This is a genomic window from Streptomyces sp. NPDC041068, from assembly GCF_040647455.1.
Taxonomy (GTDB): domain Bacteria; phylum Actinomycetota; class Actinomycetes; order Streptomycetales; family Streptomycetaceae; genus Streptomyces.
Genome location: NZ_JBEZCG010000001.1, coordinates 458,135 through 571,736, shown reverse-complemented (window position 1 = coordinate 571,736; position 113,602 = coordinate 458,135). Strand labels below are relative to the sequence as shown.

The 113,602-nt window shown below is 71.8% G+C and carries 100 protein-coding genes and 3 pseudogenes (2 of these 103 cut by a window edge); 57 read left to right on the top strand and 46 right to left on the bottom strand.

The genetic code is table 11. The features are described 5' to 3' along the window. The 4 genes from AB0B50_RS02245 to AB0B50_RS02230 all read left to right on the top strand — a co-directional run. Window positions 1-449 carry the 3' portion of a glutathione peroxidase gene (locus AB0B50_RS02245; protein WP_362324167.1) on the top strand. The gene continues 40 nt to the left of window position 1, outside the view, so 449 of the gene's 489 nt are visible here — the last part of the coding sequence; its start codon lies beyond the left edge, outside the window; it ends in the stop codon at window positions 447-449. A gap of 432 nt (window positions 450-881) precedes the next feature. Beyond that, complete coding sequence (locus tag AB0B50_RS02240; RefSeq protein ID WP_362324165.1) at window positions 882-1,592, top strand: hypothetical protein; 711 nt, start codon at window positions 882-884, stop codon at window positions 1,590-1,592. Between the two features lie 88 nt (window positions 1,593-1,680). Beyond that, on the top strand, window positions 1,681-2,889 hold the full coding sequence (locus AB0B50_RS02235) for a serine hydrolase (RefSeq protein WP_362324163.1): 1,209 nt from the start codon (window positions 1,681-1,683) through the stop codon (window positions 2,887-2,889). 99 nt (window positions 2,890-2,988) lie between these two features. After that, on the top strand, window positions 2,989-4,002 hold the full coding sequence (locus AB0B50_RS02230) for a Gfo/Idh/MocA family oxidoreductase (protein ID WP_362324161.1): 1,014 nt from the start codon (window positions 2,989-2,991) through the stop codon (window positions 4,000-4,002). 104 nt (window positions 4,003-4,106) lie between these two features. On the opposite strand, the gene AB0B50_RS02225 is transcribed toward AB0B50_RS02230, so the two are convergent. Further along, window positions 4,107-4,832 carry a siderophore-interacting protein gene (locus AB0B50_RS02225; RefSeq protein ID WP_362324160.1) on the bottom strand — a complete coding sequence of 242 codons (726 nt, stop codon included), beginning with the start codon at window positions 4,830-4,832 and terminating at the stop codon, window positions 4,107-4,109. Window positions 4,833-4,895: 63 nt separating this feature from the next. Further along, window positions 4,896-5,309, bottom strand: a complete 414-nt coding sequence (locus AB0B50_RS02220; protein ID WP_362324157.1) for an SsgA family sporulation/cell division regulator — start codon at window positions 5,307-5,309, stop codon at window positions 4,896-4,898. 294 nt (window positions 5,310-5,603) lie between these two features. Between AB0B50_RS02220 and AB0B50_RS02215 the strand changes: the two genes are divergently transcribed. From AB0B50_RS02215 to AB0B50_RS02160, 12 genes are all read left to right on the top strand, one after another. After that, complete coding sequence (locus AB0B50_RS02215; RefSeq protein ID WP_362324154.1) at window positions 5,604-7,253, top strand: sigma factor; 1,650 nt, start codon at window positions 5,604-5,606, stop codon at window positions 7,251-7,253. Between the two features lie 43 nt (window positions 7,254-7,296). Then, complete coding sequence (locus tag AB0B50_RS02210; RefSeq protein ID WP_362324151.1) at window positions 7,297-7,833, top strand: MepB family protein; 537 nt, start codon at window positions 7,297-7,299, stop codon at window positions 7,831-7,833. A gap of 128 nt (window positions 7,834-7,961) precedes the next feature. Further along, window positions 7,962-8,468 carry a cupin domain-containing protein gene (locus AB0B50_RS02205; protein ID WP_362324148.1) on the top strand — a complete coding sequence of 169 codons (507 nt, stop codon included), beginning with the start codon at window positions 7,962-7,964 and terminating at the stop codon, window positions 8,466-8,468. A 158-nt stretch (window positions 8,469-8,626) separates the two neighbouring features. Continuing rightward, window positions 8,627-9,595: a GNAT family N-acetyltransferase gene (locus AB0B50_RS02200; protein ID WP_362324145.1), complete on the top strand. Its 969-nt coding sequence runs from the start codon at window positions 8,627-8,629 to the stop codon at window positions 9,593-9,595. Window positions 9,596-9,670: 75 nt separating this feature from the next. Then, a complete protein-coding gene (locus tag AB0B50_RS02195) occupies window positions 9,671-11,209 on the top strand; it encodes an ATP-dependent DNA ligase (RefSeq protein ID WP_362324142.1) in 1,539 nt (512 codons plus the stop codon). An 89-nt stretch (window positions 11,210-11,298) separates the two neighbouring features. After that, window positions 11,299-11,685, top strand: coding sequence for a hypothetical protein (locus AB0B50_RS02190; RefSeq protein WP_362324140.1), 387 nt, complete (start codon window positions 11,299-11,301; stop codon window positions 11,683-11,685). A 181-nt stretch (window positions 11,686-11,866) separates the two neighbouring features. Beyond that, window positions 11,867-12,352, top strand: a complete 486-nt coding sequence (locus AB0B50_RS02185) for a TrkA C-terminal domain-containing protein (RefSeq protein WP_362324138.1) — start codon at window positions 11,867-11,869, stop codon at window positions 12,350-12,352. Window positions 12,353-12,356: 4 nt separating this feature from the next. Continuing rightward, on the top strand, window positions 12,357-13,631 hold the full coding sequence (locus AB0B50_RS02180) for a cation:proton antiporter (protein WP_362324136.1): 1,275 nt from the start codon (window positions 12,357-12,359) through the stop codon (window positions 13,629-13,631). Between the two features lie 223 nt (window positions 13,632-13,854). Further along, window positions 13,855-14,604 (top strand): hypothetical protein, encoded by a 750-nt coding sequence (locus AB0B50_RS02175; RefSeq protein WP_362324133.1) that lies wholly within the window; start codon window positions 13,855-13,857, stop codon window positions 14,602-14,604. A gap of 87 nt (window positions 14,605-14,691) precedes the next feature. Then, window positions 14,692-15,285 (top strand): sigma-70 family RNA polymerase sigma factor, encoded by a 594-nt coding sequence (locus AB0B50_RS02170; protein WP_362324130.1) that lies wholly within the window; start codon window positions 14,692-14,694, stop codon window positions 15,283-15,285. A gap of 203 nt (window positions 15,286-15,488) precedes the next feature. Then, window positions 15,489-16,940: an MFS transporter gene (locus tag AB0B50_RS02165; protein ID WP_362325038.1), complete on the top strand. Its 1,452-nt coding sequence runs from the start codon at window positions 15,489-15,491 to the stop codon at window positions 16,938-16,940. A 59-nt stretch (window positions 16,941-16,999) separates the two neighbouring features. Then, window positions 17,000-18,547 (top strand): MFS transporter, encoded by a 1,548-nt coding sequence (locus AB0B50_RS02160; RefSeq protein WP_362324127.1) that lies wholly within the window; start codon window positions 17,000-17,002, stop codon window positions 18,545-18,547. A gap of 54 nt (window positions 18,548-18,601) precedes the next feature. Here AB0B50_RS02160 and AB0B50_RS02155 read toward each other — a convergent pair whose 3' ends face one another. Next, entirely contained in the window at window positions 18,602-19,597 is a 996-nt protein-coding gene (locus AB0B50_RS02155) for a winged helix-turn-helix domain-containing protein (protein WP_362324124.1), read from the bottom strand. A gap of 350 nt (window positions 19,598-19,947) precedes the next feature. Here AB0B50_RS02155 and AB0B50_RS02150 point away from each other — a divergent pair, with 350 nt between their 5' ends. Together AB0B50_RS02150 and AB0B50_RS02145 are read left to right on the top strand one after the other, a co-directional pair. After that, entirely contained in the window at window positions 19,948-20,301 is a 354-nt protein-coding gene (locus tag AB0B50_RS02150; protein WP_362324121.1) for a peptidoglycan-binding domain-containing protein, read from the top strand. Window positions 20,302-20,320: 19 nt separating this feature from the next. Continuing rightward, window positions 20,321-20,758 (top strand): peptidoglycan-binding domain-containing protein, encoded by a 438-nt coding sequence (locus tag AB0B50_RS02145; protein WP_362324119.1) that lies wholly within the window; start codon window positions 20,321-20,323, stop codon window positions 20,756-20,758. 279 nt (window positions 20,759-21,037) lie between these two features. On the opposite strand, the gene AB0B50_RS02140 is transcribed toward AB0B50_RS02145, so the two are convergent. Then, window positions 21,038-21,508 carry a GNAT family N-acetyltransferase gene (locus AB0B50_RS02140; RefSeq protein ID WP_362324116.1) on the bottom strand — a complete coding sequence of 157 codons (471 nt, stop codon included), beginning with the start codon at window positions 21,506-21,508 and terminating at the stop codon, window positions 21,038-21,040. A gap of 263 nt (window positions 21,509-21,771) precedes the next feature. Between AB0B50_RS02140 and hemC the strand changes: the two genes are divergently transcribed. Then, window positions 21,772-22,707 (top strand): hydroxymethylbilane synthase, encoded by a 936-nt coding sequence (gene hemC / locus AB0B50_RS02135; RefSeq protein WP_362324113.1) that lies wholly within the window; start codon window positions 21,772-21,774, stop codon window positions 22,705-22,707. 156 nt (window positions 22,708-22,863) lie between these two features. Here hemC and AB0B50_RS02130 read toward each other — a convergent pair whose 3' ends face one another. Then, complete coding sequence (locus AB0B50_RS02130) at window positions 22,864-24,276, bottom strand: helix-turn-helix domain-containing protein (RefSeq protein ID WP_362324110.1); 1,413 nt, start codon at window positions 24,274-24,276, stop codon at window positions 22,864-22,866. A 399-nt stretch (window positions 24,277-24,675) separates the two neighbouring features. Here AB0B50_RS02130 and AB0B50_RS02125 point away from each other — a divergent pair, with 399 nt between their 5' ends. Further along, complete coding sequence (locus AB0B50_RS02125) at window positions 24,676-25,326, top strand: hypothetical protein (RefSeq protein WP_362324108.1); 651 nt, start codon at window positions 24,676-24,678, stop codon at window positions 25,324-25,326. Window positions 25,327-26,002: 676 nt separating this feature from the next. On the opposite strand, the gene AB0B50_RS02120 is transcribed toward AB0B50_RS02125, so the two are convergent. Both AB0B50_RS02120 and AB0B50_RS02115 read right to left on the bottom strand, forming a co-directional pair. Further along, window positions 26,003-26,494 carry an ABC transporter ATP-binding protein gene (locus AB0B50_RS02120; protein WP_362325035.1) on the bottom strand — a complete coding sequence of 164 codons (492 nt, stop codon included), beginning with the start codon at window positions 26,492-26,494 and terminating at the stop codon, window positions 26,003-26,005. Window positions 26,495-26,525: 31 nt separating this feature from the next. Further along, window positions 26,526-28,808 (bottom strand): annotated as a pseudogene (locus tag AB0B50_RS02115) (ATP-binding cassette domain-containing protein); the annotation flags it as partial. A gap of 1,400 nt (window positions 28,809-30,208) precedes the next feature. On the opposite strand from AB0B50_RS02115, the gene AB0B50_RS02110 reads away from it, so the two are divergent. Further along, on the top strand, window positions 30,209-31,033 hold the full coding sequence (locus tag AB0B50_RS02110; RefSeq protein WP_362324105.1) for an SDR family NAD(P)-dependent oxidoreductase: 825 nt from the start codon (window positions 30,209-30,211) through the stop codon (window positions 31,031-31,033). A 67-nt stretch (window positions 31,034-31,100) separates the two neighbouring features. After that, window positions 31,101-31,862 (top strand): GNAT family N-acetyltransferase, encoded by a 762-nt coding sequence (locus AB0B50_RS02105; protein WP_362324102.1) that lies wholly within the window; start codon window positions 31,101-31,103, stop codon window positions 31,860-31,862. 18 nt (window positions 31,863-31,880) lie between these two features. Here AB0B50_RS02105 and AB0B50_RS02100 read toward each other — a convergent pair whose 3' ends face one another. The 4 genes from AB0B50_RS02100 to AB0B50_RS02085 all read right to left on the bottom strand — a co-directional run bounded on the left by AB0B50_RS02100 (window position 31,881) and on the right by AB0B50_RS02085 (window position 34,172). After that, a complete protein-coding gene (locus tag AB0B50_RS02100; RefSeq protein ID WP_362324099.1) occupies window positions 31,881-32,366 on the bottom strand; it encodes a hypothetical protein in 486 nt (161 codons plus the stop codon). Further along, window positions 32,348-32,674 carry an SDR family NAD(P)-dependent oxidoreductase gene (locus tag AB0B50_RS02095; protein WP_362324096.1) on the bottom strand — a complete coding sequence of 109 codons (327 nt, stop codon included), beginning with the start codon at window positions 32,672-32,674 and terminating at the stop codon, window positions 32,348-32,350. Before AB0B50_RS02095 ends, AB0B50_RS02100 begins: the two co-directional genes overlap by 19 nt. 69 nt (window positions 32,675-32,743) lie before the next feature. Beyond that, the gene (locus AB0B50_RS02090; RefSeq protein ID WP_362324093.1) at window positions 32,744-33,190 is read right to left on the bottom strand and encodes a cyclic nucleotide-binding domain-containing protein; all 447 of its coding nucleotides are present in this window, start codon (window positions 33,188-33,190) and stop codon (window positions 32,744-32,746) included. Between the two features lie 319 nt (window positions 33,191-33,509). After that, the gene (locus tag AB0B50_RS02085) at window positions 33,510-34,172 is read right to left on the bottom strand and encodes a DUF1707 domain-containing protein (RefSeq protein ID WP_362324090.1); all 663 of its coding nucleotides are present in this window, start codon (window positions 34,170-34,172) and stop codon (window positions 33,510-33,512) included. Window positions 34,173-34,279: 107 nt separating this feature from the next. Here AB0B50_RS02085 and AB0B50_RS02080 point away from each other — a divergent pair, with 107 nt between their 5' ends. Then, the gene (locus AB0B50_RS02080; RefSeq protein WP_362324087.1) at window positions 34,280-34,516 is read left to right on the top strand and encodes a hypothetical protein; all 237 of its coding nucleotides are present in this window, start codon (window positions 34,280-34,282) and stop codon (window positions 34,514-34,516) included. Here AB0B50_RS02080 and lysA read toward each other — a convergent pair. After that, on the bottom strand, window positions 34,513-35,910 hold the full coding sequence (gene lysA / locus AB0B50_RS02075; protein WP_362324084.1) for a diaminopimelate decarboxylase: 1,398 nt from the start codon (window positions 35,908-35,910) through the stop codon (window positions 34,513-34,515). The two genes, AB0B50_RS02080 and lysA, sit on opposite strands and share 4 nt — an antisense overlap. A 531-nt stretch (window positions 35,911-36,441) precedes the next feature. Between lysA and AB0B50_RS02070 the strand changes: the two genes are divergently transcribed. Both AB0B50_RS02070 and AB0B50_RS02065 read left to right on the top strand, forming a co-directional pair. Then, entirely contained in the window at window positions 36,442-37,047 is a 606-nt protein-coding gene (locus AB0B50_RS02070) for a universal stress protein (protein WP_362324081.1), read from the top strand. A 44-nt stretch (window positions 37,048-37,091) separates the two neighbouring features. Continuing rightward, entirely contained in the window at window positions 37,092-37,256 is a 165-nt protein-coding gene (locus AB0B50_RS02065) for a hypothetical protein (protein ID WP_362324078.1), read from the top strand. Between the two features lie 242 nt (window positions 37,257-37,498). Here AB0B50_RS02065 and AB0B50_RS02060 read toward each other — a convergent pair. Then, window positions 37,499-37,654: pseudogene (locus AB0B50_RS02060) on the bottom strand (TetR/AcrR family transcriptional regulator); the annotation flags it as partial. Between the two features lie 288 nt (window positions 37,655-37,942). Between AB0B50_RS02060 and AB0B50_RS02055 the strand changes: the two are divergent. The 5 genes from AB0B50_RS02055 (at window position 37,943) to AB0B50_RS02035 (ending at window position 42,413) form a co-directional block, all read left to right on the top strand. Then, the gene (locus AB0B50_RS02055) at window positions 37,943-39,310 is read left to right on the top strand and encodes a DEAD/DEAH box helicase (RefSeq protein WP_362324075.1); all 1,368 of its coding nucleotides are present in this window, start codon (window positions 37,943-37,945) and stop codon (window positions 39,308-39,310) included. Between the two features lie 155 nt (window positions 39,311-39,465). After that, window positions 39,466-40,164: a response regulator transcription factor gene (locus AB0B50_RS02050; protein ID WP_362325032.1), complete on the top strand. Its 699-nt coding sequence runs from the start codon at window positions 39,466-39,468 to the stop codon at window positions 40,162-40,164. Beyond that, window positions 40,161-41,261, top strand: a complete 1,101-nt coding sequence (locus AB0B50_RS02045) for a histidine kinase (RefSeq protein WP_362324072.1) — start codon at window positions 40,161-40,163, stop codon at window positions 41,259-41,261. The genes AB0B50_RS02050 and AB0B50_RS02045 overlap by 4 nt, the downstream gene beginning before the upstream one ends. Before the next feature lie 216 nt (window positions 41,262-41,477). Continuing rightward, entirely contained in the window at window positions 41,478-42,008 is a 531-nt protein-coding gene (locus AB0B50_RS02040; RefSeq protein WP_362324069.1) for a hypothetical protein, read from the top strand. 51 nt (window positions 42,009-42,059) lie between these two features. Then, complete coding sequence (locus tag AB0B50_RS02035) at window positions 42,060-42,413, top strand: hypothetical protein (RefSeq protein WP_362324066.1); 354 nt, start codon at window positions 42,060-42,062, stop codon at window positions 42,411-42,413. An 81-nt stretch (window positions 42,414-42,494) separates the two neighbouring features. Here the strand turns inward: AB0B50_RS02035 and AB0B50_RS02030 are convergent, their stop codons facing one another. After that, the gene (locus AB0B50_RS02030; RefSeq protein WP_362324063.1) at window positions 42,495-43,916 is read right to left on the bottom strand and encodes an aminopeptidase P family protein; all 1,422 of its coding nucleotides are present in this window, start codon (window positions 43,914-43,916) and stop codon (window positions 42,495-42,497) included. A 190-nt stretch (window positions 43,917-44,106) separates the two neighbouring features. On the opposite strand from AB0B50_RS02030, the gene AB0B50_RS02025 reads away from it, so the two are divergent. Next, entirely contained in the window at window positions 44,107-45,090 is a 984-nt protein-coding gene (locus tag AB0B50_RS02025; protein ID WP_362325029.1) for a LuxR family transcriptional regulator, read from the top strand. A 940-nt stretch (window positions 45,091-46,030) separates the two neighbouring features. Here AB0B50_RS02025 and AB0B50_RS02020 read toward each other — a convergent pair. Together AB0B50_RS02020 and AB0B50_RS02015 are read right to left on the bottom strand one after the other, a co-directional pair. Then, entirely contained in the window at window positions 46,031-46,615 is a 585-nt protein-coding gene (locus AB0B50_RS02020) for a helix-turn-helix domain-containing protein (RefSeq protein ID WP_362324060.1), read from the bottom strand. Window positions 46,616-46,934: 319 nt separating this feature from the next. Next, on the bottom strand, window positions 46,935-48,980 hold the full coding sequence (locus AB0B50_RS02015; protein WP_362324057.1) for an NB-ARC domain-containing protein: 2,046 nt from the start codon (window positions 48,978-48,980) through the stop codon (window positions 46,935-46,937). 264 nt (window positions 48,981-49,244) lie between these two features. Here AB0B50_RS02015 and AB0B50_RS02010 point away from each other — a divergent pair, with 264 nt between their 5' ends. Together AB0B50_RS02010 and AB0B50_RS02005 are read left to right on the top strand one after the other, a co-directional pair. Then, complete coding sequence (locus tag AB0B50_RS02010) at window positions 49,245-50,024, top strand: GntR family transcriptional regulator (RefSeq protein WP_362324054.1); 780 nt, start codon at window positions 49,245-49,247, stop codon at window positions 50,022-50,024. Window positions 50,025-50,096: 72 nt separating this feature from the next. Then, entirely contained in the window at window positions 50,097-50,867 is a 771-nt protein-coding gene (locus tag AB0B50_RS02005) for a sulfite exporter TauE/SafE family protein (protein WP_362324051.1), read from the top strand. Window positions 50,868-50,907: 40 nt separating this feature from the next. Here the strand turns inward: AB0B50_RS02005 and AB0B50_RS02000 are convergent, their stop codons facing one another. From AB0B50_RS02000 to AB0B50_RS01985, 4 genes are all read right to left on the bottom strand, one after another. Beyond that, entirely contained in the window at window positions 50,908-51,429 is a 522-nt protein-coding gene (locus tag AB0B50_RS02000) for a TIGR03086 family metal-binding protein (protein WP_362324048.1), read from the bottom strand. A gap of 438 nt (window positions 51,430-51,867) precedes the next feature. Next, window positions 51,868-52,230 carry a hypothetical protein gene (locus tag AB0B50_RS01995; RefSeq protein ID WP_362324045.1) on the bottom strand — a complete coding sequence of 121 codons (363 nt, stop codon included), beginning with the start codon at window positions 52,228-52,230 and terminating at the stop codon, window positions 51,868-51,870. Continuing rightward, a complete protein-coding gene (locus tag AB0B50_RS01990) occupies window positions 52,227-52,937 on the bottom strand; it encodes a hypothetical protein (protein WP_362324042.1) in 711 nt (236 codons plus the stop codon). The genes AB0B50_RS01995 and AB0B50_RS01990 overlap by 4 nt, the downstream gene beginning before the upstream one ends. After that, window positions 52,928-53,515 carry a sigma-70 family RNA polymerase sigma factor gene (locus AB0B50_RS01985; RefSeq protein WP_362324039.1) on the bottom strand — a complete coding sequence of 196 codons (588 nt, stop codon included), beginning with the start codon at window positions 53,513-53,515 and terminating at the stop codon, window positions 52,928-52,930. The genes AB0B50_RS01990 and AB0B50_RS01985 overlap by 10 nt, the downstream gene beginning before the upstream one ends. A gap of 181 nt (window positions 53,516-53,696) precedes the next feature. Here AB0B50_RS01985 and AB0B50_RS01980 point away from each other — a divergent pair, with 181 nt between their 5' ends. Genes AB0B50_RS01980 through AB0B50_RS01965 form a run of 4 tightly spaced genes read left to right on the top strand, consistent with a single transcriptional unit; the run spans window position 53,697 to window position 56,052 of the window. Then, window positions 53,697-54,203 (top strand): Asp23/Gls24 family envelope stress response protein, encoded by a 507-nt coding sequence (locus tag AB0B50_RS01980; RefSeq protein WP_362324036.1) that lies wholly within the window; start codon window positions 53,697-53,699, stop codon window positions 54,201-54,203. Between the two features lie 57 nt (window positions 54,204-54,260). Further along, a complete protein-coding gene (locus AB0B50_RS01975) occupies window positions 54,261-54,446 on the top strand; it encodes a hypothetical protein (RefSeq protein ID WP_362324033.1) in 186 nt (61 codons plus the stop codon). Next, window positions 54,443-55,468 carry a DUF6286 domain-containing protein gene (locus AB0B50_RS01970; RefSeq protein WP_362324030.1) on the top strand — a complete coding sequence of 342 codons (1,026 nt, stop codon included), beginning with the start codon at window positions 54,443-54,445 and terminating at the stop codon, window positions 55,466-55,468. The genes AB0B50_RS01975 and AB0B50_RS01970 overlap by 4 nt, the downstream gene beginning before the upstream one ends. Beyond that, window positions 55,468-56,052, top strand: a complete 585-nt coding sequence (locus tag AB0B50_RS01965) for a hypothetical protein (RefSeq protein ID WP_362324027.1) — start codon at window positions 55,468-55,470, stop codon at window positions 56,050-56,052. The genes AB0B50_RS01970 and AB0B50_RS01965 overlap by 1 nt, the downstream gene beginning before the upstream one ends. Window positions 56,053-56,107: 55 nt before the next feature. Here AB0B50_RS01965 and AB0B50_RS01960 read toward each other — a convergent pair whose 3' ends face one another. After that, window positions 56,108-56,380, bottom strand: coding sequence for a hypothetical protein (locus tag AB0B50_RS01960; RefSeq protein WP_362324024.1), 273 nt, complete (start codon window positions 56,378-56,380; stop codon window positions 56,108-56,110). A gap of 137 nt (window positions 56,381-56,517) precedes the next feature. Between AB0B50_RS01960 and AB0B50_RS01955 the strand changes: the two genes are divergently transcribed. From AB0B50_RS01955 to AB0B50_RS01935, 5 genes are all read left to right on the top strand, one after another. Continuing rightward, the gene (locus AB0B50_RS01955) at window positions 56,518-57,612 is read left to right on the top strand and encodes a chemotaxis protein (protein ID WP_362324021.1); all 1,095 of its coding nucleotides are present in this window, start codon (window positions 56,518-56,520) and stop codon (window positions 57,610-57,612) included. Between the two features lie 92 nt (window positions 57,613-57,704). Then, window positions 57,705-58,325: a carbonic anhydrase gene (locus AB0B50_RS01950; protein WP_362324018.1), complete on the top strand. Its 621-nt coding sequence runs from the start codon at window positions 57,705-57,707 to the stop codon at window positions 58,323-58,325. Between the two features lie 8 nt (window positions 58,326-58,333). Continuing rightward, a complete protein-coding gene (locus tag AB0B50_RS01945; RefSeq protein ID WP_362325026.1) occupies window positions 58,334-58,978 on the top strand; it encodes an L-threonylcarbamoyladenylate synthase in 645 nt (214 codons plus the stop codon). 236 nt (window positions 58,979-59,214) lie between these two features. Continuing rightward, on the top strand, window positions 59,215-60,057 hold the full coding sequence (locus AB0B50_RS01940) for a mycofactocin-coupled SDR family oxidoreductase (protein ID WP_362324015.1): 843 nt from the start codon (window positions 59,215-59,217) through the stop codon (window positions 60,055-60,057). A gap of 34 nt (window positions 60,058-60,091) precedes the next feature. Then, complete coding sequence (locus AB0B50_RS01935) at window positions 60,092-61,735, top strand: amidohydrolase (protein ID WP_362324012.1); 1,644 nt, start codon at window positions 60,092-60,094, stop codon at window positions 61,733-61,735. Here AB0B50_RS01935 and AB0B50_RS01930 read toward each other — a convergent pair. From AB0B50_RS01930 to AB0B50_RS01910, 5 genes are all read right to left on the bottom strand, one after another. After that, the gene (locus AB0B50_RS01930) at window positions 61,732-63,066 is read right to left on the bottom strand and encodes a serine hydrolase domain-containing protein (protein WP_362324009.1); all 1,335 of its coding nucleotides are present in this window, start codon (window positions 63,064-63,066) and stop codon (window positions 61,732-61,734) included. The two genes, AB0B50_RS01935 and AB0B50_RS01930, sit on opposite strands and share 4 nt — an antisense overlap. Before the next feature lie 161 nt (window positions 63,067-63,227). After that, window positions 63,228-63,947: a C39 family peptidase gene (locus AB0B50_RS01925; RefSeq protein ID WP_362324006.1), complete on the bottom strand. Its 720-nt coding sequence runs from the start codon at window positions 63,945-63,947 to the stop codon at window positions 63,228-63,230. A gap of 57 nt (window positions 63,948-64,004) precedes the next feature. Beyond that, window positions 64,005-64,574 carry a peptidoglycan-binding protein gene (locus tag AB0B50_RS01920; RefSeq protein WP_362325022.1) on the bottom strand — a complete coding sequence of 190 codons (570 nt, stop codon included), beginning with the start codon at window positions 64,572-64,574 and terminating at the stop codon, window positions 64,005-64,007. 388 nt (window positions 64,575-64,962) lie between these two features. After that, window positions 64,963-65,952 (bottom strand): helix-turn-helix domain-containing protein, encoded by a 990-nt coding sequence (locus AB0B50_RS01915; RefSeq protein ID WP_362324004.1) that lies wholly within the window; start codon window positions 65,950-65,952, stop codon window positions 64,963-64,965. 144 nt (window positions 65,953-66,096) lie between these two features. Next, on the bottom strand, window positions 66,097-66,981 hold the full coding sequence (locus tag AB0B50_RS01910; RefSeq protein WP_362324002.1) for an EamA family transporter: 885 nt from the start codon (window positions 66,979-66,981) through the stop codon (window positions 66,097-66,099). Window positions 66,982-67,147: 166 nt separating this feature from the next. Here AB0B50_RS01910 and AB0B50_RS01905 point away from each other — a divergent pair, with 166 nt between their 5' ends. Both AB0B50_RS01905 and AB0B50_RS01900 read left to right on the top strand, forming a co-directional pair. Continuing rightward, entirely contained in the window at window positions 67,148-68,455 is a 1,308-nt protein-coding gene (locus tag AB0B50_RS01905) for an MFS transporter (RefSeq protein ID WP_362324000.1), read from the top strand. Between the two features lie 37 nt (window positions 68,456-68,492). After that, on the top strand, window positions 68,493-72,488 hold the full coding sequence (locus AB0B50_RS01900) for an amino acid adenylation domain-containing protein (RefSeq protein WP_362323997.1): 3,996 nt from the start codon (window positions 68,493-68,495) through the stop codon (window positions 72,486-72,488). Between the two features lie 3 nt (window positions 72,489-72,491). On the opposite strand, the gene AB0B50_RS01895 is transcribed toward AB0B50_RS01900, so the two are convergent. Then, window positions 72,492-74,621, bottom strand: a complete 2,130-nt coding sequence (locus AB0B50_RS01895) for a cytochrome P450 (RefSeq protein WP_362323994.1) — start codon at window positions 74,619-74,621, stop codon at window positions 72,492-72,494. Between the two features lie 107 nt (window positions 74,622-74,728). Between AB0B50_RS01895 and AB0B50_RS01890 the strand changes: the two genes are divergently transcribed. After that, window positions 74,729-75,643 (top strand): phenylalanine 4-monooxygenase, encoded by a 915-nt coding sequence (locus tag AB0B50_RS01890; protein ID WP_362323991.1) that lies wholly within the window; start codon window positions 74,729-74,731, stop codon window positions 75,641-75,643. 26 nt (window positions 75,644-75,669) lie between these two features. On the opposite strand, the gene AB0B50_RS01885 is transcribed toward AB0B50_RS01890, so the two are convergent. From AB0B50_RS01885 to AB0B50_RS01855, 7 genes are read right to left on the bottom strand one after another with little or no spacing between them, the layout of a single operon-like run. Beyond that, window positions 75,670-76,638, bottom strand: coding sequence for an amidohydrolase family protein (locus tag AB0B50_RS01885; protein ID WP_362323988.1), 969 nt, complete (start codon window positions 76,636-76,638; stop codon window positions 75,670-75,672). Next, entirely contained in the window at window positions 76,635-76,883 is a 249-nt protein-coding gene (locus AB0B50_RS01880; protein WP_362323985.1) for a hypothetical protein, read from the bottom strand. The genes AB0B50_RS01885 and AB0B50_RS01880 overlap by 4 nt, the downstream gene beginning before the upstream one ends. Further along, window positions 76,880-77,860: an amidohydrolase family protein gene (locus tag AB0B50_RS01875; RefSeq protein WP_362323982.1), complete on the bottom strand. Its 981-nt coding sequence runs from the start codon at window positions 77,858-77,860 to the stop codon at window positions 76,880-76,882. Before AB0B50_RS01875 ends, AB0B50_RS01880 begins: the two co-directional genes overlap by 4 nt. Next, window positions 77,857-79,362, bottom strand: a complete 1,506-nt coding sequence (locus AB0B50_RS01870; RefSeq protein ID WP_362325019.1) for an AMP-binding protein — start codon at window positions 79,360-79,362, stop codon at window positions 77,857-77,859. The genes AB0B50_RS01875 and AB0B50_RS01870 overlap by 4 nt, the downstream gene beginning before the upstream one ends. Before the next feature lie 2 nt (window positions 79,363-79,364). Next, complete coding sequence (locus AB0B50_RS01865) at window positions 79,365-81,053, bottom strand: aminotransferase class III-fold pyridoxal phosphate-dependent enzyme (protein ID WP_362323979.1); 1,689 nt, start codon at window positions 81,051-81,053, stop codon at window positions 79,365-79,367. After that, a complete protein-coding gene (locus tag AB0B50_RS01860; protein WP_362323976.1) occupies window positions 81,019-81,693 on the bottom strand; it encodes a GNAT family N-acetyltransferase in 675 nt (224 codons plus the stop codon). Before AB0B50_RS01860 ends, AB0B50_RS01865 begins: the two co-directional genes overlap by 35 nt. Before the next feature lie 37 nt (window positions 81,694-81,730). After that, the gene (locus AB0B50_RS01855) at window positions 81,731-82,483 is read right to left on the bottom strand and encodes a fatty acid desaturase (RefSeq protein WP_362323973.1); all 753 of its coding nucleotides are present in this window, start codon (window positions 82,481-82,483) and stop codon (window positions 81,731-81,733) included. Window positions 82,484-83,400: 917 nt separating this feature from the next. On the opposite strand from AB0B50_RS01855, the gene AB0B50_RS01850 reads away from it, so the two are divergent. Then, window positions 83,401-84,342 (top strand): methyltransferase, encoded by a 942-nt coding sequence (locus AB0B50_RS01850; RefSeq protein WP_362323970.1) that lies wholly within the window; start codon window positions 83,401-83,403, stop codon window positions 84,340-84,342. Window positions 84,343-84,445: 103 nt separating this feature from the next. Continuing rightward, window positions 84,446-85,765 carry an aminotransferase class III-fold pyridoxal phosphate-dependent enzyme gene (locus AB0B50_RS01845; protein WP_362323967.1) on the top strand — a complete coding sequence of 440 codons (1,320 nt, stop codon included), beginning with the start codon at window positions 84,446-84,448 and terminating at the stop codon, window positions 85,763-85,765. 78 nt (window positions 85,766-85,843) lie between these two features. Here AB0B50_RS01845 and AB0B50_RS01840 read toward each other — a convergent pair whose 3' ends face one another. Further along, entirely contained in the window at window positions 85,844-89,791 is a 3,948-nt protein-coding gene (locus AB0B50_RS01840; protein ID WP_362323964.1) for an amino acid adenylation domain-containing protein, read from the bottom strand. A gap of 494 nt (window positions 89,792-90,285) precedes the next feature. Here AB0B50_RS01840 and AB0B50_RS01835 point away from each other — a divergent pair, with 494 nt between their 5' ends. Together AB0B50_RS01835 and AB0B50_RS01830 are read left to right on the top strand one after the other, a co-directional pair. Continuing rightward, complete coding sequence (locus tag AB0B50_RS01835) at window positions 90,286-91,284, top strand: thiamine pyrophosphate-dependent dehydrogenase E1 component subunit alpha (RefSeq protein ID WP_362323961.1); 999 nt, start codon at window positions 90,286-90,288, stop codon at window positions 91,282-91,284. Further along, window positions 91,277-92,260 carry a transketolase C-terminal domain-containing protein gene (locus tag AB0B50_RS01830; RefSeq protein ID WP_362323958.1) on the top strand — a complete coding sequence of 328 codons (984 nt, stop codon included), beginning with the start codon at window positions 91,277-91,279 and terminating at the stop codon, window positions 92,258-92,260. Before AB0B50_RS01835 ends, AB0B50_RS01830 begins: the two co-directional genes overlap by 8 nt. A 36-nt stretch (window positions 92,261-92,296) precedes the next feature. Here AB0B50_RS01830 and AB0B50_RS01825 read toward each other — a convergent pair whose 3' ends face one another. From AB0B50_RS01825 to AB0B50_RS01810, 4 genes are all read right to left on the bottom strand, one after another. Next, entirely contained in the window at window positions 92,297-93,091 is a 795-nt protein-coding gene (locus AB0B50_RS01825; protein ID WP_362323955.1) for a DeoR/GlpR family DNA-binding transcription regulator, read from the bottom strand. 175 nt (window positions 93,092-93,266) lie between these two features. Then, window positions 93,267-93,776 (bottom strand): flavin reductase family protein, encoded by a 510-nt coding sequence (locus tag AB0B50_RS01820; protein WP_362323952.1) that lies wholly within the window; start codon window positions 93,774-93,776, stop codon window positions 93,267-93,269. A gap of 9 nt (window positions 93,777-93,785) precedes the next feature. Then, on the bottom strand, window positions 93,786-94,949 hold the full coding sequence (gene argJ, locus AB0B50_RS01815; RefSeq protein WP_362323949.1) for a bifunctional glutamate N-acetyltransferase/amino-acid acetyltransferase ArgJ: 1,164 nt from the start codon (window positions 94,947-94,949) through the stop codon (window positions 93,786-93,788). Window positions 94,950-95,109: 160 nt separating this feature from the next. After that, on the bottom strand, window positions 95,110-97,251 hold the full coding sequence (locus AB0B50_RS01810; RefSeq protein WP_362323946.1) for a BTAD domain-containing putative transcriptional regulator: 2,142 nt from the start codon (window positions 97,249-97,251) through the stop codon (window positions 95,110-95,112). A gap of 517 nt (window positions 97,252-97,768) precedes the next feature. Between AB0B50_RS01810 and AB0B50_RS01805 the strand changes: the two genes are divergently transcribed. From AB0B50_RS01805 to cs1, 4 genes and pseudogenes are all read left to right on the top strand, one after another. After that, window positions 97,769-99,484, top strand: coding sequence for a thiamine pyrophosphate-binding protein (locus AB0B50_RS01805; RefSeq protein WP_362323943.1), 1,716 nt, complete (start codon window positions 97,769-97,771; stop codon window positions 99,482-99,484). A gap of 3 nt (window positions 99,485-99,487) precedes the next feature. Further along, window positions 99,488-100,972 (top strand): annotated as a pseudogene (locus AB0B50_RS01800) (asparagine synthase-related protein); the annotation flags it as partial. Window positions 100,973-101,025: 53 nt separating this feature from the next. Beyond that, the gene (gene speB, locus AB0B50_RS01795; protein WP_362323940.1) at window positions 101,026-101,976 is read left to right on the top strand and encodes an agmatinase; all 951 of its coding nucleotides are present in this window, start codon (window positions 101,026-101,028) and stop codon (window positions 101,974-101,976) included. Next, on the top strand, window positions 101,973-102,947 hold the full coding sequence (cs1, locus tag AB0B50_RS01790) for a clavaminate synthase Cs1 (RefSeq protein ID WP_362323937.1): 975 nt from the start codon (window positions 101,973-101,975) through the stop codon (window positions 102,945-102,947). The genes speB and cs1 overlap by 4 nt, the downstream gene beginning before the upstream one ends. A 51-nt stretch (window positions 102,948-102,998) precedes the next feature. On the opposite strand, the gene AB0B50_RS01785 is transcribed toward cs1, so the two are convergent. From AB0B50_RS01785 to AB0B50_RS01770, 4 genes are all read right to left on the bottom strand, one after another. Beyond that, window positions 102,999-104,138, bottom strand: a complete 1,140-nt coding sequence (locus AB0B50_RS01785; protein ID WP_362323935.1) for an acyl-CoA dehydrogenase family protein — start codon at window positions 104,136-104,138, stop codon at window positions 102,999-103,001. A gap of 76 nt (window positions 104,139-104,214) precedes the next feature. Further along, complete coding sequence (locus AB0B50_RS01780) at window positions 104,215-105,222, bottom strand: aldo/keto reductase (protein ID WP_362323933.1); 1,008 nt, start codon at window positions 105,220-105,222, stop codon at window positions 104,215-104,217. A gap of 50 nt (window positions 105,223-105,272) precedes the next feature. Next, window positions 105,273-105,917, bottom strand: a complete 645-nt coding sequence (locus tag AB0B50_RS01775) for a nitroreductase family protein (protein WP_362323931.1) — start codon at window positions 105,915-105,917, stop codon at window positions 105,273-105,275. Between the two features lie 61 nt (window positions 105,918-105,978). Further along, window positions 105,979-107,352 carry an aspartate aminotransferase family protein gene (locus tag AB0B50_RS01770; protein WP_362323929.1) on the bottom strand — a complete coding sequence of 458 codons (1,374 nt, stop codon included), beginning with the start codon at window positions 107,350-107,352 and terminating at the stop codon, window positions 105,979-105,981. Between the two features lie 215 nt (window positions 107,353-107,567). On the opposite strand from AB0B50_RS01770, the gene AB0B50_RS01765 reads away from it, so the two are divergent. Beyond that, window positions 107,568-108,632, top strand: coding sequence for an NAD-dependent epimerase/dehydratase family protein (locus tag AB0B50_RS01765; RefSeq protein ID WP_362323927.1), 1,065 nt, complete (start codon window positions 107,568-107,570; stop codon window positions 108,630-108,632). Here the strand turns inward: AB0B50_RS01765 and AB0B50_RS01760 are convergent. Together AB0B50_RS01760 and AB0B50_RS01755 are read right to left on the bottom strand one after the other, a co-directional pair. Next, window positions 108,607-109,719, bottom strand: coding sequence for a HAMP domain-containing sensor histidine kinase (locus tag AB0B50_RS01760; RefSeq protein ID WP_362323925.1), 1,113 nt, complete (start codon window positions 109,717-109,719; stop codon window positions 108,607-108,609). The two genes, AB0B50_RS01765 and AB0B50_RS01760, sit on opposite strands and share 26 nt — an antisense overlap. A gap of 5 nt (window positions 109,720-109,724) precedes the next feature. Further along, the gene (locus AB0B50_RS01755) at window positions 109,725-110,486 is read right to left on the bottom strand and encodes a response regulator transcription factor (protein ID WP_362323923.1); all 762 of its coding nucleotides are present in this window, start codon (window positions 110,484-110,486) and stop codon (window positions 109,725-109,727) included. Window positions 110,487-110,609: 123 nt separating this feature from the next. Here AB0B50_RS01755 and AB0B50_RS01750 point away from each other — a divergent pair, with 123 nt between their 5' ends. The 3 genes from AB0B50_RS01750 to AB0B50_RS01740 are packed head-to-tail and all read left to right on the top strand — an operon-like array spanning window position 110,610 to window position 112,800. Beyond that, window positions 110,610-111,347 (top strand): glycosyltransferase family 2 protein, encoded by a 738-nt coding sequence (locus tag AB0B50_RS01750; RefSeq protein WP_362323921.1) that lies wholly within the window; start codon window positions 110,610-110,612, stop codon window positions 111,345-111,347. Further along, window positions 111,347-112,006, top strand: coding sequence for a DUF2064 domain-containing protein (locus AB0B50_RS01745; RefSeq protein WP_362323919.1), 660 nt, complete (start codon window positions 111,347-111,349; stop codon window positions 112,004-112,006). Before AB0B50_RS01750 ends, AB0B50_RS01745 begins: the two co-directional genes overlap by 1 nt. Further along, entirely contained in the window at window positions 112,003-112,800 is a 798-nt protein-coding gene (locus AB0B50_RS01740; RefSeq protein WP_362323917.1) for a methyltransferase domain-containing protein, read from the top strand. The genes AB0B50_RS01745 and AB0B50_RS01740 overlap by 4 nt, the downstream gene beginning before the upstream one ends. Window positions 112,801-113,182: 382 nt before the next feature. Here AB0B50_RS01740 and AB0B50_RS01735 read toward each other — a convergent pair whose 3' ends face one another. Next, window positions 113,183-113,602, bottom strand: partial view of a molybdopterin-dependent oxidoreductase gene (locus AB0B50_RS01735; RefSeq protein WP_362323915.1) — the 3' end only. 858 nt of this gene lie beyond the right edge of the window; 420 of the gene's 1,278 nt are visible here — the last part of the coding sequence; the start codon falls outside the window, past its right edge — the gene reads right to left on this strand; the stop codon is at window positions 113,183-113,185.

The window sequence follows — 113,602 nt, the reverse complement described above, 5'->3', positions numbered from 1 at the left end:
GTTCCGCTGAGCTCGGGCAGTACGCCGGCAAGGCCGTACTCATCGTCAACGTCGCTTCCAAGTGCGGGCTCACCCCGCAGTACGCAGGGCTTGAGCGGTTGCACGAGCAGTACGCGGGCCGGGGGTTCAGCGTGCTCGGCGTGCCCTGCAATCAGTTCATGGGGCAGGAGCCCGGTACGTCCGAGGAGATCGCCGAGTTCTGCTCGGCCACATATGGCGTCACCTTCCCCATGACCGAGAAGGTCGACGTCAACGGGGACGGGCGGCATCCGCTGTACGCCAAGCTCGTCGAGGCCGCCGACGACGAAGGGCACACCGGCGACATTCGCTGGAACTTCGAGAAGTTCCTGGTCAACGGTGACGGCGACGTCGTCGCCCGGTTCGGGCCGCGCACCGAGCCCGACGCCCCGGAAGTCGTCGCCGCCATTGAGAAGAACCTCCCCGCGTGAGATCGGGATCGGCTCAGAACTACTGACGTCGGCTGTTTTCCGCTGAGAACGACTTTCGTTCAGGGGGCGTCGACCTTCGGCCGACCCCCTCGCGGGGCCCCGCCGCCTAGCGTCGAAGGATGGCTTCCACCTGGCGGCTCGGCCCCGCGCTTGCGCTCTTTCTGCTGGCTCCCTTCGTCGGCGAGTTCCTGCTGGGCAATCTCACGGTGGCCGAGTTCGGGCTGGGGGGCGTGCTTGCGCCGCTCTACGGCTGCGGTGCGCTCCTCGTGCGGGAAGCGGCCCGGCGGTACGGGGGCGGCTGGCCGACCATGGCCCTGCTGGCCGCCGCCTACGCGCTGATCGAGGAAGGTCCGGTCGATCAGCTCCTGTGGCAACGACTCCTACGCCGGTCAGGACCTGCTGCATGGACCGTCCTTCCTGCCCGGGATCGGCATGAGCGTCGAGCTGACGCAGGGCATCCTCGCGCTGCACACCGTGTGGAGCATCCTCGTGCCGATCGCGCTCGTGGAGACGTGTGCCGTGGGGCGACGGACCACTCCCTGGCTGGGACGTACCGGCTTCGTCGCGACTGGTCTTGTCTTCGTGCTCGGTGCCGGGCTCGTCTTCTGGGGGAACTACACCGAGGAACGCTTCCTCGCCTTCCCTGGCCAACTCGCCGCCGTGGGGGGCGTCATCGTCGCCCTCGTTCTGTTCTCCTTCCGGATGCGTTCCTGGCTGCCCCGTCCCGTTCCCGGGGTCGCGCCCGCGCCACCGGTCGTCGGCGCCGCCGCCCTCGTCGGGACCAGCCTCTACTGGGGACCCTCCGTCCTGGTCACGGCGGATGCGTACGAACGGGTCGGCGTCGTGGTGTGGTGTGGTGTCGCCGCAGGAGGCATCGCCGCCGTACTTCGCTGGTCGCGGCAGCGCGGGTGGGGACAGCGGCACGTCTTCGCGCTCGCCACGGGGGCGCTCATGACCTACATGTGGGCGGCCTTTCCCGTTCGGCCCGAAAGCGGGGGCTCGTCGGCGGTCGATCTGGTCAGCAATGCCGTGTGCGCCGCCCTCGCGGCCGCCGTGCTGCTGAGGGCCTCCGCCGCGCTGCGCGCCGACCGTGCCCGGCCTCGCGTCGACGACCACAGCCGCCGCGCGCCGCAAGCCAAGTGACGGTGCGGCACCTCCCGTCGGCCGCCCGATACCTCCAGCCGGGCCAAGCCGATCTGCGGACTTCGGGGCTCGCTCCTACGGTGGCTGAATGGTCATCAGGTACCTTTCGCGCTCCTCCTCCGTACGCACCGCGGCCCTCGCGCTCGGGGCTCTGGTCCTCCTGTCCTCACCGGTCGCGGCCGCCGAGGTCCCGGCCGAGCCCGCGCCGCCCCGGCCGCTTCCGGCGTACTCGTCCACCCTCCTCGACCGGCCCGGCACCCAGGTCAGGCCCGACCCCGGCGCTCCCGCGCTGCCCGGGGACGTGTCCGCCCTCTCGTGGGTGGTGGCGGACGCCCGTACGGGCGAGGTGCTCGCCGCCAGGAACGCGCACCGGCGACTGCCGCCCGCCTCGACACTCAAGTCTCTGTTCGCCCTGACGGCCCTTCCCCGTCTCGATGCCGACCGGCGCCACGTCGTCGCCGAGCACGAGCTGGCCGGCGTGGGCGAGGGCAGCAGCCTGGTGGGCGTGGCGGAAGGCCGCGCCTACCGCGTCGCCGACCTGTGGCGCGGCGTCTTCCTGAGCTCCGGCAACGACGCCGTGCACGTCCTCGCGGGGCTCAACGGCGGGGTGGGCAAGACCGTTCGGCAGATGCGGGCCAAGGCCCGCGAGCTCGGTGCCCGCGACACCCACGTGGTGTCGCCCGACGGCTACGACGCCGCCGGGCAGGTCTCGTCCGCGTACGATCTGGCGATCTTCGGCAGGGCGGGCATCGCCGACCCCGAGTTCGCCCGCTACTGCTCCACCCGCGTCGCGCGGTTCCCCGCGGGCGGCTGGTCGTACCCCATCCAGAACACCAACCGCCTGCTGACCGGAGCCGACGGCGTGGCGCCCTACCCGGGGCTGCTCGGCGTGAAGAACGGCTACACCAGCCACGCGGGCTCCACCCTGATCAGCGCGGCCCGGCGCGGCGGGCGCACGCTCGTCGTGACGGTGATGAACCCTCAGGCGGGCGGCGGGCGTGCCGTGTACGAGGAGACGCGGTCGCTGCTCGACTGGGGCTTCGCGGCCGCAGGCAAGGTGCGTCCCGTGGGCTCGCTGCTGCCGGCGAAGTCCACCCGGACGGCGAAGGGTCCTGGGCACGCTGCCGCGCAGACAGCCGCCGCCCTGAGCGTGGACTCCGACGGCTCCGACTGGCCCGCTGTCCTGCTGGTCGTCACGGGCTCGGTCGCCCTGCTCGCGGGCCTGGTCGTGGCGGTCCGACGGCGGACGGCTACGGTGGCCCGACGCACGGACGCCGCACGGGAGTTCGTCGAGTGAGTCGGCACGGGGAGACCGCGGGGTGAGTCTGCGCGGGGAAGCCGTGGGGTGAGTCAGTACGAGGAGGCCGTCGAGTGAGCGGGCGCGGGGAGGCTTCGGGTGAGTGATCTGCTGGGTGTGGCCGTGCTCGGGGCGGGCCGCATGGGCGCCGACCATGTACGGCGGATCGGCGAGACGGTGGGCGGAGCCCGCGTCGTGGCAGTCGCCGACCCCGACACCGCACGGGCCGAGGCCGCGGCGGCGGGGCGCGACGGAGTCACCGTGCACCACGAAGCGCTCGCCGCACTGAGCGCCCCCGGTGTGGACGCGGTCCTGGTGGCCTCACCGGAGGCGGCGCACGAAGAGGCCCTGCTCGCCGCCTGCGCCCGTGGCCTCCCGGTGCTCTGCGAGAAGCCCCTCACCCCTGATCCCGCCTCCGCCCTCCGGGTCGTGGAGGCGGAGGCCGGGCTGGGGCGCAGGCTGATCCAGGTGGGGTTCATGCGTCGGTACGACGCCGAGTACGCGGCCCTGAAGTCCCTGCTCGACTCCGGCACTTTGGGCCGCCCGCTGCTGCTGCACTGCCGCCACCGCAACGTCGCCTCTCCGCCGCACTTCACCTCCTCGATGCTGATCAGCAGCTCCGTCTCCCACGAGATCGACGCGGCGCGCTGGCTGCTCCGCCAGGAGATCACCGCGGTGACGGTGGTCCGGCCGACGCCGTCGGCGCACGCCCCGCGGGGCCTGCTCGACCCGCAGCTGGTGCTGTTCGAGACGTCCGGGGGCGCCGTCGTCGACGTGGAGGTCTTCGTCAACTGCGGCTTCGGGTACGAGGTGCGGTGCGAGGCGGTCTGCGAGCGCGGCACCGCCCAACTCGGGGATGCGCACGCGATGGTCGTCCGGACGGCGGGCCATGCGCGGGAGGACGTGGCGCAGGACTACGTGACGCGGTTCGCCGACGCGTACGACCGCGAGGTGCGGGCCTGGGTGACCGCCGCCCGGCGGGGTCGGGTCACGGGGCCGAGCGCCTGGGACGGGTACGCGGCGGCGGCCGTCGCGGAGGCGGGGGGCACGGCGCTGCGGGAGGGACGGCGCGCCGCCGTGGAGATGGCCGGGCGGCCGGCTTTCTACGGGTGATCAACGCCGTACGGCAGCTCACTGCCGGACAGCAGATCACCGTCGTACGGCAATTCACCGCCGTACAGCCAGATCACCGCCGTACGGGCGGATCGCGAGGCCCGTCACGGCCGCCAGTACCCCAGCGCGTGGACTCGGTGCTTGGGGACGGACAGTTCCTTGCGTACGTATGAGGCGAGGGCCCGGGTCGTCGTCGTGTCGCAGGTGATCCACACGTAGGCGTCCGCGGGGTCGCCGAGCAGGGCTGGCAGCGCGGACTTCACCTCCTGGACGAGGTGGCCGCCGGACGTGCGGCGCTCGACGGTGCGCAGGTCGTGGCGGTCCGGGTCGACGCGCAGGCCCGCCAGGTCGGCGTCGGAGCCGTGCTGGGTCTCGAACCAGATCGTCGCGGGGGTGTCCGGCAGCGCGGACAGCAGGGAGTGGACGGCCGGCAGCGCGGCGGTGTCGCCGATGACGAAGAGCCGCGCGGGCGCGGGCTCCGGCGTCTCGAAGCCGGTGCCCTGGAGCGTCGCCGCGATGGTGTCGCCCGGCGCGGCCTTGCGTGCCCACTCGCTGGCGGCGCCGTCGTGCAGCGCGAACTCCAGGCTGAACGTGCCGTTCTCCGGGTCGGGGTCCACCAAGGTGTACGCGCGCTGGTGCGGCTTGCCGTCGCGGTCGAACCAGAGCCTGACCCACATCGTGGGGTGCACGCCGGTCTGCGCGAGCATCCCGCCGTCCGTGACGTGGATACGCCGGTAGTACTCGGTGACCTCCTCGGTGCCCGTCACGGTGAACTCGAAGTCCTTGCCGCGCATCAGCTTGAGGACGACGCCTTCCCAGCCATGCCCCACTGCGGATCCCTCCCCCTGAAAATGACCATTTCCTTAGGGGAGCCTAACCTAATAGTTAGCGGCTCAGACGCCACCGAGCAGACGGGAAAGCCCCTGGTCGAGGTCGAGGCCCTCCTCCTCGCCGCCCGCGGGCACCACGGCGTACGACCGCATCAGGAAGCGGCGCAGCGCGACCTTGTCGAACTGGACCAGGGCCAGCCCCTGGTGCGAGTGGAACTCCAGAACGGTCCGCGCCCGACCGCACGGCCAGATGTGCACGTCACCGCTGCCCGCGGGAGCCGCGAGGCCGTCCTCCAGGAGCTGGCGCCCGAAGATCCAGGTGACCTCCACGCCGTCGAGCGACGCCTGCGAGGGGAAGGTGACCTGGACGGCCAGGGGGTCAGCGGCCGAGTAGCGCAGGACCACGGGGAGGGCGCGCTCGCGCCCCTCGGGGGTGATGAGGCGGGCACGGGCGGGCTGTTCGAGGGTGACTGCCATGATCGAGCTCCACTCCTGATCTTCCGGTTCTCGGGGTTCCGGTCCGGTTCACGGGGTTCCGGTTCGAGCCGGTGCACGGATTTCCGTCCCGGTCCGGTTCGATCCGGTTCGCTTCTCGGGATTCCGTTTCCGGACTCCCACCCGTACGACCCCGCGAGGTGGGGCGTCATTACGGCAACACACCGAGCAATCCATGTGACCTGTGCCACTCACGTCTCATAAGTCCGACATTTGTCGCCTAGAGTTTCGAACTCGTCCGAACCCCCCGCAGTGGGAACGGGAGAGTGTCCTGCCATGACCGACGTCCCCGCCGACGTCCCCTCCGGCATATCCGCCGCACAGGCCGCCGACGCGACGGCCGCCGCGATGGAGCCGACCGTCGCGCCCGTCCGTGTGCCCGTCACAGCGGACTACACACGTGTCTTCGAGGAACAGCAGCCCCGCCTCGTCGCGTACGCACGTTCTCTCACCGGTAACGCCTGGGTCGCCGACGACCTCGTCGCCGAGGCCCACTTCCGGGTCTGGCGCAGGCTGTCCGCCGGACACGAGATCGAGAACGTACCCGCGTATCTGATGACGACCGTGCGCCACCTCGCGGCGACGGTCGGCCGCGGGGCGGCGGGCCGGGAGACTCCGCGCGATCCGCAGGCCCCCGAGGCCGTCTGGATCACAGGTGCCGGGGACTCCCCCTTCGGCGCGAACGGCGAGAGCCAGGACCCGGCGGCGCGGGTGTCCTCCGTGGACCTGCTGACGCGGGTGCTCGGGCAGCTGCCCGAGCGGTGGGTGAAGGCGCTCTGGCTGGCCGAGGCCGAGGGCCAGCCCCTCGAAGCGATCGGTCGGCGGATCGGCGCCGGGCGCGGGGCCACAGCCGTGCTGCTGCACCGGGCGCGCGAGGGAATGCGGCAGGCCTTCCTGCGCGCACACCCCGGGACGCCCGAGAACCCGGCGTGCGAGACGCACTGGGACCGCATGCCCGGACACATCCGCGGCGAGGCGTCGACCCGGCAGTCCGAGCGGCTCCTGGACCACCTCGGCGGCTGCGCGGACTGCCGGGCGCGGCTCGCCCTGCTGATGCGCGCCAACGACCGGCTCCCCGCCTTCGTCGGACCCGCTCTGCTGATCTTCGTCCTGGGCGGTGCGGGCAAGTTCCTGGTGCCGCTGGCCGCGGGGTCCGCGGTCGGCGCGGGGGCGGCGGCCGCCGGGTCCGGGGGCCACGGGGGCGGGCTGCTGCACGGCGTGAAGCACGTGCTGACCGGCGGCGGCAAGATGTCCGTCGCCGCGGCAGGGGCGGTCGGGGCGACCGTTGCCGGAGCCGCCGTCGCGGCGGGCCTCGTCCTCAGCGGAAACGGGCAGCCGACCGCGCCGGAGCAGCGGGCCGCGGTGGTGGAGAGCGGGGTTCCGCAGCCGCCCGCGCCACCGTGGCGGGCGGGGCCGGGTGCGAGGGACACCGGGGGCTCCGGAGCCTCAGCGGGCTCCGGGGACTCGCCCTCGTCGCGGAAGGCGCCGGACAAGGAGGCCGGGCAGACGCCGGAGCGGCAGCGTCCGGCTCCGCCGCCGCAGGTGCCGGAGCGGCCTTCACAGCCGGAGCGGCCCACCCAGCCGGATGACGACGCGACGGGTCCCGCCTCGCAGGCACCGGTCGCTCCCCCGGCGAGCCCGGAGCCGACGACGCCCTCGCCGACACCGACGCCCACTCCTACGCCGACACCCACACCGACACCCACCCCAACCCCAACACCCACTCCTACGCCGACACCCACACCGATTCCGACTCCGACGCCGACTCCGACTCCGGTCGACCCAACCCCCGTAGACCCGACACCGGTCGAACCCACGCCGGTCGACCCCACCCCCACGGAGCCTCCGCCCGAGCCTTCGACGGACCCCCGGCCGCCGGTCTGCGAACCCTGGATCGGGCCGATCCACATCTGCCACTGGCCCTAGTGGGTGGACGGGGCGCCCCGCGGCGCGATGAAAGGATGTGAGCATGACGACGAACCAGCCGTGGGCAGGACTGCACGGAGACCTGCTCGCGGCGAAGACCCTGGTGTACGACACGAGTGGCTTCGCCTGCTCACAGCCGGTTCCCGAACCGGAGAGCGCCGAGTACGCGGCGTACGGCTTCACGCTCGACGGACTGTCGGTCGCGTTCCGTGCAGCCAAGACCACCCCGACGAAGGTCGGCCAGTTCGTCACCGTCTGGCGGCGGTCCGCCGAGGGCCCGATCCGTCCCTTCGACGCCGCGGACGGGATCGATCTCGTCGTCATCAGCAGCCGTGACGACGACGGCTTCGGACAGTTCGTGTTCCCGCGCGAGGTGCTGTGCGAGCGCGGCATCGTGTCCCGCGACGGCTCCGACGGGAAGCGGGGGTTCCGCGTCTATCCACCGTGGGTGACCACGACCAGCCGCCAGGCGGCCCGTACCCAGGCGTGGCAGGTGGAGCACTTCCTGTCCCTCGGCAAGGGCGAGCCGGGTGACGCCCCCGTCGACCTGGCACGCGCCCGAGCGCTCTACCGGCCCTAGGTCCCCGGCCCTCGTCCCCGGGCCCACCGGCGATCGTCCGCAGGCCCGATGCGGCGCTCCCCGGGCAGGAGCCACCATGTCAGCGAAGCTGCCGACAAGGTGAAGAACCTGCCGAGAAGGAGCGCACGATGTCGTACCTGGAGAACTTCCAGTACCCGGAGCCCCGTTACCACGGCGACAAGGGCGTGGTGAACGCGTCCTTCCGCTCGGCCGACACCCCGCCGGAGGTCTCCTCACCCGGCGGTTCCACCTCCTACCTCGCCACCCAGGAGTCGACCGGCGGCGAATTCGGGCTCTACAAGGGGGTGTTGGGCCCCCGCTCCGCGGGGGCCAAGACCCACTTCCACAAGGCGATGTCGGAGTCCTTCTACGTCCTCTCCGGCGAACTGGAGCTCTACAACGGCGAGAAGTGGGTCACCGGCCGCGAAGGCGACTTCCTGTACGTCCCGGTCGGCGGCCTGCACGCCTTCAAAAATGTGACCGACGAGCCCGTGTCCATGCTGATGCTCTTCTCGCCGGGCGCTCCGCGCGAGGAGTACTTCGAGCAGGTGGCGGAGATGTCGCAGCGCGGCGCGCAGAAGCTCAAGGAGTTCCGCATCCGGCACGACAGCTATTTCGTCGAGGACTTCGAGTAAATTCGCGGGTCGCCAGATCCAAGGAAGTCGACCGTTCCGAGATCCGAGGTCCGAGGTCCGAGGTCCGAGATCTGAGATCTGAGATCTGAGGCCCAAAACCCAGGGCCCAGGCCCCACGTCCCAAGGCCCAAGTACCAAGTCCCAAGGGGGAGTCAGCCGTGCCCGTCATTCGGCCCAGCGTCGCGTCCGACCTCGACCGTCTGCTCCCACTCCTCGTCGCCGACCCCGCCTGCGGTCTGACGGCCGACACGTATCTGGCCAAGCTCGCCGACGGCCAGTACCGGCACGACCGGACATGGGTCGCCGAGGACCCCGCCGGCGGCGCGCCCCTCGCGGTCGCCGCCTGGTGGGGCAGCCCGGGTGCGGCTCGACCGGGCGCGCTCGACGCGGTGTTCGTGGCCCCGTCGGTCGGCACCGACGGCCTCCGCACCGCCCTCGCCGCCGAGTTGCTCTCCACCGCGCACGCGGAGTACGCGCGGCAGGGCGTGGCCACGCCCCCGGAGTACCACGTCTTCCTGCCCCCGGACTGGCGCGTGCGTCCCGACGTCGTCACGGCGCTGGACTGGCGCCGGGAGGCGGCCCGCCGCGCCGGCCTTCCCGTGGACGTGGAGCGCCTTCGGTACGAGTGGACGCCGGAAGCCGGTCTCCCGGAACCCGAGGTGTCACACCAGGTCGTCTTCCGCGCCGAGCCCGACGACGACGTGTACGTCGACCTCTTCCGCCGGGTCCTGACCGACACGCTCGACGCCGCCTCGCGCAAGGACGCCGAGCGGTTCGGCGCCGAGGCCCAGGCGCGCGGCGACGTCGCCTTCTACCGCGACAGCATGCCCGGCGAGCGCTCCTGGTGGCGGATCGCCCGCACACCGGACGGCGACCCTGTCGGCTTCGTGCTCCCGTCGCGCAATCAGGTCAGCCCGGTGATCGGCTATCTCGGTGTCCTTCCCGAGCACCGCGGCCGCGGCTACGCCGACGCCCTGCTCGCCGAGGCCACCCGGATCCTGGTCACCGAGGCGGACGCGCGCATGATCCGCGCCGACACCGATCTCACGAACACCCCCATGGCCGCGGCCTTCGACCGCGCGGGCTACCGCAACAGCGGCTACCGCCTGGTGCTGTCGGCGCACTGAGCGTCCGGCCCGGCGGAGCGCGGCCCGTCGTCCCTCCCCCATGCGCCCCGCCCGCCCCCGATGCAGGATGGCCCCATGCTGCTTGCCCGGGTTGCGCATGTGTCCAAGGAAGTGGCCGCCACCTCTGCGCGGTCCCGGAAGATCGCCCTGCTCGCCGAGTTGTTCCGGGCCGCCGAGCCGGAGGACGTACCGATCGCCATCCCGTATCTGTCGGGGCGGCTGCCCCAGGGGCGGCTCGGGATCGGGTGGAGCACGCTCAAGGACGCGGGGCCGCCCGCGGCCGAGCCGACGCTGACGGTACGCGGTACGGATGCCGCGCTCACCGCGATCGGCGCGGTGAGCGGCAGCGGGTCGCAGGCCGAACGCAAGCGGCTCGTCGCGGAGTTGATGGGTGCCGCGACCGCCGACGAGCAGCGGTTCCTGTTCGGGCTGCTCACCGGCGAGGTCCGCCAGGGCGCACTGGACGCGGTCGCCGTCGAGGGGCTCGCGGTGGCGACGGAGACGCCGGCGGCCACCGTGCGGCGCTCGGTGATGCTGGCCGGTTCCGTCAGCCCCGTGGCCCAGGCGCTGCTTGCGCGCGGGGCCGAGGCCCTGGACGACTTCCGGCTGACGGTGGGCCGTCCCGTCCTGCCGATGCTCGCGCACAGCGCCGCGTCCGTCGCCGAGGGCATCGACAAGCTGGGGGCGTGCGCGGTCGAGGAGAAACTGGACGGCATCCGCGTACAGGTCCACCGGGACGGATCCGACGTACGCGTCTACACCCGCACCCTGGACGACATCACCGACCGGCTGCCCGAACTGACCGCCGCCGCGCTCGACTTGGCGGGCACGCACTTCATCCTGGACGGCGAGGTCATCGCGCTCGACGGCGCGGGACGGCCGCGGCCGTTCCAGGAGGTCGCGGGGCGCGTCGGCTCGCGCGTCGACGTGGCAGCGGCGGCGGCCGAACTGCCCCTGTCCCCCGTCTTCTTCGACGCCCTGTCCGTGGCCGGACGCGACCTGCTCGATCTGCCGTTCGCCGAGCGCCACGCGGAGCTGGCGGCGCTGGTGCCCGAGCCGATGCGGGTGCGGCGCGTCCTGGTGGCGGAGCCGGAGGACGAGCGGCTGCGCGGCGAGGCCCAGGAGTTCTTCGAGGCGACGCTGGGGCGCGGCCACGAGGGCGTCGTGCTGAAGTCGCTCGACGCCCCCTACAGCGCGGGCCGCCGCGGCGCCACCTGGCTGAAGGTGAAGCCCGTCCACACCCTGGACCTGGTGGTTCTCGCCGCGGAGTGGGGCCACGGCCGCCGCACCGGCAAGCTCTCCAACCTGCACCTGGGCGCGCGGCGGGACGACGGCACGTACGCCATGCTGGGCAAGACCTTCAAGGGCATGACGGACGCGATGCTTACCTGGCAGACGGAGCGCCTGCAGGAGCTGGCGGTCGAGGACGACGGGCATGTCGTGACGGTCAGGCCCGAACTCGTCGTGGAGATCGCCTACGACGGCCTGCAGAAGTCCACCCGCTATCCGGCGGGCGTCACGCTCCGCTTCGCCCGCGTCGTGCGCTACCGCGAGGACAAGTCCCCTGAACAGGCGGACTCCGTCGGCACGGTCCTCGGGCGGCGTAACCCATGATCTTTCGCCGCGTTGGTTCCGACGTCATGAACCGACAGGGCCCGGCGCCTCGTCGCGGGTCCGAGTAGAAGGCTTGAGGGTCGCTCGCCATGCACGACATCACCAAGAAGCTCGCCGCGTTCGTCGGGGCGGTCGCCGCCGCGCTCGGCTGTCTCATCGCCACGGGTCCCTCGGCGGTCGCCGACGGCAAGTGGTGCAACAACTCGGTCTGCATCGAGACGTACGACTCGGGCACCTATCTGGGCCGGGTCGAGGTGTCGGTCACCAACACCAACCAGCCGAACCGCATCAGCGCACGCGTGTGGACCACCAACGGCTGGAGCGCCAACACGAAGGTGGAGGACGTTGCCGCGTTCAGGACCTACCGGGACCAGGCGTACCCGCAGCGGCACTTCCCCGCGGGCACCCGGCTCTGCGCGGAGGGCTTCCGCGGCGGTTCGAGCGTGGGGCTTCCCTGCGTCACCATCACGAACTGAATCATCAACTGAACGACGGCTTCCGGGGCTTGGTCCGACCCACCCCGAGCCGGTTCCCGGCCCCGCCGTCGCGCGGGGCCGCAGGGCTTTCCCGCGCGATTTTTGCCATCCCTTGGCCCCGATAGGGTGACAACAGGGGAAGAAGATCATCCATCATCATCCATCGCGCAAGGGGAGAGCTGTGCCCGCTTCACGCCTCAGCCGTACGCCGCTTCCAGGCATCGGCATCCGGTACGACCTGACCACCCGAGAACAGCGGCGTCTGTCGGTGGTCGCGCACCGGGACGGAGCCAGGACGCTCAGCGCGTACCGCTCCGACGACCCGGACGCCTGCGCGCTGTCGATGCGGCTGAGTTCGGGCGAGGCCGACGCGCTGATCGACGCCCTGATGCCCTCGCACCACAGCCCGACGCTCCTGCACACCACCGACCTGGGTCTTGTCGCCGAGCGCGTCCTGCTGTCGGCCACCTCGCACTGGAACGGGCGCCTCCTCGGCGAGACGCGGATGCGGACCGAGACCGGCGTCTCGATCGTCGCGGTGCTCCGGCGTGCCGACGCCATTCCGTCGCCCGCCCCCGACTTCCGTCTGGCCGGCGGTGACACCCTCATCGTCATCGGTACGCGCGAGGGCGTGGAGACGGCCGCGACGATACTCGGGCGGGAGTGATCGCGTGCATTCCGCTGTCTTTCTGATCGAGTTCGGCGCGATCATCCTGGCCCTCGGTCTGCTCGGCCGGTTCGCGGGGCGCTTCCAGTTCTCCCCGATCCCGCTGTATCTGCTCGCGGGCCTCGCCTTCGGCGAGGGCGGACTGCTGCCGCTCGGCGCGAGCGAGGAGTTCGTCGCGATCGGCGCCGAGATCGGCGTCATACTCCTGCTGCTGATGCTGGGGCTCGAGTACACGGCCAACGACCTCGTCAGCAATCTCAAGACGCAGTACCCGGCCGGTCTGGTCGACTGCGCGTTCAACGCCCTGCCGGGCGCCATCGCCGCGCTGCTCATGGGGTGGGGCCCGGTCGCCGCCGTCGTACTCGCCGGTGTCACCTGGATCTCGTCGTCCGGTGTCATCGCCAAGGTCCTGAACGACCTCGGCCGGGTCGGCAACCGCGAGACCCCGGTCATCCTCAGCGTCCTGGTCCTCGAGGACCTGGCGATGGCGATCTATCTGCCCATCATCACCGCCCTCCTGGCGGGCGTCGGGCTCGCCGCGGGCAGTCTCACCCTCGCCATCGCGCTCGGCGCCGCGGGCATCGTCCTCTTCATCGCGGTCCGCTACGGACGTCTCATCTCGCGGTTCGTCTCCAGCGACGACCCGGAGAAGCTGCTTCTCGTGGTGCTCGGTCTGACCATCCTCGTGGCGGGCATCGCGCAGCAGCTCCAGGTGTCCGCCGCCGTCGGCGCGTTCCTGGTCGGCATCGCGCTCTCCGGCGAGGTCGCCGAGGGCGCGCATACGCTGCTCCTGCCCCTGCGGGACCTCTTCGCCGCCGTGTTCTTCGTCTTCTTCGGACTGCACACCGACCCCGCGAGCATTCCGCCGGTGCTCCTGCCCGCTCTCGCGCTCGCCGTCGTCACCGCGCTCACGAAGATCGCCACGGGGTACTGGGCGTCCCGCCGCGCGGGCATCTCCGTGAAGGGACGCTGGCGGGCGGGCGGCGCGCTGGTGGCGCGCGGCGAGTTCTCCATCGTCATCGCCGGCCTCGCGGTCACCGCGGGCATCGAGCCGTCGCTGGGCCCGCTGGCCACGGCGTACGTGCTGATCCTCGTCATCGTGGGACCGCTGACCGCCCGTTACACGCAGCCCATCGCCGAGTACGTGGGCGGCGCGCTGGCCAAGCGGCGGGGTGCCGCCGCGACGGAGACCGCGAAGGTGCCGGGGCCGCGGGAAGCGGTCGAGTCGCTGGACGGCGTCGAGTCCCTGGGCGGCCAGGACGCGGGCGACCGCTCGTAGGACTCCGCCCTTCGCGGAACCCTCCGGGAACAGCCGATCCACGGGCGGCGTGCGGGAGACCCTCCCTGTACGCCGCCCGGGTCGTTTCCGCGATCCCGGCATATCGGATGCGGCGCCGAGGAGTGTGCCGCTGAGCGGTCTCAGGTACGCGCCATCCGGGCACTTCAGGCAACTTGGGGACTCGCCGTCGTCCCCCGCGGCGCCACCTGGCACGATGCTCCCCATGACCTCAGGGCCCGCCTTCCGCCTCGCGCGCGCCGCCGTGTTCGCGGCCGTGTGCGTGGTGGCGACCGCCCTGGGTCACTCCCTCATGTCCGCCGCACCGCTGCCCTGGTGGGCGGTGGGGTACGCGTTCGCCGCCACGACGGCCGCCGCGTGGTGGCTGACCGGGCGCGAGCGCGGGGCGCCGACGGTCGTCGGCGCGACGGTCGCCGCGCAGCTGGCCCTGCACGAACTCTTCGGCCTTGCGCAACGGATGAGCGGGGCGACGGGCAGCCACGGGGCGCGGGGCTCGGGTGCAGGTGCGAGTGCCATGGCTTCGCACGGCGGCGGCGACGGCATGGACCACATGAACCATGCGATGCCGATGTCCGACCCTGCGATGCCCTCGATGCCCACGGGTTCGGCCGGCAACGGCATGTCGTCCGGTGCCATGCCGGACGAAGGCGTGTCCCACTGGATCATGTCCGTCTTCGGGCACAGCGACTTCGGCATGTTCCTCGCCCACGTCGTCGCCGCCCTGATCTGCGCCCTGTGGCTGTGGCGCGGCGAGGCGGCCGCGTTCCGTACCGGCCGCGCGCTCGCAGCGGCCTTCTTCGTGCCGCTGCGGTTCGTCCTCGCGATCCTGGTCGCGGCCCTTCCCCCGGCACCGCCGCACGTCGGCGCCCTCGTCCCCGTGCCGCGGCTGCGCGGGGTCCTTCTCCAGTACGTCGTCTCGCGCAGAGGTCCGCCGGTCGTTCCGGCCAGTTCCTGACACCGCCCCGCGCCCTTCTGGTGCCGGGCGGATTTTCGGCGTCCGCGCCGTCTTCCGAACTTCCTTTTCACCGAAGGACCTTTTGCGATGACCCCTGCCCTTTTGCGCTCACGACCCGGCGGCGACCTGACCCGCGACGAGCTGATCACCCAGTGGGCGCTGGCCGCCCGTGACGGCGATCCCGAGGCGTTCGAACGGTTCGTGCAGGCCACCCGGCGCGACGTCTGGCGGTTCGTGGCCCACCTCAGCGGTGATCTGCACGCCGCCGACGACCTGACCCAGGAGACGTATCTGCGGGCCCTGACCGCGCTGCACGGTTACGCCGCCCGTGCCTGTGCCCGCACCTGGCTGCTCGCCATCGCGCGCCGCACGGTCGCCGACCGGTTCCGCTCGGCGGCCGCCCGGCCCCGGATCGCCGACACCGACGACTGGCAGGCCGCCGCGGAGCGTGCGCAGCCGCGCGGTGTACCCGGGTTCGAGGAGGGCGTGGCCCTGCTCGATCTCCTGGAGACCCTCGACGCGCCGCGCCGCGAGGCGTTCGTCCTGACCCAGCTCGCCGGGCTGCCGTACGCGGACGCGGCGGCCGCCGTCGGCTGTCCTGTCGGCACTGTTCGGTCGCGGGTGGCGCGAGCCAGGGAACGGGTGAGCGAATTGTTGCTGGCGGCGGATCACGTGGCGTAGCGCTCCCGCCGGTGCCGGGGCCCACCGCGGGGAGGCCTCGGCACCGGCGGTGAAGGCCCCGGTCGCGGCCCCCGACCAGTGCGTTTAGCGTGGTGCGGGGGTGTCTGGAGGTCACCATGGACCGCGAAGCCGTGCCCGCGCCGGAACCCGTGCCCGCGCCCGACCCCGTACGCGAGGCGGGTCCGCCGCCCGCCGTGCCGCACATGGGAGGCGGACGGCACGAGCATCGCTGGCTGATCCTCGCGGTGATCGGCATCGCCCAGCTCATGGTGGTGCTCGACGCGACGATCGTGAACATCGCACTGCCCTCGGCCCAGCGGGACCTCGGCTTCAGCGACGGCAACCGCCAGTGGATCGTCACCGCGTACGCGCTCGCCTTCGGTTCCCTGCTGCTGCTCGGCGGGCGCATCGCGGACCTCGTGGGGCGCAAGGTCGTCTTCCTCGCGGGCCTCGGCGGCTTCGCCCTGGCGTCCGCGCTCGGCGGTGCGGCGACCAGCTTCTCGATGCTGGTGGCGGCCCGCGCGCTGCAGGGCGTGTTCGGCGCACTGCTCGCACCGGCCGCCCTGTCGCTGCTCACGACGACGTTCACCGACCCGCGGGAGCGCGCCAAGGCGTTCGGCATCTACGGCGCCATCGCGGGCGCGGGCGGCGCGGTGGGCCTGCTGCTCGGCGGCGTCCTCACCGAGTATCTGGACTGGCGCTGGTGTCTGTACGTGAACCTGGCGTTCGCCGTGGTCGCCATGGTGGGCGGCGCGCGGCTGCTGCACGCGGGCGCCCCGCCTGACCGGCCCAAGCTGGACGTACCCGGCACGCTGCTGGTCTCGGCCGGTCTCTTCTGCATCGTCTACGGCTTCTCCAACGCCGAGACCCACGCCTGGAGCGACGCGCAGACCTGGGGGTTCCTGGTGGTCGGCGCGGTGCTCCTGGTGGTGTTCGCATGGTGGCAGACGCGCGCCGAGCATCCGCTGCTGCCGCTGCGGGTCGTCCTGGACCGGGACCGCGGGGCGTCGTTCCTCGCGATGTTCATCTCGGGCGCCGGCATGTTCGGGGTGTTCCTGTTCCTCACGTACTACCTCCAGCAGATCCTGGAGTACACGCCGGTCAAGACCGGTCTCGCCTTCCTGCCGATGGTCGCCGTGATGGTGGTGGCCTCGGTGGTGACCACCAACAATCTGGTGCCGCGGATGGGCGCGAAGCCGATCGTGCCGCTCGGCATGGCGCTGTCGGCCGTCGGCATGGTCTGGCTCACTGCCCTGGACGTGACCAGCGGATACGCCGCTCATGTGCTGCCGCCCCTGCTGGTCGCGGGCCTCGGTCTCGGCCTCATCTTCGCCCCGGCGATGAGCATGGCGACCGCGGGCGTCGCGGCGCACGACGCGGGGGTGGCCTCCGCGATGGTCAACACCAGCCAGCAGGTGGGCGGTTCGATCGGCACGGCCCTGCTGAACACGCTCGCCACCACGGCCGCGTCCAACTACCTCGCGGGCAAGCAGCCGACGCCCGAGGTCCAGGCGCAGGCGGCCATGAACTCGTACTCGACGGCCTACTGGTGGTCGGCTCTCTTCTTCGCGATCGGCCTGGTCGTTACCGTCGTCCTGTACCGCAGAGGGGCGCCCGTCCCGACGGAGACGGGCGGCGGGGCGGTCCACATGTAGGCCATGTGCAAGGGGGGCGGCGCGGGCAGGCAGGGCGGCACGGCAGGCGGGACGGTGCGATGGCTTCGAGTCAGGCTCCGGAGGCGACTCCGGCTCCCGGCGAAGGAGGCGGTGTCGCGCTGTCCTCGACGCGCGGCCGCTGGATCCTCGCCTGCGCGGTGCTCGCCTCGGGCATGGCCATGCTGGACGGCACGGTGGTCAACGTCGCCCTGCCGACGCTCGGCAAGGACCTCGACGCGTCCATCGGCGCCCTGCAGTGGGTCGTCAACGCCTACATGCTCACGCTCTCCGCGCTGCTCCTGCTCGGCGGCGCGCTCGGCGACCGCATCGGGCGGCGGCGCACGCTGGTCATCGGGGTGGTGTGGTTCGCGGCGGCCTCCGCGCTGTGCGGTCTCGCGCAGGACGCCGGGACGCTGATCGCCGCCCGCACCCTGCAGGGCATCGGCGGCGCGCTCCTGACGCCCGGTTCGCTGGCGCTCGTCCGCTCCTCGTACCGCCCCGACGACCAGGCCCGCGCGGTGGGCGCGTGGTCGGGGCTCGGCGGTGTGGCGGGGGCGATCGGCCCCTTCCTCGGCGGGTGGCTGATCGACGGTCCTGGCTGGCGGTGGATCTTCCTGATCAATGTGCCGCTGGCCGCGCTGGTGCTGTTCGCGGTGCGGCACGTGCCGGAGAGCCGCGACGAGACGGCGGCCCAGCGGCCGTTCGACGTGGCGGGCGCGTGCCTGGCGGCGCTGTTCCTCGCGGGCATCAGCTTCGCGCTGATCGGCGCGTCCGGTGACACGTCGACGGCCTCGGTGGTCCTGCCGGGCGTCCTGGGGCTCGTGGCGGGCGCCGTCTTCGTCGTGGTCGAGCACCGCAGGCAGGACCCGATGCTGCCCCTCGAACTGTTCCGCTCCCGACTGTTCACCGCGGCCAACGTGATGACGCTGTGCCTGTACGCGGCCATCGGCGGCATCCTGTTCCTGCTGCCGGTGCAGCTGCAGACGACGCTCGGGTACGACGCCCTGCAGGCGGGCACGGCGACGCTGCCGATCACCGTCCTGATGCTGCTGCTCTCGGCGTCCGCCGGTGATCTGGCACGGCGCCTCGGCCCCCGACTGCCGCTCGTCGCCGGGCCGTTGGTGGCGGCCGCGGGGGCGCTCCTGATGCTGCGGGTCCGGCCCGGCGCCGCGTACGTCACCGACGTGCTGCCCGCGGTCGTCGTCCTCGGCCTCGGCATGAGCCTGTTCGTCGCGCCCCTGACGGCGACCGTGCTCGCCTCGGTGGACGCGGGGCGCGCGGGGCTCGCCAGCGGCGTCAACAACACGGCCGCGCGCATCGCACAGTTGCTCGTGGTGGCCGGTCTTCCGCTCGCGGTCGGCCTGTCCGGTACGGCGTACGCGGATCCGTCCGCGCTCAATACCGCCTTCGGCAAGGCCGCCGTGGGCTGCGCGGCGCTGTTCGCTCTCGCGGCCGTGGCCGCGGCGGCGTTCATCCGGCCGAGCCCGGCATCGTGGCACCACGAGCGCGGGAACGAACCGCAGTGCACGACGTGTCTGGGCGTCGACGCGCCGCCGTTGGAGCCGGGGGCGGGGGCCCGGGAAAGCCGAAGCTCCGGGGAGCCGTGACGGTCACCGTCTCCGGGGAGCCGTGACGGTCACGGTCGGGGGCAGCCCCTTCGATCAGGCGGGAAGCTGCGGCTGTTGGCCGTTGAGCAGGGCCACGCCGAGGGGCGTGACGGTGTGCAGGACGGTGTTGCGGTGGCGATGGCTGCGCAGGAGCGCGGCTTCGCGCAGAGCGGTGAGGTGCCGGCTGGCGTTGGGAGGCGTGGTGTGGGCGAGCCGGGCCAACTGCCGCGTGGTGGCCGCGCCGTTCGCCACCGCCTCCAGGAGCTGTGCCCGCGTGGCGCCGAGCAGCACGGCCAGCGGATTCGCCTCAGCCCTCGCGCCGGCGGGCAGGGCCCAGCCGGGATCGTGGTCGATGGGGTGGACCAGGACGGGCGGCAGCCGGGGGTCGAGGAGGCTCGTCACGTTGTAGCGGCAGAAGAAGGACGGCTGCAGGACCAGGCCGCGCCCTTGGAGATGCATGTCCTGGTCCACCGGGTAGTCGAGTTCCAGCACCGGATGGCTCCAGCGCGCCGAGGGGTGCAGCATGCGGAACAGGGCTTCCCAGCCGCCGTCCGCGAGCACGGCCAGGCGACGCGTCCGGTCGCGGTGCACCTGAGCGCGGATGCGGTCCCAGTAGGGAGTCAGGCAGGCGTCGAAGTAGGCGTCGGCGGTGTGCGCGAGGCGGCCCAGCGTCTCGGAGTCGCCCTCGGCGAGCCGGGCGCACCACGACGGCAGGTGCAGCTTCGGATTCTGTCGGCGGAACTCACGCAGTTCCGCGCGGATCGTCGAGCGTCCGGTGGAACGCAACGCCTCCATCTGGGCGGCGCGTGACGCCCCTCGGGCAGGCGTCAGGAAGTCCGGGCAGTAGCCCCTGGCCGGGGCCAGGGAGGACAGGAGCCGGATCGATGTGGGGATCCGCGACAGGATCCGGGACCGCCACGGTCCGAAGACCACGCCGGCGTCGCGGCGCTGGAGCCGGTGCAGGCTGATCGACACCTCCCACAGCGCGTCGGGCTCGTCGGCCAGCACCGTGCGTGCCAGGTCGTCCCCGGTGAAATGGATCCTCAGCATGACCCCCGCCCCCCGTAGCGGACTGTCCGTGCTCGGCTGCCCTTGACACTGCGGGCGCTCGGCTGCTCCTCATGCTGCGGCCCGGGCGAGTCCGGCACCAGACACTTTTCAGGCTCGGTCCCGCCGCACGGGCGCACGCCTGTGAACAGGGACATTGCGTCCAGCCGTACGCAGCTGTCGGCCCAGGGGACCAGCGACCCACACTGGCTGGCCAAGAGCCGACGGGCACGCCGTCGGACGATGCGTCGCCGATGTCGGGAGAGGTCCTGAGAGTGCGTACTTGTACGGGTACATGGGCTTGGGCTTGGACGAAGACGGCCTCGGTGGTCGGGCTCCCCGCCCTGACGGCCTTGACCTGGACGGTTCTGGGCACGGGCCCCGCCGCCCCCGCGGCGGGACAACCGCGCGCCGAGCCCTCCTGCAACTACCTCGACGACAGCGCCCGTCCCGTCGTCCGGGAGCGCCCGCCCGACGCGCAGCCGCGCGGTGCCGTTCCCCAGGTGCAATGCCTGATCAAGACGTACAGCAACCTGGTCGACCCGCCGGCCGTGGACGGAATCCTCGGCCCCCGCACCCGTGCCGCGATCCGCGCGGTCCAGCGCTGCAACCGGGTCAGCGAAGCCACGGGGGTTCTCGTCGGACCGGCCACCTGGGAAGTCCTGTACGCGCCCATGCCCAACTGCGCCCGCCCACGCCCTTCCTGAAGGAGAAAGAGGAGAGAGAATGCGATCCGTCCTGGCGAAATCCCTCGTCACCGCAACCGCCGTCATCGGCCTCACGGCCGGAACCCTGGCAGGCGCCACCGCGAGCTTCGCGGCCTCCCCGCCTGCCGCCCGCACCACCGGCGCTCAGGATGTGTCCGCCCTCGCCGAGAACAATCTCGGCCTGGACAGGGCCCGGGCCAAGAACTGGCAGTGCTGGTTGAAGAAGAGGGGCGAGAACCCCGGCGAGGTCGACGGGAGGCTCGGCCCCAACAGCTGGAAGGCCGCGCAGAGGGAGTTCGGGTTCAGGGGCGCCGACGTCGACGGAATCGTCGGCCCCAAGACCATCAAGGGGTTGCAGAAGCACCTGAACTACTGGGGCGGCTTCGAGCTCGACATCGACGGGGACGCCGGGCAGGCGACCCGGGGCGCGTTCTGGAATTTCAACGAGACCTGCTGAGGCGGCTCTGCGCGTCGAACGGTCCGGTCGGGCAGGCGTTCACCTGCCCGACCGGCCCCATGAGGGCCACGGATGAGCTGCGCCGGGTCTTCCCCTCCCCGCCGCGGCTCCGGACGAGACGGCCGTGTTCAGAGCTCGCCGCCGCGCGCGCAGCCGTGTACCTGGAGGTCGACGCGTCCCCTGACAGCGAACCCGTCCCGCGTCGGCTCGGTTTCCCCGCCGTGACCACCACCGCGCCCTCTGGGCGGGCCCTTGAGCCGTCATGAGCGGAACCGGTGACTACCGGCGTGTTGCGCGCACGAACAACGTCACCGACACACTCGCCTCGAACCCATTGCGCCGCATCAGCGCGGCCGACGCCGTGTTCCGGGACTCGACGTCCGTCACGACCGCGCTCGCGCCCGCCTCCGTGAGCGTCGCGCAGCAGGCCTTCACCAGGCGGCTCGCGATGCCCTGTCCCTGGTACTCCGGGGCGCTCGCGATCCACTCCAAGTTGCCCCAGTCGCCCCGCTGGTCGAAGCCCATCGAGCCGAGCACGAAGCCCGCCAGCCGTTCCCCGTCGAGCGCGACCCAGCAGGCGGACGCCTCGCCGTCCATGTGCCCGGCGATCGCCGACAGGGACCACGACGTGTACGGCTTCACGGACGTGTCGTAGACCCGGTGGCCCAGGGCGAGGACGTCGGCCAGATGGGTGGCCGCCATCGGCGCGAGAGCGATGGCGGGGCGTTCCGGCGCGGCGGGGCTGGACATGGGGCCTCCCAGGGGCGGGCGCGGTGCTCGGTCGCGGCCGCGTGCACCTCACGCTATGAGGCGGCCTGTGCGCGCGCATGCGGAGGCGGTGCGGGTGGGTCAGCGGGTGGGTTGTACGGCGTACGTGACCACCACCAGGCAGGACGCCGCAGGAGCCGTCGCTCCACCACGCCCTCCACACGTCAACTCCCCGTGTCGATCGTGCTTTTGATCAGTTGGACGCGTGTCCTGGGCACCCCTGCGCAGCCCTTATCGTGGACCGCATGTCCGTTCCTGAGCTCATCCGCATCGTCTCCCGCTCCTCCCCCATGGCCCTGGCCCAGGTGGAGCGCGTACGCACCGAACTCGCCGCGCTGCATCCCGGCATCCGCACCGAGGTCGTGCCGGTCACCACCTCCGGTGACCGTTGGATGGGCGATCTGGCGGCGCTCGGCGGCAAGGGGGCCTTCACCAAGGAGGTCGACGCCGCGCTGCTCGCCGGCGAGGCGGACCTCGCGGTGCACTGCGTCAAGGACGTTCCCGCGGACCGGCCGCTGCCCGCGGGCACCACGTTCGCCGCGTTCCTCAAGCGGGACGACATCCGTGACGCACTCATCCACCCGGGCGGCCTCACCCTCGACGAGCTGCCCGCGGGCACCCGCATCGGCACGTCATCGGTCCGCCGTGTGACCCAACTCGCCGCCTCGCACCCCGAGTTGCAGTGTGTCCCGATGCGCGGCAACGCGGGCCGCCGACTCCAGAAGCTCGCCGCGGGCGACGCCGATGCGCTGCTGCTCGCCCAGTCGGGCCTCGAGCGCATCGGCCGCCCCGACCTGGCCAGCGAGGTCCTGTCGGTGGAGACGATGTGCCCGCCGATCGGCGCGGGAATCCTCGCCCTGCAGTGCCGCGAGGACGACACCACGACCATCGACGCGGTGACGGGGCTCGGCGACAAGGACGCGTGGCGGGAGGCGACGGCCGAGCGCATGTTCCTGCACGTACTCCAGGGGCACTGCAATTCGCCGATCGCCGGGTACGCGCGCTCGGAGCGCAACGGTGACCTGTCGCTGCGCGCCTGCGTGTTCACGCCCGACGGCAAGACGGTCCTCAACGCGCACGAGTGGGCGGGCCCGCTCGACCCGGCGACGCTCGGCACATCGGTGGCCGTCGCCCTGCTGCGCCAGGGCGCCCGCGAACTGATCGACGGCATCGCGCACTGACTGGGAGATGGAGCGGCGGGTGACCGGCGGTCGGCCGCCGGGCGTCGACAGGGCGGTCGGCGAACTCGGCGTCCGCCACGGGCACCATCGCCGTCACCGGATCCGCCTCCGGAACGGGTGCGTGCGTTGCCGCTCCTCGTTGGCCGCCAAGTCGGCCTATTGCGTGGGTACGTCGATGGACTGCGACGGCGGCCCGGACGCTGAGCTGCACGGCTTGGAGCGGCCGAGGGGGGCGACACCGAAACCGAGGGACTGACCGTACAGCCGCGTGAGCGGATGGAAGCGGTAGCGGCCCGGCGCCGGGGACTCCAGCAGCTGCGCGTCGACCAGTTCCTCCAGGACCGCCCCGGTCGTCGACGGCGCCCCGCCCGTCGTCACCGCCGCCTCCGCAACCGTCAACTCACCCTGTTCGGCGGCAAGTAGGGGCAGTGCGCGTGCCGCCGCCCGGCCGCCGGGGCCACGGCCCAGCAGCTCCCGGTACCCCGCCTCCAGGGCCACGCGCATGTCCAGATCCGCGAAGGACAGCTCCGCAAGGCGGCGCGCGGGATCGGCGAGCCGGGCGGCCAGCTCCCGCACAGGCCACCGGGGACGTGCCGCCAGGCGGGCGCCCGCGATGCGCAGGGCCAGCGGTAGGTGACCGCAGTGGTGCGCGATCTCCTCGGCCGCGCCGCGCTCGGCGGTCAGCCGCCCCGCCCCCGCCCACAGGCCGAGCACCGCGACGGACGCCGGGGGCGCGAGGGGCGTGAGGTGGAGGTGGGTGGAACCGTTCAGGGCTGCGAGCACCCCGAGGCTGGTGACGAGGACCGCGCAGCCCTGCGCCGCGGGCAGGAGTGGGCGCACCTGGGCCGCGTCCCTGGCGTGGTCCAGGACGATCAGCACCCGCCGCTCGGTGAGCAGCGTGCGGTAGGCCGCCGCCGCGTCGGCCACGCTGCCCGGATGCGGCCTCGGCGCCCCCAGTGCGCCGAGAAATCGCCTGAGCACGACCGCCGGTGCGACGGGACGCTCGTCGCGGCGCGTTCCCCGCAGGTCGGCGTAGAGCTGACCGTCGGGGAACCGCTCGGCGAGCAGGTGGGCCGCGTGCACGGCGAGCGCCGACTTGCCGACGCCACCGGGCCCGTCGAGCGCGATCACGAGAGGGCCGCGCCCGCGCCGCCCGGGGCGCATCACGTCGAGCGCGGCCAACTCCGCCCCGCGACCCGGGAGTTCTGGAAGGCCTGCGGGCAATTGGCGAGGGACGGGCGGAGGGGACGCGGGGCCGTCCGCGCCGCCCCGTCCCGTACGGCCGCCTGCCGCCGCGGCCGCTCGGGAGCGGCGTGCCTCCTCCACCCGGTCGCGGGCCGTCGCCAGGAGACGCAGCTCGCGGCCGGTGGCGCCGAGCAGCTGGACCAGCGCGTCGAAGCGGTCCGTCGGCGGCAGGGTCTTGCCCGCGAAGTAGTCGCCGATCACGCCGTGCGCCCAGCCCGTGCGCGCCGACAGCTGACGGTAGGTGAGCTGTGCGCCGCCGTCTCTGCGCGCGGCACGCCGGCGCAACTGCCGCAGCAGCGCGGCCAGTTCGTCGGCGGTTTCCACGGCATCGATCGGGCCCACGCCCGCTGCCGCCTCCCGCGTCGTCTCCCCCTCCGGCGGATGTCCCGCCGCCCCCGCGCCCCGAGCCACCGTTCGCGTCCCCCGCACCAGCTCGCACCGGACGGACCCGTGGGCGTCGCCCCGCCGAGGCCATCCGGACCTGTCCGGTGGTGCCCGATTTCGCGGATCTCCCCCTGGGACGCGTTGCGAGCATCCCTCTACCGCTCGGATCCGGCCTTCCGGCGACCGGGCACCGCACCGACTGTACCTACGGCATTCGTCGAGTGCCGCCCGCCGGTTTGGTGCGGTTTCCCGTCGGATGACGGGCCCCGAGCGGTGACCACCGCATCACACACAACACCGCACACATCGAACGACATGGCCGAAGGAGACACGACCCATATGAGCAGGGTTTGCAACAAAGCACCCAGCCTGCCCGACGGCAGTGTGGCCGAACAGTCCCTGTACGAGCGGGTGGACGGCCCCATCGCCACCGGCTCCGCCCACTTCATGCGGGCGGGCAGCGAACTGCACCTGATGCACTCCGACCTGGAACTCAACGACGTGCGCCAGGCCGCCCTTCGGGTACGCTGCGCGGCCGCGGCCGTGCGGGCCGCGCTCGTGGAGTACCGCACCTCGCACCGCATCGCCCAGGAGCTGGGCTTCTACCCGGTCCACGACGAGCGGCTGCGGGCCGCGGGCGGCGGCACCGCCCCGGTGCGCGCGACGCTCGACGCCGCGCGGGAGTCGGACCTGGTCCAGCTGGACGACGTCGACGTCGAGACCATCGCGCTGCGCTACGAAGCGGGCGGGGACGAGGCGGCGTACGGCCACTTCGTGACCGAGCTGACCGGGTTCTCGACGGAGCTCGACGGCTTCGCGGAGCGGGCCGACGAGGCGCCTGCCGCCGACTGGCAGCGCCTGGCCTGGCAGTTCCTCACCGCGTTCGACCGCATCCGGATCTACGGTCAGACGCTCGCCGTCATCAACATCCTCGGCATGACCCCCGCCGCCGTCGTCGGCACCGGGAACGGAAGGAGCAACGAAATATGAGCGCCGTCTGCAACAAACTCCTCAGCCTCAGCGAGGAGGACCTGCGCGGCAAGAAGCAGCTCGCGCAGGCAGCGGGCACCGAACTGGCAGCCGCCACCGGCGAGTTGTTCCGTGCACTCGAACTCGCCGAGCACAGCGAGGGTCTCTCCGGCGCGGCCGTGTACGCCGCCGCGGCACAGGACAGGCTCGGCGGCGCCGCCCGGCTGCTTGCCCAGGTGGCCGACATCCTCGCGACGGGCACCCTCACCAAGGAGACGGCCGACTGGTACAGCAGGCTGGACTTCGAACGCCTCTACCGCGCGGGCATCAGCCTCGGCGAGGTGCCGCACGCGGCCGAGCTGTGGCAGGCGTTCACCCGGCAGGCCAGGACGGGCGGCCCGCTCGCCATCTGCCACGACATGCGCGAGCGCACCGTCGTCGTTGCCGCGCTCATCAGTGAGTGGCTGGAGCGGACCGAGGAGCCGAACGCGGCCGCCGCGCTGACGCGGATCCAGTCCGCGATGGCCGACCTGGCCGCGTACGCCCAACTCGTGGCCTTCGCCAACAAGGTGGAGCCCCGCGACCCGGCGTGGGTGGTGCCGCAGGGCTCCACCGCGTAGCGGTTCGTGTGTGACACGCACAGTTGACAGGCACGAAAGGGGAGCGTCGGCCGAGGCCGGCGCTCCCCCCCCCTGTGTCACCGGTAGGCGCGCGCCTGGAGCCCGTACATCTGCGCGTAGAGGCCGCGCCGGGCGAGGAGTTCCTCGTGGCTGCCCGTCTCGGCGACCCGTCCGTGGTCGAGCACGACGATGAGGTCGGCGCCGCGTACGGTCGAGAAGCGGTGCGAGACGAGCAGTGTGACGGTGCCGGAGCCGTCGGTCCCCGGGCGGCGCGCGGCCTCCGCGTAGCGTTCGAAGATGGCGTGCTCGGTCTCCGCGTCCAGGGACGCGGTCGGCTCGTCCAGGATGCGCAGCAGGGGCGCGGGACGCATCAGGGCCCGCGCGATCGCCAGCTTCTGCCACTGTCCCGTCGACAGGTCGACCCCGCGTGTCCAGCGGCTGCCCAGCCGGGTGCCGAGGCCGTCGGGCAGCGCGCCGGGCAGGTCGTCGGCACCGGCCCGGCCGAGGGCCCCGAGAACCGCCCCCCCGATCGGCGATCCGCGGCAGATCCCCGACGCCGACCGTCTCACGGACCGCGAACTCGAAGCGTACGAAGTCCTCGTACGCGGCGCCGAGCCGCTCGCGCCATCGCTCGGGGGCAAGGAGGTCGAGGCGGACCCCGTCGACGGTGATCCGCCCGCCGGTCGGCTCGTACATCCGGCACAACAGCTTGACCAGGGTGGACTTTCCGGATCCGTTCTCGCCGACCAGGGCCACAACTCCACCTGCGGGCAGCCGCAGTTCGACGTCGTGGAGCGCGGGCACGGCGGTTCCGGGGTAGCGGAAGGAGAGCCTCTCGACGGCGATGCCCTGGCGCAGCCGTGCGGGTGCGGCCGCCGCGGTCGACGACGCAGGCGCGAGGCTCGCCCGCTCCGCGTACGTACGCAGCCAGCGCAACCGCTCGGCGCTCTGCAGGAGTTCGACGACGGCGCCCGTGGCCTGCACGAGTCCGCCGACGTGGCCGGTGAACCGTCCCGCCAGGACGACGGCGAGCAGGACGGCGCCGAGGCCGGTGCGACCGGTCACCGCGAGATGCACGACGAAGGCGACCGCGCCGATCAGACCGAGCGAGTTGAGCAGCCCGCCCGCGCAGCCGATCGCGGCGACCTGCCACTGCGACCGGCTTCGCACGGTATCGGCGCGACTCCGCAACTCCCGCACCCTTTTCCGTAGTTCAGGTCCGGCATCGAAGACCCGCAGCTCCTTGCCCGCCGAGGGCGAGGTGGCGAGGCGGGCCAGGCGTGCGGCGAGCCGGTAGTCGGCGGCCGTGGCGTCCTGGGCGCGGGCGATGACGCCGCGGGCGGAGATCTGCAGTCGCAGGGCGAGGGCCCCGACGAGCGGCAGGACCAGCAGGGCGGGGTGGACGGTGGCGAGCAGCACGGCGGTCACGAGGAAGCCGCCGAGCTGTTCGAGCAGGTTGAGGACCCAGTTGAGCAGCGCCCCCATGGCCAGGGTGCGGTCGCGCAGCAGTTGGAGCCGGTCCTGGAAGGCGGGCGACTCCTGGTGGCGCAGCCCGGGGATGCCCGCGGCGAGCCGGGCGAGCAGCCGGTCGAAGGCGAAGCCGACCCGCTCGCTCAGCCCGACCCTGGCTCCGACGGCCGCCAGCTCCACCGCTTCCCACACGCCGAGGCTGACCACGAGCAGGAGCGCCGCCGTCAACGTGCCGTCCAGGCGCCCCAGTTGAGCACCCTCGGCCATGGACCTCAGCCACAGTGCCTGCAGAGCGGCGAGTCCGGCCGCGGCGGGCACGAGCAGCAGCCCCAGCACGGCGAGCTTCCAGGACTCCCGGAAGGACCCGACGACGAGGGTGCGCAGCGCGTCGAGCACGCCACGCCGACCGCGTTCGGCAGCCTCAGGGACGTCGCAGGGGTTCTCCGGCACCGCGTCTTCCGCCGAAGGTGAAGACAAGCCCACAGGCGCACAGTTGGCGCCAGGAGGCACAGTGTCGGCGTCCCCGTCGCGAAACCGTTCAGCCTGCAGCCGGTACATCCGGGCGTACCGGCCCCCGAGCATCATCAACTCGTCGTGCGTACCGCTCTCCACGATCCGCCCGCCGTCCATGACATGGATGAGGTCGGCCTTGCGTACGCCCGAGAAGCGGTGCGAGACAAGGATCGTCGTGGCGCCGCCGCTCACCGTGAGGAACCGTTCGAAGAAGGCGGCCTCCGCCCTCGCGTCGAGATGGGCGGTGGGTTCGTCGAGGACGAGGACGGCCCCCGAACGCGCCGCCAGGAGCGCGCGGGCCAGCGCGACCCGCTGCCACTGTCCCGCGGACAGGTCCGCGCCGCCCGCGAACTGCCGGGAGAGCACGGTGTCCCAGCCCGCCCCGAGCGTACGGAGAAGATCGGAGCCGTCGGCCAGCTCCAGGGCGCGCTCCATGGGTCCTTGAAGTTCCCTCGTATCCCCGTCGGCACCCGACGCCGACGCTCCGAGCGCCACGTTCTCCCGCAGGGTCAGCGGATACTTCACGAAGTCCTGGAAGACGACGGAGAGTTGCCGCCGCCACTGCCGCGCGTCGCAGTCCCGCACGCCATCCCCGTCAGCCGTGATGCGCCCCGCGTCCGGTTCGTGGAGACGCGTGAGGAGCTTGATCAGCGTCGTCTTGCCACATCCGTTCGCCCCGACGATCGCGACGGAGGACCCGGCCGGGATCTCCAGGTCGAGTCCGCGCAGCACGGGCTCGTCCGTGCCGGGATAGGTGAACTCGACGCCTTCAAAGGCGATTCGGTGGCGGACGGCCGAGGCGGGGCGTCCCGAGACGCCGCCGCCGTCCGGACTTTCGCTGCTCCCCCGCCGCTCCAACTCGCCCAGGGAACGCAACCCCAACAACGCGTCGCGCACCATGAGATCGTCGTCGCCGATCCAGCCGAGCGCGGGCAGGCCGAGCGCCGCCTGGACGCTGATGACGAGCTGGGTGAGGTCCAGGTCGCCGCGGGCGGCGGCGAACGCCGCGTACCCCAGGACCGCTCCCTCCGCGAGCACGACGAACCCCACGGCCGCGCAGGCTCGCCGCGCCGCCGTCCCGCGGGTGGCCCAGACCCTGGCCATGCCCGACTGCCAGACGGCCGTCATCCGGTCGGCGAGCCAGTCGCCGAGGCCGAAGACGCGTATCTCCTTGGCGGGTTCGGGGTCCACGGCAAGGGAGCGCAGATAGCCCGCCTCGCGGATCACCGCGCTCGCCGCCTCCATGCTGCCGTGCACTTGGCGCGACAGGCGCAGATAGGAGCGGTGCGTCAGTACGGCCGCGAGCACGAGCAGCGGCGGGGCCCACCAGGCCAGGGGCGCCAACAGGAGGAGCAGGCCGATGCCTTCGAGCCTGGGGCGCACGATCTCCGGGAGCAGGGAGGCGAGTTGGTCGGCGCGGGTGCCCGGCTCGGTGGCCAGGCGCAACGTATCGGCATAGCCCGGCTCTTCGAGGTGTCCGATGCCGTCCGGCCCCGTCCCTGCGGCGATGGCGCGGTCCTCCACCGCGCTCGCGGCCCGCAGCCGCAGCACCGCCGCGAGGCCGCCGTCCAGGGAGCGCAGGCCCGTGCGTACGAGGGTCAGCGCGCCGAACACGGTGAGCGCGACCAGCGCGTGCCGCGCCTCGGGGGATCCCGCGCCCGCCGCCACGGCTCCGGGCAGCGCGCCCACGAGCCGACCCGTCGCGACGACGATGAGCGGGGCGGTGAGCGCCTCGCCTGCCACGGTCAGAGCGAGCCCTGCCGTGTGCCGGGGACCGGCCCGCCACAGCAGCCGCACCGCAGCCGTCCATTCCTGCCACGTACGCATACCGGTCTCCTGAGCCGCCCGCCACCATCGGAGGCACGATGCTCACAGAGGAGCCGTGCGGGCGGAGAAGGGTCCCGGGCGCGACCGGACACTGCCGGTCGCCTGCCGCTTCAGGGAAACCGGCGATGAGCTGGAGGCAGCGGCGCACCGGCCGCTCCTTGGTCGCCGGGTCGCCGGGTCGCTGGGTCGCTGGGTCGCCCATGGTGAAGATGTCTAGCAGCGGAGCAGCCCTGCGGTGCCGGGGTGCCGGCACCGCAGGGCCTGACGTCCCTCGTCAGAGGCCCGTATGGAAACCCTCGACAGGGTTGTCCGCGCCCCATCCGCCCAGTTCGATGAGTGACGTGAACAGTGAGTGGCTCCTTCTCGGTCGGCCGCCTCATCAGGCGCCGTGACATCCTCCGGCGCCTCTTCTCCCCCATCCACGCGCGGCCCGCCTCCGGCGGGCCCGGTGCATCTCCCCATGGACGAGCCCCATGCATGAATCCCCGCTGCCCACCTCCCTGCACGGCCGCACGGTCCTGGTGACCGGAGCCACCTCGGGCATCGGTCACGAGACGGCGCTGCTGCTCGCCCGGCGCGGCGCCACCGTTCTGCTGCACGGCCGCACCCCGGAGTCGGCCCGCGCCGCCGTGGACCGGCTCATCGCCACCACGGATGTGGACGCGGAGCTCCTGTGCGCGTGCGCCGCCGACTTCGCCGTCTTCGACGAGGTGGCCGCCATGGCCCACAAGGTCCTCCGCGAACACCCGCGCCTGGACGTGCTCGTCAACAACGCCGGCATGGCACCGCCCGAGCGGCACACCGTCACGGCGGACGGCAACGAGATCGGCTTCCAGGTCAACTTCCTTGCGCACTACTTCCTGACGTGCCTTCTCGAACCGGCCCTGGCCGGCGACCCCGGCGGCCGCGTGGTCAACGTCTCCTCGTCGCTGCACCGCACGGCGTCGATCCAGTGGGCCGACCCCAACCGGGTCCGCCGCTACTCCCGGCTCGCCGCCTACGCCCAGTCCCAGCTGGCCCTCACGGTCTTCGCCTCCGACCCGCGCGTCACGGCCGTCTCGGTGCATCCGGGCGTCTGCGACACGGCGCTGCTCCCGCTGTACGCGCAGGACGGCGTCGCGCCCGCCGCGGGAGCCGAGCACGTGGTGCGGCTCTGCGATCCGGCCCTGGAGATCGTCGGCGGTTCCTACTACGACCGTTCCGAGCGCGTCGCCCCGGCGCCCGCCGCCGGTGAGGAGCGCACGGTCAAGCGCCTCACCAGGCTCGCGGACGTCCTGATCGGCCGCACCACCCCCTGAGTTCTCCCTGTCCGCCGGGAGCGGCCCGGTCCCAGGGCGCACCCCGGCAACCGTCCGAGGAGTTCGTGTGATCGAAGTCGCCCCCGTTCAACTGCCCACGTCCGACCGCTGGTTCTCCGCGGGCGCGCCGGGGCCCGCGCTCGTCGCCGAGCACGCGCTCACCACCGGCATCGGTCACTGGTGGGCCGACGACGCCGACCGCCCCCGCACTCTCGCGGTCACCTGCGCCGGGCATGCGATGCTGCGCGGCACGCCGGAGCGGCTCACGGCCGAGGCCCTCGCCCCGCTGGCCGACACCCACGTCGACGCCCCGGCCCGCTTCCTGCCCGCGCTCCGCGCCGCCTTCGCGTACGTGACTCCCGGCGAGCGGATGGTGTGGACCCAGCAGGCCGCCCCGCACGAGCCGCCGCCCTCGTCGCGCGCCGTCCGGGTGCGCCGCCTGGAGCCCGCGGACACCGACGCGCTGCTCGCCCTCGGCCCCGACTCCGCCTGGATCTCGGCGAGTTGGGGCGGTCCGCTGGGGCTCGCCGCGTCCGGGCACGCGTGGGGCGCGGTGGACCGCGGGGAACAGTTGCTGGCCGTGGCCTGCGCCTACTTCCGGGGCACCCGGCACGAGGAGGTCGCCGCCCTGCCCCTCACCGGCCACCGCCGCCATGCGCTCGCGCTGTCCTGCGTCACGGCCCTCACCGACGACATCAGGGCCCGCGGGCACATCCCGAGCTGGAACTGCTCGACGCTCGACCGGCCGAGCCGGCTGCTCGCGTGGACCGCCGGTTTCCGTCTGGAACGGGAGTACGTGGACCACGCCGTCTCCGGAGTGCGTCGGTGACGGGAGCACCGCCTGCCCCTACGGGCCGGTGCTTCCGCCGGGCTCCCGCCGGGCCAGGGCCACGTCCGTGAACTCCTGGCGGCTGCGCCGCATGTCGCGGGTCGCCTTCGCCAGTCTCTCCTTGCTCCCGTCCGAGCGGCGCTCGGAGTTGGCGAGCACGTAGGCGTGCACGGCATCCGCGTACGCCTCGGCGCCCTTGCACACCTGCTCGGGGGTGCGCGCGTCGCCGTTCGCGGCGAAGCGGAGGGCGGTCCCGGTCCGCCAGAGCTCGGATTTCAGCACGGTGGAGAGCCGCTGCGGCGACACGACCGTGGCCGCCAACCGCTCCAACTCGCGCATCGCCCCGTGGAATTCGATGATGGATTGCCGTACCGAGTCCTTGTCCCCCGAGGCCGCCTTCGGCGCCGACCTCCACCGCTGCACCCCGAGCGTCACGGCGACGCCCACGAACACACCGAGCAGAGTTCCCCCAACGGTCAGCCACACTACGGTCGTTGTATCCATGCTTCGGACTCAAAGGTGACGGCCCCCGGGACACAGCCACTGTGTTGCGAGGGGCAGTCAGCCCTGCCGTCGGCGTCCCGCATCTCGGCGTCCCGCGTGTCCGCGCCGAGTTCCATGACGGTGACGCCTGGTTCCACGTTCCGCACGCGGACGCCGCGAGGCCCTCGTTCGGCGCGCAGATCGCGGGCCAGGTGGGCCACGGCGGACGTGGTCGCGCAGTAGACCGAACGGTTGGGGAACGGGCCGTGCCCGGCGACCGAGCCGACGTGCACCAGGTCCGCCTGGCCGGCGAACTGTCCCTGGACCACGAGTGCCCGACGGTCAACAGCACCCCCGGCCGGCAACCGGTCGCCTCCCAGGCCGCCCCCGGCAGCCCGTCAGCCCCGCACCGCGCCTCCGCTGCCGTAAGGCGCGTACAAGTCGAGCAGCCGCGTCCGTGCAGACTGCAGACGGTGGGCGAGGACGCGGCCGACCCAGCGGCCGACGACCGCGCCCAGGGCCGGGTCGTCCTCGCACATGAGCCGGACCGCCAGCGCGTCGAACTCGTTGGCCCGTACGGGACTCCGGGCCAGGGCGCCAAGTTGCCACACGTACGGCGGGAACAGCCAGGACCAGCCGACCAGTTCGCCGTGGCCGAGCGTCTCGATCACGGGCGAACGGCGTCCGGGGACGTGCATGTCGAGGGCGACCGTTCCCGAACGGACGATCCAGAACCGGTCGGCGTGACCGCCCTCCTCGAAGATCCGCGCCCCGGCCGGGAAGGACACCTGACGGGCGATCCTCATCAGCCGCTCGCGGTGCTCCGCGGGCAGGGCCCCCAGCATGGTCGTGGTGTTGCTCAGCGCTCCGCCTCCGTCTCCCTCAGCGGCTATCAGAAGTGCTCCCCTCCGTCTCTCCTGACAGTCGCGCTCCTGATAGCCGCCGCCCTGGCGCCGACCGCCGTCGGCACTCCAGGGTCCGCGCGAGGGCTGCGCGCCGGGCAGGGGCCAAGTGGCCCTGCGCGCCGCCCCGGTCGGGCCGCCCTTCCGGCCCGGTGGGCGCGGCCGGTCCCGCCGCGCCGGGCCCAAGTCGGCCTGAGACCCGCCGGCGCCTCCACGTGCTCGCGGGCCCTTGTCCGCCCCGAGCCGGAACCCCGCCGCCCCCTCAGTCCGCCGGCAAGGACCTCCGCCTGCCCAGCAGTCGTCGGCCGAGCGAACGGCGTGCGGGGCGCACCACGATGCGGCCGAAGCTCTTCGTGCCGGCCAGTTCCACGCGCAGGGTGATCGGCACGCCGGAGTCCGGGGCCTGGCGGATCTTCACCTTGCTGTGTTCCAGGGTCAGGGCGTCGACGTCGACCACGATGCCCGGCCCGGTGACCAGCGTCAGGGTCTTGCCCTGCATCTCCATGTCGATCCGCAGCGTGCCCTGTGTGATCACCGCCTCGGTGAAGTCGAGCGTCACGTCGCACCACTCCAGCGCGAGCTCCATCCTGCGCGGCACCACCCACCGCCCCACGCGCTCGACCACGCCGAACTTCCGGTCGATCCTGAGTACGTCCTTGACCTCTGCCATGTCCACGCCGGTCGGGGCCGGGACGGGCGGCAGGTCGGCGGTGAGCGGGGCCAGTTCCGCGATGGTCCGCGCCGAGAGGGCGGCCTCCAGACGCTCGTCCAACTCGTCCGGGGTCAGCAGGCCGTCCCCCGCCGCGATACGCAGGACGTCCACCACCCGGTCCCGGTCGGCGTGGGAAGCCCGAAGGACGGGCGACGAGCCGGGGGCGGAGGATTCCTCGGAGCGCTTCCCTGTGGGCGAGATCTCTCCTGACATGATTCCGTCCTCGTCCCGTTCGAACGCCTTCGCGCGGTGCGGCCGATTCAGCTGATGCAACCGACGCGGCCGACGGCGCGACTTCAGGACTAACGCTATATCGCGACATGATCCCTGGCCAAGTCCGCTTCGCGCAGGAGGAGTTCCAGCAGGTCGGGAGGCTCGCGGGGCATGCGGCGTGCGGCGAGCAGCGTGCGGCGTGCGGCGAGCAGCGAGCAGCGTGCGGCGAGCAGCGAGCAGCGTGCGGCGAGCAGCGAGCAGCGTGCGGCGAGCAGCGAGCAGCGTGCGGCGTGCGGCGTGCGGCGTGCGGCGTGCGGCGTGCGGCGAGCGGCGAGCGGGCCTAGAGGCCCACGTCCCGGCTGCGGATGTCCTCCATGGTCTCCCGGCGGACGAGCAGACGCGCACGGCCGTCGCGCACGGCGGCCACCGGCGGGCGGCCCACCAGGTTGTAGCCGGAGGCCATCGACAGGTGGTACGCACCGGCCACGGGTACGGCGATCAGGTCGCCCGCGCGTACGTCGTCGGGGAGTCGGACGTCCGCGGCGACCACGTCACCGGACTCGCAGTGCCGTCCCACGACCGTGACCGGAGCCGGGGTCGCGCTGCCGCGACGGCCGACCAGCCGGGGCGCGTAACGCACCCCGTACAACGCGGGCCTGGGGTTGTCGCTCATGCCGCCGTCCACGGCGACGAAGGCGCGGCCGCCCGTGTGCTTGACGGACACGACCCGGTAGAGCGCCACCCCGGCGGGTCCGGCGATCGCCCGGCCCGGTTCGATGATCAGGCGCGGCACCGTGAGCCCGGCCTCCGCGCACGCCTCGGTCAGCTCGGCGCGGACCGTGCGGGCGAGGCGGGTGAGGTCCATGGCCCGCTCGCCGGGGCGATAGGGGATGCCGTGGCCGCCCCCGAGGTCCAGCTCCTCCAGCACCACGCCGTGTTGCTCGTACAGGGACGCCATCAGGTCCACCATGCGGTACACGGCCGCCAGATACGGCTCGACCTCGGTGATCTGCGAGCCCAGATGACAGTGCAGGCCGGTCAGTTCGAGCTGGGGCTGGTCGAGGATGCGGGCGATGGCGTGCTGGGCGTAGCCGTCGGAGATGGACAGGCCGAACTTCTGGTCCTCGGTGCCGGTGCGGATCTTCTCGTGGCCGCCCGCGCTGATGCCGGGCACCACGCGGACCATCACCTTCTGGGTGCCGTCGGGGCCGACCGCCGCGGCGATCCGCGCGATCTCCGAGGGGCTGTCGATGACGATGCGGCCGACGCCGTACGCCAGTGCCTGCTTCAGGTCGTGCGGTGTCTTGACGTTGCCGTGCAGGACGATCCTCTCGGGCGGGAAGCCGGCGGCGACCGCGAGTTCCAGCTCACCGGCGGAGCAGACGTCGAGGCCGAGGCCCTCCTCCTCCACCCAGTGGGCCATGGCCCGGCACAGGAACGCCTTCGCGGCGTAGTGGATCTCGGCCTCAGGGAAGGCGTCCCGGTAGGTGCGGCAGCGGCGGCGGACCTCGCCCTCGTCGAGGACGTACACCGGAGTGCCGTAGCGGCCCGCGACCTCGGAGAGCGCCACGCCGCCGACGGTCAGGTCGCCGGGGCGGGGTTCACCGGTGGAGGCAGGCCACACCGAGAGCTCCTCTGCGGTGGCCGTGGCGGCCCCCTGCGCCGATGCGCCGGTCGAGGTGCTGAGCAGGTGCGCGGCGTGCCCGAACGAGCCCTGCCGGACGGGAAGTTCTGCCATGGGATGCCTCCTGGAGGATCCGAGGTCGTACGCGATGCCCCGAGGCGGTTCGCATGCGCTCGGGATGGTTCGGTGAGGCTCGGGGCGAGCCTGGCCCCGGTCGCGGGACGGGTGATCGGGGTCTGCCGAGGACGCTATGCCCGTGCGCCCCCGCTCTCCGAGCCGTCCTGACGGGACGCTGACGCGGATCGCGGCGACGCTGACGCGATGGTTACGGGGGCTCGGCGAAGGCGGTGCATCGGGCGGGCGTCTGGCGGGGCGTCAGGCGGGGCGGCCCGCGTCAGGGGTGCGCCAAGAAGTGCCGTCGGGGCTGGCCGAGTCCGGGGGCGCGGGAGTGGGATGGGGCGACCTCATGGCCGTGCGGCGCTTGGGCATTCGGCTGAGCCTTCCGGCTGGGCTTCTCGGCTGGGCCCTTCGGCTGAGCTCTTCGGCTGGGCCCTTCGGCCTGAGGTCTTTCGACGTGGTGACGAGAACCGCCAAAGGGACGTCCAAAGGGACATCCCGTGGCGGCAGTTGACGGACGGGGATGCGATGTCCGGTTCCGACGTGGCTCCAGCGGCGCGTGTCGTCCGTGTCGTGGTCGGGGTGAGCGGCTCACCGGGAAGCCGCGCGGCCCTGTGCCGCGCCGCGGCCGAGGCCCGCCACCGACGGGGCGAGCTCTGGGCGGTACTGGCCTGGCAGCCGCCCGGCGGCGAGCTCACGGCGCGCCGGGGCCCTGCCACGCCGCACGCGGCCACGGACTGGGAGAACCTCGCCCGCACCACGCTGATCACCACGCTCCGCGAGGTGTTCCCCGACGGCCCCGGCATTCCCCTCAACGCCCTGCTGGCCCGCGGCACCCCGGGCAGAGCCCTGGTGGAGACCGCCGACCGGGAGGACGACCTCCTGGTCGTCGGCGCGGGGCACCGCGGCCACCTCCACCGCGCGCTGCACCCGTCGGTGAGCCGCTACTGCCTCGCCCACGCCGACTGCCCGGTCCTCGCCGTCCCGCCGTCCCCGCTGGAGGCCGACCTCGCTGCGGCGCACCGCCTCAACGTGTGGCGGCTGCGCCTGGACACACGGCGCTTCGCCGAGGAGACGACAGCGCCCGGCGGAGGGGCAGCGCCGTACACAGGACGAAGAGGCCGAAGAGCGTGATCGGCAAGAGCCCCACGGGACGGAGGAACGTACCGGGATGCGCCATGACCTCGTCCCGGGCGACGATCCAGTTGCCGACCACGTCCGCGAGCATCACCCCTGCGGCGAGCGACGGCCCACCGGGGCGGCCACGGACGATCAAGAGCGCGACCAGCGGATCGAGCACCAGGAGTGCGTGGAAGAGCAACTGGACCGGCAGCGGCGCGTAGCTGTAGGTGTCCAGACCGCCCCGCACGAGGAAGACCCCGTGCGCTGCCGCGCCTTCCAGAAATCCGATCACGTACACCGCGGCGGTGCACCGAACGAGTACCGAGTGATCCCCCCATCGCATGACGATCACCCTAGCCCGGCCCTGAACGCCTTCCCGCTCGGCCCTGAACGCCTTCTCGCTCGGCCTTGAACGCCTTCTCGCTCGGCCCTGAACGCCTTCTCGCTCGGCCTTCGACGCCTCCTAGATCGGCCGTGAACGCACCAGCCGCCGTGCCGCACTGCTCAGCAACGTATCGAGGACGACCGGATACGCGCTGTGCGTCATCCGCCCCGCCAGCAGCCGCGCGGTGGCGGCGATGTGCGGGTGGGTGTCGGGCGGCAGTTCGGCGTAGATGGACCTGCTCACGGAGTACGGGGCTCCGTGGGGGCTGCGTGAACAGCGGTGACGCCGCAGACCCGGAGCGCCGCCGAACAGGAGTGAGGCCGAACCGGAGCACCGCCGAACCGGATCCCCTCTGAACAGGAGCGATGCCGTCACTCCGTGTTAGCCTCAGTCGTTTGCACGGTCGACGGCCCGCGATGACGCCTCTCCGGCTCCCCGCGTCCATCGCCCGTCAGCCACGTCATCGTCATCCACGTCATCCTGCCGGGCCTTCCTCGGTACGTTCCCTACGGAAGGCTCGCCATGGCCCACCCGGACCACACCAGCACCCCGCAAGGCGGCTTCGCCGCGCTGGAGCTGCCGGCCGCGCTGCTGCGCACGCTCACCGAGCGGGGCGTGCGGGAGCCCTTCCCGATCCAGGCCGCCACACTGCCGAGCGCCCTCGCGGGCCGCGACGTCCTGGGGCGCGGGCGCACCGGATCGGGCAAGACGCTCGCCTTCGGTCTGCCGCTGCTGGCGCGGACGGCGGGGCGGCGCGCGGAGTCGAAGCAGCCGCTCGCCCTGATCCTTGCGCCCACCCGGGAGCTGGCCCAGCAGGTCACCGAGACCCTCACCCCGTACGCGGAAGCACTCCGGCTGCGCATCGCCACCGTCGTCGGCGGCATGTCGATCGGCCGGCAGATCGCCGCGCTGCGCGACGGTGCCGAGGTCGTCGTGGCCACGCCAGGCCGCCTGCACGACCTCGTCGACCGCAAGGCCTGCCGCCTGGGGCGGGTCCGGATCACCGTCCTCGACGAGGCCGACCAGATGTGCGACCTGGGCTTCCTGCCGCAGGTCACCGAGGCGCTCGACCAGGTGCACCCCGAGGGTCAGCGCCTGCTGTTCTCGGCCACCCTGGACCAGGACGTCGACGACCTCGTCCGGCGCTACCTCCACGACCCCGCCGTCCACGAGGTCGACCCGTCCGCGGGCGCGGTCACGACGATGGACCACCACGTGCTGGTCGTCCACGGCCCCGACCGGTACGCCGTCACCACGGAGATCGCCGCGCGCGACGGCCGCGTCCTGCTGTTCCTGGACACCAAGCACGCCGTCGACCAGCTCACCCGGCATCTGCGGGCCAGCGGGGTGCACGCCGCTGCCCTGCACAGCGGCAAGTCCCAGCCGCAGCGCACCAAGACCCTGGCGCAGTTCAAGAGCGGCGCGATCACGGCGCTCGTGGCCACCGAGGTCGCGGCCCGCGGCCTGCACGTGGACGACCTCGACCTCGTGGTGAACGTCGACCCGCCCACCGACCCCAAGAACTATCTGCACCGCGCGGGCCGCACCGCACGGGCGGGCGCGTCCGGCCGCGTCGTCACGCTGGTGCTGTCGGGCCAGCGCCGCGCGACGAGCGAGCTGATGGCCGAGGCGGGCGTCGAGGCGACCGTCACCAAGGTCCGCTCGGGCGAGGCGGAGCTGAGCCGGATCACCGGGGCCAAGGCGCCGTCCGGCACCCCGCTCGACGGCGGGCCCGCCACGGCCAGGACCAAGAACCACAACGCCCCCTTCCGCGGCATCGGCACCAGCAAGGACGCCTCCCGCGGCACCGGCGGCAAGTCCCGCAAGTCCGCCGAGGCGCGCAAGCTCGCCGAGGCCCGCAAGGCGGCCCGGACGCGCCGCGGCGGCTGACGGTCCGCCCGCCGCCTTCTCGCGCCCCCGACCGAGCCCAGGAACGCACCCCCGACCCAGCCTAAAGAGCACGTAAAAACGTGTGGTTATGCTGGGGCGTCTTGTCCGGGTTCGATGGGGGGCCTACCGAAGTGAGCGGATCTGCCGTACGCGTGATGGTGGTGGACGACGAGATTCTGGTGAGGGAGGGACTCCGGCGCATCCTCGAGACCTTCGACGGTCTCGACGTGGTCGCGGTGTGCTCCGGCCCCGCGGCCGCCGAGGAGGCCGTGCGGCACCGGCCGGACGTGGTGCTGCTCGACCTGCGGATGCCCGACCGGGACGGTCTGACGGTCCTCGGTGATCTGCGGTCGCTCGCCGCGCCGCCCGCCGTCGCCCTGCTCACCACCTTCGACGCCGACGAGCACCTGGACGCCGCGCTGCGCGGAGGCGCCACGGGCTTTCTGCTCAAGGACACCCCACCGGCCCAACTGGAGTACGCGGTCAAGGAGTTGGCCCGGGGCGGCAGCGTTCTCGCGCCCCGGCTCGCGCGGACGGTCGTGCGTCACTACGCGGATTCCGCGGCCCGGGACGCGGGGTCCCTTCCCCCGCGTACGCCTCTGTCCGGGCCCGAGCCGGCGGGACCCGAGCTCACCGACCGCGAACGCGACGTGCTCGTGCTGGTCGCCGAAGGTCTCTCCAACACCGAGATCGGGCAGCGGCTCTTCATCGGCACGACCACGGTAAAGGACCATGTCAGCGCCCTCCTGGTGAAGTTCGGGGTCGCCAACCGCGTCCAGGCCGCCGTGCACGCTCACCGGCTCGGTCTGGTGCCCTCGGACCCGGCCGTCGTCGGCGGCGCCGCGAGACGATGAGGGTCGACCGCCGCACCGCCGAGCGCGGGGTCGCGCTGCTGGCCTGCGCCGAACTGCTCACCGTCGCGGGGACCTTCGACGCCCTCGGCCTCGCCGTCTGCTCGGCGGCGCTGCTCGCACTGCCGATGCGCCACCGCTTCCCGCTGAGCACCCTGGCCGTGGCGCTGCCCGCCACCGTCACCGAGTACCTGTGGCTGCCCGCCGTCCTCGCCATGTTCGTGGTGGCCTGCCGTGCCTCGCCCCGGGTGCTCTGGGGCTGCGGCGTGCTGCTGTTCGTCGCCGCGCTGGTGCCCTGGCCGCCGGGCGCGCTCCTCGACCACTCCCGGCCCGAGGTCCTCACGATGGTCGAGGGGGCCGGGCTGCTCACCCTCGGCCCGATCGTCCTCGGGCTGCTCGTCAGGACCCGCGACGAGCTCAGGCACCGCCTCGCGGACCTGGCGGCCACCCAGCACCGCGAGCAGTGGCTGGAGTCCCAGCGCGCGGTGACCCGCGAACGCGCCCGTCTCGCCCGCGACATGCACGACACCGTCTCGCACCACGTCGGCATCATCGCCGTCCAGTCCGGTGCGCTCAGCGCCACCGAACGCGACAACGAGCGGCGGGCGGACATCGACCTCGTGCGCGAGCACAGCGTGCGTGCCCTTGAGGAGCTGCGGAACATGGTCGGCGTACTGCGCGGCTCCGACGCCGCGGCGGCGGCCGCGGTCAGCCGGACCCGTCTGACGGATCTGCACGGGCTCACCGCCGAGAGCCTCCTCGACGTCGGCGTGCACATCGCCGTGGCGCCCGGCGCCAGTTGGGACCCCGCGCTGGAGGCGGCCGCCTTCCGCATCGTGCAGGAAGCGCTCAACAACGTACGCAAGCACGCCCCCGGGGCCCCCGTCCAGGTGTCCGTCCTGGCTCCGGAGGGGCAGGACGTCCTCGTGGTGGAGATCAACAACGGGCCGCCCGCAACGGACCTGCCCGCGCCCGCCCTGCCGGCCGGCGGCCACGGGCTCGCCGGGCTGCGGGAACGCGCGGCCCTCGTCGGCGGTCGCGTCGCCGCCCACCCCACCGCGGACGGCGGCTTCACCGTCCGGGCCGAGCTGCCGCTGTGAACCCGTCTCCATGCCCTCCGGACGCGCTCCGCCCCCTCCACCTGGAGGGGGCCGGTGGGCGGTACCGGCCGGCCGGGCGCCGGGGCCAGCATGGTCCCCGGCCGGAACGCCCACGACCTGCGGCGTCGGCCACGGACGGCGGACCGCCACAGGACCGCCGCGACAACCGAGACGACGCCGCCCGTACGACGGAGCGGCAGGGGGAGAACCCAAGTGATGTCGACACAGCAGCGCCCCATGATCCGCCGTGCCTCGCTGGTGGGCGTGGCCGCGCTCACCGCGGGCGCCCTGTTCGCGGGCGCCGCCCCGGCCCTGGCCGCCCACGCCGCCGAGACCCGCGCCGCCTCGGCCTCGGCCTCGGCCACCGAGGAGATCCCCGAGATCACCGCCGAGCAGCTGCGGTTCATCGAGGACGGCATGGGCCCCGAGGCGATGGCGGAGCTCAACAACGCCATGAGCGGGGGCGGCGACGACGGCGAGATCCGTCCGCGGGCCTTCCCCATAGCCGCCGTGGCCATCGGCGCCGCCGCCTGGTGTGCCAAGGGCGCCGTCGCCAGCATCCCCACGTCGGTGCTCAGCGACGTCGCCGACGGCAAGTTCTCCGGCAAGGGCACCTACGTCAAGAACGCCATCGTCGGCTGTCTCGGCGGCGAGATCGGCGGCGTCGTCTGGAAGTTCCTGCCCGGCTGGGTCAAGAACAAGGCCGTCTCCATGGTGGCCGCCTTCATCATCAAGTACATCCGCTAGACACTGAGTACGACTCAGTACATCCGCTAGGCATTCGGGGCCCGCACACTCATGGCGTACGTCTTCATCCTCTGCTGCTTCGTCCTGCTGTCGGTGGTCACCTTGCTGGCCGCCCGCGTCGGCCACCGCGGGGAGGTCTGCGACCGAGGCGTCGGATACGAGGTGCCGGATGAGGTCAAGCGCGACCCCGTGCTGCGGGAGAAGGCCAACCGCCTGGTCGCGCACTGGTGCACGGGGGCGGCGATCCTCAGCCTCGCCCCGCTGATACCGGTCGGCAACGTCCTGTTCGCGGACGACGAGCGGACCATCGGCACCGGCGGACTGATCGCCGTCGCGGTCTACGGCCTGATCGTCGTGGTCGTCGCGGGCTATCCGTTCGAGAAGATCAAGCACCTGGGGCGCTGAGCTCCCCTACCTGGTGCTCCCGTACCTGGTGCTCCTGTGTCCCGGCCCCTGCCCTGGGCCGGGACACAGGCATGCGTACCCTCAGCCCGCGAACCGGGCCATCCACGCCTCCACCTCGGCCGAGGACCGCGGCAGACCCGCCGACAGGTTCTCGTGGCCGTCGGCGGTGACGAGCAGATCGTCCTCGATACGGACGCCGATGCCGCGCCACTCCTCAGGCACGGTGAGGTCGTCGGGCTGGAAGTACAGGCCGGGCTCGACGGTCAGGCACATGCCCGGCTCGAGGACGCCGCCCACGTATCCCTCGTTCCTGGCCTGCGCGCAGTCGTGGACGTCCAGGCCGAGCATGTGGCCGGTGCCCGCCATGGTGAAACGGCGCTGGAGACCGAGTTGGTAGGCGCGCTCGGCAGGTCCCTCGATGAAGCCCCACTCGACGAGGCGTGCCGCCAGGTGACGCTGGGCCGCCTCGTGGAAGTCGCTGTACGCGGCGCCCGGCTTGACGGCGGCGAAGCCCGCCTCCTGGGCCTCGTACACCGCGTCGTACACCTTGCGCTGCAGGGGCGTGAAGGTACCGCTGATCGGCAGGGTGCGGGTGACGTCGGCGGTGTAGAGGCTGCGCGTCTCCACACCGGCGTCGAGCAGGAGCAGGTCCCCCGGGCGCACGGGACCGTCGTTGTCCGTCCAGTGCATGATCGTGGCGTGCTCGCCCGCGGCGCAGATCGAGCCGTAGCCGACGGCGTTGCCCTCCAGGCGTGCGCGGCGGAAGAACGTGCCCTCGATCCACCGCTCGGACGACGCGACGGCCCCGGAGAGCTCGCCGATCACATCGGTGAATCCGCGCACCGTGGAGTCCACTGCCTTGCGCAGTTCCCCGATCTCCCAGTCGTCCTTGACCAGGCGGAGGTCGCTGAGGGCCTCCTCGAGTGCGGCGTCGCGCTCCTCGTCGGTGGCGACGGCGGCCTCCAGGGCCGGGTCGATGCCACGGACGATCCGCGTGGGCGCGCCCGACGCGGAGACGGAGGCGGCCAGGTCGGCGGCGGCCGTGCGGACGTCGCGGCAGGCGAGGCCGAGGACGCGCTGCGACTCGGCGAGCGAGCGGCGCCGGCCCATCCAGAGCTCCGCATGGGGGCCGATCCAGAACTCGTCGTCGTCCCTGCTGTCGCGCGGCAGTTGGTAGCAGTACGCCTCGTGGCCGCCGTCGGCCAGGGGTTCGAGCACGAGCGCGCCGTCGCGGGTCCGGTCCCCGGTCATGTGCACGTAGCCCGAGTACGGCCGGAACGGGTAGGTGTCGTCGTTCGAGCGGACCTTGAGGTTCCCCGAGGGGATGACCAGGCGCTCGCCCGGAAAGCGTGCGGAGAGGGCGGCGCGGCGTCGGGCCGCGTGCGGAGCCTGCTCGTCGAGGCTCAGGTCGTGCCGCTCGGTGTCGGCCCACCCGGTCCGCATGAGCGCGGACAGTTCCTCGGAGATCCCTGCGTAGAGACCGTTCTTCCGGCCTTTCGACACGTCGTACACCTTCCTCTGGGTACCAGTGCGGGTGCTCTCGCCGCCGTCGGTGATCGGCGGCTCACGGAAGGTATCCCTGGCCGTACGCGCGCAGGGCCAGGAAGTGTCACTGGCACAGATCGGCCAAGGCCCGCACCGCACCGTCGATGATGCGGACGTCGATACTGTCGATAATGCGGACATGGGGACCATGACGAACGCGAGACTCGGCGAGGCCCTGCGGCTCCTGGGGCTCGAACCCGCGGCGGCCCAGGTCTATCTGGCCCTGCTCGACCTGGCGCCCGCCCCGCTGAGCGCGATGGGCCCGGCTGCCGGTCTCGACGGCGCGGAGCTCGTCACCGCGTACGGCGCACTGGTCGACGCCGGTCTGGCCAGCGCCGCCGAGGAGGGCTCGGACGTGGTGGCCCCGGTGCCGCCCACCGCCGGCCTGGAGATCCTCGCGCGCCACCGGGCGGCCGAGGTGGAGGAGTCACGCATCGCCGTCGGGGGCGCGTTCGAGTCGTTCCGGCGGCAGCGGCTCGCCGCGTACAACGCCGATCTCGTCGAGGTCGTGACCGGCGAGGCGGTCGGCCCCAGAATCCGTCAGGCGTGGGCGAGCGCCCGCGAGCAGATCCGGCAGCTGGAGTCACCGCCGTACGTCATCCTGCCCGGCGCCACGGACGACGCGCTGGCCACGCTCGCCCGCGGGGTGACGCAGCGCGTCGTGTACTCACGGGAGTCGCTGGAGCACCCGGGCCGTCTCCGGGATGCCATCGAGCCGGTCGTCAACGCGGGTGAGCAGGCCAGGGTATTGCCGTCCGTGCCGGTCAAACTCGTGATCATCGACGAGGCGTACGCGCTCGTGTCCTTGTCGATCAAGGAGGCCGACGTGCACAACACGATGCTGGTGGTGCAGCCGTGCGGCCTGCTCTCCGCGCTCATCGCGCTGTTCGAGCAGTCGTGGCGGAACGCCCTGCCCTTCCACGGAAGCACCACCCGCCCCGGCGGCCTGCCGCCCGCCGACCGCCGCCTGCTGTGGCTCCTCGCGGGCGGCGCGAACGACGACGTCATCGCCCGCGAACTGGGCATCAGCCGCCGCACCCTCTTCCGCCGCCTCCAGGTCCTGATGGCCCGCCTGGGCGCGGCGAACCGGTTCCAGATGGCACTCCAGGCGCAGCGCAACGGCTGGTTGTGATCGGGCGGGCCTCGGTCTTTCCCGCCGCCGCACTCGGACGCGCGCTCGGACGCGGACTCGGACGCGGACGCGGACTCCGACTCGGACTCGGACTCGGACTCGTTGGAGGGATCCCGCAGAAGCGGACGCGCTTCTACGCTGCGCCCCGGTGCTGGTGAGAGCGAGTGGTGCGGGGTGTCCGCGCACAGGAGCCGCGGCAATCCCTCGGTCGCAGAGCGGTCGCCGTCGGGGGCTGTGCCCGCGCCGACGGCGACCGCGTCCGAGCGCGAGAGTGCACGGCTCCCCTCCGTGGCACCTGCGCGCAGCCGCCCTCCACGGCGTCCGGATCGCGGGAATCGTCCCGGCCGCCGGTCACGAGGGCGGAAGCCGGGGCCGCATGTCGGCGTATCGCGCGGCCCCGGCCGCCTGAGCACCCGCCGCCCGCACGTCAGTTGCGGTTCAGCAGGGTCGAACGGCCGCTGCGCGGGGGCCTGGCACATCGGCAAGTGATCCAACTCCCCCTCTGGGGAGCATATGCAGCGCGGGTCGCCGAGTTGAAGGGCGTCACCCCACGCCAGGACGGGTTTGCGCCATCTGAGCGGGCGACGAAGGTGCAGTCTCCTTTCACCTGGGCCTCGCCGGCCCCCTCATCCATGATCCGCAGCAGCTGCGTGTCCATGACCCAGCCGCGCCGGGCCCGCGTCCGCCCTCAACTTCCGTGTGCGGTCGGAGACTTCCCGCAGTGGGCCTGCGAACCCCGTCGTCGTTCTGACCCGCCTCGGACGGACGGCGGTCCGGGGCGATGTGCACCGGACGGCCGACCTGGTTCGGCGGAATGCGGTGCCCCGCGCGCCTCGACGTCGGCGACTCGTCGCACATCAGCCCCTCGAAGAGGCCGGAGTCACGCCTGCTCGCCGCCAACTGCACATTGGCAGGAAACACCCCGCTCCGCGGCCGACGGTCAGCGGTGCTCGGAGATCAGCGTCCGGGCCATCGCCTGAGCTCGGCGGGCCGCGTCGAAGTCCCCTTCGGCCGCCGAGATGATCGAGCCCTTCATCAGGATGTGCCAGGAGCGGGCGAACGAGTCGGGGTCCCGCAACCCCGCTTCCTCGGCCATGGCGCGTACGCAGGCGCGGATGTTCTCCAGGTAGCCGATGCTCGCCCGCCCCAGCGGGTGATCCGAACGCATCTCCAGCAGAACGTTGATGAAGGTGCAGGCATCGAAGTCGTCGGCATGGAACCACTCGTCGAACACGTCGAAGATGGCCAGCAGTTGCTCCTCCGGCGTGTGCCCCCGCTGTCGCGCCCCGGCCATGACCTTCCCCAGCGTCCACGTCTGTTCACGGCGCGCGAGGAACGCGAGGGCCAGATCGTCCTTGGACCGAAAGTGCCGGTAGAGGGTCGCCTTCGCCACCCCCGAACGCATGACGACCTCCTCGATTCCGACGTCACGAATACCGCGTCGTGCGAAGAGCTCATAAGCAGCGCTCAGTATCCGTTCACGCGCGGGAAGCTGACGTGCCGTCCGCCGGTGGTCCTTGTCCATAACCGTCCAGAATATTCCTGGACAGGGGTGTCGTCCGCTGCCATCGTGAACATGCACCGCCAGAGACAGACCGGTCTTTCTTGTACGGTCAACACCCCTTGTCCACCCGGAGAACGGCCGACGTCCCCCAGTCCTCCACACGCACCATCACAGGCTCCCGGTGAAGAGCACCGTCCGGCGGGGCGGCAACCGCGGGAGGGTCCGACCGCCCAGGCCACCACCGGGAAGCGCCCGACGAGTGAGGCAACCGGCTCCCTGGAGCTCCCCCCTCACGGCGAGCCGCCTCACCTCACCCGTCGGGCACACCCCGGGCCCCCGGCTACTCCCCGAGCGCGGAACGCAACAGGGCCTCGGGCGCGGTCGATTCGGCCTTTCGGAGCAGCTGCTCGTACATGGCCTCGCCGAGCTGGGTTCTCGCGTGCGCCATCGTCTGGTCGCGCAGGGTCGTGGCCTCGGGGGTGCCCCGCTGGGCGAGACCGACCGCCCGCCAGTACTGACTCCCGGCGCCGAAGGCGATGACCGCGCGCTCCGCCTCACCCTGTTCGGCCCAGCTGGCGCCGAGGAGGTCGAGGCCCATGGCAAGGCCGAACTGGTCACCGATGCGCCGCTTGGCGTCGAGCATGTTGCGCGCGTGGCTCTCGGCCGCGCGGGAGCGGTCCTCGAACAGGGCGATCAGGGCGAGTTGGTAGTCCACGTAGGAACGAGTCCAGTACTCCCCGAGGCGCTGGCACTCCCGGCGCAGCACCTCGCCTTCCTCCCTGGCCTCCTTCAGCCACCCGCCGCCGGTGAGGGCGAAGATCCGCACCAGTCGGCACAGCACCACGCCGAAGGTGAGCACGCGCCGCGGCCCCTCGTGCCGGGCGGCCGAGCTGTCGCGCGGCTCAGGAATCGAACGCAGCGCCTCGTCGGCCCTGTTCAGGGCGTAGAGCGGCCGGCCGTCGAGCAGTGCGGACAGCCCTTCGAGGTAGACGGCCTGGCGGACGCCCTCGGCATCGCCCTGCCGTGACGCCACCCGAAGGCTCTCCGCGGCGAGCGCCCGCCCTTCACCGAGCTCGCCCTGCAGGATGCGGGCGAGGGCGAGCGACCACAGGGCCCGGCCCCGGCGTGGGTGGTGCTCTGCGGTGAGCTCCAGTGCGATCCGCAGGTAGCGGACGGCCTCGTGGAGGCGGCCCGAGCAGATCCAGAAGAAGGCCACGTTCCCCGCGAGTTCGAGTGCCGACGCGTCGTCCGCATCGAGCAGGAAGTCCATCGCCACGCACACGTCGCGATAGAGCTCGCGCATGCGTGCGTACCAGTACTGCTGTCCGGAGCCGAGCCACTCCTGCCGCGCCTGCCTGGTCATCTCCACCATGAGGGCGGCCTGCCGCCCGGCGACGGAGGCCTCCTCACCCAACTGCCCGAGCCACATGCGCCCGTACTCGCGTACGGAGTCCAACATCCGGTACGTGGCGTCGCGTTCGGAGACCACGGACTTGCGCACGAGTCCTGCCAGCGCGTCGTGCAGCGCTTCCACCGTGAGCGGGCCGCCCGCGCAGACCCGCTCCGCGCGCTCGATGTCGAAGGGGCCGGGGAGGACCGAAAGGCGCGCCCACAGCAGGCGTTCGACCGGCCGGCACAGCTCATGGCTCCACCCGACCGCCGTGCGCATCTGCCGGTGCCGCGGCGGACGGACGTCTGGACGGTCCGGTACCTCGAGCCCCGTCCGGATCAGCACGGCGGCCTCCGCCAGCGAACTGCGGGACAGCAGCCCGGCCGCGAGTTCGAGCGCCAGAGGGACACCCTCCAGGCGCGAGCACAACTCCGCGGCCACGCGCCGGTCCTCGGCGTCCCGCAGGGGACGGCCCGCCGCCCGTGCCCGCTGCGCGAAGAGGTCGACCGCGTCCGTGGCGGGGTCGAGCGGTTCGAGTACGAGGACGGACTCACCCGGCACACCCAGGCGCTCCCGGCTCGTCGCGAGGACCGTCAACCGGGGGCACACGGTGAGGAGTTCGGCCACGAGACGGCGGCATCCCGGAACGAGATGCTCGCACGAGTCCAGGACGAGCAGCACACGTCGGTCCCCGATCCACTCGCACACCGCCTCGGAGAGCGCGCGGGACGTGTGGTCCGAGAGGTCCAGCGCGTCCGCCACGAAGGCGGCGAGCGAAGCGCCCTCCTTGAGCGGCCACAGGTCGGCCCAGCCGACCGCGCTGAACCCTTCCCATCCACCGGAGGAGACCACGCGCAGCGCGAGCCGCGACTTTCCCAGGCCCGCCCCGCCGGTGACCGTCACCAGACGCCGCTCGCGCAGGGCCGACGCGAGCCTGTCCAGTTCAACGCATCGTCCGACAAAGGGCGTTGTCTCGTCCGGGAGGTTTCTCAGCACGGATCAAGTCTTCCTGTCGCTATCGCGCCATGTGGGGGGATTACCAGAACTTCTCCGTGGAGTCCACCTATGGGGGGGATGACCGGCCGAACCCTCCGGACCCGGCGCAACCGGGCTCGCGCCGCGCGAAACCCCTGATCAGAAGAGTCCGCAGGTCACGCCGGGTGGCGTAACTCCGGCGAAACACCATCCGGAGCGGCTGTGGAGTAGCTTCCGAGGGCGTGAGGACCTGTAGGGCCCAGCGGGAAGGGAGGCGTGTCGGCCATGAGCGAGGAGGCCGGAGCAGGATCGACGGACGGCCGCGCCCGGCCCGTCCGCCCCCGCGCCGAGCGGGCACGGCAGGTCGCCGATGTGCTGCGCCAGCGGATCACCGCCGGCGCCTTCGCCGACGGCGTACTGCCCGATGAGCGCACCCTCGGCCGGTCGTTCGACGCCACGCGCAACGTGGTCCGCGAGGCTCTCGGACTGCTGCGGGACGAGGGGTTGATCACCCGGCGCCGCGGCATCGGCACGCTCGTCACGGCACCCAAGTACGGGCACGGACTCCACCGGCTCACCGGGCTCGCCGAGACCCTGACCGAGTACGGCACCCTCACCAACGAAGTGCGCGCCGCGCGCGTCGTGGCCCACGCGCCCCAGGTCGTCACCGAGCGGCTCGCCCTGCCCGTCGGAGGCCCCGCCGTGTACGTGGAGCGACTGCGCCGACTGGACGGCAGCCCGCTCTCCCTGGACACGACATGGCTGGCCCCGGACATCGGACAGCCGCTGCTCGACTGCGACTTGGCGGGCCGCGACGTGTTCGACCTGATCGAGGAAACCACCGGAAGTCGGCTGGGCGAGGCCGAAGTGACCGTCCACGCCGTCACGGCCGAACCGGACACCGCGCGCCTGCTGGGCATCGCCGAAGGCGCCCCGCTCTTCGCCATCGACCGCCTGACCACGCTGGCCGACGGCAGGCCCGTGGACGCCGAGACGCTCCGCGTCCGCGCGGACCGCCTCGCGCTGCGGGCCCGGCTGCACCGCGACGGGGCGGACGGCAGCTGAGGCATCCGGCCCGCATCACCGAGCCCGCCCCCCCCCTGGTTGACCCACCAGCACCCTCCCGGAGGCTGCGCCATGCCCGCAGGACTCGACGTCCTCACCCTCGCCCTGCTCGCCGTGTTCGGGCTCGCCGGAGGCATCGGCATCACCGCGGTCGGACCGGGCGGCGTGCTGCCCACCATCGGGATGTTCCTGCTGACCGGCCTCGCGCCGCCGGTCGTCGCCGGCACCGCGATCGCCACCCACGTCGTGACCGGCGTCCTCGGCACCGCCGCCTACACGCGCTCCGGGCAGCTCAAGGACCCGGCCACCCGACGCGTGGCCGTCCTCCTGGCCGCGGCCGCGCTCGTCGCGACCCCACTGGGGGTCCTGCTCAACACCCGTGTCTCGGGACGGGAGTTCGGGTCCCTGCTGGCCTGCGCCGTCGCCCTGACAGGCGTCCTGGTGCTGCTGCGGGAGCGCCGCCAGGGCCCCGGGAGGGCACCGGCCACGCTCCCGGCGACGCGGACCGTGGCCATGGGTGCCTCCGTGGCGGTGGCGGCGGGGCTGTTCGGGCTCGGCGGGCCCCTGCTCTGCGTACCGCTGCTCGTGGTGTGCGGGACTCCGGTGCTCGCGGCGCTCGGCGCGGCACAGGCACAGTCCGTGGTGATCGCCGGAACGGGCACGGTCGTGTACGCGCTCAACGGCTCGGTCGACTGGGCCCTCGCGGCCGTCGTCGGTGTCCCGGAGCTGATCGGCGTGGTCATCGGCTGGCGGATCGCCCACGCGGTCCCGGCCGGGCGCCTCAGGTACGCGCTCATCGGCGCACTGCTCCTCATGGCGCCGTACCTGGCACTGCACGGCTGAGACGAAGGGGCGGGGCACGCGCGAAGGCCCCGATCGGAGGCTACGGTCGACGCCCCGTCGCGGCCACCACCCGGTCGAGGAGCGGCGCGTCCGCGGGCACGGCGACCGGCGTCCCCCACAGCTCCGGAAGAGGCGCCTGCGGCACGAAGTCGACCACGTGGGCGTAGCAGGCGTGCAGCGTCCGGCTCGGCAGGTCGAAGAACTGCCCCGTGGCCTGCGCGAGATCCCAGCCGTGCACCACCATCTCGGTCAGTGCGATCCTGCCCCACAGCTCGTTCGGCAGTTCCACTCCCGCCGCGTCCGTGCTCCCCGACCAGGCCGACGGGTCCGCCCAGGCCGCGCCGAGCGCCTTCACCGCCTCGGCGACGTCCGTCCCACCGCCGTCCCCGCCGCCGAGATCCCGACGGGCGAGCGAGGTGAACCCTCGGGCCGCTTCGTCGACGTGGTCGATGAGGTCACGGACGGTGTACCTGGCACACGGGGTGGGGCAGGTGAGCTGCTCGTCGCCCATGCCGTCCAGGACGTAGATCATCTGGCGGCAGGCGGGCTTCAGGTCGATCATGTGCTTCCCCTCGGTCACGCGACGCGTTCAGCGGTGCGGTCAGTCGTGCAAGGGCAGACGGCCGAGAGGGCCACAACTCATCGGAGGGCCGCGAATCTCGGAGGGCTCGACGAGACGACGAGCACGGCCGCCGCGCCGCGGTCCGGGTGCGTGGCGCACAGCGGGTGCTGGACGCGCGCGTACGCCGACCACCAGCCGGCGCTGATCGCGCTCGCCCAGGGCGAGACGGCCGCCCTCTTGTCCGGGGCCGGTGAGACGTACTGGCGTTCCGTGGGGCACCGTCAGTGGGGCATGCCCGAACTGTGCGGCGTACGCGAGACCTGCTGGGACCGGGCGCGGGCCGACGTGGGGGGCGACGAGGCCTTCGCGCGTGCGTTCCGCCGGGGCAGGGGCCGAGCGCGGACCGCACAACCCGCCGACGACCTCGCTAGGGGCGTCTCACACCCGTCCGGTCACGGTCACCGAGACCCTGGGCGTGACCGGCTCCCCCGTGAGGCTCCGCAGGGTCGCGGTGACCGCGGCGCGCACCTCGCGGGTGACCGCCACGGCCTGGCAGTCGCGGTGCAGGACGACATGGACGTCGACCTGCCACCCCTGGGCGCCCTTCCCCCGCGTGACCCGCACTCCGGAGGAGCGCGAGGGACCACCGGTGTCGGCGGGTCGCCCCAGCGCTTTCGTCAACGGGTTGGCGGCACGCAGGAGTTCGGCGATGCCCGGACGGAGAAGGGCGACGCCGGGAGTGCTGAGCACCGCCTCGCCGAGGGCGTCGACCAGGTCACCGGAGGCCATGTGTTCCGTCACGGCTGCCCCACCTCCACACTGTCGTCGATGATGTCGGCGATCGTCACGTCGACGGTCGCGACCCGCATGCCCAGCTCGGCGTCCACGGCCTCGAGCACCCGGTGCCGCACTCTCTCCGCGACCTCCTGAAGATTCCAGGTGAGGGCGACTTCCACCGCCACGCGGATGCTCACCGGCTCCCTCGACGGGCGTCCCGCACCGCCGGGGGCCGAGCCGTCACCGGGACGGCTCTCGATGCGGCAGCTGCCCGCCCGCACGCCCGCCAAGGACTCGGCGGCGGCACGGACGGTTCTCGCCGCCGCGGCCTCCACGACCCACGCGTCCTCGTCCTCCTCGCCGAGCGGGAGCGTCCGTCCCGGCCTCAGTTCGAGACGCACTATGTCCATGACCCGGCCGACGAGCGCGGAAGCGTCCGGCTCCGGCTCCCGGGGCTCGGCCCCGCGCACGGCGGAGACCGCGTCCTCCAGGCTCCGCAGCCTGCTCAGCGCCTCGGCGCAGTGCGGGCACGTGTCGGCGTGCGCGTCGGCCTCGCCGGCTTCCCAGCGCTCCCACACACTCCACAGCTCACGCCCGCAGGGCAGCAGTTCGTCCTGCGAGTGCTCATCCCAGGAGTGCTCGTCCGGGAAGTGCTCGTCCGGGGAGCGACCGCCTTGGGAGGGACCCTCCTGGGGCAGGTCCTCCGCTCGGTTCCCTTCGTTCACCGCCATGCGGACATCGCCTCCGTGAGATAACGCCGTGCCCGAAAGACCCGGCCCCGCACCGCCTCCGGACTGATGCCTACCGTCTCCGCGATGGATTCGTAGGGCAGGCCGTTCAACTCCCGCAGCACCCAGCACACGCGTTGCTCCGGGGACAGTCCCTCCATCGCCTTGGTCAGGTCCGCCACCGCGGCCTGCGACTCGGCCGCCCTCGCGGGAGAGACCGCGTGCTCGGGTGCCTGCGGCTCGGGCACCGCCGCCAGATCGACGGCGGGCCGACGTGCACGCAGCACATTCAGACACCTGTTCGTGACGATCCGGTGCATCCACGTACCGAACTGCGCGTCCCTGCGGAACTCCGGCACCTTGCGCCAGGCGCTCACGAAGGATTCCTGCACCGCGTCCTCAGCCTCCGTCCGACTTCCCAGCAGCCTCGTCGCGAGCCGCAGCAGTCCCGGCGCATGGCGGCGCACGAGCGCCTCGAAGGCCTCCTCGTCGCCCTCCGCGGCTCGCACCGCCAGCAATCCGTCGTCGCGCCACGCGGACGTGTCCGCTTCTCCCGGCGCTCTGTCCCGGTCCCCGGGCACACGCGGCTCCTCTCGCTCAGGTCCTTCTCGTACGACACCTGGAAGGTCACCCGCGTTACGCGGCGCGGGCACGCTACCCGTCGGCCGAAGAAATTCCTCCGAAGCGCGTAACGAAGGCCGGATGTCGGTGTCGGACAAGTGGCAGAGGACGACAGACACCTGACGACGAGGAGATGCCGGTATGGCGACTCAGGAGATCACTTCGAAGGCGACCACGTCCGGTGAGACCACCGCGGCGCGCGGCGGTGTGCCGGGCAGCACCACTCTGACCGGCCGCACCGGAGCCGGCGAGCCCGCCGCCACCCGCGGAAAGACGTCCATCGCCGACGTGGTGGTCGTGAAGATCGCCGGGATGGCGGCGCGGGAGATCCCCGGTGTGTACGACATGGGCGGCGGCCTCTCGCGCACCATCGGCGCGGTCCGCGACCGCGTCCCCGGCGGGCGGCCCAACGTCGGACGCGGCGTGAAGGTCGAGGTCGGCGAGCGGCAGACGGCGATCGACCTGGACATCGTCGTCGAGTACGGCGTGCCCATCACCGACGTGGCCCACGACGTGCGCGAGAACGTCATCTCGGCGGTGGAGCGCATCACCGGCCTGGAGGTCGTCGAGGTCAACGTCGCGGTCAACGACGTACGCCTGCCCGACGACGACACCGCGGAGTCCGCGGGCGAGACGCGCGTGGAGTAGGAACCGCCCGATCGCGCGTTCGGCACTGATGTCTCCTTCTGTGGTGTGAGGTGAGTGGTGAGCACAGCTCTGGTGGGTCTGATCGCCGGGATGGCCCTGGGGTTCGCGGGATGGTTCGGCGGCTTCGGCGCCTTCCTGCTGGTCGCCGCGCTCGGCGCGGTCGGCTTCGTCGTGGGACGCCTCGTCGACGACGGCACGGACATACGAGGGTTCCTCGTCGGCCGTGACCGGGACCGCCGATGAGCGCGCCCGCTGCCGACCACGGCTCGACGATGAGCACGCCCCCTGCCGACCGCGGCTCGACGACGATCGCCGACCGCGCGGTCCGCCGCATCGCCGAACGCGCCGCCACGGAGGCGCTCGCCCCCGGCGACGTCCGCACCGCCAGGAGCGCGGCGACCGTACGCGGCCGCCGCGCGCGGGTGGACGTCACCGTGTCGCTCCCCTACCCCGCGGTCCTGGACGACGCGGGCGAGAAGGTGCGCGCGCACGTCGCCGACCGGACGGCCCGGCTGACCGGGCTCGCCGTGCCGTCCGCACGTGTCCGCGTACGGAGGCTGTCGCGGCGGGACCGGTCCGATGCGGAGCCCCTCGGACCGGCAGAGGCCACGATGCCGGCCGTGCCGGTGGAAGGGCGGTCCGTGGCCCGTCGCCCATGGGCCCAACGCCGCTTTCCCGTCGCGGTGTTGGTCCTGTGCGCCGCCGCGGTCTGCGGCCTGTTCCTGTACGACGTCCTGGCCGTGCACGCGGCCGGGCAGCCGTCCGCCCGCTGGCGGACCCGGCTCATGGAGTGGCTTTCCACCCACGGCCCGGACAGCGGTGCCTGGCCCGGCGTGGTCCTCGCGGGAGCCGTGTTCGCTCTCGGTGTGTGGCTCCTCGTGGTCGCCGTGACACCGGGCGTCCGGAGTCGGCTCCCCATGTCGGCGCCGCTGCCGGGCGTGCGCGCGACTCTGGACCGCCGGGCCGCCGCGGACGCGTTGCGCGATGCCGTGGTCGAGGTGCCCGGCGTCGGGCGGGTCCGGGTCCGTGTCGGGCGCCGCACGGCGCGGATACGTGCCGGGCTCGAGTTCGGCGACCCGGAGGCCGCGCACCGGGCGGTGACGAAGGCCGCGGAGGCGGCGGCCGCCGAGTTCGGCCTGGCCAGGCCTCTGCGGCTGCGGCTCCGCCTTCGTACGGAACCGGAGTGGCGCGCCCCGGCGCCGTCACCGCCGGCCGGTGATCCGACCCCGCAGCCCGGTGACCCAGCGCAGAGGAGCACCCCCTGATGAGCGGACTCCGCGGCACCGCGAACCGCGCTGCTCTTCTCTGCGTGGCGGCGGCTCTGCTGCTTTCGGCGGCCGTACTGGCCTCCGCGACCGCCCTTGTCCGTGACCGACTGCCGTCGGGCTGGCCACGGCTCGGCGCCGACCGCGTCTGGCTCGACCGGGAGACGATCAGCGGCTGGCGCGCCCACGACTGGTGGCCACTCCTTGTGAGCACCGCACTGGCCGTGCTCGTCGCCCTGCTCGTGTCCTTGGCCCTCCTCCAACTCCGGTCGGGACGGCTGCGCGAACTCCCCCTCGGACAGCCCGGCGTCACGTTGACCGGCACAGCCCTGGCCTCCGTCATGGCCGACCGCGCCCGCACGATCGACGGCGTCGCCCGCGCCCACGTACGCCTGCTCGGACGCCCGCGGCGGCTCCGCGCCCGCATCACCCTGGTCCTGGATCCGGGCAGCTCACCGGAAGCGGTGCTGCGCCGTCTCGCGCGGGACACCATCGCCGAGGCGCGAGCGGCGACGGCGCCTCGCACACTGGAGGCGGACGTCCGCATCACCACCCGGACCCACAGGGCGCAACGCCTGCGCTGAGGCCCAACTGGCGCTGGTCCCGGCGCGATCGACCACCGGGGCACCACTCCGCCGACTACCCGGGGTGCCGCTCCGAGCCGCCGGTGATCCAGTCGGCCGCGGCGGCCTCGGCAGGGCCGCGGTCCGTGGTGCTGAACTCCCGGCTCACCGAGGCCCGGAGTTCCTCCGCGTCCTGGATCGATTCCTCGATCTCGTCGGGCGTCAAGGGGCACAGGACCAGCACCGGCCTGCCGACCCGGAGCATCATGTGCGCGATCTTCACCCAGAGCCTGTTGTAGGCGGGCCACACGGATGCGGCCGAGGGCGAGGTGATGTCGATGCCCCTCACGGCCGTGATCCGGGGCCGCTGACCTCGGCAAGGAGCGTGGGGCCGACCGGCACCGACTCGCAGACAGGTGCGTCAGGCACCAGCATGGCTACTGCACGAGCATGGCTCCTGGTCGAACTCTGCGGAAAGGCCCTTGCATGCACCCCGCGCTCAGCTCCGACGTACTTGCCGAGCTGCGGCAGCCCCGTACCTATCCGGCTGTCTCGCTCGTCATGCCGACCCACCGTCGCGAGCCGGACAACGCCCAGGATCCGGTGCGGCTGCGCAATCTCCTGGCCAGGGCGGAGAAGGCCCTCCAGAACGATCCGGCCGTGCCCAGGGAGCGGCGTACGGATGTGCTCCACCAGCTGGAGCAGGCGGTCGCCGAGACGGATCTCGCCCATGCGGAAGAGGGCCTGGTGATCTACGCCGCCCCGGGAGAGCACCGCGTATGGACCGTGGGGCGGTCGGTCCCCGAGCGCTTGGTCGTCGCCGACACCTTCCTCACCCGCAACCTCGTCGCCGCCCAGGCCGCCGAGCAGCCCTACTGGGCGCTGGCCGTCGCGGCGGACCGGGTGTCGCTGTGGAGCGGTGGGCCGGAGCGGGCCGTCGAGCACGCGGGGGACGGCTTCCCGCTGACGCGGAGCCTGGAGGACCCGGACGCGGAGCGCGAGGAACGCATCGGGGACCTGCCGAGCACCTTCCAGGACGAGGACACCCGCACCTTCTTCCGCCAGGCCCACCAGGCTCTGCGCGCCGTCCTCGCCGCCACGCCCCGGCCGCTGTACGTCATCGGTGAGGCGCCCGCGCTCTCGCTGCTCGCGGAGACCGGCCTGCTGGAACAGGGCGCCATGGCCGTCGAGCGCGGCGGGCTCGCCCAAGGACCGGCCGAGGCGGTGCGCCAGGCGGTCGAGCCCGTTCGTCGCACCCGGGACGAGGCGCTGGACGCCTCCACGGCCGCGGAGCTGGACGCGGCGCAGGGGCGGCACGCGTTCGCGGGCGGTCTCGACGAGGTGTGGCGGGCGGCGAAGGAGGGCCGGATCCGTCTTCTGGCGGTCGAGGACCACTACCGCGCCGTCGTACGGGACTACGGCGACCACCTGGAACCCGCGGACCCGTCCGACCTGGACGCGCGCGACGACATCGTGGACGAGATCGTCGAACAGGCGCTGGAGACCGGTGCCGAGGTCCGGTTCGTCGGCGACGAGACCCTGGCCGGGTCCGGCCGCATCGCCGCCGTGCTGCGCTTCTGACCCGGCTCACCAGGTAGGGCATCGGCCGCACCCGCCGTCGCATCGGGGCACCGGCCGAGCGCGCGCAGAAGGCCACTCGTACAGTTGAGCCCATGCCTCGTACTTCTCCCTCGGCCGCTCTCGACACTCTGCTCGCCGGCAACCGGCGTTTCGTCAAGGGCACGCAGGACCACCCCAACCAGGACGCCGCCCGCCGTGCGCAGCTCGCCCCCGGGCAGGAGCCGTTCGCCGTGGTCCTCGGGTGCTCCGACTCCCGGCTCGCCGCCGAGATCATCTTCGACCAAGGGCTCGGGGACCTGTTCGTCGTACGGACCGCGGGACATGTCCTTGGAGCCGAGGTGCTGGGCAGCGTCGAGTACGCCACGAGCGTGCTCGGCTGCCGGCTCGTCGTCGTGCTCGGCCACGACTCGTGCGGCGCGGTCGCGGCCGCCCGCACCGCCGTGGAGGACGGCCTGCCCGCGGCGGGATTCGTCCGGGACATCGTCGAGCGCGTCACGCCGAGCATCCTGGCCGCCCGTGCGGCGGGTCTGACGGAGGACAGCGACATCATCGACGAACACATCCGGCACACCACGAAGCTGCTCATGGACCGCTCCCGCGTCCTGGCGGACCAGGTGGCGTCGGGCGAGGTGGCCGTCGTGGGTCTCGGCTACCGCCTGGCCGAGGGCAACGCACGGCTCGTCACGTCGCACGGCGTCGAACAGGCCGCGTGAACGACCCCATGGCACAGCACTACAACTGCTCGGATCCGTCGGCCCGTTCCGCGGGGGTCGAAGCGGCGGTGGCCGCGGTCGGGCGGGGCGAGCTCGTCGTCCTGCCGACCGACACCGTCTACGGCATCGGCGCCGACGCGTTCGACCCGCGCGCCGTCGCCGGCCTCCTCGCGGCGAAGGGGCGGGGCCGCCACAAGCCCTCCCCCGTCCTCGTCGCCTCGACGGACGCGCTCGGCGACCTCGTCGAGGACCTCCCCGGCCCGGCCGAAGACCTGATCAAGGCGTTCTGGCCGGGCGGTCTGACGCTGGTGCTCCGGCACCGGGCCTCGCTGTCCTGGGACCTCGGCGAGACCGGCGGCACGGTCGCCGTGCGGATGCCGGACCACCCGCTCGCGCTGGAACTCCTGGCCGCGGCGGGCCCGATGGCGGTCTCCAGCGCGAACCTCACCGACCGGCCGTCGCCGGAGGACTGCGAGGCCGCCTTCCGCATGCTGGGCAACTCCGTGGCGGTGTACCTCGACGGCGGCCGGACCGCGGGCCCCGTGTCGTCGTCGATCGTCGACCTCAGCGGAGACACCCCGGTTCTCGTACGGGACGGAGTCCTGCCCGTCGCGGAGCTCACCGAGGTCGTGCCCGACCTGATCGTGCCCTGACCAGCGGACTCGCGGCCCGCGCCGTGACCACCGGTCCCCGCTGCCCCTGTCGCCGATGTGACCGCGTGCGACTGCTGCCGGTCCCCGGCGGGATACAGGTCGACGCCTGTCCGATCGGGCTCAAGAAGGTCGGCCCGGACGCCACCCGCTGAACCCACGTCAGCTCTCGGCCACCCCCGGCTCCGCCCCCGGTGGAAACGCTGGCCAGGCCGACTGCCGCGCGGTACATCACAGACATGACCCATGAGGAACCCCGGACCACGAAGGGACGTCTCGACGGCAAGGTGGCCTTCGTCACCGGCGCGGCCGGAGGGCTCGGCCGCGGCCACGTCCGGCGGATGGCGGAGGAAGGCGCCGACCTGGTCGTCGTGGACATGTGCCGACCGGTCGACACCGTGCCCTACCCGCAGTCGACACCGGATGAGCTCTCCGAGGCGGTCGAGGAAGTGCGCTCCCTGGGCCGCCGCGTCGTGGCACGGCAGACGGACGTGCGCGATCGGGCCGCCCTCCAAGAGGCGTACGACGCCGGGCTCGACGCGTTCGAGCGCATCGACATCGTGGTCGCCAACGCCGGTATCGCACCGCTGCTGGTGGAGGACAGGGTGCAGGCGTGGCACGACGCCATCGACGTCAACCTCACCGGCACCTTCCACACCATCGAGGTGGCCGTCCCTTCGATGATCGAGGCCGAGCGGGGCGGCTCGATCGTGATCGTCAGCTCCACCGCGGGGCTGGTCGGCATCGGCGGGGCCAGCAACGGCGGCCTCGGCTACGCCGCCTCCAAGCACGGTGTGGTCGGACTGATGCGCACGTACGCCAACAACCTCGCCCCGCACAGCATCAGGGTGAACTCCGTGCACCCGACCGGCGTGGCAACGCGCATGGTCGCCGACCCGGCCATGGTCGAGTTCGTCGCCCAGGACCCGATCCTGTCCGAGGGGTCGCCCAACGCCCTTCCGGTGGACACGATCGAGCCGGTCGACGTGGCCAACGCCGTCCTGTGGCTGGCCTCGGACGAGGCCCGCTACGTCACCGGCGTCACGCTGCCCGTCGACGCCGGATTCATCAACCGCCGCTGAGCCGCCGGGCCGGCCGAGCTGGAGGTGGAGCGCCATGACCGAGCGGTACGCGGACACGATTCTGGTGGGTGGACAGGTCAGGACGCCGTCGGGCTGGGCCGACGGCCTCGCCGTACGCGCCGGTGTCATCGAGACGGTCGGCGGCCGTGCGGACGTGCTGCGACAACGCGGCCCCGACACAAGGGTGTTGGACCTGGCGGGCGACACCGTTCTCCCCGGTCTGCACGACCTGCACGTGCACCCCATCTACGCCGGGGTCCGCGAGCGCCGCTGCAAGATCCCGCAGGGCTCGAACCTGGCCGACACCCTCCGCATCGTGGCCGAGCACGTGTCCCGGGCGGCGCCCGGCGCGTGGGTCCTCGGAGGGCAGTGGGACGCGTACGCGCTCGGCGGCACCCCGGATCGGACCATGCTCGACGCCGTCGTCCCCGACCGTCCCGTCCTCCTGGAGGACACCAGCGGACACAGCTCATGGGCGAACAGCGCGGCCCTCGCGATCGCCGGCATCGGCCCCGGCACACCCGATCCGTTGGGCGGCGTCTTCGAGCGGGACGCCGCGGGTCGTCCGACCGGCATACAGCGCGAGACCGCCGCCGACCTGCTCGCCGCCTCGGCCCCCAAACCGGCCGACGAAGAAGTGGAGGCGGCTCTGGAGTGGGCACTCGGGGAAATGCTCTCGTACGGAATCACGTCGTTCACCGAGGCCGCGGTCGGGTTCACCGCGGGGCCGCGGGCCGAGTTGCGCGCCTACACCCGGCTCGCCGCGCGCGGAGCCGTCAAGCAGCGTGTACGCCTGTGTCTCGTGTGGTCGCCCCATGATCCGGCGTGCGAGGAAGTGATCGCGAAGCGGAACCTCTACGCGATCGGTCACCTCGCGCCCGACTGCGTGAAGATCTTCCTCGACGGGGTGCCGACCGACAGCCGCACTGCGGCGATGATCGAGCCCTACAAGGACACGGTGGAGGGGCGGGACGACGAGGCAGGGCGGCACGGGATGCTCGCGATCGCGCCGGCGGTCCTCGACCACGCGGTGACCCGGTTCGACCGGATGGGCATCACGGTCAAGTTCCACGCGGCCGGCGACGCGGCGGTCAGGGCGGCGCTCGGCGCCATCGAGGCCGCGCGCGCGGCCAACGGACACGGTCCGTACATGCACAACGTAGGACACTGCACGTTCGTGGCGAAGAGCGACATCGAGCGCGCGTCGCAGATCGGCGCCACGTTCGAGGTCTCCCCCTACTTGTGGCGCCCCTCCCCCATCTGCTCCGACATCGCGGCCGCCGTCGGCCCAGAAGCGGTCGAACGCGCCTGGCCGGTACGCGAGATGCTCGAGTCCGGCGCGCTGGTCGTGCCGGGCTCTGACTGGTGCGTCGTACCGTCGGTGAACCCGTGGTCCGCCATCGAGACGCTCGTCACCCGGCAGGAGCCGGGAGGCAGCTCCGACTCCTTCGGCGCGTCCCAAGCCATCACGCTGGAGCAGGCCTTCGACCTGTTCACGGTCAACTCCGCGCGCCAGGAAGGAATGACGCACCGCGTCGGGCGCATCGAACCGGGCATGCTCGCCGACATCGTGGTCGTCGGCCAGAACCCCTTCGAGGTGCCGATCACTCAAGTGCACGACACCGAGGTGAAGATGACGTTCGTCGAAGGTGAACCGGCCTACGACGCGGCCCTCTAGCGGCGCAGCTGCTCGGGAGCGACCAGACGGGGCGGCACCGGCGACGCGCCGGGGGTCCGCGCGGCCGGGGCTCCGCTCAGTGCTCCGTCCATGTAGCGGAGCAGCGCGTCGCCGATGGGGTTCGGCAGCGGCGTGCCGTCGTCGCCGAACCGCTCGTACTTCATCAGGTTGTAGCCGATCGCGGCCTGGCGGCGCCCGTCCTCCGTGGACAGCGCCCAGGTCCCGGCCCCGAAGACACCGCCGTCGTGGCCCCAGTACCAGCCGCCGCTGGGCATCTTGATGGTGTACAGGCCGAGGCCGTACCTCATCAACGCCTCGTTCCCCGGCTCCGGCTCGTACGCGGGAACCGTCGTCTTCATCTCCCGCAGCTCCGCCGCGCCCAGCAGCTTCCCGCCGAGGAGCTTGCGGTAGAAGTCGTTGAGGTCGTTCGTCGTGGAGACCATCGCACCGGCCGTCCCGGCCCAGGACATGTCGTAGACGCTGTAGTCGCGTGCCGGTTCTATGGCGCCGTAGAACGACTCGTACATCTTGGCGTGCGGCCCCGAGATGCGGGCCGAGCGCGGGAAGTACGTGTGCTTCAGTCCGGCCTTGCGGATGACGTTCCTGGTGATGTACGTCTCCGGGTCCTGGCCCGTGACCTTCTTCAACAGCAGCCCGGCGATGATGTAGTTGGTGTTCGCGTACGAGTGCGTGCCGCGCGGAACGGGCGGCTCGGCCGCGAGGCCGAGGCGGACCAGCTCCTCGGGGGCCAGCGTGCGGAACCGGCCTTCGTCGAGGGCCTGTCCGGGGTCCGTCACCAGCTTGGGGAAGGCGGGCAGCACGTAGTCCGCGATGCCGCTCGTGTGGTTGAGCAGCATCCGCACCGTCACCTTCCTGCCCCGCTCGCCCGGCACGAGCTCGGGAAGGTAGTCGCCGATCGGGGCGTCCAGGTCGATCCGCCCCTTGGCCACCTGCTGGAGGACGGCCACCGAAGTGAAGCTCTTGGTGATGCTGCCGATCCGGTGCTCGTAGTCGGGGCGCATCGGCCGCCCGCTGTCGACGTCGGCGACGCCTGTCGCGCCGCGCCACCGCTCCGAGCCGTCCCTCACCGATGAGATGGCCCCGTACATCCCCGCCTCGTGGAAGGCGTCGAGGGCGGCGCGCAGTGCCTTCCGGTCGAGGCGGGACGCGGTGGGAGCGGCGTCGGCGGACGCGGTGGCGGGGGCCGACAAGGGAGTGGCGGCCGTCGCCGGAAGCGCACCGACCGCGAGCGACAGGAGGGCCGCCGACGCCACGGCGGCCAGGCGCGCCCTCCTGCGGTCGGGGCGGGGGCGAGGGAGGGTGTGAGGCATGGACGTCCCGTCTCGTCGGGTGTGCTCGGTGGACGCCTCCATCCTCATGTACGCCACACCTACCGCGCCTCCACCCTCTGGACGATCTTGCTCACAGGAAGAGATGACGTTTGTCAGGCGTCAGGGGCGACCGTCGGGGGAGCAACGGTCAGCGGTGCCGGTCAGGCGGCGTAACCCTTCGGCGGTATCAGGCTGGCGAGTTGCTCGAAGGAGAGCCAGTAGATCTGGTTCCCGCTGAAGGACGCGGGGTCGGCGATGAGGACCGTACGGTTCGCCTCGTCGTATCCGATGACCGTGAAGTAGTGGTAAATCGTCTGGTCCGAGGGGTAGCCGGGCGGCTGGTTGCCGGGCGGGGCAACGATGTTGGTCACCAGCGGGTAGTTGTTGTCGATGTCCAGCACGATGTCGTTCCACAGCAGGTCCTTCTGGGCCTGGCTGGGCGGATCGTTCGGCATCTCCTTGGTCTCGTACCAGCCGGTGCCGAGGTTGGCGTTGAGCACGCCGGCCACCTGGCTGATGTGGTCGGTGCCCGCCTCGGTGGTGCCGAGCTGGGCGGCGAGGTCGGCCTGGCTCGGCGGGGCGATGCGGGCGGACAGCGCGATGCGGGTGGCGGCGGGGCCGCACCAGTAACCGGTCTCCTGCACCTGGTAGTCGACGGGGAGCGTGTGGGCGCTCGCGGTACGCGCGCCGTCGACACTCAGGCGGGTGCCCTCCTCGTTGTGACCGCTGACGACCGCGGTCCCGGCCTTCGAGCCGTGGCCGAGCACCTGGACGGCGCGGGAGTGCGCAGAGTGCGCGGAGTCCGCCTGGGCGGCGGTCGGGGCGACGAGGGCGCCGACCGCGGCCGCGGCGACCGCAGTGGAGACAACTCTCTTACGCATAGGGGCTCCTGGGGTGTGGGGTGGCGAAGTGGGGGGGGCGTGAGGTTGCGGCGTCGTTCAGGGGATCGGCGGGACCGACGGGCCTTCCTGCGCGAGCAGGTCACGGGCGAACTGCTCCCACTGCGCGTACCGGTCGGGGTACGCCGAGACCTGCACGGCCTGGCAGACGTCGCCGGGCGGCATCGTCTGCCAGCCGTCGATCTGGATCAGTCCCGGATTGCTGCCGAAGGGGGCGACTCCGTAGAAGGACTTGGACGAGGTGGCGACGTCGGTGATCTGCTCGGGCGTGCCCCAGCCCGTGCTGGGACGCTGCTGGAAGATGCCGAGGGAGTCGTGGTCCACCGGCGTGAGGTAGTTGACGAACTTCGACTCCTGCATGGCCGTCATCAGTGCGATGACCTGGCCCTGTTCGGGGATCTGGGCGCCCTTGCCGACACCTATGACGGTGCGGGCGTTGGCGAGTTCCTCGGGGCCGAGGTCGGCAGCGGTGCGGAAGGTCCGGTGCAGTTCGGCATCGGAGGCGTGCCGCAGCGCTCTCGCGGTCGCGCCGTCGACCGTGCCGGTCCGGGGCAGCCCGTGGCGGTCCTGGAACCACGCGAGGCCGTGGCCTGACGTGGCCGCCGCGATGTCTTCGGGCGGCGCGCCTGCCTGCGCCGCGCCGGGTGCGACGAACAGGGCGCCGACGGCAGTGAGTGCGGCGGCCGTGACCGCGGTGCGGCGCGGAATGCCGCGGCGGGTGGGGGCGGTGGCATGGCCGTGGGTGCTGGTGTGGCCGTGGTTGCTGGTGTGGGGGGTGCGCAAGTCCACTCCTTCGTCGGGTCGTCGGGGTGTCCCCCGGCCCGAGCGCGACGAGGCGTCAACGCCGCGCGCACAGCGCGCTGTTGGGAAGCGGGACGGTGGGGGACGTGCGTGCGACAGCCCGGCCAGCCTCCTGGCATGCCTATGCCATACACAACCGACGAAAGCCCAGGCTTACGGCGCACACCGCGCACCCGACCCGGACCGCCCCGCCCCGCTACCCGCTGTCGCCGCGCTCGCAACTGCGCAGCAGCGCCCGCCCTTCCGCCGTCGCCACATGCAGCGACCGCCCGTGCCCGCGGACCGTCGTCACCAGACCCGCCGCGCGCAGCACCTTCACGTGCTGGCTTATCGCGGGGTGGGTCACCCCCAGGAGGCGGGCGAGTTCGACCGTGGTCGAGCCGGAGCGGACCGCTTCGAGGACGGCGGCGCGGGTGTGCCCGACGAGCGCTCCCAGCGCGCTGTCGTCCGGGCGGCCGTCGGTCGCGGGGCACGTCCAGTCACCCCCGTGCTCGATGGGGTACACCAGCACGGGCGGCAGCGCGCCGTCGGCGAGCGTGATGGGCGTGGGCCAGCAGAAGAACGACGGCTGCAGAATGAGCCCGCGCCCGTCGAGACGCAGCTCGTGGGCGACGGGGTAGTCGACTTCGAGGACCGGTGGCCGCCAGCGGAACTGAGGCCCGAGACCGGCAAGGAGCCCATCGGTGCCGCCGTCGAGGAGGCTGCGCATCCGGAGCATGCGGTCGGCGTCGATGTGGACGCGTACGTGCCGCCAGAACGGCGCGAGCACTTCCAGGTGGTACGAGTGGAGCGCCCGCCCCAACTGCCGCAGGGCGTCGCCGCCGCCCGCCAGCGCGTGCGTCCATCCCGGGAGGCGACGCGATGCGGCCACCCGGCGCAGATCGGCGTGGAGGCGCGGGCGTGGCGTGCGTACGAGTGTGTCGACTGCCGCCTCGAGCGTCTCGCCGCCGCCGTGCGTGGGGGTGAGGAAGTCCGGGGAGTTCCCGTGCGGAGGCAGGAGGGGGGCCAGGAGCCGACTGCTCTCGGGGAGCCGCGGTCGTGCCCAGCGGCGCCACTCGCCGAACACCCTTGCCCCGTCCCGCCGTTGCAGGGTCTGCACACTGTTGCTGATCTCCCAGAGGTGGTCGGGGCCCGGGGCGACCCGTACCCGCGCCAGGTCCTCGGACGTGAAGTACACGCGCAGCATGGCCAGTTGCTCCCCCGTGCCTCGTGGTCGACTCGTTGTGCTCGGCTCGTTGTACTTGACTCGTTGTGCTCGATTCCTTGTACCCGTTGTGTTCGTTGTACTCGATGGGCTCGATGGGCTCGATGGGCTCGACCTCGCAGGCCGTCACGGGCCTCGCGCCGGTCCGGGTGTGAGGAGAGCCCCACCGCACGCGACGACCACCAGGGCCATGGCCAGCCACTGGAGGAGGGTCAACGACTGGCCGAGGACGATCAGTCCGGCGAGCGCCGCAGCCGGTGGGGCGAGGCTCATCAGGACGGAGAAGACGACGGGGGGAATCGTGCGCAGGGCGATGAGTTCGGAGGCGGTGGGCACGACCGAGGACAGCACGGCCACGGCGACGACGAGCCCGGCGTCCCCCGCCTCCGGCAACGTCACGCGCCCGGCCACCAGGCTCACCGGGATGCTCGCCGCGGCGGCGACCGCCATCGCGACAGCCAGTCCGTCGAGCCGCCGGAAGCGTTGCCCTGTCCGCGCGCTGAGCTGGATGTAGCAGGCCCACAGGACCGCGGCGCAGAGCGCGAAGGCCACTCCGGCGGGGTCGAGCCCGCTGAAGCCGTCCTTGCCGAGCAGGAACACCCCCGAGAGCGCGAGCACCGCCCACAGCGGATCGGCCGCGCGCCGGGAGCCGAACAGGGTGAGCGCCAGCGGACCGAGCAGTTCCAGCGTGACGGTCGGCCCCAGGGGCATGTGCCGGATCGCGAGGTAGAAGCAGCTGTTCCAGGCGCACAGCGTCAGACCGAGGAGCCCCGCCACCGCCCAGTCCCCCGTCGTGTGCCCCCGCAGCCTGGGCCGGCAGAGCGCGAGCAGCAGCGCCGCGGAGACCGTGAGCCGCAGGACGAGTACGCCCCAGACGCCCACCCTCGGTATCAGCAGGGCGGCCGCGGCGGATCCGAACTGGACCGCCGCATCGGCGCCGAGCAGCAGGGCAAGGGCACTTGCCCTGCGCCGTACCGGCGTGTCGTACTCGCTGAAATTGCCGACACCCATAGTCACGTCCACCCGAGCACAAAGACACACCCGTCTGAACACATAGTCACGTCCGTCTCATTTGTTCCGAAACTGCGAGTCGGGGCCTCGGCAAAGGGGAATTCGGTGACGCCTGCGACTGAGGATGGCATGGACATGTGTTGGGGCGGATGACACTATCTGACGGATGGTCGACGACAGTAGAAAACATTCCTCGATCTGGCACAACCGTGAATTCCTGCTCTTATGGAGCGGGCAGACGGTCAGCGAGATGGGATCGCAGATCACCGTCCTGGCCCTGCCGTTGGTCGCGGTCGTGCTACTGGACGCCACCCCGTTCCAGGTCGGCCTGTTGGCGGCCGCCGAGACCAGCGCCTACCTCCTCGTCGCACTGCCGGCCGGGGCCATCGTGGACCGGGTCGCCAAACGACGCCTGATGATCGGGTGCGACGTCGCGCTGTTCCTGGTGATCGGCTCGGTGCCACTCGCCCACGCCCTCGACACCCTCACGCTCGTCCACCTCTACGCCGTCGGGCTGGTCTCCAGCGTCCTCTCCGTGTTCTTCGCGGTCGCCTACCAGGCCTATCTGCCCGCGGTCATCGAGAAGCACCAACTCCTCGACGCCAACGGCAAGCTCGCCGCGTCCCGGTCCGTCGCACAGGTCGCGGGGCCCAGTTCGGGCGCGGGCCTCGTGACGCTGGTCGGCGCCGCGGGGGCGATGGTGGCCGACGCGGTCTCCTTCGCGCTGTCGGCGTGCGCTCTGACGGCGATCCGTACCCCTGAGCCGCGCCGGAAGCCCGACCCCGGCCCGCGTCCTACGATGCGGGCCCAGATCCGGGAAGGCCTCGACTACGTCCTCCGTGACCGCATCCTGCGGAACTCGGTGGCGTTCAACGGCACCGCCAACTTCTTCGTCATCATCGTGGAGACCCTGGGCCCGGTGTTCCTGATCCGCACCCTCGGCCTGCGTCCCGGCCTGGTCGGTCTGCTCCTCGCGCTGGGGGCCGTCGGCGGTGTGGCGGGCGGCGTGGCAGCGCGGCACCTCGCGCGGAAGTTCGGCTCCGCGCGGATCAGCTGGATCTCGATGACCATCCTCTCGCTGCCCGGCCTGCTCATCCCGATGGCCGGATCCGGCTGGTGGGTGCTGCTGTTCGGCTTCGGCTGGGTCTCCTGGACGTTCTCCTCCACGGTCGCGGGCATCTCGCTGACCAGTTACCGGCAGGCTGCCTGCCCGCCGGAGATGCTCGGCCGGGTCAGCGCCGCCGCGCGCTGGATCACCTGGGGCACCCTGCCGGTCGGCGGCCTGGTCGGCGGCGGGCTCGCCACTGCCTTCGGCGTCCAGACCACTTTGTGGATCGCCGTCATCGGTGGTTGCTGCGCGGGTCTTTGGCTGTTCTTCTCACCCTTGCGGGGCATGCGCGACATTCCGCTCACCCCGCCCGAGCCCAGGCCCGAGCCCGAAACCGAAACCGAGACCGTGGCCGAAAAGCAGTAGGACCACCGCGTCATACCGCCATCGGATGGGGGAACCAATGATCCCGCTTTCCTATGCCCAACGCCGACTGTGGTTTCTGTCCCGATTCGAAGAACACGGCCCGGCCTACAACGTGCCGCTGGCCCTCCGGCTGACCGGAATCCTCGACCGCGATGCGCTGATCCAGGCATTCACCGACGTCGTCGAGCGGCACGAGGTGCTGCGCACCGGCTATGTGGAAGTCGACGGCGAGCCCTATCAGGAGGTGCGGGACACCGAGGATGCCCGGCCGGTCTTCCTGGTGCGGCAGAGCGATCCGGAGCGTCTTGCCGGGGATCTCGACGCCGCGACCCGCCATGTATTCGACCTCGCCACCGAACCCCCCGTCCGATGCACGCTGTTCGTGCTCGGTGAGACCGACCACGTCCTGCTGGTGCTGTCCCACCACATCGCGGCCGACGGCTGGTCGATCGGGCCGCTGACCCGTGATCTCGCCACGGCGTACGAGGCGCGGTGCGCGGGGGACGAACCGGACTGGGACGAACCGCTGCCCGCGCAGTACGCGGACTACGTGGCATGGCAGCGCGACTTCCTGGGCGACGCGGACGACCAGGACAGCCTGCAGGCACGGCAGTTGCGGTACTGGACCGCCGCCCTGGCCGGGATGCCGCCCGAGTTGGAGCTGCCCTACGACCGTCCGCGGCCGCCCGTGTCGGCCCATCGCGCGGGCAGCCTCCAGTTCCGGCTCGGCACCGCCGTGCAGGCCCGCCTGGTCGCGCTGGCCAAGGAGAGCCGGGCGACGGTCTTCATGGTGCTCCAGGCCTCGGTCGCGGCACTGCTCTCACGGCTCGGCGCCGGCACGGACATACCGCTGGGCTCGGCCGTCGCGGGCCGCTCCGAGGAGGAGTTCGAGGAGCTCGTCGGCTTCTTCGTGAACACCGTCGTACTCCGCGCCGACCTCTCCGGGGACCCGACCTTCCGGGAACTGATCGCCCGGGTGCGCGACACCGACCTGGCGGCCTATCAGCACCAGGACCTGCCGTTCGACAGGCTGGTGGAGACGGTGAACCCCGACCGCTCGCCGGGCCGGCACCCGCTCTTCCAGACGATGCTCACCTTCGAGGTCCGTTCCACCGCGGCGTGGCGTCTGGGCGCCGTGGAGGTGGTGCCGGTGGAGACGGTCACCAGCGCCACCAAGTTCGACCTGCTGTTCCAGGTGGAGGACGAGTACGGTCCGGGCGGCGCGCCCCAGGGCATCCGCTGTGTGGTCGACTACGACACCGAGCTGTTCGACCGCGCCACGGTCGAGTCCATGGCCTCCCGTCTGGTCCGCCTCATCAACACGGTCGTGGCCGACCCGGACGTCGCCGTCCACGGCATCGAGCTCCTGGACACCGCCGAACGCCGCAGGCTGCTGACCGACTGGGGAGGCGCCGAGGACGAGACCCGCCCCGGTGACGACGCACGGGCGTCCTCCGTGGCCGAACTCGTGCAGCGGCAGGCCGCGCTCACGCCCGAGCTGCCCGCGGTCCGGTGCGGTACGGACGTCCTCAGTTACGCGGAGCTCAACGCGCGGGCGAACCGGCTCGCCCGCCGCCTGGTGGCCTTCGGCATCGGGCCCGAGGACGTGGTGGCCGTCGCCCTGGAGAGATCGACCGACCTGCTGGTCGCGCTGCTCGCCGTGGGCAAGGCGGGCGGTGCCTATCTGCCCGTCGACGCGGACTACCCGGCCGACCGCATCGCCTTCATGCTGGCGGACTCCCGGTCGGCGCTGCTGCTCACCACCAGCTCCGTGCGGGCCGGCCTGCCGGACGTGGACGTGCCAGCCTGGCACCTCGACGAGCCCGCGCCCGCGACACCGGGCCCCGACACAGACACAGGCACAGACACTCACGCCGACACCGACACCGACCTCACCGACGACGACCGCCGTTCCCCGCTGCGCGACCTCCACCCGGCGTACGTCATCTACACCTCCGGATCCACCGGCAGGCCCAAGGGCGTCGTCGTACCGCAGCGTGCTGTGATCGACTACGTCATCTCGATCGGCGAGAAGTACCCCGGTGCGCACGGTGTCGTCCTGCTGAGCTCGTCGGTGTCCTTCGACATCTCCGTCACGTCCCTGTTCACCCCACTGACCCTGGGCGGCTGCGTCCTCCTCGCGCCGCTGGAGAACGACCCGCAGGTGGAGGCGTGGCTGGCGGACAACCCGTGCACCATGCTCAACGTGACCCCGAGCCACCTCGCGCTGCTCGACGCCCTGCCCGAGGTGTTCGTGCCCACCGAGGACCTGATGCTCGGTGGTGAGCCGCTCACGGCGGAGGCGCTGGAGCTGTCGCGGCGCAGGCGTCCCGGGCTCCGGTCCCACAACCTCTACGGCCCCACCGAGATCACGGTGACGTGCACCGAGTACGCCGTCGAACCGGGACAGCGGTTGGCTCCCGGCCAGATACCGATCGGCACCCGGCAGTCCGGCAACCGCCTCTACGTCCTCGACGAACGGCTGCGTCCCGTCCCTGTCGGGGTGAAGGGCGAGCTGTACGTGGGCGGCTCCGGTGTGGCGCGCGGCTATCTGGGTCGCCCGGGGCTGACCGCACACCGGTTCGTGGCCGATCCGTACGGCCCGCCGGGTTCTCGGATGTACCGCACCGGGGACGTGGTCCGGTGGCTGGCGGACGGCAACATCGAGTACCTGGGCCGTGCGGACGACCAGGTGAAGGTCCGCGGGTTCCGCATCGAACCGGGCGACGTGGAAGCGGGGTTGACGGGCCATCCCGATGTGGCACGGGCAGTGGTCACCACACAGGCCGCGTCCGTCGGGGACGTACGCCTCGTCGGATACGCCGTGCCCGCCGCGGGCGCCCGCCTCGACCCCGCGGAACTGCGCCGCTTCGCGGAGCGCACCCTGCCCGACCACATGGTGCCCGCGGCACTGGTCGTGATCGACGAGGTGCCGCTGACCACCAACGGCAAGATCGACCGCGAGGCGCTGCCCCGGCCGGGGTCCGGCCCGTCGGCCGCCGGTCGCGCGCCGCGCGGAGCCACGGAGGAACTGCTGTCCCGACTCTTCGCCAAGGAGCTGGGAGTGGCCGCCGTCGGCGCCGACGAGGACTTCTTCCGGCTCGGCGGTCACTCCCTGCTCGCCGCGCGCCTGGTCGGCCGGATCCGGTCGGCCACCGGTCAACAGCTGGGAATCAGGGCGCTGTTCGAGGCGCCCACCGTGGCGGAGCTCGCGCTGCGGCTGACCGAACAGCGCGCGCACCGGGCACCGTTGGAGCACGACGACTTCCGGACCGTGCTGCCGCTGCGGGCGTCCGGGAAGGGCCCCGCGCTGTTCTGTGTACATCCCGGCGGCGGCCTTGCCTGGTGCTACTCGGCCCTGCTCCCCCACATCGGTCCCGACCACCCGATCCATGGCGTGCAGGCGCGCGGCATCTCCCCGGCCGGTGAACTCCCGGCGAGCGTCGAGGAGATGGCGGCGGAGTACGTCGAGCGGCTGCGCGCGATCCAGCCGGCCGGCCCCTATCACCTCCTGGGCTGGTCGTTCGGCGGCCTCGTCGCCCACGCGATGGCGGTCCTCCTCCAGGAACAGGGGGAAGAGGTGCCGTTGCTGTGCGTCCTGGACGGCTACCCCCATGACCTGGAGGCGGTACCGGAGGACGACGGCCCCGGTTCGGCGGCCGGCACGGAGGACGCGCTCGCCGCGATCTCCGAGGCTCTGGGGGTGGACGCCACGGCACCGGACTCCGCGGACCGCGGCGCGGCCCTCGGACTGACCGGGCCCCAACTGGACGCCGTGGTCAGGGTCTTCGAGAACAACCTCGAACTCGCCCGGGACTTCACCCCCAAGCCGTTCCGCGGTGCGATGCTGTTCGTGACCGCGGCCCTCAGCCGCGGCGGCGACCTGCCGTCCGCCGCCGAGGCCTGGGGACCGTATGTGGACGGTGCCATCGAGGACGTGGCGCTCGACAGCACGCATCACCAGTTGCTGTCGGCCGGGACCGCCCCGGTGGTCGCCGAGCTGGTCGCCCGGCGACTGCGCGGCGCCCCCTGACGGTCACCGTGCCTCGGCGGCCGGCAGCAGCGCCAGGTGTTCGGTCCACACAAGACGGAACCGCAGCGCGGTGGAGACGACCGCCTGACGCAGCCAGTTGCCGCCGGAACGGCCCGACGGCGGCTGCTGGTTGCGTACGCCCAGTTTGTTCCGGGCGATGTACTCGATGTGGAAGTTGACCGCGGCCGGGCTGATCCCGTGACAGGACGCCAGCGGGCTCAGCCTGCGGACGATCTCGGCGGTGCTGGGGATGGCCACCGTGGCGGGAGTGCGCAGCTGGGGCTCGCACAGCGCGACGAGGACCAGGAAGTACTTGGCCCGGGGGTCGAGGGCGAACGCCGGGGGCGGCTGCTCGGCGGGGTCCGCGTCGACGGCGTGCCCGCCCGCGGCGTACGCGTTGGCCGGGGTCTGCGCGCTGACCGACATGTACGTCGCGCCGGAGGAGGACGGCAGGCTGATCCTGGCGTGCGCGAACGGGACGGGCATGTCGAGCCGGCCCGGGGGCACGCAGACGTACTCGCCGCCGCCCTCCTCGTTCTCCACCACGTAGGTACGGGCCCGGCTGAGGTTGGTGATGAACCACAGTCCGTCCTCGGCGGCCCTGATCCGTCCGGCGATGGGTTCGCCGGTGGGGTCGTCCACGGCGATGTCGGCCGGCGCGTCGGTCAGGCCCCGGCCGAAGGTGACCTCCTGGTTGCTGCGCACCTCGATGGTCCCGGCGTCGGTGTCCGTGCCAGGCAGGGCGATGCGCAGGTCGACCGAAGTCCCATCCGCCGACGTCCCCTTCACCAGCGCTCCGTTGAGAGGCGTCCCGCTGGCAGGCGCTCCGTTGACAGGCGTCCCGCTGGCAGGTGTTCCTTTGTCAGGCGTTCCCTTGGCCGGTCCCCGCCGCGCGCCCGGCCCCCGGTCCGCCGTCAGGCCGATCCGGAGGTGGGACAGGCCCTGGAGGAAGTTGGACGGGCGCCGCACCGCCTCGCCTTCGACCTCGAACTCCGCGATCCGCTCGACCGCGGCCGCGAGCACGCACCGCACCTCCAGGCGGGTCAGGGTGGCCCCGATGCAGTAGTGGGGACCGCCGCCGAAGGCTATGTGCGGATTGGGGCGACGGTCGAGCCGGAAGGTGTTGGGGTCGGCGAAGACCTTCTCGTCACGGTTGCAGGAGGGGTACCAGACCGCGACCCTGTCGCCCACGGCGATCCTGGCGTCGCCGAGGACGGTGTCCTCCGTGGCGGTGCGCAGGGCGTGCAGGGCCGGTGAGGTCCACCGCAGGATCTCCTCGACCGCCGCGTCGATCAGCCCCGGATCGTCCCTGAGCCTTCGCCACACCTCCGGCCTGCGGGCGAAGAGCAGCAGCGCCCCGGCCAGCGCGTGCGAGGTGGTCTCCAGGCCGCCGTTCATCAGGCCGTCGCAGTTGAGCAGGATCTCGTCGTCGGTCAACGGCACGCCGTCGGGGGCGGCTTGGGCGAGCGCGGAGACGATGTCGTCGCCGGGCTCGTCCCTGCGGAGGTCGAGCAGGTCCCCGAAGTGGCCGAATATCTGCGTGTGCGCGGCGGTGCGGGCGGCTTCGCCCGCGGGTCCCGGGTCGGAGTCGTCGAAGGCGGCCTCCATCGTGCGGGCCAGGTCCTCCTGGTCCTCCTCGGGAACGCCGAGGAGGTCGAAGAGGGCCCATCGCGGTACCTCGGCGGTGAGTTCGGCGATCGCGTCGAAGGAGGTGCCGCGCCCCAGAAGGGCGTCGAGCCGTTCGTCGATGCGGGCGCCGAGCGTGGGGACGAGAGCGGCGACGGAGCGTGCGTTGAACCATGCCTGGTGCACTCCGCGCAGCCGCCGGTGTTCGGCGCCGTCGGAGACGACGAGCATGCGCCCCGCCGCGGCCCGCACTCCGGCGGGGTTGGCCTGCAGGCGCATCCCCTGGACGGAGACGAAGCTCGTCGGGCGCCTGATCACCTCCGACCCCTCGGCGTGGGTCACGACCGACCAGAAGCCGCCGGCCAGTTCCGACTCCGTCCACGCCACCGGATGCCCGGCACGTGCCTGCCGCCACATTTCCAGATGTGTCTCTTCGGTGTACAAGTAGGGGTCGGCGAGGTCCGCATCAGCTCGGCCGGCCGTCCATCGAGGAGTCCGAATTTTCATGGTTTCCTTTCTGGAATCCATATCGTAGCCTCCGGCTATTCGCAATGGGCACCGGCTACCTATAACCCTCCAGGGGTGACACTCAGTTGGCGACCCGTTAGCATACGTTGAGCGCTTCAATCATCGTCATCCACCAGGCGGTTCTGATGTTCAAGGAAGCCACCCTTCAATCTCCGGTAATCAAGAATGAGAACGGTCGCGTATCCGTGATCTTCGCCAAGGACCACCCCGGTTACCAGGACCAGCCGTATCAGGAGCACCGGGCCCGCATAGCCGATCTCGCATTGCGGCACGAACCCGGTGAACCGGCACCCTACATTCCTTATACGGAGGCCGAGCACGAGACGTGGCGCACGGTGAGCACGGAATTGTCCGCCAAGCACCAAGTGCACGCCTGCCGCGAATTCATCGAGGCATCCGAGATGCTCGACCTGCGGCACGACCGGCTTCCGCAGCTCAGCGAGGTCTCAGCACGCGTTGAGCCGCTCACCGGATTCACCTTCGGCCCGGCCGCCGGATTGGTCGCCCAGCGCGATTTCTATGGATCGCTCGCCGATCGAAGGTTTCAGGCGACCCAGTACATACGCCATCATTCGTTTCCTCGGTTTTCGCCGGAACCGGACATGATCCATGAGGTGGTGGGGCACGGCACGCACCTTTCCAGCAATCGATGGGCGACGTTGTACGAACTTCTCGGGAAGACCGTGCGCCGCCTGGAGTCCGACGATGCCGTCAGTCTGGTGTCCCGGATCTTCTGGTTCACCATCGAATACGGCTTGGTGAAGGAGGGCGGCAGGACCAAGGGCTGCGGGGCCAGCCTGCTGTCCTCGTGCGGGGAAATGGATTACTTCCTCGGCACGGAGATCCGCCCGTTCGACGCGGCGGCCATGGGACGTCAGGGCTATCTGGTGGAGAAATACCAGCCTGTGCTGTTCAGGGCCGAGTCCTTCAACCATTTCGAGGACTTCCTCAGTGAATTCCTCACCAGCATCGACGACGACAGCGAGCTCGTCGCCGCCTAGCGGCACCGGGGCCCCGGCCGACCGGTTCACGACCGGCTCCGGCCAGGGGCCTTCGGCGCGGCGCCCGCGGGGCGGCTCTCGGGGGCGAGGACCCGGAGCAGGTTCTCGTGCAGGAGCAGCGCGCGGTCGCGCCGGGCCACACCGCTGAAGACGGTCGGCCCCTCGACCACCTCCTGCACCGCACGGCGCAGCCCTCCGGCGACCCGGCCCAGCGGCCAGTCCGTTCCGAAGATCACCTTGTGGTTGATGCCCATCCGGAACAGCCGGTTGAGGTGGTGCGGCCAGCTCGGCAGGGTGGCGGCGCTGGCGAACCCGCCGATGTCCAGGTACACGTTGGGCCGGTGTGCCGCGAGATAGGACGCCGTGTCCACGTTGGTCACCCCTGCGTGCCCCAGGACGAAGTCGACGTCGGGGAAGTCGCGGGCCGCCTGGTCGATGTTGAGGGGGTGGGCCAACTCCGTGTCGAGGCTGGGCACACTGGGGCCGGTGTGCACGAAGACCGGCAGCGAGCGGGCCGCGCAGATCTCGTAGTAGGGGTACAGGCTCCGGTCCGACGGCGAGTATCCGCACGGCGGGTAGAGCTTGATGCCGTCGAAGCCGTAGTCGTCCAGGGTCGTCTCGAAGAACCGGAGGTTCTCGGGGCCGTGGCGGGGGTCGACCCCGATGTAGACCCAGAACCGCCCCGGGTGCCTCAGCCGAATCCGGTGGTGCCGCTCGGCCATCTCCTGCGGGGTCAGCGGACAGGCCATCCGGTGGCTGAAGTCGGGTACCAGGAGCACCGACCGGTCGACCCCGGCCCGGTCCATCTCGGCGACCAGGCCGTCGGCGAGATGGTCCTGGTGCTGCGCCTGGTAGCCGTCCGCGATCCGGCCGGGATCCGGTGCCGAGCCGTGTGCGGACAGCCGGCTGTGGACGTTCTCCGCCACCCCTTCGACGAATGCCAGGGGGACGAAGTCGGTGGATGCCACATGGCAGTGGCCGTCGTAGACGATCACCGCAAGCAGTGCTCCACCAGGCTGCGGATGCTGACGCCGTCACCCGGATCGTAGGTCGAGTAGTCGAACTCCCTCTCGCTCCGCTCCTCCAGGTAGGAGATGAGACCCACGAGCGCCATCGAGTCGAGCAGCCCGGAATGGGTCAGCTCCGTCTCGGCGCGGACATCGGCCTCCACCTCCCCCTCGTTCCAGTTCTCCACCCACGCGACGAGATCCTTCTCCACCGCCGAGACGTCTTCCTTCACGGCCGACCACCCCTTTGCTCCGCAGGTTTCCGCCCCAGGAGGCGGAGGCTGTTGCCGCTCATGATCATTTTTCGTTCGGCCTCCCGCAGTCCGGCCACGGCCGGGGCCCCGCGGGAGAACTCCTTCAGCAGTCCCCCGAGCGACTCCGACAACCGGAACGACGGCCAGCAGGTGCCGAAGAGGATCTTGTGTGAGATTCCGGCCTTGAAGAGCCGGTTGACGTGGGTCTGCCAGCCGTCGGCGCTGAGCACCGAGTGGAACTGGCTGATGTCGAGGTGGACATTGGGCCGATGCGCGCAGAGATAGGCGGCCTCGTCGACGTGCGTGACCCCGCCGTGCCCGAGGATGAAGTCCACCCCGGGGAAGTCCCGCGCCGCCCGGTCCACGAGCAGCGGGCTGCCGAAGGAGAAGTCCAGCGGCCCCCAGCCGGGCCCGGTGTGGGTCAGCACCGGAATGCCGTAGTGGGCGCAGCGCTCGAAGTACGGGTACAGGCGCGGGTCGCTCGGCCCGTACCCGCAGGGCGGGTAGAGCTTCATCCCGGCGAATCCGTACTCCGTCACGCACCGCTCGAACAGGTCGATGCCGTCCTGACCGCCCCGTGGGTCCACGCCCCAGAAGACGTGGAACCGGCCGGGGTGACGACGGTTCACGCGGTCGTGCAGGGCGGCCAGTTCGGGCTGGGACAGCGCGCAGTCGGCCGCGTGGGAGTAATCGGGCGCGACCAGGAAGGCCTGGTCCACCCCCGCCTCGTCCATCTCGGCCACCAACTGGTCCGCGTCGTCGTCCGCGTACAGCGAGAAGACCTGATTGCGTACGCGGCTCAGGCGGCCCCCCACTCCGTACGCGTCGAGGCGGTGGTGGACGTTGGCGGCCTGGTGCTCGACGAAGGACCGGGGTATGGCGAGCAGGCTGCCGAGGTTGACCTGCGCGTCGATGACCCTGCGCGGGGCGGCGGCCGTCTCCGGCTCGGGGGTCACCGGTTCCCCGCCTCCTCGGCGGCCGCGCCCGCGCCGCGTACCGTCTCGGCGAAGTGCCGTGCCACCCCGACCCGGCTCAGCTTCAGATTGCCGGTCATGAAGCGCGCGTCGGAGCGCAGGGGCTGCTCGGAGAAGATCACGGAGACGACCCGCTGATGGATGTCCAGGCGCCGGTTGACCTCCTCGATACGGCTGCGCACCTTGGCCGGCAGAGCCTCGTCGGCAGGGTCGGTGGTGGTGATCACGGCACCCAGACGCCCGGATTCGGGAGTGGGCACGACGATGATCTCCGCGATCCCCTCCACCCCGGCGAAGGCCTCCTCGATCTGGGCGGGGTGCACCTTTCGCCCGTTGCCCAGGGCGATCACGTCCTTCTTGCGGCCGATGAGGGTGAGGAATCCGTCGGCGTCGAGCGTGCCGAAGTCTCCCGTGGCGATGGTCCCGTCGGAGCGGTAGGTGTCGTCGGCCCCCTCTTCGGGGACTTCGAAGTAGCCGCTGCTCAGGGGGGCCGGGCGGTGCAGGATCACCTCGCCGTCGTCGAGGAAGCGGACGTGGTCGGAGTCCAGGAGCCTGCCGACGGTGCCGAGCCGGTACTGGTCCTCGGTGTTCCAGGCCACCATTCCGGTCTCGGTCAGGCCGTAGGCCTCCAGGAGCTTCACGTCCCGCTCCCAGAAGGCGTCCATCGTCTCCCGTCTGATGGGGGCCATGCCCGTGATCAGAAAGCGGATGGCGCCGCCCAGGAAGTCCCCGAGCGTGGCCGAGCCCCCGGACTTGCGGTGCAGCTGCAGCACGGTGTCGTAGAAGACCGGGGGGCCGATCAGGAAGGTGGGCCGCTCGCTCTTGACCGCCTGGAAGACCCGCTGGTAGGGAGCGAGCGTCAGGTCGGCGCCGAGCCACAGGCAGCAGTAGAGGGACAGTCGCTGCTGGTAGTTGGAGAGCGGCAGGAAGATCAGATGGCGGTCGCTCGCGGTGATCCGGAACGCCTCGATGAACCGGTTGATGACGTACTCGGTGCCCTTGGCGCTGATGTTCAGGCCCTTGAGCTTTCCCGAGGTGCCCGAGGAGTAGACGAGACTGTGGACCTTCTCGGGGTCCACGCGCCCCGCCGTTTCCGGCACCACGTCGGGTCCCGGCAGCCCGCCCGGGGCGATCACCGCGGGGCAGTCGGTCGTGAGGCCGTCGGCGATCAGCAGAGCGAGTTCGTGGCGGACGACGAACTCTGCCGGGTCCGCCACCTCGGCGTCCTCGGGGAACGCCTTGAGCACCGCACCCCGCATCAGCGCCGCGAGGTCCCAGGAGATCCAGTCGATGCTGCCGGGCGCGCGGATGCCGATCAGATGCCCCGGCTCCACACCGGCCGCCGCCAGCTTCTCCGCGCGCTCCGTGGCGAGCTCGTGAAGCCGACTGTACGTGACGGAGCGCCGCCCGCCCGAGATGTCGATCTCGGTCAGCCGTGCCTCGGTGTGCTCGCGGTAGCGGTCGCCGAGCTCCGCGATGTTCATGGTCACGCGTTCTCCAACTCCTTCTCCAGACGGGCGAGCAGGTGGGTGAGACGGTCCTCGGCGAACAGGGCGATCCGGCCGCCGAGCATCTCCTCGTAGCCGCCACTGCCGGTGTCCCAGGCGATACGGACCTCGACGGTGCAGCCGCCGTCGGCCGCCGGAAGCACCACGACGGTGCGGGTCAGCTCCTGCCACAGCCAGCACGTTTCCGCGCGCAACACGACGCCGTCGTCGGCCGGTTCGGCCCGGTCGGCCCAGACCACCTCGTCCTGTCCGATCCGGCCGCTGAACTCCTCCTCCGACTCCGAGTCCTGCCGTTCGGCCAGGGTGTCCAGGGCGAACGGGTCCAGGAGCCGCGGCCGGTCGTGCAGCAGCCGGACCACGGCCTCGGCGGGCCGTGGCAGCGGGACGGCCCGGATGAGCGGGGACTGCGCCGCCGTCGGCCGTACGCTGCCCCGGGCCGCGTCGGCCTCGGCGAGGACGCCTTCGAGGACGCCCAGGCACCGTTCGAGGTCGTCGTCGGAGATGACCAGCGGCGGCTGGATACGCAGCACCCGGGGGTTGTAGAGGGAGTAGGTGGAGGTCACTCCCTCCTCGATGAGCCGTCCGAGGACAAGCCCGGTCAGGGCGTCGTCGTGGAGTTCGAGTCCGTGCATCATCCCGATGCCGCGGTGTTCCGCGATCACTTCCGGATACCGCTCGGCGGCGGCGGACAGCCGGGCGGCGATCCGCTCTCCCTTGGCACGGATCCCGGCGAGGAACTCCTCGTCCGAGGCGACGGCGATCGTCTCCAGGCCGACCCGGCACGCCAGGGGGTTGCCGCCGAGGCTGGAGCCGAAGGTCGAGGGCAGATCGCGCAGGACGTCCCAGACCGCCTCGGTCCCCAGCACGGCGGAGAGCGCGAGCACGCCGCCGCCGAACGCCTTGCCGACGCAGACCAGGTCCGGGGTGATCCCGAACTGCTGGTACGCGAAGAAGGTGCCGCACCGGCCGAACGCGGTCTGCATCTCGTCGAGTACGAGGAGCGCGCCGGCCTCGGTGCACAGGCGCCGGACCTCTCGCAGGTAGTCCGGCGGCGGCGGGACGACTCCGGCCTCCGCCTGGACGGGCTCGAGGAGTACGGCGGCGACCGAGTCGTCGAGCGCCTCGGCCAGCGCGTCGAGGTCGCCGAAGGGCACCTGCTGGAATTCGGACATGAGCGGGCCGAGGCGTTCGCGGTGCTCTGGCCGGGCCGCGGCGCCGAGCGTGGCGAAGGTCTTGCCGTGGAAGCAGCCGAGCGCGCTGATGAACCGCGGACGGCCGGTGGCAGCCCGTGCCAGCTTCAGGGCGTTGTCGATCGTCTCGCCGCCGCCATTGGCCAGATACGCGAACGGCAGCTCCTGGTCGGTGAGTTCGGCCAGGCGTTCGGTGAGGCGGATCTGCACCTCCTCGAACATGATCTTCGTGCTGTTGAGCACCCCGGAGTCGAGCTGGTCGCGGATCGCGGCGACGATCCTGGGATGGGAGTAGCCCAGGGACTGGTTGCCGTACTGGTCGAACATGGCCAGGAAGGACTGCCCCGCGTCGTCCCGCATGGTGGATCCGGTGCCCACACCCTGGACACCGCAGCCCATGACGAAGGCCATCTTCGCGTAGGTGGGGTGGTTGTGGGCTGCCTTAGCCTCGGCCAGTACCTGCCGGTATGTCCGCATGCTCGGAGGATCCCCTTGCGTAGGCGTCGAAGTCCTGGAAGAAGTACTTGAGCAGCCCATTGGCCTCGGCCCCCGCCTCCTTGCAGCGGCGCACCGCCTGCGGCACGTCGAGGGCGGCCACCATGCTCAGCGGCGCACCGGTGAAGCGGGGGTCACGGTAGGGCCCGTGGACCGGTACGAATCCGATGTCGGTGTAGAAGTCGCGCAGCCGGCCGTCGAGGTCGTCGACGAAGAAGTCGCCCAGGATGCACGTCACTTGATGCTCCTGGGCGCTGTGCACCAGCGCCTCGCGCATGAGCCGCATGCCCACCTTGTGGTTGCGCACGTCCGGCAGTGTCATCAGGTGGCCGAACTCCACGAGCCGGTGGTGCGCGGCGCGCAGTTCGCCGATCTTGGCGACGTCCTCGCAGGGCAGACCGGCCTTCGAGTCCGGGACGATCTTCACCGTGCCGACCGCATCGGCTCCGGCGTACGCGAGGAGGTAGTAGGCGTGGGCGTCGAACTTGTCGAAGGTGTCGGCGGTCTGCGCGGTGTCGGTGAGCCGCTCCTGGTCCTGCACGTACACCGCTTCCCGCAGGCGCAGCACATCCGCGTGTTCCGCCGGTGTGCGCGCCCTGCGGAAGGTGATGTCGTCGAGCATGGTCCCGTCCTTCCGTCCATCCGCGTTACGGGGGTGACTACTTGGTGCCGAGAAAGCTCTTGAAGTAGGCGAAGTAGCCGGTGTGGTAGTGGCGCAGACGATCGCGCACCTCGACATGGAGGACCGGCAGCCGCTCGATGGGAAGGTTGGGCATCAGATGGTGCTCGACGTGGAAGTTGTTGCCGTTGGTGTACCAGGTCAGCAGCCAATTCGACTTGATGGTCCGGGTGTTGGCGAACGGCGAGCGGTCGAGCGTGTCGCAGCGGAAGTGCTCGGGCAGCTCGATCAGGGCGTGCGCCGGAGCCGCCACCAGGACCAGCGGAAGCAGCCAGACCCACACAACCGCGGCGTCGGCGAACACCAGCGAGAGCGCGACCGCGGCGACGAGGGCGAACACGGCCAGCAGGTGTTCGGCGCGTATGCGGCGGGTGTTGACGGCGCTCTCGCCGTCGAAGTTTCTGCCCCGCACCGCCTTTCCGACGCCGATCGCAAACTGCCAGTAGTGGTACGCCATCGTGAAGCGGGCGATCCAGGTCAGCGCGGTGCTCGTCCGGCTCCGGTCCTCGCCCTCGCCGTACTGGTCGCCGTAGTCGAAGAACTCACGGTTCCCCGGGGTGCCGAGGTCGCGGTGGTGGCGCATATGAGCCACGCGGTAAGCGGTGAACGAGATCAGCATCGGCAGACCGAGCAGCACACCCACCACGCGGTTGGCGCGCCGGCTGCGGTAGGCGAGACCGTGCAGGGTTTCGTGCTGGAGCTCGGCGGCGTGCGCGAACATGAGCCCGATCAACAGGACTCCGCACACCCGCAGTGACACCTGCGACTGGAGCGCCAGCCAGCATCCCGCAGCCGTGATCAGAGCACAGACCAGCACTTTAAACGTGAATAACCGGCCGCGTATCTCACCACGAATTGCGTTTCGAACTTCACGGATAGCCACTGCATCCATCGATAGCTGGGCATCACTTCCCGCCGCTCCGTCCACTGGGCGTCCCATTGATCCCCCTTCTCGACCGACTACTGTCGGGAGCAATGAAGTGCGGGGCTGCGGTGGACGACTGCAGCCGCCTGCATGGAAATCGCCACTGCCTGACGGCAGGGTCCTATGACGGAGATCTGCTTCATCTCTCCGGCGTTCCGAATACGCTCAAACCGTGTTGCGTCGGGAATCTCTATGGCCAGGACAGCTGTATCTCCGGGGCACCAGTGGCGCACCCGCATGCCATCTTCATTGCGGGTGGTCCCCCCAGTCAAGGCCCACTTTCCGAACTCCGACATTCCGGTAGTTCGTTACGGGAGCAGGGTCCAATTTCGGTGCAAAATGGGGCCGATCAGGTGTCTCAGGCAGGTTCCGGCACTCCTCACGGGCACGTTCCCGCACCTGTCCCCGGCATGTTCCTTGACCCGCCGAAAGTATTCCGCCCGGCATGTATAGTCTACGATTGCCCGAGTCTGATTCGTCACTCTCGGTATACCGCGATCGGAATCGGAACACCCCCTGAGGGGTCCTCGCACGGTTCCGTCTCTCCCCACGCAAAGCGCATCCGCGGACATCGCGTACCGCATCAAGGACGTCCTGCCCCGCTTCAAGGCGAGGGCACACGTCAACGGCTTGCTGGAGGATTCTTGGCTGCTGAACCATTGCGCGACGTCGCCGCGTTGTTGGACATCTACCGGCAAGGGCTCGTCTTTCACAGCCTCTGTGCCGTGAGCCGCCTGTCCATCCCCGACCGGATGGAGGGCGGCAGACGCGACATCGCCGGCCTCGCCGAAGAGACAGGTACGGACGAGGACGCCCTGCGCAGGGTGCTCGTGCTCCTCGCGGGCAGCGGGTTCGTCGACATGGACGCGGGGCGCGTCAGTGCCGCGCTCACCGACCGGGGAAAGGTGCTGTGCCGAAGTCACCCGCTGTCACTGTGGGCGACTTTCGCCACGTTCGGCGTCCCGGACGTCGCCAACGCCCTCACCGCGACCCTCAAGGACGGCGGGCCCGCCACCCGGCACGCCCTCGGCATCGACTTCTGGGAGCACTTGACGAAGCACCCCGACCAACAACTGCTGTTCGGCGAGGCGATGGCGGAGCAGGCGCGGTTGCTGACGCTGCCGTGCGTACCGCTCCTGGACTGGCCGGCCGACGGCACGGTGGCCGACATCGCCGGCGGCATCGGGGTGCTGCTCGCCGACATCCTGGACGAAGTGCCGGACGCCCAGGGCATTCTCGTCGACCAGCCGGACGTGCTCGGACGCGCCCGTTGCTACCTGGCGGAGCAGGGCGTCGACGACCGCTGCACGGTGCGGACCGGCGACCTGTTCGTCCCGCCGCCCCGCGCGGACGTCTATGTACTGTCCCGGGTCCTGCACGACTGGGACGACGACAGCGTGGCCGCGATCCTCGACGCCGTGCGCCGCGGCGGGGACGACACGGCCGTGCTGCGGATCTTCGAGGACGTACTCCCGGACGACGCCGTCCCCTCCGCCATCCAGGGCTGGGCCGACGTCGCCATGCTCGCCCTCTACGACCGCGCCCGGGAAAGGACGTTGCCGGAGTTCCGGCGCCTCCTAGAGCGCGGCGGCTGGCAGTTGGAGCGGGTCGTGCAGGGGCCGCCCGGGATGTGTGTCATCGAAGCACGTCCGCTCGCCGCTTCCTGACTGCGGCGATCGGGAAGCGGGCATCGAGGCTCAGGGATCAGGGATCGAGGAACCACCGTCAGCGGGGCGAAGACACGTAGCCAAGTAGACAGGGAGCCAGGCCGTGATCGATCGAGATACGTATCCGCTGTGGAACAGCCCGAGCATGAGCGCCTACCTCACTACCTTGTCCCACGAGAACATGCTGGTCGAGGGGCGTGGCGTACGGGTGCGCGACGCCGCAGGACGCTGGTTCCTCGACGCCCGCTCCGGGCTGTGGAACGTCACCCTCGGATACGACCACCCGCGGGTCACCGAAGCCGTCGAACGGCAGCTGCGCACGCTGCCGTTCGCCAACCTGGTCGGCTACGGCAGGCCGGGGGCGATCGCCGTGGAGGCCGCCGAGGCGCTCCTCCCCCACCTGCCGGTGCACATGAACAAGATCCGCTACTGCAGCAACGGCTCCCAGGCGGTGGAGACCGCGGTCCTGCTCTCACGCTTCCTGCACCACAGCCGCGGCGACCGGGAGCGGCTCGCGGTCTTCGGCATGTGGCGCGGCTACCACGGCCTCGGTTCGGGCGCCGGCGCCGTGACCGGCATGTCGTACGTACACGATCAGTCAGGACCCCTGCTGCCCGAAGTCCACCACGTGGCAGGGCCGTTCGAGGGAGAGGGCGAGGGAGAGGGCGCGGACACCTCCGGCCAAGGGCTGGAGCAGACCATCACCGCGTACGGTCCCGAGCGGGTGGCCGCGGTGGTCCTCGAACTCGTCGTCGGCGAGGGCGGGCACGTCCTGTCCGACGCGTACCTGCACTCGCTCGAGCGGTTCTGCCGCGGCCACGGCATCCATCTGATCGTCGACGAGGTCAGCACCGGCATGGGCCGCACCGGCGCGTTCACCCGCACCGAACAGGTCGGCATCCGCCCCGACATGCTCACCCTGGGCAAGGGACTCAGCTCCGGCTACGCGCCGTTGTCCGCGGTGGTGCTCTCCGACGAGATCTCGGCCCTCCTCTTCGACCTCGACTTCGAGCAGAAGTTCCTGGTCGGCTCGACCAACGACGGGCACCCCCTCGGCCTCGCCGCGTCGATGGCCGTCATCGACACCCTCGCCGACGGAGAGGTCCTCGAGAACGTCGAGGCCATGGGCGCGCTGCTGCGGGACGGTCTGGTGGAGATGGCGGCGCGCCATCCCCATGTGGCGGCGGTCCGCGGCACCGGTCTCATGCAGGCGGTCGAGATGGCGGTGACCGAGGACGGGCCGACGGCCGGCGGCGCGGTGGCGGATCATCTGCGGCTCGCCCTGGAGGAGCGGGGGGTGCTGGTCTCCTCGCTCGCCATGGTCCCCGCGGTCATGTTCATCCCGCCGCTGGTCGTCACCGCATCCGACGTGGAGGAGATCGTGACGACGCTGGACAAGGCGCTCGCGGACATCCGGTACTGACCGGCCGCGCCGCGGTCGAAGCCGAGCGGCCCGGTCCACCGCCGAGAGGCGGTGGACCGGGCCGCTTCCTCCGTGCGGTCAGGCGTCAGGTCCCGCGGCAAGCACCTGTGCCACCTCGGCCAGCGACGTCGCGTGCATCAACTCGTCGTGCGCGCACGCGATGTCGTGGTTCTTCAGCCGGCCCCGCACGAACGGGCCCCAGGACTCGGCCCGCGGCGTCCGCGGGGACCTGCCCTGTGCGGCCGTGAAGAACACCACGTCCCCGTCGAAGGGTTGGGGGCGGTGGCGGCACAGCAGGGCGCTGGTGTGCCGGAACGTCCGGAAGAGTGCCGCGCCCCTGCTCTCGTCCAGCTCCGCCAGGTCGGCGCTGAAGCCGCGCAGCGCCTCCGTGACGGCCGTGATCGTCAGGGGTTCACCGGAGGTGTCCGGCACGGGGCAGTCGAACTGGGCGAGGAGCGCCTGGAGCGCCTCCTGCTCCGACATGCCGTTCTCCGGCAGGTCCGGGTCCGCCTCCGCCGGGTAGCTGTCGAGCATGGCGAGCAGCTCGACCTCCTCCCCCTGCTCCCGCAGTTTCACGGCCATCGCATGAGCCGCCTGCGCGCCGAAGGAGTACCCCAACAGGCGGTAGGGCCCGGCCGGTTGGACGGAGCGCACCGCGTCCACGTACTCGGCAGCGAGCTCCTCCAGGGTGCCCGGCAGCCCGTCCTCCTCGGTCAGGCTGCGCGCCTGGAGTCCGTACAGGGGCACGTCGGCCGGGAGGTGCCCCGCGAGCCGCAGGTACACCCAGCTCTGCCCGCCCGCGGGGTGGACACAGAACAGGGGCGTCTTCTTGCCCGTCTTCCGCAGCGGAACCAGGACGTCGTCGCGGCCTCGCACCGCGCCGTCGCCCAGTTGCCGCGCGAGACCGGCCACCGTGGGGCTGGCGAACAGTTCGCCGACCGAGAGTTCCCTGCCCAGCGTGGAGCGGATCCTGCCGAGGAGGCGGGTGGCGGAGAGCGAATGCCCGCCCAGGTCGAAGAAGTTGTCGTCGATGTTGACCTGGGGCACCTTCAGGATGCGGGCGAAGAGTCCGGCGAGGATCTCCTCGACCGCGGTGCGCGGCACCTGGCTGCGGTCCGCTGCGGCCGCCGTGGGCGCGGGCAGGGCCTTGCGGTCCAGTTTGCCGCTCGCGGTCAGCGGCAGTTCGTCCAGGGCCACCAGTTGGCTCGGGGTCAGATAGCCGGGCAGCCGGTCGCCGACCTCGGCGCGCACGGCGGCCGGGTCGAGACGCCTGCCGGGTTCGGGTACGGCGTATCCGATGAGCCGTCGGTCGCCGGTCTCGTCCTCGATCACCGTGGCGGCGGCTCGGGCGACGCCCGCGACCTGCCGGATCGCCGCCTCGACCTCCCCCAGCTCGATGCGGTGCCCCCGCAGCGCGACCTGGTCGTCGTTGCGGCCGACGAAGACCAGGTCTCCGTCGGCGGTCCAGCGGACCAGGTCGCCCGTGCGGTACATCCGGGTGCCCTCGGGCCCGTAGGGGTCGCGTACGAAGCGTTCCGCGGTCAGTTCGTCCCGTCCGCGGTAGCCCTGCGTCACCCCGGCCCCCGCCACGTACAACTCGCCCACGGCCCCGACGGGCACCAGTTCAAGGCGCTCGTCGAGGGCGCGGACGCGGACGTTGCGCAGGGGTTTGCCGATCGGCGGAGCCTCGGCGTCGGCGGGCGTGAGCGGCAGGCTCATCGCGGTGGAGATGGTGGCCTCGGTGGGGCCGTAGCCGTTGATCAGCCGGCAGACCGGCGACCAGCGCCTGACGACGTCCGGTGACGACGCCTCGCCCACGATGGTGATGGTCACGCCCGGGGGCAGGTCGTCCGGTGACATCACTTCAAGGACCGACGGGGCGAGGACCAGGTCGTTGATGCCCGCCTCGTCGATGATCCTGGCGAGGTCGGGGCCGGGCGCCAGGCGGTCGCTCGGGGCCACCACGAGCGTGCCGCCGACAAGGACCGACTGCGTCATCTCCCCCACGGAAGCGTCGAAGCTCGCGGAGGCGAACTGCAGGGTGCGGCTCCCCGGCCCGGAGCCGAGCCGGTCGAGCATGGCTCCGGTGATGTTGACGACGCCGCGGTGCGGCACCACGACTCCCTTGGGGCGCCCGGTGGAGCCGGAGGTGTAGATCAGATACGCGGGAAGCCCGGCGTCGAACGCCCCGGTGCGCTCGGCGTCGGTGAGGTCGTGCCCCGGCAGCCCGGTGAGCGTCCGCCGCAGGGCGGGGTCGTCGAGGAGGAGGCTCTCGGCGTCGAGGACCTCGGCGAGGTGCGCGGTCGAGGAGTGCAGCAACAGCAGCGCGGGCGACGCGTCGGACACCATGAAGGCGAGCCGGTCCACCGGGTAGGACGAGTCGAGCGGCAGGAAGGCGGCGCCCGTCTTCAGTACGCCGAGTACGGCCGCCACCAGCTCCGGCGACCTGGGCAGGGACAGACCGACGACGCTGCCGGGACCGACGCCCCGGGACACCAGATACCGTGCGAGCCGGTTGGCCCGCGCGTTGAGCTCGCTGTAGCTGTGCGTGGCGCCGCCGTGCAGCTCGACCGCCGGTGCCTCCGGGGTCCGCTGTGCCCACTGCTCGACCAGGGTGTGCATCCCCGCATCGGGGATGTCCCGGACGGGCCCCGCCCCCCAGGCAAGGAGCTGCTCCCGCTCCTCGGCCCGCAGAAGAGGGAGGCCGCCGAGCGGTGTCTCGGGATCCGCGGCGGCGATGCCGTCCGCGAAGTGCAGGAACCGGTCGAGGTGGGCGTCGACTTCGGTCTGCAGGTGGAGGTCGGCGTTGCCGGCGGCGATGACCTCGACCGCCCCGTCGGCGGAGGTCTGGAAGAAGGTGAACATCAAGTCGGCGACGTGGCCGTGGGAGAGCGTCCGCAGGCGCGCCGGGGCCCCGGCGAAGTCGAGGTCGTAGGTGAAGCCCATGACGTTCAACGCCGGGCCCCACAAACGCCGTTCGGTGCCGAGCAGTCCCAGCTCCCGGGAGAGCTCCTCCGAGGGGTAGCGGCTGCGCTGGAACGCGGCGCGCGCCTCGGCCCGGGTCTCCTTGAAGAAGGTCGACAGCGGGGTCCCCGCGTCCGTGGCCAGGCGCAGCGGCACGGGGTTGGTCAGCATGCCGGGGGTGTCCCGCTCGATCCGGGTCAGGCGCGCCGCGACCGGCATGCCGATGGTGACCTCGGGCGAGTTGGTCATCCGTGCGGTGTAGGCGGCGGCGATGCCGGTCGTCAACTCGACCCAGCTGACGGCGAATCGTTCGGCCGCCGCACGCAACTTCGCGAGCCGCCCCGGGTCCAGGGCCGCCTTGCGCAGCAGCACCTCCGAGCCGCCCGGCCCGCGCCGCGTGGTCAGCCGTACCGGTTCGGGGCGGTCGGAGAGACGCTCCAGCCAGTACTTGCGGTCGCGCTCGCGGCGCGTCGACGCGAGGTAGGCCGTCTCGCTCTCCACCAGCATGTGGAAGGGCCGGAAGGGAGAGTCGTCGACGCTCCGGCCTGCCGCGAGCTGCGTGTACACCTGCGCGGTGCGGTGGTGGAGCGTGCCCAGACTGCCGCCGTCGAGCAGGAGATGGTGGACGCGGCGGTAGAGCGTGAACCGGTCGGCCGCCAGCTTGAACAGCGCCGTGGTGAACGGCGGGGGCTCCGACAGTTTCACCTCCTTGCCCATGTCCGCGCGCATCCACGCCTCGGCCGCGGCCCGCGGGTCGGCTTCGGAGCTGACGTCGAAGTAGTGAGCCGGCGGCTCCGCCGCATCGTCGACGTACTGCACCGGTCCGTCGGCGGTCTCCACGAAACGCAGGCGCAGCGCCTCCATTTCCGTGGTCACCCGTCGGTGGGCCTCCTGCAGCAGTACGGGGTCCAGGGGTCCGTCGATGTCGAGGCAGTCGGCGATGCTGTGATGCGTCACGGTGGGTGCCAGAGCCTGTGCGAACCAAATTCCCCGCTGGGCGGCCAGCAAGGGCAACAACTCGCTCGAGCGGTCCGGAGTTACTTTGTCCTGCGGCCCCGGCATGAAGTCCCTCGCATTCGTCGTAATGCGGTCATGAGAGTAATGCGGTCATGAGAAACATGTGGCGCGTTTCCTGGGAATCAGAAGCTCTGCTCGGTCCATGCGGCCGCGTGCGGGAGATAAACCCGTTGGCCGACTCTGATTTTGAAGTATTGGCGAGCTCGAGAACAACGAAAATCGACCATAGCAAGGGCGGTCACCGCCTGGGAAGGGGCCAAGATTGCTGCAAAAGCCAACCTGCCTGGCATATCGACCAATAGCGACAGTCGGCAGACTTTGGCCGCCCCCACGAGCGTGCGCCTGACGGCAGCCGGATGCTTGCTGCTGTTCAGGCACGCGGGTTAGCATCCTGGGGTTCCACAGCTGTGACACGCATGTCTGCATGTCTGCACGACGCGTCTTCGGACCGGAATATCGTCGACCGGATGAGGCGGTTTCATTACCGCGGGCGGACCGTATCCGCGGCATTGGCCGATGTGGAATTCGAGGGACACCCCATGACTGACGCCATGAGTGAGCAGTACTCGACAGGTGAACGGCTGTACCGGACCATGCGGTTGATCCGCCGCTTCGAGGAGTACTGCATCAAGCTGGTGCGGTCCGGGGAGATCGCGGGCGGAATCCACCCCTACATCGGCCAGGAGGCCATCGCGGCCGGGGTGTGCGCGGCGCTGCACCCCGACGACTACATCACCAGCACGCACCGGGGCCACGGCCACGTGCTCGCCAAGGGGGCCGAACCGGCCGCCATGATGGCCGAGTTGACCGGCCGGGTCACCGGTCTCAACAAAGGCCGCGGCGGCTCCATGCACGCGGCCGACGTCAGCCTCGGCATCCTCGGCGCCAACGGCATCGTGGGCGCGGGCGCCCCGATCGCGACCGGCGCCGCCTGGGCGTCGAAGCGCGCCGGTGACGACCGCGTCGCGGTCAGCTTCTTCGGGGACGGCGCGGTCAGTCAGGGCGTGGTCCTGGAGTCGTTCAACCTCGCGGCGTTATGGCGGCTGCCGGTCCTCTTCGTCTGCGAGAACAACGGATACGCCGCCACGCTGACCGTCGACAACGCGGTCGCCGGCACCGTCGTCGGCCGTGCCGCCGCCTTCGGTATCCCCTCCGTACGGATCGACGGCACGGACGCCGAGGCCGTCATGGCCGCCACGCGTGAACACGCCGACCGTGCCCGTTCGGGAGGCGGCCCCGCGCTCCTGGAGTGCACCGCGTACCGGTTCGATGCCCATCACACCTGGGAGCACAGGTCGTTCGTCCGGTACCGGACCCAGGAGGAAGTGGCCGAGGGACGCTCCCGGGACCCGCTGCTGATCCAGGCGGAGCGCTTCCCGTCCGAGGTCAGGGACCGCATCGACCGTGAGGTGGAAGACGTGCTGGAGTCCGCACGAGAGTTCGCCCTCGCAAGCCCCAAACCCGATCCGGCCGACGCACTCGACCATCTGTACGCGACGGGTCTGCGTCCGCGGGCAGGGGTGAGCGCCCGTGCCTAAGCTCTCCTACCTCGGCGCGCTCTCCCGGGCCCTGACCGACGAACTCGCGCGCGATCCCGACGTCTGCGTCTTCGGCGAGGACGTGCGGGTGGGCGTCGCCAACATCACCAAGGGGCTCGTGGACCGGTTCGGTCCGCAGCGGATCGTCGACATGCCCCTGTCCGAGCAGGCGTTCACCAGTTTCGCGACCGGTGCGGCCCTCGTCGGACAGCGTCCGGTGATCGAGTTCCAGATTCCGTCCCTGCTGTTCCTCGTCTTCGAGCAGATCGCCAACCAGGCGCACAAGTTCTCGCTCATGACGGGCGGTCAGGCGAACGTACCGGTCACCTATCTGGTGCCCGGGTCCGGCTCCCGCGTGGGCTGGGCGGGTCAGCACTCCGACCAGCCGTACGGTCTCTTCGCCCACGTCGGGCTCAAGACCGTCGTGCCCAGCACGCCTTCCGACGCGTACGGTCTGCTCGTCTCGGCGATCAGGGACGACGACCCGGTGGTGGTCCTGACCCCGGCCGCGTCCTCCGCGGACCGCGAGGACGTGGATCTCACCGCGCTCGGCCCGATACCGCTCGGCGTGGGCAACGTGGTGCGCCCGGGTTCGGACGTCACGGTGGTGGCGGTCGGCCATCTGGTCCAGGAAGCCGTAGCGGTCGCCGACGAACTCGCGCCCGAGCTCTCCGTCGAGGTCTTCGACCCCCGCACGGTGTACCCGTTCGACTGGGCGGGGCTCGCCGCCTCCGTAGGCCGCACCGGCCGCCTGGTCGTCATCGACGACACCAACCGCTTCTGCGGCTTCGCGGCCGAGATCGTCAGCACCGCCGCCGAGGAACTCACGCTCACCGCACCGCCCCGACGCGTCACCCGTCCCGACGGCACGGTGCTCCCGTTCGCCCTGGAACTCGACCGCGCGGCCCAGCCGCACAGGGAGCAACTCGTGGCGGCGGTACGGGGGGTGTGCGGGGTGCCCGGGCGGGGCGCCTGACGCGGCGCGCCGCACGGAGGCTCCCCGCACGCTCGATCACACCCTCAGCACCTCCGGTCCGAGCAACGAGTAGCGCCGGGCCTCGCTCCGGGGCAGCCGGGTGTCCGTGACGATCGTCTCGAAGGCGCGCGCCTCGGCGAACCGGCAGAAGCTGACCGCGCCGAACTTGGAGTACACCCCGGAGAAGACGCGTCGCCGCGAGGAGCGCATGGCCTGCCGCTTGACCTCGCTGACCTTCGGGTCGGGGGTGGTGAGGCCGTGCTCGCGGGAGATGCCGTTGGCCCCCAGGTACGCCAGGTCGATGACGAACTCGGACAGCATCTGCGCCGCCCAGTGGTCGACGGTGGCCATCGTGCCGCCCCTGACCCGTCCGCCGAGGAGCAGAACGGTGACCTGGGGCCGGGCCGCCAGGCCCTGGGCGGTGGCGAGGGATGCGGTGATCACGGTCAGCGGGCGGTCGTCGGGCAGCGCCTCGGCGATCAGCTGCGGGGTGTAGCCCTCGTCGATGAAGACCGTCTCGGCATCCCCCAGGAGCTCCGCGGCGGCCGCCGCGATCCGGGCCTTCTCCTCGACGTGCATCCCGGTGCGGAACTCCAGCGTCGTCTCGAAGCCCGTGCTCTCCACGGGATACGCTCCGCCGTGCGTACGCCGCACCAGACCGCGTCGCTCCAGCAGGCTCAGGTCGCGCCGCACCGTCTCCTTGGACACCCCGAGGTCGGCGGCGATCGCGGTGACGTCGAGGCATCCCGTCCGACGAGCTGTGATCACGATGCGGCGGCGGCGCTCCTCGCCCTCCGCGGCGGCAGCGCGGCCGGTGGCCGTGTCCGTCATGTGTGGCCCTCCCCCATGTCAACTCCGGCCGGATCCACACCCGTTCAGGCGGATCGGCCGTCCATCGCCCCCACGCACCACTTCCGTACGGGGCGCACGGCCGCGCGGTTCAATCGGCCGCCGTGCACAGGTGTCATTCCGGCCGCGGGACCGCCGCGCATCGGGCCATGGGGGGTCAGGCGGTGGCCGATCCCCACGCCTGGTCGCTCGGGGCGGGTCGGGGCGCGTACGTGCCGTACCGGCCGCCGAGGAAGACCAGCGGAGGGGCCTGCCGCCCGGGGCCGAGGGCGCGCACGGCCCCCGTGACGAACCAGTGGTCACCCGCCTCGATCTGCGCGTGCACCGCGCAGTCGATCCACGCGACGGCCTCGGACAGCACGGGGCAGCCCGAGGGCGACAGGCGGTAGGGAATCTCCCAGCGGCGGGGGGACTTCGCGACGAACGCCTCGCACACGTCCTGCTGTCCGGCGCTCAGCACATTGACGCAGAACCGGCCCGCCGCGCGGATGCCCGGCCAGGTCGTCGACGTGCGCGCGGGAAGGAAGCCGACCAGGGGCGGATCCAGGGACACCGAGGTGAAGGTGCCGACGACCATGCCGAGCGGATCCGCCCCGGGGCGCCCCGCGGGGGCGGTCACCAGGGCGACTCCTGTGGGGCAACGCCCCAGTACCGTGCGGAAGTTCATCGGCGGGATTCAGGTCGAGTAGTCCGCGTTGAGCCGCACGTACCCCTCGGTGAGGTCGCAGCCGTAGGCCGTGAACTCGGCCGTGGAGCGCGGCTGGACGCCGAGATCGACGTGCAGGGCGACGGCGTCGTTCTTGAGGTGCTCCGCGACGCGCGCCAGCTCCTCGGGGCCCGGATCGCCCGGGTACACCTCGTGCTCGCCGAAGCCGATCGTGACGCGCTCGGGGATGATGTCGAGGTCGTCCCGGCACTTGCCCACCGCCATGGCGACCCGTCCCCAGTTCGGGTCGGCGCCGTGCACGGCGGTCTTCACCAGCGGTGAGTTGACCACGGCCTTGGCCACCCGCTTGGCCTGCGCCACGTCCCTGGCCCCGGTGACCCGCACCTCGATGAGCTTGGTGGCGCCCTCGCCGTCGCGGGCGATGTCCTTGACCAGGTCCAACGCGACGGCGCCCAGCGCCCTTTCGAACTCCACCAGGTCCACGGGACCCGCGAGACCGTTGGCGAAGACGGCCGCCGTGTCGCTGGTGGAGGTGTCGGTGTCGATGCTCAGCGCGTTGAACGTACGGTCCATGACGCGGCGGAAGATGTCGTCGAGCACGGCGGGACCCACATCGGCGTCGGTGCAGAAGAACGTGAGCAGCGTCGCCATGTCGGGCTCCATCATGCCCACGCCCTTGGCGATGCCGACCAGCGTCGCGTCACCGCAGCGCGCGCGGCGGATCTTCGGGGGGGTGTCGGTCGTCATGATGGCGGTCGCCGCCGCGTCGAAGTCGGCGCCCGGGAACGGCCAGCGCAGCGAGGCCACATGCGTACGCAGAAGGGGCATGGGATAGCGGTGGCCGATCAGCCCCGTCGAGGCGATCAGCACGTCGTTCTCGTCGGCTCCGATCGACTCGGCCACATGACGACGGATCTCCTGGGCGTCGCGGCGGCCCTCGGCTCCGGTGGCGACGTTGGCGTTGCCGGACAGGACGACGACGCCCCGTGCGATCCGGTCGGCGACCGCCTCCCGGCTGATCAGGACGCTGGGTCCGGCGAAGCGGGAACGGGTGAACACCGCGCTCACGGCTGCGGGCACCTCCGAGGCGATCACAGTGAAGTCCGGGCGTGCTTCCTTGATGCCGGCCCGGCCGTGGTGGACGAGGAAACCTTGGGGGGATGAGGCGTACATCGGACCGGAGATTCCTTCCCGCGTCGCTGGTGCCGGCCGTCCCGGCGCCTGCCCGATCACCGTGGCACACCACGCTTGCCGTCCGCTGCTCCGTCCGCTTGAACTCCCTTGAACGAGCGATGGATCGGCACTACGGTCCCCGCCCCGCCGCTCTCGGGGGCTAGCCTGCGGACACCGCGGTCACGCCGTCGGCGGCGGGCGCCACCGGGCGGGCGTTCTCCAGGTCGTGGCGGACCGCCTCGCGCACCAGCGGATGGACGAACCGCAACCGGTCGGCACCGCAGGGGTCGGGTTCCAGCAGACCGCCGTGCAGGGCCGTGAGAAGCGTGTCCGTGGAGATGCCCTCGTGGCGCAGCATCGCCTCGACGGCGGGTCGTTCGCAGCCGTCCTCCATGACCGCGCAGAGTTCGAGGACGCGCCGGGTCCCCGGCGGCAGGCCCGACAGGCGTTGCAGCACGACACCGACCAACTCATGGGGTATCGCCGCGTCCAGGTCCGCGGCGAGCCCTTGTGCCCGTGCGTGGAGCAGGTAGCTGAGGAAGTAGGGATTGCCGGCGGTGCGTCGGTGGAGCCGTTCCAGAAGCCGTGGTTCCGGGGTCTCGCCCAGCGTCCTCTTCGCGAGCCCCTCCGTGGCCGGCAGGTCCAGGGGGTTGAGCAGGATCCGCCGCGCGTCCAGCGACTGGAGGATCACGGCCGCCGCCCGCCGCAGCTCGGCGTCGTGGGCCAGCTGGAAGGTGCGGGTGGTGACCACCAGGAGGACAGGGACGCTGCGCAGTTGCTCCACGAAGAGCCTCAGCAGCGCGAGCGACGGCGAGTCGGCCCGGTCCACGTCCTCCACGACCAGGACCATCGGCTCGCGAACGGTGCGCAGCAGCGCCTGGCAGACCGCGTCGTGCAGGGTGAACCGGGCGTCCTTGGACAGCGGCACCGTCACCGGTCCCGCGCTCGACTCGTGGTCGGGCGGATCGCAGATGTCCGAGCACATTTCGGGGAGGAGGGGAGCGAGGCTGTGCCGCACCCAGTCGGGTAATCGACGCACTCGCTCGGGCCAGAGCAGGTTCAGCCGACGCAGCAGCATCGTCCACGGCCAGTAGTCCGGCTTGTCCTCGCTCTCCGAGCAGGAGGTCCAGACGGTGTGCACGGTGTCCGGGAGCGTCCGGGTGAGCTCGGAGACCAGCCGCGTCTTGCCGATGCCCGCCTCGCCGACGACGAACGCCACCCGGCCGGATGCCTGGAACGCGCCGGCGGCGGAGTCCAGCAGGGCCCGCAGCTCGGCCTCGCGCCCCACGAACACCGGTTGAGCGGTCTCGTCCCCGCGTCCCTGTGGGCCCGCGTCCCCCCAGCGCCCGGTGCGGGAGCGCGGCCGCGGAATGGTGATCCGGCCGGAGTCGGCGGCGGGCCCGGGGCGGGCCTGCCCCGTGGCGGGCGGCGCGTGGTCGCTCCGCGCGTCGGCCCGCGTCTCCTTGAGGGGCACCTCGGGAGCACGGTCCAGGGAGCAGTCCTGCCGCAGGATCGCCGCGTGCAGCGCCGCCAGCTCCTTGCCCGGGTCCGCGCCGATCTCGTCGGCGAGGGCGCGCCGTGTGTTCTCGTACGTCCGCAGGGCGTCCGCCTGTCGGCCGAGCCGGTACTGGGTGTGCATGTACAGCCCGATGAGACGCTCGCGCAGGGGGTTGCGCTTCGCCTCCAGGGCCAGCGGGTGCAACACGTCCTCCTCACGCCCGAGGCGGAGCGCGCACTGGGCCCACGACTCCACCGCGCTGAGCCGGAGTTGTTCGAGCCGACCGGCCTCCTGCACGGCGAAGTCGTACGCGCTCAGCTCCTCGTACGGCGTCCCGGCCCAGGTGTCCAGGGCCGCGCTCAGCACGGCGTGGGCCTCCTCGACGCTCCCTCGCTTGACCAGTCGGCTCCCGGCCCGCACGGCGCTCTCGAAGCGGTGCGCGTCGACGTGCTCGGGGTCGATGACGAGCGCGTAACCCGGCTGCTGGTAGTTCAGTCGGGGGCTCGACCCGTCGGGGAGCACGCAGCCGGAGAGGAGCTTGCGCAGTCGCGACACGTACGACTGCAAGGTCGCGTTGGCGGTCGCGGGCGGTAGGTCGCCCCAGATCCTCGAGATGATCGAGTCGACCGACACCACGCTGCCCGCGCCGATCAACAGCAGGGCGAGGACTGCTCGCTGGCGTGGCGGTCCCAGGTCCAGAGGCCGGCCGTCGTTGCGCGCGGACAGGCACCCCAGTGCGCTGATCGGCGGCGGTCCGGCCGGCTCACGCACATCGGCACGGGGCTCACGGCTCGTCGGTTCCACTGCGTCATCCGGTCCTCTCTGCGTGGCGCGCGGCTGCCCTGCGGTGCCGGATCGGGCCTGCACACGGCCCGGACCTGCGGGATTCCTCCCACCTTCTCCCGGCCGACGGGCGCCGCCCTTGCCCGCAACGAGGCGCATTGTGACTGGCCTTGCCTGAGTACGGTCCTCCGGATGCCCGCTCCGGTGGCTCTGGTGTCCTCTGTCGGGCCGCCGACCGGACGGGCGTGCGTGCCGCTGCGCCCGAAGGACGGGGCGATGGCGCCCGTTTGTTGCCCGCATGCGTACCGGACGGCACCACCGAAGTGTGTGCCGACCCCACCTCAGCCGTCCACAGGGACCGTGCAAGAGGACCGCACACTCCCCTGCAAGGCCCGCTCGGCACAGTGGCCGGTGGCCGCCGAGGAGTCCCCCGGCTCCGCGCCACCCGTCTGCTCGCGCCACCCACATGCCCGCGCCACCCACATGCTGGCGACGAACCACGCGCCGCCACCATCCGTCCTGACGCAGAGGAACTGCCATGTCCCGTGTCTCCACCGGCCCCAGCACCAACCCGACCACCGCCCACGCCCTGTTGCGCAGGCTCCACGACCACGGCGTGCGCACCGTGTTCGGGGTGGTCGGCCGCGAGGCCGCGTCGATCCTCTTCGACGAGGCGGACGGCATCGACTTCGTGCTGACCCGCCACGAGTTCACCGCAGGCGTCGCCGCCGACGTACTGGCCCGCATCACCGGCCGGCCGCAGGCGTGCTGGGCCACGCTGGGCCCCGGCATGACCAACCTGGCCACGGGGGTCGCCACCTCCGCACTCGACCGGTCACCGGTCGTCGCGCTCGCCGCCCAGTCCGAGTCGCACGACATCTTCCCCAACGACACGCACCAGTGCCTCGACTCGGTGTCGGTCATGCGGCCGATGACCAAGTACGCGGCGGAGCTGCAACGCCCGGACGAGATCACCGACTTGGTCGACTCGGCGATGAGCGCAGCGACGACCGAACCCGTCGGGCCCAGCTTCATCTCCCTCCCCGTCGACCTGCTCGGCAGCGAGGTCGACACCTCACGGCCGCTCGCCGCGGCCAAGGTCCCTGCCAAGCCGCTCGGTGCGGTCGAGGACGGCTGGCAGGACGCCGCGTCGAAGGCGGCCGAACTGGTCGGCTCGGCGCGGCATCCCGTGCTGGTCGTCGGCGCCGCCGCGATCCGCTCCGGTGCCGTGCCCGCCGTCCGCGCGCTGGCCGAGCGGCTGAGGATTCCGGTCATCACCACGTACATCGCCAAGGGCGTGCTGCCGCACGGGCACGAGCTGAACTACGGGGCGGTCACCGGCTACATGGACGGCATCCTGTCCTTCCCCGCCCTGGAGACCCTCTTCGGTCCGGCGGACCTCGTGCTCACCCTCGGCTACGACTACGCCGAGGACCTGCGCCCCTCGATGTGGCAGCGCGGCACGGACAAGACCACGGTCAGGGTGTCGCCCACGGCCAACCCCGTGCCGCGCGTCTACCGACCGGACCTCGACGTCGTCGCCGACGTACGGGCCTTCGTGGAGCACCTCGACCGCCACACCGCCTCTCTCGCCGCGAAGACCCCGCACGACATCGCACCGCTGCGGGAGAGGATCGCCGAGTTCCTGGCGGACCCCCGCCACTACGACGACGGTCTGCGCGTGCACCAGGTGATGGACTCCATGAACACCGTCATGGAGGAGACCGCCGAGGCGGGCGAGGGCACCATCGTGTCCGACATCGGGTTCTTCCGGCACTACGGCGTGCTCTTCGCCCGCGCCGACCAGCCCTTCGGCTTCCTCACCTCCGCAGGCTGCTCCAGCTTCGGCTACGGCATCCCCGCGGCGATCGGCGCCCAGCTCGCCCGGCCAGGGCAGCCGACCTTCCTCATCGCGGGCGACGGCGGCTTCCACTCCAACAGCGCCGATCTGGAGACCATCGCCCGGCTGAACCTGCCCATCGTCACCGTCGTCGTCAACAACGACGCCAACGGCCTCATCGAGCTGTACCAGAACATCGGCCACCACCGTTCCCACGATCCGGCGGTGAAGTTCACCGGTGTCGACTTCACCGCGCTGGCCCGCGCCAACGGAGTGGAGGCCGCCCGTGCCACCAGCCGTGAGGAGCTGCTCGCCGCGCTGCGCAAGGGCGCGGGCCTCGGTCGGCCGTTCCTGATCGAGGTGCCGGTGAACTACGACTTCCAGGCCGGCGGGTTCGCCGCCCTGACCATCTGAGTCATGGCGCAGGACCTTCCCGCCGCCGTCGGCTTCCTGGCCGAGCTCCGCAGGGACGGCGGCAGGCCGCTCCGGGCGGTCTTCGCCGCGCTCGGCTCCCGGGCCGAGTGGCAGGAGCGGACGACCGGCCAGAGCCTGCACGCCGTCGTCCTGCACTCCGGCGCACCGGACGAGGCATGCGCCCGTGCCGGGGGCAGGACGCTGGTGTTCGCCGGCGAGCTGTACAACCGGGACGAACTGGTGCGGCTGCTGCCCGGCGGCGCGCCGCCGGGCAGCGACGCGGCTCTCGTCGCCGCGCTCTTCGACGTCTACGACGTCCATGTCTTCCGGCTCCTCAACGGACGGTTCGCCGCGTTCGTGGCGGACTTCGGACGGGCCGTGCTCGCCACGGATCACGTCGGCTCCGTGCCCCTCTACGTCACCGTCGCCCCGGGCCGCGTCCTGGCAGCGACGGAGGCGAAGGCGCTGCGGACCGCGCCCCGGGGGCGGCCCGTCCCCGCCCGGCCCGTGCGTGGCGGGGCCGGGACGCACCAGATCCCGGCCGGCACCGTCCTGGACATCGAGGTGGACACCGGGGGTTGCGTCTCCCACCGCACGTGGACACCGCCGTTGGCCCGCCGGATCCTGCCGGAGGAGGAGGCGGTGGACGCCGTCCGCCGGACGCTGGAACGCGCGGTGAGCGCACGCACGGGCCGGAGCACGCCCCTTGTGGTGCTCTCGGGAGGAATCGACTCGTCGGCGGTCGCGGCGCTGGCCGCCCGGCGCTCGGACGGCCCGGTCGACACCGTGTCCATGGGAACCGAGGAGGCGGACGAGTTCGCCCAGGCGCGCGTCGTCGCCCGGCACATCGGCTCCGCGCACCGGGAAGTCACCGTCCCCACCGCCGAGTTGCTGCGCCGGCTTCCGCACACGGTCTGGGCGGCCGAGTGCCTCGACCCGGACATCGTCGAGTACCTGCTGCCGCTGACCGCCCTGTACCTGCGGCTCGGCGACTCGGGCGACACGGGTCGACGCATCCTCACCGGCTACGGCGCCGACATCCCGCTCGGCGGCATGCACCGCGAGAGCCGCCTGCCGCGGCTGGAGGAGGCCGTCTGCCGCGACATGGACACGTTCGACGGCCTGAACGAGATGGCGCCGACCCTCTCCTCGGTGGCCGGCCACTGGTCGACGCATCCGTACTGGGACCGCGACGTCCTCGATGTCCTGGTGTCGCTGGAGGCAGGGCTCAAGCGCCGTCACGGACGCGACAAATGGGTGCTGCGCGCCGCCATGGGCGACGTCCTGCCGCACGAGGTCGTCGTGCGGCCCAAGCTCGGCGTGCACGAGGGGTCGGGCACCACGTCGTCCTTCTCCCGGCTCCTGGTGGACGCCGGTGTCCCGCGGGACCTCGTACACCAGGCCAAACAACTCGTCGTCGCGGAGCTCTTCGACCACGTCGTCGTCGACGGACGGCATCCGGACGAGGTGGCGACCGAAGCGGTGGTCGAGCTGGTCACCGGCCGCCTCACGCAGAAGGAAAGAAAGGCAGGCACCGCATCGTGGAACGCATCGACACCACCGTCTCGCCACGCTACGCCCAGATCCCCACGTTCATGAGACTGCCGCACGACCCGGCACCACGGGGCAAGGACGTCGTGGTCGTCGGCGCCCCCTACGACGGCGGCACCAGCTACCGGCCCGGCGCGCGCTTCGGCCCGCGTGCCGTGCGGAACGAGTCCGGGCTCATCCACGGCGTGGGCATCGACCGCGGGCCCGGCACCTTCGACCTGATCGACTGCGTCGACGCCGGGGACATCGATCTGACCCCGTTCAACATGCACATCGCCATGGCGACCGCCCAGGAGAGGCTGAGCGGCCTGCTCGTCGACAACGACGCCTTCCTCATGCTGGGCGGCGACCACTCGCTGACGCTGGCCGCCCTGCGTGCCGTCGCGGCCAGGCACGGCCCTGTCGCCGTGCTGCACCTGGACGCGCACTCCGACACCAACCCCTCCTTCTACGGCGGCGAGTACCACCACGGCACGCCCTTCCGGCACGCCATCGAGGAGAAGCTCGTCGATCCGCAGCGCATGGTGCAGATCGGCATCCGGGGCCACAACCCCCGGCCCGACTCGCTCGACTACGCCCGCGGACACGGCGTACGGATCGTCACCTCCGACGAGTTCTGCGCGCTCGGCACCGAGGACACCGGACGGCTGGTCCGCGCCGGCGTCGGCGAAGGGCCCGTCTACGTGTCGGTGGACATCGACGTCGTGGACCCCGCGTTCGCACCCGGCACCGGCACCCCGGCCCCGGGCGGCCCCACCTCTCGCGAGGTCCTCGCCCTGCTGCGCGGCATCGGCGATCTGCGCCCGGTGGGCTTCGACGTCATGGAGGTCTCGCCGCTGTACGACCACGGCGGCATCACCGCCGTCCTGGCCACCGAAATCGGCGCGGAGCTGCTGTACCAGTACGCCCGCGCCCGTACCCGAGAAAGGACTTCCTCGTGACCGTGCTCAACTGCTCCGCGCACTCAGCGGACCTGCTCGCGCTCGCCGCGCGACTGCCCCGGACACCCCGTGCGGATCTGCACGGGTTCCTCGACGCGGCGCACTCGGCCGCCGCCGCGCTCCCCACCCCGCTGGCCGCGGCGCTCGACGACTTCGACGCCGACGGCAACCACGACGGGCATCTGCTGCTGCGCGGGCTGCCGGTGGAGGACGACGACGCCCTGCCGCGCACCCCGGACAGCACGCCCGCGCCCGTGGACCGGCCGCTTTTGAACCAGGAGGCCATGCTCGCGATCGTGGGCCGCCGCCTCGGTCTGCACACCGGCTACCGCGAACTACGCTCGGCCACCGTGTACCACGACGTCTATCCGTCCCCCGGCGCGCACTACCTCTCCTCCGAGACCTCCGAGACCCTGCTCGAGTTCCACACGGAGATGGCCTACCACGTACGCCAGCCCAACTACGTGATGCTCGCCTGCTCCAGGGCGGACCACGAGCGCAAGGCGGCCACTCTCGTCGGTTCGATACGCAGGGCGCTGCCCCTCCTGCCGGACGCCACCCGCGCCCGGCTCTTCGACCGGCCCATTCCCTGCCGTGTGGATGTCGCCTTCCGCGGCGGCGTCGAGGACCCGGGCGCCATCGCCGACGTCAAACCCCTCTACGGCGACCCGCAGGACCCGTTCCTCGGCTACGACCGCGAGCTGCTCGCGCCCGAGGACCCGGCCGACGTCGAGGCCGTGGCCGTCCTCTCCAAGGCGCTGGACGAGGTGCGCGAGGCCGTGTACCTGGTCCCCGGCGACGTACTGATCGTGGACAACTTCCGTACGACGCACGCCCGTACACCCTTCGCGCCGCGCTGGGACGGCAAGGACCGGTGGCTGCACCGGGTCTACATCCGCACCGAGCGCAACGGTCAGCTCTCCGGCGGGGAACGGGCCGGCGACGTGGTGGACTTCGTGCCGCGCCACTGACTCGACGCACACGTGTGGGGCCGCCGGTGTCGGCGGCCCCACACGTGTGCGTCAGGCGAAGAACAGCGGCTTGCCCGTGTAGTAGTCGAGGACCGCTTCGCTCATGCTCGACCGCGACGGGGGATGGAAGACGACGGCCTGCGCGGCGGATGCCAGGTAGGCGATCCTCGGTGACGTGATGAAGGCCATGCCGCCCAGCATCTCCACCGCCTGGGCGACGGTCCCGGTGATGATGGACTGCACGGAGAAGCGGGTGAACAGAGAGGCGGCGGCGCAGTCGTTGCCCAGGTCGTCGTCCATGATCCTGCGGGCGATCCCCTCCACCAGGGAGGCCGCCGATTCGATGAGAAGGCACAGGCGGGCGCGTTCCTCCGCCGACCCGCGCCGATGCCGCAGCACGAGATCGACCAGCGCGCTGGCCACGCCGGTGTACGAGGCGGCGACGATCATCTGGAACCAGATCACGCCGGCTTCGTTGAGCTCGTCCAGCTTCTCGGCGGCGTTGGCCGGCGCCCGCAGGATGTGCTCCGGCCCGGCGAACACGTCGGTGAGGCGGACCTCGTGGCTCTCCGCGGCGACCAACGGGAACGTCGACCAGAAGTCGTGGACCGAGATGCCCGGCGTATCGGCGGGCAGCACCAGGAGACCCATCTCGGCTTCGCCGTCGTGCCCGCGCAGCGCGACGCTCGCGGTGAGGAGGTCCATGGAACGCGACAGGCTGCAGGGCTTCTTGGAGCCGCTGACGAGGTAGCCGCCCGCTGTCTCGCGGGCCTCGACCGTCGGGCTGAGAATGCCGTGGCCCGAGCGGCCTTCCGCATAGCCCGACGCGATGAGCGACCGGTTCTTCGCGACCACGTCGAGCACGGAGGTGCGGATGCCGGTACTGCTCTCGTAGAGCGGACCCACGGAGAACAGCATGCCGACCGAGAAGTGGTGCATCGCGGTGGCCACCGCCAAGGACGGAGCGAGCGACGCCAGCGCGCGGATCACCCGGACGGCTTCGAGCGCTGACGCCCCGATCCCGCCGTGCTCGCGGGGGATCAGGAGATTGGTGCCGCCGTACTCCTTGAACAGCGCGATGGCCGGGCTCTCCGGGGACTCCAGCTCGTCGAACGGCACGTCGGCAAGGCGGTCGGCAAGGCCGGGCAGGAGCTTTCCGCAGACGTCGTGGTCCAGTTGCAGGAATTTCATGCTCTCTCGTCCCTCTTCTGGTGCCTGTGACATGGCTGGCTCAGTGGTCGGCGCGGTTGCCGGCTCAGTTATCGGCTCAGTTGTCGACGAGCCGCATCAGGAAAGGCGGATACCGCTCGCCGTGGACGGCCGCGGGCGGCACTGCGGCCATCACGGTCTGCCGCTCCTCGGCGGTCAGTTCGACGAAGGCGGCGCCGAGGTTCTCCTCCAGGTGGTCGCGGCGCGCCGTGCCCGGGATGGGCACGACGTCGTCGCCCTGGTGGTGGAGCCAGGCCAGGGCGAGCTGGGTGACGCTCAGGTCGAGGCGCGCGGCCAGCGGCCGCAAGGCCTCCACGATCATGCGGTTGCGTACGAGGTTGGGGGCGTCGAAGCGGGGCAGCGTGCGCCGGAAGTCCTTTGGGGGGCCGAGGTCGGCGACCGAGGCGATGCGCCCGGTCAGCAGGCCGCGGCCCAACGGGCACGAGGCGATGACACCGATCCCCAACTCCCGGCACACGGGAAGCACTTCGGCCTCGATGCCCCTGCTCCACAGCGACCACTCGCTCTGCACAGCGGTGATCGGGTGCACCACATGGGCGCGGCGGACGGTGTCGGCGGAGACCTCGGACAGGCACACGTGGCGCACCTTGCCCTCGGCGACGAGTTCCGCGAGGGCCCCGACGGCCTCTTCGATCCGCTCGCCCGGAGCCGCCCAGTGCTTGACGTAGAAGTCGAGGTGGTCGACGCCGAGGCGGCGCAGCGAACCGTGGCAGCGCTCCCGGATGTAGCTCCGGTCGCCCCGCACGCCGAGGAACTCCCCGTCGCGGTCGCGCTCCAGGCCGACCTTCGTGGAGATCAGCACGCGGTCCCTTCGCCCCGCGACGGCCTTCCCGAGCAGCCTCTCGCCCTCTCCGAGTCCTTGGACGTCCGCCGTGTCGAGCAGGGTGACGCCCCGCTCGATGGCGCGGTGCACGGTGGCCAGGGCCTCGGCGGGGTCGGCCCGCGCATAGAAGGAGGTCATGCTCAGGCAGCCCAACCCCTGTGCGGGGACCTGGATTTCACCAAGTCTGCGCGTCGGCAGAGGTGAGCCGTCGTACGTCCTCATGTGTCTCCTCCTCGGCCTTCATGCGTCCGCTCCTCCCTCCACTCCCGCGCCTACCACGTGTCGATGTGGAGCACCTGCTCCAGCGGTTGGCGGGGGGCGGGCCCGAACCGCGTGCCGACGGAGAACGCCGTCGGGATCAGTGCCGCCTGGGCGACGCCGTCCGGAAGACCGAGGAGTTCCGCGATCTCCTTCTCGTACATCAGGTGCAAGGTGGTCCAGGCGGTCCCGAGCCGGCGCGCACGGGCGGCGAGCATGTAGCTCCACGCGGCCTGGATGATCGACCCCCACTTGCCGGCCTCGTTGTACTCGGGGGCGTCGCTCACGTCGAGGCAGGGGATGACGTGGACGGGCACCTCGGCCATGTGGTCGCCCAGGTGGGCGACACTGTCGCCCACGCGCTGCTGCACCGCGTGGCGTACCGGGTCCTCGGGGAACAGCGATCCGCACGTCCCCTCCGACTTCAGGTACTCCCGCACCGCGCGCCGGTAGTAGCGGCCTATCCCGGCCCGCTGCCGCGCGTCCGTCACGACCAGCCAGTGCCAGCTCTGCCGGTTGCTTCCCGACGGGGCCTGCAGGGCGACGCGGATGCATTCCTTGACGAGGTCCAGCGGCACCGGCCGGTTCAGGTCGAGCCGTTTGCGTACGGAGCGGGTGGTCGTGAGGAGTTCGTCCGGGGTGAGGTCCAAGAGCGACATGGGCTGTTCCTTTCTGGGGCCGGCCCCGTCTAGAGCCGAACCCGTCTAGAGCCGGACCCGTCTAGGGCCGGACCCGGCCATCGGGCTCGACGCGAGCGAGGACCGAGTGGAGTCCGTCGGCCAGTTCGTCCGCCGTGGAGCGGTCCATCACCAAGGGAGGGTTGATCAGAAGGGACCGCGGGTTGCCGCGCAGGATGATGCCGGCCTCCTCCCGCAGCGCCTGCGCCACCGGCGTCGTCCCGGTGGGCAGTTGGGTCCGCGCCGCTTTGTCCGCGACGAGTTCGATGCCGAGCATCAGGCCGAGCTGGCGGACGTCGCCGACGACGGGCAGGTCCAGGAGTGCCGACAGCCGCTCGGCGAGGTAGCCGCCGGTCGTCGTCGCGTTGTCCAGCAGCTTCTCCCCTTCGATCAGGTCCAGGTTCGCGAGGGCGACCGCGCAGGCGGTGGGGTGACCGGTGTACGTGAACCCGATGGGGAAGCCGGTGGCGGCCGTCACCGCGGCCGCCACGTCCTCGGTGACGAGCACCGCGCCGTGCGGGACGTAGCCGGACGTGATGCCCTTCGCCGTGACCAGCAGGTCCGGCCGGACTCCGAAGTGTTCGGCGGCGAACCAGTGCCCGGTCCTGCCGTAGGCCGTGACCACCTCGTCGAAGATGAGCAGGATGCCGTGGGAGCGCAGCAGTTCGGCGACCCGGGGCCAGTAGTCCGGCGGTGGGATGACGGCGCCGCCGACGCTCATGACCGGTTCGCCGATCATCGCCGCGATCCGTTCGGGGCCGATCCGCTCGATGGTCTCCCGCAGTTCGCGCAGGCAGAACTCGGTGACGTCCTCACCGTCGTAGGCGGCCGTCTGATAGGGGTCGGGTGCCGTGAGGTGGTGCACGTGCGGCAGTTGGGGGCCGAAGCCCTCGTGGTACACGGGCAGCCCCGAGACGCTTCCCGCGCCGTAGGCGATGCCGTGGTAGGCGGTCTTGCGGGACAGGATCCACGTCCGCTCGGGCTCGCCGCCGCGGTAGTGGAAGAACCGCGCCATGCGCAGGGCGATCTCGTTGCCCTCGGCTCCGCCGCTGGTGAAGAACGCGCGGTCCAGGCCGTCGGGGGCGAGGTCGGTCAGCCGTACGGCCAGCTCGATCGCCTTGTCGTTGCTCATGGACTCCCAGAGGTGGAAGCACTCCAGGGTGCCCATCTGCGCGGCGGCGGCCGCCACGATCTCGTCCCGTCCGTGCCCCACCTGCATCATGCCGAGCACCGCGGTGGCGTCCAGATACTGCCGCCCTGAGCTGTCGCGTACGTAGCACCCATGGCCCTCGACCATGACGGTGCGGTCCGTCCTGCCGCTCGGGAGGTTCGGGTGAATGAGCCGGTCACGGTCCGCCCTGACCCACTGTGCCGTCCTGCCTGTGCCGTGAGGGGGTGCTGCCGAGGATGTGGACATGAGGCGAGCTCCTTTGCGGATGGCTTCGCCGGGAAGTCTCACAGCCGGGGGTTGTGGCCGGCTGGCACGGAACGCGAGCGGAGCGTCAAGCGGTCTGCAAGGCAGGCGGTCGCGTACGGGGATGGACACCGCCTGGGGCGCCAGGTCCTTACGGACCCATGACGAACGCCCGTCGGACACCGGCACCCCGGCTCGGCGGCCCTAGCCTGGCCCGCATGCGCGTACTAGTCACCGGCGGAGCCGGGTTCATCGGATCGCACGTCGTCGAGGCACTCATGGACCGGGGGCACGAAGTGGTCGTGTTCGACGCCCTGTTGGCCTCCGCGCACACCCGGCCGCCGAAGCCGCCCGCGGACCAGCGGTGGATCGTCGCGGACGTCCGGGACCGGGACGCGGTCGCGGACGCCCTGCGCGGAGTGGACGCGGTCTGTCATCAGGCGGCGATGGTCGGCCTCGGCAAGGACTTCACCGACGCGCCCGCGTATGTCGGCTGCAACGACCTCGGCACGGCGGTGCTGCTTGCCGCGATGGCCGAGGCCGGAGTACGGCACCTGACGCTCGCCGGGTCGATGGTGGTGTACGGGGAAGGGCGTTACGAGTGCGCCCGGCACGGTGTCGTGCGACCGGGCCCGCGGGCCGCGGCCGATCTCGACGCCGGGCGGTTCGAGCCCCGGTGCCCCGACTGCGGATCGGCGTTGCGGCCCGGTCTGGTGGGCGAGGACGCGCCCGTCGATCCACGCAACGTCTACGCCACGACCAAGCTCGCACAGGAGCATCTGGCCGCGTCGTGGGCTCGGAACACCGAGGGCGGCGCGGTGTCCCTGCGCTACCACAACGTGTACGGCCCCGGCATGCCGCGCGACACCCCGTATGCCGGGGTGGCCTCGTTCTTCCGCTCCTCGCTCGAACGGGGCGAGGCACCGTGCGTCTTCGAAGACGGCTGTCAGCGCCGGGACTTCGTGCACGTACGCGATGTGGCCGAGGCCAACGCGATCGCCCTGGAGGCGGTGCGTGAACGGGCCGCGGGGACGTTCACGGCGTACAACACCGGCAGCGGCGAACCGCACACCGTCGGGGAGATGGCGCGGGAGCTCGCGCAGGCCTTCGGCGGCCCCGAGCCGGTCGTGACCGGAGAGTACCGGCTGGGTGACGTACGCCATGTCACCGCGGACTCGGGGCGGCTGCGTGCGGAGCTGGGCTGGCGGCCCGAGGTGGGGTTCGCGGAGGGCATGGCCGAGTTCGCGAAGGCGCCCCTCAGGACCCCGCCGCGGGCAGCGTGACCTCGAAGCAGCAGCCGCCGTCCACGTTGCGGACGGCGGCCCAGCCCTGATGCGCCTCGACGATGCCGCGCACGATCGCGAGACCGAGGCCCGCGCCCGCGGGCGGGGTGCGGGCGTGGCTGCCGCGCCAGCCGGTGTCGAAGACCCGGCTCAGGTCCTCCTCGGGGATCCCGCCGCAGCCGTCGGTCACGGACAGGACCACGCCGTCGGGTGAACGCTGCGCGGCCACGGCGACGGTGCCGTCGGCCGGGGTGCGGCGGATCGCGTTGATCAGCAGGTTGCCGAGGACACGGCTCATCTCCTTGCTGTCGACCTCGACGGGCACCGCTTCCACGCCGTCGCCGACGAGGCGTACGCCGTGCTCGCGGGCGAGCGGGTCGGCGCCCGCGAGGGCGTCGCCCACCAGGTCGTAGACGGAGATGCGGGACGGGGAGAGGGCCAGCGCGCCCGCGTGGATGCGGGAGAGTTCGAAGAGGTCGCCCACCATGGAGTTGAGGCATTCGACCTCGGTGCGGATCTGCCGCAGGTAGCGGTCGGGCTCGGCGGCCATGCCGTCCTCGAGCGCCTCGGACATGGCGCGCAGACCGGCGAGCGGGGTGCGCAGGTCGTGCGAGATCCAGGCGACCAGTTCGCGGCGTGAGCTCTCCAGGGCCCGCTCGCGCTCGCGGGACTCGGCGAGTTTGGCGCTGGTCGCCTCCAACTCCCTTGTCAGCTCCGCGAGTTCCGCACTGACCGGTTCGGGCGGGGCGGCGAAGCTGCCGCCGTCGCCGAAGGTGCGGGCCGCCAGAGTGAGGGCCTTGCTGCGAGCGACCACCCAGCGGCCCAGCACCAGCGCGGTGGCGAGCGACACCACCGCGGCCATGGCGACCACGATGGTGACGACGGTCAGGTCGTGCGGGGACAGGAACATCTCCCAGGCCACGGAGAGGGTCCCCGCGAGCATGGCGAGGATCGCGACCGCCGCGACGACCGTCAGCGACACCACCAGGGAGCGGTGCCGCAGCAGCCGCAGGGCCAGCGCACCGAGGAGCCCGGCGGCAGCGGCCCCCAGGAAGGCGAACAGGGCGATGAGGAGAATGTCCTGCACGGGGGTCAGCCTTCGGCTCGTGACGGTCGGGGGTGGTCCTGCTCCGGGCCGTCCACCGCGTCGAAGCGGTAGCCGACGCCCCACACCGTCTGGATCAGCCGGGGCCTTGCCGGGTCGTCCTCGACCTTGCCGCGCAGTCGGCGGATGTGGACCGTGACGGTCGACAGGTCGCCGAACTCCCAGCCCCACACCTCGCGCATCAGCTCCTCGCGGGCGAACGCCCGTCCGGGGTGGCGCAGGAAGAAGGCGAGGAGGTCGAACTCGCGGACCGTCAGGGCGAGTTCGGTGCCCGCCTTGGTGGCGCGCCGGGCCGCCTCGTCCACGCCGACACCCGCGGCCCGCAGCGGTGCGGCGGGACCCTTCGGCGCCGACGCCCGGCTGCGCCGCAGCACGGACTCCACGCGCAGGACCAGCTCGCGGGGGCTGAACGGCTTGGTGACGTAGTCGTCGGCCCCTATCTCCAGGCCGAGGATCCGGTCGTCCTCGTCACCGCGGGCTGTGAGCATGATGACCGGCACCGGCCGCTCGGCGCGCAGCCGACGGCACACCTCCAGGCCGTCCATGCCCGGCAGCATGAGGTCGAGGACGACCAGATCGGGCCGACGGGCCGCCGCGCACGCCAGCGCCGCGGGGCCGTCCTCGGCACGGTCGACGGCGAGGCCCGCACGTTCGAGGTAGCCCGCGACGACTTCGGCGACGGTCGGGTCGTCGTCCACGACGAGCACCCGGAGGGTGTCGCGCTCGGGTTCCTGGGGTGGTGACTGCATACGGCCAGCGTCGCATCCGGCGCCCGCGGGACGCGCGTTCCGGCTCTCCCCGGCCCCTGACGTCCGCGTTTCGTAAGGTCTGCAAGTCCGATATGCCCTTTTCTGCCTCGTAGGGTGAGCGGCATGCCCCTCTCCCCTTCAGCAGATCCTGACGCGCCTGGCGTACGCGCCGTCCGGGTCGATGTCGTCCTGCCCTGTCTCGACGAGGCCGCGGCGCTGCCCTGGGTCCTGGAACGCGTTCCCCAGGGCTGGCGGGCCGTCGTCGTCGACAACGGCTCCACCGACGGCTCGGCGGACATCGCGCGCTCCCTCGGCGCCACGGTCGTGCACGAGCCGCGGCGCGGCTTCGGTGCCGCCTGCCACGCCGGCCTCCTGGCGTCCGACGCGGACGTCGTGTGCTTCTGCGACTGCGACGCCTCACTCGATCCCGGACTGCTGCGTCCTTTCGTACGCGATGTGGCGGACGGAGCGGCCGAGATGGTCCTCGGACGGCGCCGCCCCCAGGAACACGGCGCCTGGCCCGCGCACGCCCGCGCGGGCAATGTGGCGCTGGCCAGGATGCTGCGGCGCCGCACGGGCCTGCGTCTGCACGACCTCGGCCCGATGCGGGCGGCCCGGCGCGAGGCCCTGCTCGGGCTCGGGCTCACGGACCGGCGCAGCGGCTATCCGCTGCAGATGGTGGTGCGCGCTGCCGACGCGGGCTGGCGCATCGAGGAACGCGACGTCCCCTACCTGCCGCGCACCGGGAAATCGAAGGTCACCGGGACATGGCGGGGGACCTGGCACGCGGTGCGCGACATGCGAGCGGTCCTTGCGGAGCCGCCACGGGCCGCGGCCTCGATCCGGGCGGAGGGCACGTGATGACCGCGAACACCACTCTGCTCGTCATCGCCAAGGAGCCCGTGCCGGGCAGGGTCAAGACCCGCCTCACCCCGCCCTACTCCCCCCAGGAGGCGGCCGAACTGGCCGCGGCGGCCCTCGCCGACACGCTCGCCACGGTGCGCGCGGCGCCCGCGTCCCGCCGCGTCCTGGTGCTCGAAGGGAAACCGGGCCCCTGGCTGCCTTCCGGCATCGACGTGATCCCGCAGTGCGCCGGCGGCCTGGACGAACGGCTCGCCGCCGCCTTCGCCTCCTGCACCGGTCCTGCCCTCCTCGTCGGCATGGACACCCCCCAGATCACCCCCGCGCTCCTCGCGCCCGCGCTCGGTTCCGACGCCTGGCGGGAGTGCGACGCCTGGTTCGGCCCCGCCGTCGACGGCGGCTTCTGGGCGCTCGGCCTGGCCGCGCCCGACCCGGGACTGCTGCGCGGCGTCCCCATGTCGAGAGCCGACACCGGGGCCCTTCAGCGGGCCCGGCTCACCGATGCCGGGCTGCGCGTGCGCGACCTGCCCCGCCTGCGCGACGTGGACACCGCCGATGACGCAGGGCTGGTCGCCGCCGCAGCGCCCCGCGGCCGTTTCGCCGCCGCGCTCACCCGACTCACCGCCGCGTCCGGCTCCCCCGCCGGGAGCGGCCGATGAGCACCACCGTGCCGCCCGCCACCCGCACCACCGGATCCGCGGCCGCTCCCTGGCGCACGGACCCGTACGCCAACGCCCTGCGCAACGGCCGCGGACCGCTCTTCCTGCGCCGTCGCGACGGCTGGCTGCTCCCGCTGGACATCGAACGCTGGTGCGCGGCGCCAGGACCTGCGGACCTCTCCGCGCTTGACCGCTGCGAGGGCAGCGTCCTCGACATCGGCTGCGGTCCCGGCCGTCTGGTCACCGCTCTGGCGGCCCGCGGCGACCGGGCCCTCGGCATCGACGTCAGCGAGGCAGCCGTCGAGCACACGCTGCGGCTGGGCGGCGCGGCCCTGCTCCGCTCCGTCTTCGACCCGCTGCCGGGCGAGGGCCGTTGGCGTACCGCACTGCTCATCGACGGCAACGTCGGCATCGGGGGCGACCCCGCCGCGCTCCTCGCACGCGTCGCCGAACTCCTCTCCCCCGGCGGCCTGTTGATCGCCGAGACCGCGCCGATGGACGTCGACGAGTGCGTCGAGGTGTACGTGGACGACGGGCGGGGCTCACCGGGCGAACCGTTCGTACCGTTCCCCTGGTCCCGGCTCGGGACCACCGCCCTGCTGCGCCACGCCCGTCGGCACGGCTGGCAGCCCGTCGATCAGTGGAGCTCCGAGGGCCGCTGCTTCCTCGAGCTGCGTCGCCCCCGCACCGTACGCACCACCCGCCACAGGGCGGCGGCCGCGAACAGCGCGGCCGTGACGAGCAGCCAGCGGGTGAGGAACACGCCCGCGGACAGCCCCGTCGAGGACGCGTAGCGCTCGACCTGACCGGTGATCAGCGGGAACCAGACCAGCAGCAACAGGCCGGACAGGAAGGCAGGTACGCGGAGGAACGAGACCCACTGCTGCCGGGCGGCGGCCCGCAGGGCACGGTCGGCCAGCGCGTACAGCGGCACGAACAGCAGATCGTGCACCACCGCCGCGCCGACGAACCAGACGGCGACGAGCAGCCAGTCGTCCGCGAGCAGACGCACCCCGGCATAACCCGCGACCGCGAACGAGGCGAGCAGGACGAGAAGTTGCAGCGGGCTCTCGCCGTACCACCGCCGGAATCGGTTCGTCATGGCGGAGCCGTTCGTCATGGCGGAGCCGCTCGTATTGCCGGAGCCGCTCGTCATGCCGGCGTCGCGACGCGCGGTCATCGCAGTCCTCCGAAGGTCAGAAGGGACACCCATTTGGTGTTGAGCACGCCGGGCGCGGCCGGGACGATGATCCGTGCCGGATAGCCGTGGTCCGGCGACAGCTCTTCGCCGTTGACCTGCAGGGCGAGCAGGGAACGCGGATCGCGGACCTGGTTGTCGCGCAGCGCGGCCTTGCGGAACGCGCCGCGCCGTTGCAGGGACTCGACGAAGACACCGGGCGCCGTGTCCTCGTCGTATCCGACCATCGCGGCGAGGTCCCGCAGGCGCACCCCGCGCCACCACTGGTCCGACGTCGACCACCCCTCGACGCAGGCGATGGGCAACGCCGCGCTGTGCGAGGGAAGTCGCATAAGGTCGTCCCGCGAGAGCCGGACGGAACCGCCGGGGCCTTCGACGACAAGGCGCCAGGCCTTCCC

Excerpts from the sequence above, each read along its gene's own strand:
- AB0B50_RS02025 (WP_362325029.1), top strand. The coding sequence starts at position 44,107 with ATGACGAACGCGAGACTCGGCGAGGCCCTGCGGCTCCTGGGGCTCGAA.
- AB0B50_RS01835 (WP_362323961.1), top strand. The coding sequence starts at position 90,286 with ATGACTGACGCCATGAGTGAGCAGTACTCGACAGGTGAACGGCTGTAC.
- AB0B50_RS02165 (WP_362325038.1), top strand. The coding sequence starts at position 15,489 with ATGGGAGGCGGACGGCACGAGCATCGCTGGCTGATCCTCGCGGTGATC.
- lysA (WP_362324084.1), bottom strand. The coding sequence starts at position 35,910 with ATGGCAGAACTTCCCGTCCGGCAGGGCTCGTTCGGGCACGCCGCGCAC.
- AB0B50_RS01745 (WP_362323919.1), top strand. The coding sequence starts at position 111,347 with ATGACCGCGAACACCACTCTGCTCGTCATCGCCAAGGAGCCCGTGCCG.
- AB0B50_RS02215 (WP_362324154.1), top strand. The coding sequence starts at position 5,604 with ATGACCGACGTCCCCGCCGACGTCCCCTCCGGCATATCCGCCGCACAG.
- AB0B50_RS01905 (WP_362324000.1), top strand. The coding sequence starts at position 67,148 with ATGGTCGACGACAGTAGAAAACATTCCTCGATCTGGCACAACCGTGAA.
- AB0B50_RS01945 (WP_362325026.1), top strand. The coding sequence starts at position 58,334 with ATGGCACAGCACTACAACTGCTCGGATCCGTCGGCCCGTTCCGCGGGG.
- AB0B50_RS02190 (WP_362324140.1), top strand. The coding sequence starts at position 11,299 with ATGCACGACATCACCAAGAAGCTCGCCGCGTTCGTCGGGGCGGTCGCC.
- argJ (WP_362323949.1), bottom strand. The coding sequence starts at position 94,949 with ATGTACGCCTCATCCCCCCAAGGTTTCCTCGTCCACCACGGCCGGGCC.
- AB0B50_RS02085 (WP_362324090.1), bottom strand. The coding sequence starts at position 34,172 with ATGTCAGGAGAGATCTCGCCCACAGGGAAGCGCTCCGAGGAATCCTCC.
- AB0B50_RS01770 (WP_362323929.1), bottom strand. The coding sequence starts at position 107,352 with ATGTCCACATCCTCGGCAGCACCCCCTCACGGCACAGGCAGGACGGCA.
- AB0B50_RS02020 (WP_362324060.1), bottom strand. The coding sequence starts at position 46,615 with ATGGACAAGGACCACCGGCGGACGGCACGTCAGCTTCCCGCGCGTGAA.
- AB0B50_RS02010 (WP_362324054.1), top strand. The coding sequence starts at position 49,245 with ATGAGCGAGGAGGCCGGAGCAGGATCGACGGACGGCCGCGCCCGGCCC.
- AB0B50_RS01840 (WP_362323964.1), bottom strand. The coding sequence starts at position 89,791 with ATGCCGGGGCCGCAGGACAAAGTAACTCCGGACCGCTCGAGCGAGTTG.
- AB0B50_RS01955 (WP_362324021.1), top strand. The coding sequence starts at position 56,518 with ATGCACCCCGCGCTCAGCTCCGACGTACTTGCCGAGCTGCGGCAGCCC.
- AB0B50_RS01930 (WP_362324009.1), bottom strand. The coding sequence starts at position 63,066 with ATGCCTCACACCCTCCCTCGCCCCCGCCCCGACCGCAGGAGGGCGCGC.
- AB0B50_RS01740 (WP_362323917.1), top strand. The coding sequence starts at position 112,003 with ATGAGCACCACCGTGCCGCCCGCCACCCGCACCACCGGATCCGCGGCC.
- AB0B50_RS01950 (WP_362324018.1), top strand. The coding sequence starts at position 57,705 with ATGCCTCGTACTTCTCCCTCGGCCGCTCTCGACACTCTGCTCGCCGGC.
- AB0B50_RS01870 (WP_362325019.1), bottom strand. The coding sequence starts at position 79,362 with ATGAACATCGCGGAGCTCGGCGACCGCTACCGCGAGCACACCGAGGCA.
- AB0B50_RS01755 (WP_362323923.1), bottom strand. The coding sequence starts at position 110,486 with ATGCAGTCACCACCCCAGGAACCCGAGCGCGACACCCTCCGGGTGCTC.
- AB0B50_RS01765 (WP_362323927.1), top strand. The coding sequence starts at position 107,568 with ATGCGCGTACTAGTCACCGGCGGAGCCGGGTTCATCGGATCGCACGTC.
- AB0B50_RS01965 (WP_362324027.1), top strand. The coding sequence starts at position 55,468 with ATGAGCGGACTCCGCGGCACCGCGAACCGCGCTGCTCTTCTCTGCGTG.
- AB0B50_RS01910 (WP_362324002.1), bottom strand. The coding sequence starts at position 66,981 with ATGGGTGTCGGCAATTTCAGCGAGTACGACACGCCGGTACGGCGCAGG.
- AB0B50_RS02175 (WP_362324133.1), top strand. The coding sequence starts at position 13,855 with ATGACCTCAGGGCCCGCCTTCCGCCTCGCGCGCGCCGCCGTGTTCGCG.
- AB0B50_RS02005 (WP_362324051.1), top strand. The coding sequence starts at position 50,097 with ATGCCCGCAGGACTCGACGTCCTCACCCTCGCCCTGCTCGCCGTGTTC.
- AB0B50_RS02070 (WP_362324081.1), top strand. The coding sequence starts at position 36,442 with ATGTCCGGTTCCGACGTGGCTCCAGCGGCGCGTGTCGTCCGTGTCGTG.
- AB0B50_RS01990 (WP_362324042.1), bottom strand. The coding sequence starts at position 52,937 with ATGGCGGTGAACGAAGGGAACCGAGCGGAGGACCTGCCCCAGGAGGGT.
- AB0B50_RS02240 (WP_362324165.1), top strand. The coding sequence starts at position 882 with ATGAGCGTCGAGCTGACGCAGGGCATCCTCGCGCTGCACACCGTGTGG.
- AB0B50_RS01820 (WP_362323952.1), bottom strand. The coding sequence starts at position 93,776 with ATGAACTTCCGCACGGTACTGGGGCGTTGCCCCACAGGAGTCGCCCTG.
- AB0B50_RS02045 (WP_362324072.1), top strand. The coding sequence starts at position 40,161 with ATGAGGGTCGACCGCCGCACCGCCGAGCGCGGGGTCGCGCTGCTGGCC.
- AB0B50_RS01940 (WP_362324015.1), top strand. The coding sequence starts at position 59,215 with ATGACCCATGAGGAACCCCGGACCACGAAGGGACGTCTCGACGGCAAG.
- AB0B50_RS02205 (WP_362324148.1), top strand. The coding sequence starts at position 7,962 with ATGTCGTACCTGGAGAACTTCCAGTACCCGGAGCCCCGTTACCACGGC.
- AB0B50_RS01915 (WP_362324004.1), bottom strand. The coding sequence starts at position 65,952 with ATGCTGCGCGTGTACTTCACGTCCGAGGACCTGGCGCGGGTACGGGTC.
- AB0B50_RS01895 (WP_362323994.1), bottom strand. The coding sequence starts at position 74,621 with ATGAAAATTCGGACTCCTCGATGGACGGCCGGCCGAGCTGATGCGGAC.
- AB0B50_RS01780 (WP_362323933.1), bottom strand. The coding sequence starts at position 105,222 with ATGAGGACGTACGACGGCTCACCTCTGCCGACGCGCAGACTTGGTGAA.
- AB0B50_RS02160 (WP_362324127.1), top strand. The coding sequence starts at position 17,000 with ATGGCTTCGAGTCAGGCTCCGGAGGCGACTCCGGCTCCCGGCGAAGGA.
- AB0B50_RS01865 (WP_362323979.1), bottom strand. The coding sequence starts at position 81,053 with ATGCGGACATACCGGCAGGTACTGGCCGAGGCTAAGGCAGCCCACAAC.
- AB0B50_RS02065 (WP_362324078.1), top strand. The coding sequence starts at position 37,092 with ATGACCTCGTCCCGGGCGACGATCCAGTTGCCGACCACGTCCGCGAGC.
- AB0B50_RS02090 (WP_362324093.1), bottom strand. The coding sequence starts at position 33,190 with ATGCTGGGGGCCCTGCCCGCGGAGCACCGCGAGCGGCTGATGAGGATC.
- AB0B50_RS02220 (WP_362324157.1), bottom strand. The coding sequence starts at position 5,309 with ATGGCAGTCACCCTCGAACAGCCCGCCCGTGCCCGCCTCATCACCCCC.
- AB0B50_RS02035 (WP_362324066.1), top strand. The coding sequence starts at position 42,060 with ATGGCGTACGTCTTCATCCTCTGCTGCTTCGTCCTGCTGTCGGTGGTC.
- AB0B50_RS02080 (WP_362324087.1), top strand. The coding sequence starts at position 34,280 with ATGATCCCTGGCCAAGTCCGCTTCGCGCAGGAGGAGTTCCAGCAGGTC.
- AB0B50_RS02040 (WP_362324069.1), top strand. The coding sequence starts at position 41,478 with ATGTCGACACAGCAGCGCCCCATGATCCGCCGTGCCTCGCTGGTGGGC.
- AB0B50_RS01970 (WP_362324030.1), top strand. The coding sequence starts at position 54,443 with ATGAGCGCGCCCGCTGCCGACCACGGCTCGACGATGAGCACGCCCCCT.
- AB0B50_RS02050 (WP_362325032.1), top strand. The coding sequence starts at position 39,466 with ATGGTGGTGGACGACGAGATTCTGGTGAGGGAGGGACTCCGGCGCATC.
- AB0B50_RS02145 (WP_362324119.1), top strand. The coding sequence starts at position 20,321 with ATGCGATCCGTCCTGGCGAAATCCCTCGTCACCGCAACCGCCGTCATC.
- hemC (WP_362324113.1), top strand. The coding sequence starts at position 21,772 with ATGTCCGTTCCTGAGCTCATCCGCATCGTCTCCCGCTCCTCCCCCATG.
- AB0B50_RS01805 (WP_362323943.1), top strand. The coding sequence starts at position 97,769 with ATGTCCCGTGTCTCCACCGGCCCCAGCACCAACCCGACCACCGCCCAC.
- AB0B50_RS01825 (WP_362323955.1), bottom strand. The coding sequence starts at position 93,091 with ATGACGGACACGGCCACCGGCCGCGCTGCCGCCGCGGAGGGCGAGGAG.
- AB0B50_RS01775 (WP_362323931.1), bottom strand. The coding sequence starts at position 105,917 with ATGTCGCTCTTGGACCTCACCCCGGACGAACTCCTCACGACCACCCGC.
- AB0B50_RS01860 (WP_362323976.1), bottom strand. The coding sequence starts at position 81,693 with ATGCTCGACGACATCACCTTCCGCAGGGCGCGCACACCGGCGGAACAC.
- AB0B50_RS02195 (WP_362324142.1), top strand. The coding sequence starts at position 9,671 with ATGCTGCTTGCCCGGGTTGCGCATGTGTCCAAGGAAGTGGCCGCCACC.
- AB0B50_RS02100 (WP_362324099.1), bottom strand. The coding sequence starts at position 32,366 with ATGGATACAACGACCGTAGTGTGGCTGACCGTTGGGGGAACTCTGCTC.
- AB0B50_RS02125 (WP_362324108.1), top strand. The coding sequence starts at position 24,676 with ATGAGCAGGGTTTGCAACAAAGCACCCAGCCTGCCCGACGGCAGTGTG.
- AB0B50_RS01980 (WP_362324036.1), top strand. The coding sequence starts at position 53,697 with ATGGCGACTCAGGAGATCACTTCGAAGGCGACCACGTCCGGTGAGACC.
- AB0B50_RS02110 (WP_362324105.1), top strand. The coding sequence starts at position 30,209 with ATGCATGAATCCCCGCTGCCCACCTCCCTGCACGGCCGCACGGTCCTG.
- AB0B50_RS01925 (WP_362324006.1), bottom strand. The coding sequence starts at position 63,947 with ATGCGTAAGAGAGTTGTCTCCACTGCGGTCGCCGCGGCCGCGGTCGGC.
- AB0B50_RS01900 (WP_362323997.1), top strand. The coding sequence starts at position 68,493 with ATGATCCCGCTTTCCTATGCCCAACGCCGACTGTGGTTTCTGTCCCGA.
- AB0B50_RS01785 (WP_362323935.1), bottom strand. The coding sequence starts at position 104,138 with ATGAAATTCCTGCAACTGGACCACGACGTCTGCGGAAAGCTCCTGCCC.
- AB0B50_RS02235 (WP_362324163.1), top strand. The coding sequence starts at position 1,681 with ATGGTCATCAGGTACCTTTCGCGCTCCTCCTCCGTACGCACCGCGGCC.
- AB0B50_RS02210 (WP_362324151.1), top strand. The coding sequence starts at position 7,297 with ATGACGACGAACCAGCCGTGGGCAGGACTGCACGGAGACCTGCTCGCG.
- AB0B50_RS02155 (WP_362324124.1), bottom strand. The coding sequence starts at position 19,597 with ATGCTGAGGATCCATTTCACCGGGGACGACCTGGCACGCACGGTGCTG.
- AB0B50_RS01750 (WP_362323921.1), top strand. The coding sequence starts at position 110,610 with ATGCCCCTCTCCCCTTCAGCAGATCCTGACGCGCCTGGCGTACGCGCC.
- AB0B50_RS02140 (WP_362324116.1), bottom strand. The coding sequence starts at position 21,508 with ATGTCCAGCCCCGCCGCGCCGGAACGCCCCGCCATCGCTCTCGCGCCG.
- AB0B50_RS02170 (WP_362324130.1), top strand. The coding sequence starts at position 14,692 with ATGACCCCTGCCCTTTTGCGCTCACGACCCGGCGGCGACCTGACCCGC.
- AB0B50_RS02000 (WP_362324048.1), bottom strand. The coding sequence starts at position 51,429 with ATGATCGACCTGAAGCCCGCCTGCCGCCAGATGATCTACGTCCTGGAC.
- AB0B50_RS02055 (WP_362324075.1), top strand. The coding sequence starts at position 37,943 with ATGGCCCACCCGGACCACACCAGCACCCCGCAAGGCGGCTTCGCCGCG.
- AB0B50_RS01935 (WP_362324012.1), top strand. The coding sequence starts at position 60,092 with ATGACCGAGCGGTACGCGGACACGATTCTGGTGGGTGGACAGGTCAGG.